The sequence below is a fragment of the Larkinella arboricola genome (assembly GCF_003259745.1).
In the GTDB taxonomy this organism is placed as follows: Bacteria; Bacteroidota; Bacteroidia; order Cytophagales; family Spirosomataceae; genus Larkinella; species Larkinella arboricola.
Genome location: NZ_QLMC01000007.1, coordinates 173,014 through 288,356, shown reverse-complemented (window position 1 = coordinate 288,356; position 115,343 = coordinate 173,014). Strand labels below are relative to the sequence as shown.

At 53.4% G+C, this 115,343-nt stretch carries 88 protein-coding genes and 1 tRNA gene (2 of these 89 only partly in view); 43 read left to right on the top strand and 46 right to left on the bottom strand.

Annotated features, from left to right (window positions below; all coding sequences use genetic code 11):
- Positions 1 to 57: transfer RNA gene (locus LX87_RS24980), tRNA-Leu, on the bottom strand (it extends 30 nt beyond the left edge of the window).
- 119 nt (positions 58 to 176) lie between these two features.
- The gene (locus LX87_RS24975) at positions 177 to 1,415 is read right to left on the bottom strand and encodes an ABC transporter permease (protein WP_111631019.1); all 1,239 of its coding nucleotides are present in this window, start codon (positions 1,413 to 1,415) and stop codon (positions 177 to 179) included.
- A 177-nt stretch (positions 1,416 to 1,592) separates the two neighbouring features.
- Here LX87_RS24975 and LX87_RS24970 point away from each other — a divergent pair, with 177 nt between their 5' ends.
- Positions 1,593 to 2,855: an asparagine synthetase B gene (locus tag LX87_RS24970; RefSeq protein WP_111631018.1), complete on the top strand. Its 1,263-nt coding sequence runs from the start codon at positions 1,593 to 1,595 to the stop codon at positions 2,853 to 2,855.
- Positions 2,856 to 2,937: 82 nt separating this feature from the next.
- Here LX87_RS24970 and LX87_RS24965 read toward each other — a convergent pair whose 3' ends face one another.
- Positions 2,938 to 3,135, bottom strand: a complete 198-nt coding sequence (locus LX87_RS24965) for a hypothetical protein (RefSeq protein ID WP_111631017.1) — start codon at positions 3,133 to 3,135, stop codon at positions 2,938 to 2,940.
- Positions 3,136 to 3,167: 32 nt separating this feature from the next.
- Here LX87_RS24965 and LX87_RS24960 point away from each other — a divergent pair, with 32 nt between their 5' ends.
- From LX87_RS24960 to LX87_RS24940, 5 genes are all read left to right on the top strand, one after another.
- Positions 3,168 to 3,536, top strand: a complete 369-nt coding sequence (locus LX87_RS24960; protein ID WP_111631016.1) for a cupin domain-containing protein — start codon at positions 3,168 to 3,170, stop codon at positions 3,534 to 3,536.
- Positions 3,537 to 3,650: 114 nt separating this feature from the next.
- On the top strand, positions 3,651 to 4,973 hold the full coding sequence (locus LX87_RS24955) for a glycosyltransferase (protein WP_111631015.1): 1,323 nt from the start codon (positions 3,651 to 3,653) through the stop codon (positions 4,971 to 4,973).
- Between the two features lie 13 nt (positions 4,974 to 4,986).
- Complete coding sequence (locus tag LX87_RS24950) at positions 4,987 to 5,514, top strand: hypothetical protein (RefSeq protein ID WP_146624549.1); 528 nt, start codon at positions 4,987 to 4,989, stop codon at positions 5,512 to 5,514.
- Positions 5,515 to 5,702: 188 nt separating this feature from the next.
- A complete protein-coding gene (locus LX87_RS24945; RefSeq protein WP_146624548.1) occupies positions 5,703 to 6,239 on the top strand; it encodes an outer membrane beta-barrel protein in 537 nt (178 codons plus the stop codon).
- Positions 6,240 to 6,255: 16 nt separating this feature from the next.
- Complete coding sequence (locus LX87_RS24940; RefSeq protein ID WP_111631012.1) at positions 6,256 to 7,209, top strand: hypothetical protein; 954 nt, start codon at positions 6,256 to 6,258, stop codon at positions 7,207 to 7,209.
- A gap of 177 nt (positions 7,210 to 7,386) precedes the next feature.
- Here the strand turns inward: LX87_RS24940 and LX87_RS24935 are convergent, their stop codons facing one another.
- Together LX87_RS24935 and LX87_RS24930 are read right to left on the bottom strand one after the other, a co-directional pair.
- A complete protein-coding gene (locus LX87_RS24935) occupies positions 7,387 to 7,881 on the bottom strand; it encodes a helix-turn-helix transcriptional regulator (RefSeq protein ID WP_111631011.1) in 495 nt (164 codons plus the stop codon).
- 133 nt (positions 7,882 to 8,014) lie between these two features.
- The gene (locus LX87_RS24930; RefSeq protein WP_111631010.1) at positions 8,015 to 9,085 is read right to left on the bottom strand and encodes a DNA/RNA non-specific endonuclease; all 1,071 of its coding nucleotides are present in this window, start codon (positions 9,083 to 9,085) and stop codon (positions 8,015 to 8,017) included.
- 106 nt (positions 9,086 to 9,191) lie between these two features.
- Here LX87_RS24930 and LX87_RS24925 point away from each other — a divergent pair, with 106 nt between their 5' ends.
- The 3 genes from LX87_RS24925 to LX87_RS24915 all read left to right on the top strand — a co-directional run bounded on the left by LX87_RS24925 (position 9,192) and on the right by LX87_RS24915 (position 12,094).
- Positions 9,192 to 10,433: a BaiN/RdsA family NAD(P)/FAD-dependent oxidoreductase gene (locus LX87_RS24925; RefSeq protein ID WP_111631009.1), complete on the top strand. Its 1,242-nt coding sequence runs from the start codon at positions 9,192 to 9,194 to the stop codon at positions 10,431 to 10,433.
- Positions 10,434 to 10,520: 87 nt separating this feature from the next.
- Positions 10,521 to 11,339 carry a purine-nucleoside phosphorylase gene (locus tag LX87_RS24920; RefSeq protein WP_111631008.1) on the top strand — a complete coding sequence of 273 codons (819 nt, stop codon included), beginning with the start codon at positions 10,521 to 10,523 and terminating at the stop codon, positions 11,337 to 11,339.
- Positions 11,340 to 11,368: 29 nt separating this feature from the next.
- Positions 11,369 to 12,094: a peptidase M10 gene (locus LX87_RS24915; protein ID WP_111631007.1), complete on the top strand. Its 726-nt coding sequence runs from the start codon at positions 11,369 to 11,371 to the stop codon at positions 12,092 to 12,094.
- On the opposite strand, the gene glgP is transcribed toward LX87_RS24915, so the two are convergent.
- The 3 genes from glgP to LX87_RS24900 form a co-directional block, all read right to left on the bottom strand.
- A complete protein-coding gene (gene glgP, locus LX87_RS24910; protein ID WP_111631006.1) occupies positions 12,091 to 13,749 on the bottom strand; it encodes an alpha-glucan family phosphorylase in 1,659 nt (552 codons plus the stop codon). The two genes, LX87_RS24915 and glgP, sit on opposite strands and share 4 nt — an antisense overlap.
- A gap of 149 nt (positions 13,750 to 13,898) precedes the next feature.
- Positions 13,899 to 14,744, bottom strand: a complete 846-nt coding sequence (locus LX87_RS24905) for a sugar phosphate isomerase/epimerase family protein (protein WP_111631005.1) — start codon at positions 14,742 to 14,744, stop codon at positions 13,899 to 13,901.
- 66 nt (positions 14,745 to 14,810) lie between these two features.
- A complete protein-coding gene (locus LX87_RS24900) occupies positions 14,811 to 15,140 on the bottom strand; it encodes a tetratricopeptide repeat protein (protein WP_111631004.1) in 330 nt (109 codons plus the stop codon).
- A gap of 173 nt (positions 15,141 to 15,313) precedes the next feature.
- Here LX87_RS24900 and LX87_RS24895 point away from each other — a divergent pair, with 173 nt between their 5' ends.
- From LX87_RS24895 to LX87_RS24875, 5 genes are all read left to right on the top strand, one after another.
- On the top strand, positions 15,314 to 16,051 hold the full coding sequence (locus LX87_RS24895) for an electron transfer flavoprotein subunit beta/FixA family protein (protein WP_111631003.1): 738 nt from the start codon (positions 15,314 to 15,316) through the stop codon (positions 16,049 to 16,051).
- Between the two features lie 128 nt (positions 16,052 to 16,179).
- Complete coding sequence (locus LX87_RS24890; protein WP_111631002.1) at positions 16,180 to 17,142, top strand: electron transfer flavoprotein subunit alpha/FixB family protein; 963 nt, start codon at positions 16,180 to 16,182, stop codon at positions 17,140 to 17,142.
- 114 nt (positions 17,143 to 17,256) lie between these two features.
- Positions 17,257 to 17,856: a bifunctional nuclease family protein gene (locus LX87_RS24885; RefSeq protein ID WP_111631001.1), complete on the top strand. Its 600-nt coding sequence runs from the start codon at positions 17,257 to 17,259 to the stop codon at positions 17,854 to 17,856.
- 72 nt (positions 17,857 to 17,928) lie between these two features.
- Positions 17,929 to 19,638, top strand: a complete 1,710-nt coding sequence (locus LX87_RS24880; RefSeq protein ID WP_111631000.1) for a glutamine--tRNA ligase/YqeY domain fusion protein — start codon at positions 17,929 to 17,931, stop codon at positions 19,636 to 19,638.
- Between the two features lie 4 nt (positions 19,639 to 19,642).
- A complete protein-coding gene (locus tag LX87_RS24875; protein WP_111630999.1) occupies positions 19,643 to 19,840 on the top strand; it encodes a hypothetical protein in 198 nt (65 codons plus the stop codon).
- A gap of 100 nt (positions 19,841 to 19,940) precedes the next feature.
- Here LX87_RS24875 and LX87_RS24870 read toward each other — a convergent pair whose 3' ends face one another.
- On the bottom strand, positions 19,941 to 20,906 hold the full coding sequence (locus LX87_RS24870) for a YihY/virulence factor BrkB family protein (protein WP_111630998.1): 966 nt from the start codon (positions 20,904 to 20,906) through the stop codon (positions 19,941 to 19,943).
- Positions 20,907 to 21,079: 173 nt separating this feature from the next.
- Here LX87_RS24870 and LX87_RS24865 point away from each other — a divergent pair, with 173 nt between their 5' ends.
- Entirely contained in the window at positions 21,080 to 21,550 is a 471-nt protein-coding gene (locus LX87_RS24865; protein ID WP_111630997.1) for a Dps family protein, read from the top strand.
- 158 nt (positions 21,551 to 21,708) lie between these two features.
- On the opposite strand, the gene LX87_RS24860 is transcribed toward LX87_RS24865, so the two are convergent.
- Positions 21,709 to 23,358 (bottom strand): Na+/H+ antiporter, encoded by a 1,650-nt coding sequence (locus LX87_RS24860; RefSeq protein WP_111630996.1) that lies wholly within the window; start codon positions 23,356 to 23,358, stop codon positions 21,709 to 21,711.
- A gap of 108 nt (positions 23,359 to 23,466) precedes the next feature.
- Between LX87_RS24860 and LX87_RS24855 the strand changes: the two genes are divergently transcribed.
- Positions 23,467 to 24,408 carry a serine hydrolase gene (locus LX87_RS24855; protein ID WP_229310815.1) on the top strand — a complete coding sequence of 314 codons (942 nt, stop codon included), beginning with the start codon at positions 23,467 to 23,469 and terminating at the stop codon, positions 24,406 to 24,408.
- A 233-nt stretch (positions 24,409 to 24,641) separates the two neighbouring features.
- On the opposite strand, the gene LX87_RS24850 is transcribed toward LX87_RS24855, so the two are convergent.
- The 4 genes from LX87_RS24850 to LX87_RS24835 form a co-directional block, all read right to left on the bottom strand.
- Positions 24,642 to 25,487 (bottom strand): ThuA domain-containing protein, encoded by an 846-nt coding sequence (locus LX87_RS24850; RefSeq protein WP_111630994.1) that lies wholly within the window; start codon positions 25,485 to 25,487, stop codon positions 24,642 to 24,644.
- Positions 25,488 to 25,501: 14 nt separating this feature from the next.
- Positions 25,502 to 26,677 (bottom strand): Gfo/Idh/MocA family protein, encoded by a 1,176-nt coding sequence (locus LX87_RS24845; protein WP_111630993.1) that lies wholly within the window; start codon positions 26,675 to 26,677, stop codon positions 25,502 to 25,504.
- Between the two features lie 63 nt (positions 26,678 to 26,740).
- Positions 26,741 to 28,144 (bottom strand): putative oxidoreductase C-terminal domain-containing protein, encoded by a 1,404-nt coding sequence (locus LX87_RS24840; RefSeq protein ID WP_111630992.1) that lies wholly within the window; start codon positions 28,142 to 28,144, stop codon positions 26,741 to 26,743.
- Positions 28,145 to 28,170: 26 nt separating this feature from the next.
- Positions 28,171 to 29,595, bottom strand: coding sequence for a Gfo/Idh/MocA family protein (locus tag LX87_RS24835; RefSeq protein WP_111630991.1), 1,425 nt, complete (start codon positions 29,593 to 29,595; stop codon positions 28,171 to 28,173).
- Positions 29,596 to 30,471: 876 nt separating this feature from the next.
- Here LX87_RS24835 and LX87_RS24825 point away from each other — a divergent pair.
- The gene (locus LX87_RS24825) at positions 30,472 to 30,993 is read left to right on the top strand and encodes a hypothetical protein (protein ID WP_111630989.1); all 522 of its coding nucleotides are present in this window, start codon (positions 30,472 to 30,474) and stop codon (positions 30,991 to 30,993) included.
- A gap of 217 nt (positions 30,994 to 31,210) precedes the next feature.
- Here LX87_RS24825 and LX87_RS24820 read toward each other — a convergent pair whose 3' ends face one another.
- Complete coding sequence (locus LX87_RS24820; RefSeq protein WP_111630988.1) at positions 31,211 to 32,962, bottom strand: T9SS type B sorting domain-containing protein; 1,752 nt, start codon at positions 32,960 to 32,962, stop codon at positions 31,211 to 31,213.
- Between the two features lie 668 nt (positions 32,963 to 33,630).
- Here LX87_RS24820 and LX87_RS24815 point away from each other — a divergent pair.
- The 3 genes from LX87_RS24815 (at position 33,631) to LX87_RS24805 (ending at position 39,614) form a co-directional block, all read left to right on the top strand.
- The gene (locus tag LX87_RS24815) at positions 33,631 to 36,729 is read left to right on the top strand and encodes a SusC/RagA family TonB-linked outer membrane protein (RefSeq protein WP_111630987.1); all 3,099 of its coding nucleotides are present in this window, start codon (positions 33,631 to 33,633) and stop codon (positions 36,727 to 36,729) included.
- 87 nt (positions 36,730 to 36,816) lie between these two features.
- Positions 36,817 to 38,277, top strand: coding sequence for a SusD/RagB family nutrient-binding outer membrane lipoprotein (locus LX87_RS24810; protein WP_111630986.1), 1,461 nt, complete (start codon positions 36,817 to 36,819; stop codon positions 38,275 to 38,277).
- Between the two features lie 68 nt (positions 38,278 to 38,345).
- The gene (locus LX87_RS24805) at positions 38,346 to 39,614 is read left to right on the top strand and encodes a dipeptidase (RefSeq protein ID WP_111631060.1); all 1,269 of its coding nucleotides are present in this window, start codon (positions 38,346 to 38,348) and stop codon (positions 39,612 to 39,614) included.
- Between the two features lie 96 nt (positions 39,615 to 39,710).
- On the opposite strand, the gene LX87_RS24800 is transcribed toward LX87_RS24805, so the two are convergent.
- Both LX87_RS24800 and LX87_RS24795 read right to left on the bottom strand, forming a co-directional pair.
- Complete coding sequence (locus LX87_RS24800) at positions 39,711 to 40,892, bottom strand: acyl-CoA dehydrogenase family protein (RefSeq protein WP_111630985.1); 1,182 nt, start codon at positions 40,890 to 40,892, stop codon at positions 39,711 to 39,713.
- 78 nt (positions 40,893 to 40,970) lie between these two features.
- Positions 40,971 to 43,052: a discoidin domain-containing protein gene (locus tag LX87_RS24795; RefSeq protein WP_111630984.1), complete on the bottom strand. Its 2,082-nt coding sequence runs from the start codon at positions 43,050 to 43,052 to the stop codon at positions 40,971 to 40,973.
- Positions 43,053 to 43,283: 231 nt separating this feature from the next.
- Between LX87_RS24795 and LX87_RS24790 the strand changes: the two genes are divergently transcribed.
- From LX87_RS24790 to LX87_RS24765, 6 genes are all read left to right on the top strand, one after another.
- A complete protein-coding gene (locus LX87_RS24790) occupies positions 43,284 to 44,867 on the top strand; it encodes an NAD(P)/FAD-dependent oxidoreductase (RefSeq protein WP_111630983.1) in 1,584 nt (527 codons plus the stop codon).
- Positions 44,860 to 45,498: an NUDIX hydrolase gene (locus LX87_RS24785; RefSeq protein ID WP_111630982.1), complete on the top strand. Its 639-nt coding sequence runs from the start codon at positions 44,860 to 44,862 to the stop codon at positions 45,496 to 45,498. The genes LX87_RS24790 and LX87_RS24785 overlap by 8 nt, the downstream gene beginning before the upstream one ends.
- Before the next feature lie 442 nt (positions 45,499 to 45,940).
- Positions 45,941 to 48,601 carry a DNA gyrase/topoisomerase IV subunit A gene (locus LX87_RS24780; protein ID WP_111630981.1) on the top strand — a complete coding sequence of 887 codons (2,661 nt, stop codon included), beginning with the start codon at positions 45,941 to 45,943 and terminating at the stop codon, positions 48,599 to 48,601.
- A 1-nt stretch (position 48,602) separates the two neighbouring features.
- Positions 48,603 to 49,310, top strand: a complete 708-nt coding sequence (locus LX87_RS24775) for a SanA/YdcF family protein (RefSeq protein WP_111630980.1) — start codon at positions 48,603 to 48,605, stop codon at positions 49,308 to 49,310.
- 493 nt (positions 49,311 to 49,803) lie between these two features.
- Positions 49,804 to 52,464: a cyanophycin synthetase gene (gene cphA, locus LX87_RS24770; protein WP_310587948.1), complete on the top strand. Its 2,661-nt coding sequence runs from the start codon at positions 49,804 to 49,806 to the stop codon at positions 52,462 to 52,464.
- A 201-nt stretch (positions 52,465 to 52,665) separates the two neighbouring features.
- Positions 52,666 to 53,505, top strand: coding sequence for a cyanophycinase (locus LX87_RS24765; protein ID WP_111630978.1), 840 nt, complete (start codon positions 52,666 to 52,668; stop codon positions 53,503 to 53,505).
- 3 nt (positions 53,506 to 53,508) lie between these two features.
- Here LX87_RS24765 and LX87_RS24760 read toward each other — a convergent pair whose 3' ends face one another.
- From LX87_RS24760 to LX87_RS24715, 10 genes are all read right to left on the bottom strand, one after another.
- Complete coding sequence (locus LX87_RS24760) at positions 53,509 to 54,429, bottom strand: isoaspartyl peptidase/L-asparaginase family protein (RefSeq protein ID WP_111630977.1); 921 nt, start codon at positions 54,427 to 54,429, stop codon at positions 53,509 to 53,511.
- A gap of 9 nt (positions 54,430 to 54,438) precedes the next feature.
- A complete protein-coding gene (locus tag LX87_RS24755; protein WP_111630976.1) occupies positions 54,439 to 55,341 on the bottom strand; it encodes an LEA/WHy family protein in 903 nt (300 codons plus the stop codon).
- A 181-nt stretch (positions 55,342 to 55,522) separates the two neighbouring features.
- Entirely contained in the window at positions 55,523 to 57,619 is a 2,097-nt protein-coding gene (locus LX87_RS24750) for an NHL domain-containing protein (RefSeq protein WP_111630975.1), read from the bottom strand.
- Positions 57,620 to 57,773: 154 nt separating this feature from the next.
- Positions 57,774 to 59,249, bottom strand: coding sequence for an MFS transporter (locus tag LX87_RS24745; protein ID WP_229310813.1), 1,476 nt, complete (start codon positions 59,247 to 59,249; stop codon positions 57,774 to 57,776).
- Positions 59,250 to 59,471: 222 nt separating this feature from the next.
- Positions 59,472 to 60,980, bottom strand: a complete 1,509-nt coding sequence (locus LX87_RS24740) for a family 43 glycosylhydrolase (RefSeq protein ID WP_229310812.1) — start codon at positions 60,978 to 60,980, stop codon at positions 59,472 to 59,474.
- A gap of 15 nt (positions 60,981 to 60,995) precedes the next feature.
- Positions 60,996 to 62,051, bottom strand: coding sequence for a glycoside hydrolase family 43 protein (locus LX87_RS24735; protein WP_111631057.1), 1,056 nt, complete (start codon positions 62,049 to 62,051; stop codon positions 60,996 to 60,998).
- Between the two features lie 64 nt (positions 62,052 to 62,115).
- Positions 62,116 to 63,639 carry a RagB/SusD family nutrient uptake outer membrane protein gene (locus LX87_RS24730; RefSeq protein ID WP_111630974.1) on the bottom strand — a complete coding sequence of 508 codons (1,524 nt, stop codon included), beginning with the start codon at positions 63,637 to 63,639 and terminating at the stop codon, positions 62,116 to 62,118.
- Positions 63,640 to 63,657: 18 nt separating this feature from the next.
- On the bottom strand, positions 63,658 to 66,816 hold the full coding sequence (locus LX87_RS24725) for a SusC/RagA family TonB-linked outer membrane protein (RefSeq protein WP_111630973.1): 3,159 nt from the start codon (positions 66,814 to 66,816) through the stop codon (positions 63,658 to 63,660).
- A gap of 375 nt (positions 66,817 to 67,191) precedes the next feature.
- A complete protein-coding gene (locus LX87_RS24720; RefSeq protein WP_111630972.1) occupies positions 67,192 to 68,670 on the bottom strand; it encodes a RagB/SusD family nutrient uptake outer membrane protein in 1,479 nt (492 codons plus the stop codon).
- Between the two features lie 16 nt (positions 68,671 to 68,686).
- A complete protein-coding gene (locus LX87_RS24715) occupies positions 68,687 to 71,677 on the bottom strand; it encodes a SusC/RagA family TonB-linked outer membrane protein (protein WP_111630971.1) in 2,991 nt (996 codons plus the stop codon).
- Positions 71,678 to 72,480: 803 nt separating this feature from the next.
- Here LX87_RS24715 and LX87_RS24710 point away from each other — a divergent pair.
- Positions 72,481 to 72,747, top strand: coding sequence for a hypothetical protein (locus LX87_RS24710; protein WP_229310811.1), 267 nt, complete (start codon positions 72,481 to 72,483; stop codon positions 72,745 to 72,747).
- A gap of 204 nt (positions 72,748 to 72,951) precedes the next feature.
- On the top strand, positions 72,952 to 74,283 hold the full coding sequence (locus LX87_RS24705; protein WP_111630970.1) for an adenylate/guanylate cyclase domain-containing protein: 1,332 nt from the start codon (positions 72,952 to 72,954) through the stop codon (positions 74,281 to 74,283).
- 1 nt (position 74,284) lies between these two features.
- On the opposite strand, the gene LX87_RS24700 is transcribed toward LX87_RS24705, so the two are convergent.
- From LX87_RS24700 to LX87_RS24690, 3 genes are all read right to left on the bottom strand, one after another.
- Positions 74,285 to 77,917, bottom strand: coding sequence for a BamA/TamA family outer membrane protein (locus tag LX87_RS24700; RefSeq protein ID WP_111630969.1), 3,633 nt, complete (start codon positions 77,915 to 77,917; stop codon positions 74,285 to 74,287).
- A gap of 17 nt (positions 77,918 to 77,934) precedes the next feature.
- Positions 77,935 to 78,780, bottom strand: a complete 846-nt coding sequence (locus LX87_RS24695; RefSeq protein WP_111630968.1) for an SdiA-regulated domain-containing protein — start codon at positions 78,778 to 78,780, stop codon at positions 77,935 to 77,937.
- A 65-nt stretch (positions 78,781 to 78,845) separates the two neighbouring features.
- A complete protein-coding gene (locus LX87_RS24690; protein ID WP_111631055.1) occupies positions 78,846 to 80,048 on the bottom strand; it encodes a Pycsar system effector family protein in 1,203 nt (400 codons plus the stop codon).
- Between the two features lie 235 nt (positions 80,049 to 80,283).
- Between LX87_RS24690 and LX87_RS24685 the strand changes: the two genes are divergently transcribed.
- Entirely contained in the window at positions 80,284 to 82,812 is a 2,529-nt protein-coding gene (locus LX87_RS24685; protein ID WP_111630967.1) for a DUF5686 and carboxypeptidase-like regulatory domain-containing protein, read from the top strand.
- Between the two features lie 119 nt (positions 82,813 to 82,931).
- The gene (locus tag LX87_RS24680; RefSeq protein WP_111630966.1) at positions 82,932 to 83,315 is read left to right on the top strand and encodes an FKBP-type peptidyl-prolyl cis-trans isomerase; all 384 of its coding nucleotides are present in this window, start codon (positions 82,932 to 82,934) and stop codon (positions 83,313 to 83,315) included.
- A gap of 173 nt (positions 83,316 to 83,488) precedes the next feature.
- Here LX87_RS24680 and LX87_RS24675 read toward each other — a convergent pair whose 3' ends face one another.
- Both LX87_RS24675 and proS read right to left on the bottom strand, forming a co-directional pair.
- Positions 83,489 to 83,941 (bottom strand): FKBP-type peptidyl-prolyl cis-trans isomerase, encoded by a 453-nt coding sequence (locus LX87_RS24675; RefSeq protein ID WP_111630965.1) that lies wholly within the window; start codon positions 83,939 to 83,941, stop codon positions 83,489 to 83,491.
- A gap of 136 nt (positions 83,942 to 84,077) precedes the next feature.
- Positions 84,078 to 85,550 carry a proline--tRNA ligase gene (gene proS / locus LX87_RS24670; protein WP_111630964.1) on the bottom strand — a complete coding sequence of 491 codons (1,473 nt, stop codon included), beginning with the start codon at positions 85,548 to 85,550 and terminating at the stop codon, positions 84,078 to 84,080.
- 191 nt (positions 85,551 to 85,741) lie between these two features.
- Here proS and LX87_RS24665 point away from each other — a divergent pair, with 191 nt between their 5' ends.
- The 3 genes from LX87_RS24665 to LX87_RS24655 all read left to right on the top strand — a co-directional run bounded on the left by LX87_RS24665 (position 85,742) and on the right by LX87_RS24655 (position 89,584).
- Positions 85,742 to 87,004, top strand: a complete 1,263-nt coding sequence (locus LX87_RS24665) for a hypothetical protein (RefSeq protein WP_111630963.1) — start codon at positions 85,742 to 85,744, stop codon at positions 87,002 to 87,004.
- Between the two features lie 217 nt (positions 87,005 to 87,221).
- Positions 87,222 to 88,769, top strand: coding sequence for an OmpP1/FadL family transporter (locus LX87_RS24660; protein WP_111630962.1), 1,548 nt, complete (start codon positions 87,222 to 87,224; stop codon positions 88,767 to 88,769).
- A gap of 251 nt (positions 88,770 to 89,020) precedes the next feature.
- Positions 89,021 to 89,584 carry an RNA polymerase sigma factor gene (locus LX87_RS24655; protein WP_170139450.1) on the top strand — a complete coding sequence of 188 codons (564 nt, stop codon included), beginning with the start codon at positions 89,021 to 89,023 and terminating at the stop codon, positions 89,582 to 89,584.
- On the opposite strand, the gene LX87_RS24650 is transcribed toward LX87_RS24655, so the two are convergent.
- From LX87_RS24650 to LX87_RS24625, 6 genes are all read right to left on the bottom strand, one after another.
- Positions 89,585 to 92,785, bottom strand: a complete 3,201-nt coding sequence (locus LX87_RS24650; RefSeq protein WP_111630960.1) for an efflux RND transporter permease subunit — start codon at positions 92,783 to 92,785, stop codon at positions 89,585 to 89,587.
- Positions 92,786 to 92,797: 12 nt separating this feature from the next.
- Positions 92,798 to 93,967 carry an efflux RND transporter periplasmic adaptor subunit gene (locus LX87_RS24645; RefSeq protein ID WP_111630959.1) on the bottom strand — a complete coding sequence of 390 codons (1,170 nt, stop codon included), beginning with the start codon at positions 93,965 to 93,967 and terminating at the stop codon, positions 92,798 to 92,800.
- A gap of 39 nt (positions 93,968 to 94,006) precedes the next feature.
- On the bottom strand, positions 94,007 to 95,350 hold the full coding sequence (locus LX87_RS24640; protein WP_111630958.1) for a TolC family protein: 1,344 nt from the start codon (positions 95,348 to 95,350) through the stop codon (positions 94,007 to 94,009).
- A gap of 120 nt (positions 95,351 to 95,470) precedes the next feature.
- Positions 95,471 to 95,986 carry a shikimate kinase gene (locus LX87_RS24635; RefSeq protein WP_111630957.1) on the bottom strand — a complete coding sequence of 172 codons (516 nt, stop codon included), beginning with the start codon at positions 95,984 to 95,986 and terminating at the stop codon, positions 95,471 to 95,473.
- A 24-nt stretch (positions 95,987 to 96,010) separates the two neighbouring features.
- Positions 96,011 to 97,159, bottom strand: a complete 1,149-nt coding sequence (locus LX87_RS24630) for a BT_3928 family protein (protein WP_111630956.1) — start codon at positions 97,157 to 97,159, stop codon at positions 96,011 to 96,013.
- Complete coding sequence (locus tag LX87_RS24625; RefSeq protein WP_111630955.1) at positions 97,156 to 97,713, bottom strand: DUF1599 domain-containing protein; 558 nt, start codon at positions 97,711 to 97,713, stop codon at positions 97,156 to 97,158. Before LX87_RS24625 ends, LX87_RS24630 begins: the two co-directional genes overlap by 4 nt.
- A 103-nt stretch (positions 97,714 to 97,816) precedes the next feature.
- On the opposite strand from LX87_RS24625, the gene folP reads away from it, so the two are divergent.
- The 3 genes from folP to LX87_RS24610 all read left to right on the top strand — a co-directional run bounded on the left by folP (position 97,817) and on the right by LX87_RS24610 (position 99,988).
- Positions 97,817 to 98,665, top strand: coding sequence for a dihydropteroate synthase (folP, locus tag LX87_RS24620; protein ID WP_111630954.1), 849 nt, complete (start codon positions 97,817 to 97,819; stop codon positions 98,663 to 98,665).
- Between the two features lie 20 nt (positions 98,666 to 98,685).
- The gene (gene cdaA / locus LX87_RS24615; RefSeq protein WP_111630953.1) at positions 98,686 to 99,525 is read left to right on the top strand and encodes a diadenylate cyclase CdaA; all 840 of its coding nucleotides are present in this window, start codon (positions 98,686 to 98,688) and stop codon (positions 99,523 to 99,525) included.
- 178 nt (positions 99,526 to 99,703) lie between these two features.
- Positions 99,704 to 99,988, top strand: a complete 285-nt coding sequence (locus LX87_RS24610; RefSeq protein WP_111630952.1) for a hypothetical protein — start codon at positions 99,704 to 99,706, stop codon at positions 99,986 to 99,988.
- On the opposite strand, the gene LX87_RS24605 is transcribed toward LX87_RS24610, so the two are convergent.
- The 3 genes from LX87_RS24605 to LX87_RS28900 all read right to left on the bottom strand — a co-directional run bounded on the left by LX87_RS24605 (position 99,989) and on the right by LX87_RS28900 (position 103,125).
- Positions 99,989 to 101,530: a capsule assembly Wzi family protein gene (locus LX87_RS24605; RefSeq protein ID WP_111630951.1), complete on the bottom strand. Its 1,542-nt coding sequence runs from the start codon at positions 101,528 to 101,530 to the stop codon at positions 99,989 to 99,991.
- Between the two features lie 192 nt (positions 101,531 to 101,722).
- Positions 101,723 to 102,865: a UDP-galactopyranose mutase gene (glf, locus tag LX87_RS24600; protein WP_111630950.1), complete on the bottom strand. Its 1,143-nt coding sequence runs from the start codon at positions 102,863 to 102,865 to the stop codon at positions 101,723 to 101,725.
- A gap of 83 nt (positions 102,866 to 102,948) precedes the next feature.
- A complete protein-coding gene (locus LX87_RS28900; RefSeq protein WP_170139449.1) occupies positions 102,949 to 103,125 on the bottom strand; it encodes a hypothetical protein in 177 nt (58 codons plus the stop codon).
- A 130-nt stretch (positions 103,126 to 103,255) separates the two neighbouring features.
- Here LX87_RS28900 and LX87_RS24595 point away from each other — a divergent pair, with 130 nt between their 5' ends.
- Positions 103,256 to 104,278: a S1C family serine protease gene (locus tag LX87_RS24595; RefSeq protein ID WP_111630949.1), complete on the top strand. Its 1,023-nt coding sequence runs from the start codon at positions 103,256 to 103,258 to the stop codon at positions 104,276 to 104,278.
- 73 nt (positions 104,279 to 104,351) lie between these two features.
- Here LX87_RS24595 and LX87_RS24590 read toward each other — a convergent pair whose 3' ends face one another.
- From LX87_RS24590 to LX87_RS24580, 3 genes are read right to left on the bottom strand one after another with little or no spacing between them, the layout of a single operon-like run.
- On the bottom strand, positions 104,352 to 105,485 hold the full coding sequence (locus tag LX87_RS24590) for an FG-GAP repeat domain-containing protein (RefSeq protein WP_111630948.1): 1,134 nt from the start codon (positions 105,483 to 105,485) through the stop codon (positions 104,352 to 104,354).
- Positions 105,486 to 105,515: 30 nt separating this feature from the next.
- Positions 105,516 to 106,703, bottom strand: a complete 1,188-nt coding sequence (locus LX87_RS24585; RefSeq protein ID WP_111631054.1) for a class I SAM-dependent rRNA methyltransferase — start codon at positions 106,701 to 106,703, stop codon at positions 105,516 to 105,518.
- Positions 106,704 to 106,751: 48 nt separating this feature from the next.
- Positions 106,752 to 107,756, bottom strand: a complete 1,005-nt coding sequence (locus LX87_RS24580; RefSeq protein ID WP_111630947.1) for a zinc dependent phospholipase C family protein — start codon at positions 107,754 to 107,756, stop codon at positions 106,752 to 106,754.
- A gap of 89 nt (positions 107,757 to 107,845) precedes the next feature.
- On the opposite strand from LX87_RS24580, the gene LX87_RS24575 reads away from it, so the two are divergent.
- The 3 genes from LX87_RS24575 (at position 107,846) to radC (ending at position 109,469) form a co-directional block, all read left to right on the top strand.
- A complete protein-coding gene (locus LX87_RS24575) occupies positions 107,846 to 108,247 on the top strand; it encodes a Dabb family protein (protein ID WP_111630946.1) in 402 nt (133 codons plus the stop codon).
- 98 nt (positions 108,248 to 108,345) lie between these two features.
- Positions 108,346 to 108,612 (top strand): 30S ribosomal protein S20, encoded by a 267-nt coding sequence (rpsT, locus tag LX87_RS24570; RefSeq protein ID WP_111630945.1) that lies wholly within the window; start codon positions 108,346 to 108,348, stop codon positions 108,610 to 108,612.
- 161 nt (positions 108,613 to 108,773) lie between these two features.
- Positions 108,774 to 109,469: a RadC family protein gene (gene radC, locus LX87_RS24565; RefSeq protein ID WP_111630944.1), complete on the top strand. Its 696-nt coding sequence runs from the start codon at positions 108,774 to 108,776 to the stop codon at positions 109,467 to 109,469.
- A gap of 61 nt (positions 109,470 to 109,530) precedes the next feature.
- Here the strand turns inward: radC and LX87_RS24560 are convergent, their stop codons facing one another.
- Positions 109,531 to 109,962, bottom strand: a complete 432-nt coding sequence (locus tag LX87_RS24560) for a hypothetical protein (protein WP_111630943.1) — start codon at positions 109,960 to 109,962, stop codon at positions 109,531 to 109,533.
- A 390-nt stretch (positions 109,963 to 110,352) separates the two neighbouring features.
- The gene (gene hisB / locus LX87_RS24555; protein ID WP_111630942.1) at positions 110,353 to 111,477 is read right to left on the bottom strand and encodes a bifunctional histidinol-phosphatase/imidazoleglycerol-phosphate dehydratase HisB; all 1,125 of its coding nucleotides are present in this window, start codon (positions 111,475 to 111,477) and stop codon (positions 110,353 to 110,355) included.
- Between the two features lie 252 nt (positions 111,478 to 111,729).
- Here hisB and LX87_RS24550 point away from each other — a divergent pair, with 252 nt between their 5' ends.
- The 3 genes from LX87_RS24550 to LX87_RS24540 form a co-directional block, all read left to right on the top strand.
- Positions 111,730 to 112,692 carry an NYN domain-containing protein gene (locus LX87_RS24550; protein ID WP_111630941.1) on the top strand — a complete coding sequence of 321 codons (963 nt, stop codon included), beginning with the start codon at positions 111,730 to 111,732 and terminating at the stop codon, positions 112,690 to 112,692.
- Positions 112,692 to 114,047: an anthranilate synthase component I family protein gene (locus LX87_RS24545; protein WP_111630940.1), complete on the top strand. Its 1,356-nt coding sequence runs from the start codon at positions 112,692 to 112,694 to the stop codon at positions 114,045 to 114,047. Before LX87_RS24550 ends, LX87_RS24545 begins: the two co-directional genes overlap by 1 nt.
- Before the next feature lie 380 nt (positions 114,048 to 114,427).
- Positions 114,428 to 115,343, top strand: partial view of a DEAD/DEAH box helicase gene (locus LX87_RS24540; RefSeq protein ID WP_111630939.1) — the 5' portion only. Its footprint extends 950 nt past the window's final position; 916 of the gene's 1,866 nt are visible here — the first part of the coding sequence; the start codon lies at positions 114,428 to 114,430; its stop codon lies beyond the right edge, outside the window.

Genomic DNA, 115,343 nt, shown 5'->3' with positions numbered 1-115,343 from the left:
GCCCTTGCAGACATTGGTGTTTGAGACCAACGCGTCTACCGATTCCGCCATCCCGGCATTACTACGGCGCGTCGCTCAGCGAACGTGGGTGCAAAAGTAAGAATCTGGGACGGTTTTGCAAATCCTGCTGACTAAAAAACCGTATATTTTCGTAAAAGAACATCCATTAGAGCAGGCTACTCATACCGCAAGGCTTCGATCGGATCCAGCCGGGACGCCTTATACGCCGGATAAATTCCTGAGAATAAACCTACTGCTACACAAACCAGAATTCCCACCACCATCCAGAACCAGGGCACAACAAAGTTACCATTCCCCTGACTCACCACCGTCGAAATCAGGTTTCCAATTCCAATACCGAGAACAATTCCACCCAAACCGCCGATAATGCAGATCACAATCGCTTCAATCAGAAATTGCTCCCGAATGCGTCGGGGCGTGGCCCCCAGCGACTTCCGGATGCCAATTTCCCGGGTTCGTTCCGTCACCGACACCATCATAATGTTCATGAGCGCAATCGAAGCGCCCAGCAGCGTAATAAACCCGATGCCAAAACCGCCGATCCGCAGGTAACCGGAAATGTTTTCAAAGTCTTTCGCGAGTTCGTCGGCTCGTCTGATCTCAAACGTATCCGGCCGCCCCAGCACATCGCGCCGGATCTGGCGCATCAGCCCCCGGGCTTCTTCCACCGCCGTTTCGGCGTCTTTCATGTTGGGAACCGAACCCGTAATATTGAAGGTCAGCGTCCGGTTCGCGGCCATCGCCCGGGCGTTTTCCAGCGGCACCAGTACCAGCCGATCGTCGTCCCCGCCCGAAAAACCGCCTTTTTTCTCCAGCACACCAATCACCTTGTATTTGCCGCCCAGCACGTTGATTTCTTTGTTCAGCGGATTCTGGTTGCGGTCAAACAGCGTCGACGCCACTTCACTACCGATAACGGTAACATTCAACGAATTTTCCAGGTCGGTCGGCGAGAAATTGCGGCCCGATTGCAGTTTCATCGCCTTAATGGACAGATAACTGTCATCGACCCCAATCAACTGAACATTGGGGTTGGTTTTTTTCGAAGCATATTTTACCTGAGCCGCACCCGTCACAGAGGCATACACCGACACATTTTCGCCCTGCTGGAACCGCCGTTTAAACGTCATCGCCTGGTGATAATCAATCGGCGGAACGCGTTTTTCGGCCCGCCCGCCAAACCGTCGGTAATCCTGCGGGCCTTCGATGTCAAATGTATTGGCACCCAGACCGGCAAAACTGTTGTCCACCGAACTCTGCAACCCGTCAATGGCCGTCAGAATGCCCACCAGCGAGGTTATACCAATGGCGATGATCAGCGAGGTCAGAATGGTTCGCAGGCGGTTGGAAATAATCGACCGTAACCCTTCGCGCGTGTTTTCGAGCAGATTCATAAAGTACACGGTTAAGGCAGAAGGCAATCAGGAGTACGAAGCAACCGGTCTGAAAATCATCTTATCTTTCCACTCCCGTTTGCTCTGGCCTGAAAACCATTTAGCATAAAAATTGCTTATCTTCGTTAAATTGGTGTAGTTACAAAACTACTCAAATCAGCTATAAATACGTTACCGATGAAAAGGCTGCTCCTACCGCTCATCCTGATTTTGGCATTAACGACCCGGACGTTGGCGTCGAAAATCCTGATTCCAATGGATGAGAATCAGAAGAATCACCTGAAAGCATACGGTATTGCCTACTGGGTTTTACGGCAGTACGACACCGAAATCGACTGGCTCCTGAATTACCGGGGGGGAAGTTTTATGATGCCCCACAACCAGCGATTCGTCAATGAAATGGTGATTCGGGGCGTTAGCTACGAGGTCATTTCCGACGCCCAGGGCAACCAGATTATCGCCGAAGTGTCGTCGCCGGATGCCAACATGGACGCCGTCAAGCTACAGAAAGCGCCGAAAGTGGCCGTTTATTCCCCAAAAACCAAACAGCCCTGGGACGATGCCGTAACCCTCGTAATGACCTACGCCGAAATTCCCTACGAAACGGTTTTTGATGAGGAAGTAATGGACGGGAAACTGGCGCAATATGACTGGCTGCACCTCCACCACGAAGATTTTACGGGCCAATACGGTAAGTTTTTTCAGTTTCGCGATCAGCCCTGGTACCAGGCCCAGAAACGGGAAGCCGAACTGATCGCCAAAAAATACGGCCTGAACAAAGTGTCGGAACTGAAACGGAACGTGGTCAATAAAATCCGGGATTACTGCCTCGGGGGCGGTTACATGTTCGCCATGTGTAACGCTACGGACACCTACGACATTGCACTGGCCACGCAGAATACCGACATTGCCGAATCAATTTACGACGGCGACGCGGCCGATCCGGCGGCCAACAGCAAGCTGGATTACAGCCAGACGCTGGCCTTCCGCAACTTTCAGGTCTACATTAATCCCTACCAGATCGAGTTTTCCAACATCGATAACCAGCCCGAAGAACGCGGCCTGATCGAACAGAACGACTACTTTACGCTCTTTCAGTTCTCGGCCAAATGGGACCCCATTCCGACCATGCTCACGCAAAACCACATGAACATTATAAAGGGATTCATGGGGCAAACGACGGCTTTCAAGAAAGGACTCATCAAGCCGGAAGTGGTGGTGCTGGCCGAAAACCGGGCCGCTAACGAAGCCCGGTACATTCACGCGCCGTACGGCAAAGGCTTTTTTACGTTCTATGGCGGCCACGATCCGGAAGACTACCGGCACGAAATCAATGAGGAGCCAACGGACCTCAATCTGCACCCCAACTCCGCCGGTTACCGCCTGATCCTGAACAACATTCTGTTCCCGGCTGCCAAAAAGAAAAAGCAGAAAACGTAAGAAACACCCTTATATAACCGACTGGTTATCATTTTATAAGCTACCTGAAGCGGGTATTGAGTGAACGGTTTGGAACCGTCATTCAATACCCGCTTTTTTGTGTCAGATTTTGCGAGCGGTCCCACGAAGCCGTCGGCGGCAAAAGCCGCAATTCCGGAACGGTTTCATCCCGTAAAGTTTCCAGTTCATGGCCAAAACTTACTTGTTCACCTACCGGAACCTTGAAGGAGCCGCCCCAGGTGATGACCTTTGCCCAACGAAGCCGAACACTTCGAATCATAAACAACAAATACAACCGCTCTGCGGACTCCTATGAACACGCACGCAACCCTCAATCTGTCGCACGTTGCCATCCGCGAAGCCGACCTTGATCTGGCAGCTACCTGCGGCATCAAGTACTGGTTTCTGCCTTCTCCGCACGCTTCCAAAGTGGATACCGGGGTGGTCTGGCTGGCCGCCGGAGCCTGCGGAACGGCTTTACACACGCACGCCGAAGAGGAAGAATATTTTTCGGTAGAATACGGCGAACTGGAAATCTTTGTCGATGACCGCTGGATTCGTCTGACGCCCGGACAGTCATTAACCGTACCGCCCGGCACGCGGCACACCCTGCGCAATCAGTCTGCCCGCCCGTGCCTGTACTTCTACGCCATTTCTCCGCAGTACGGTTCGCTGATCTGATGCCCGTGCAGCCGTTTTGAGTCGCTAAGGCCCAGCCTGTCCATCTTCTTTGAACCACCTCCTGCTCACCCGCGGTGGGTCAGAACCCTATTGCCTCCAAACAACAAATTAATCATGAACACCAGAAGAATTCTTTTCGCCACCATCCCCGCCGACGGGCACTTTAATCCACTCACGGGCCTTGCCAAGCATTTACAGGAATTAGGGAATGACGTTCGGTGGTATACCGGCGGTCAATACGTCGCCAAAGCCGAGAAGCTGGGCATCCCGGTTTATCCGTTCCGAACCGCCCGGCTCGTCAACCAGGAAAACATGGAAGAACTGTTTCCGGAACGAAACCAGATCAAAAGCGCCATTGCCCGGCTACGCTTTGATCTGAACAACGTTTTTCTGCACCGCGCTCCGGAATTTGTGGCCGATATCACCGAAATCCATCAGAAATTTCCGTTCGATCTGCTGGTTTGCGACACGCTGTTTTCGGCCGCTCCATTAATCAAACAACTGCTGAATGTGCCGGTGGCCACAGTCGGTATTGTTCCCCTGTCGGAGACATCGAAAGACCTGCCTCCGTCTGGAATGGGTCTGACGCCCGCGCGGGGCTTCTGGGCTAAACGCAAACAGGACTTCCTGCGCTACCTGACCACCAACGTTCTGCTGAAACCGTGTACCGACCTGTATAATACCATACGGCAACAACACGGTCTGGCTCCCACGAAGGACTTTCTCTTCGATGCGTTCATTCGTAGTGCGGATGTGTACCTCCAGAGTGGCGTTCCCGGCTTTGAATACGCCCGGCGCGACATGAGCAAAAACGTCCGGTTTGTCGGTCCGCTTCTCCCGTATAGCAAAGGAACTCGCCATCCGTTTCAACACTACGATAAACTGAAACAATACCGCAACGTTCTGCTGGTAACGCAGGGAACCGTCGAACGGGACCCGGAAAAAATCATCGTTCCGACGCTCGAAGCCTTTAAGGACTCCGACTTTCTTGTCATTGCGACCACCGGCGGCTCCCAGACCGACGCGCTACGGGCCCGGTATCCGCAGGACAATCTGATCATCGAAGACTTCGTCGATTTCAACGAAATCATGCCGTATTGCGATGTGTACGTCACCAACGGCGGCTACGGCGGGGTTATGCTAAGCATCCAGAACGGTTTGCCGATGGTAGCAGCTGGCATTCACGAAGGCAAAAGTGAAATCACGGCCCGCATCGGTTACTTCAAACTGGGCGTCAACCTGAAAACCGAAACACCAACGCCCGATCAGATTCGTACGCAGGTCCATACCGTTCTGAAAGACCCGGTTTACCGCCGGAGCCTGTCCAAACTGCGGGATGAATTTGCCCAATACAACCCGAATATCCTGTGCGAAAAATACATCAGCGAAGTGCTCGACGAATCGCTGCGTACCGCTATGCAACCTTCCATTTTTTAACGTGAATACAACCATGAAAAAAGTAACACGAACAGTACTCAGTCCATTGCTGATGCTGCTGCTAATCAGCCTGGCCAGTTGCTCAAAAGACAAAGACGGCGAGCTTGGTCCTGGCGGCTACGTACCCGCCGACATGGCCGGTCAGTGGCTACACGGCACGTTTGCCATGGCCAATTACTGGGGCTACGACGGTAGCTACCAGGGAAATCCGTCGGAACTGTCCGTTGCGTTTGATTTTAAACCCAGTGGGCATTTCGAGATGTTTCTTATCATCATGGCCAACGATTACGGCTGCCGGACCGAAGCACTGACCAACCTGAAGGGCAAAGTCGAGTTCAACGAAGCCGCGAAGACGTTCACCATTACCCCCACTGAAGGCAACTATCGTGGCTATTACTCCTGCGCATCCAACCGCAATTTTAACCGGAAAGCCACGGCACAGGAACTCCAGGAACAGAAAAAAACCTATTCGTATGAATTTACGGAGGATGGCAAATGGCTGATGATCAACGGCAGTTCGTTTAAAGCCACGAGCTGGTAACCAGACCGCAAATAACCTGCGCACCTGCGGGTTATTTGCTTAATGAGCCAATGGTCGGGATGTGTCGTTATATGCCTGTTTTTCTGCGCAAAATGACACCTCCCGACCTTTTCTTGTCCCCTATCTTTGTTACCGAAATCGGCACAAAAACCGATTCATTTTCAAACAACAAAAACGAACTGAACAGCATGAAAAAGTTAACCTTACTCACCCTGCTGGCGTGGCTGATTGCCGTCGCCATGATGCCTTCTGCCAACGCGCAAACCATCGAAAAAGGCACTAAATTCCTGAATGCCGGTATCGGTCTGGGCACCTACACGTACCGCGGTCTGCCCATCGGCGCATCCTTTGAATACACCGTAAAAGACAACATTTCCGTGGGCGGCTCATTCGACTTTTCCCGTTACGGCTACAACAGCGGTGGTTACAAATGGAGTTACACATTCCTGTTTTTTGCAGCCCGGGGTACTTACCATTTCGGTGAAATCTTAAACATCAGCGATAGCAAATTCGACCCCTATGCCGGTCTCTCCCTCGGGGTTCGCACATCGTCCTACCGCGATAACGCCGGTTATTCCGGCGACTACTACAGCCCCTACGGCAATTCGGTATTCCTGGGTCTGCACGCCGGTGCGCGGTATATGCTTTCGGAAAAAATCGGTGCTTTTGGCGAAGTAGGCTACGGTGTGGCCGCTCTGCGCCTGGGTGTCAGTGCCAAATTCTAGCCGAACGAAACAACCCATGAGAAAGAATTTTCTTGCCATAGCGTTGGTGACCGTTGCCGGTGGGTGGTGGATGGCCGCCCGCCCCGGCGACATCGTAACGGACCTGGGACTGACCACCGAGCAGGTTCGGGAAGCTGCGTTCGACAACATCACCTCCGACCACCTCTCGCTACCGTATACCAGCACGGTCCGGCAACTTGCTAAAAAAATACCGGATGGCTCGCGGGCTGCGGCCGTAAACGCCCTGGGGGCCGTCGTGCGTTCGTATGCCAGTTCAACCGATTTTCGGACCCGCTACCAGGACTGGTTAAAGGACAAATACCGCATCAGCGACGAGCAGACCCGGGAAGCCGCGCAAGCCCAAAGCACCTCGATTAGCGACGCCCAATCGATGTACAACCAGCAGGTCGCCATGATTCAGTCGACGTACAGCCAGATGCCTCCGGCTACGCTGGCCATGATGATTCAAAGCCAGATTGAGATGACTCAGCAGGACCTGGCCGACGCGGATGGGGCCGAAAAAACGGCCAAAACAAAAGATCTGGCCGAATTGAAACGGTTGCAGGCCCTGTCGAAAACAAACCCGGCTGAGTTTAAGAAGCAATACGTCGTCCACTTCAATAAGATGCTCAGCCAGCAGGCCGCTGCGGATCAGGACAAGATGGAAGAAGACCTGGCCCAATCGAAGCAGAAGGCCGCCGACTATCAGAAACGGCTGGCTGAATACAAAGCCGCGTCCAACCTGAATACCGTCCTGAAGCAGCACCTGAAGGAATTTATTGCCCTGACTGGCTCGATTGATTTCGACGCGCAGCTGACCCGCAACGGTTCCAAAATGGAGTTTGTCAAGCCTGAATACCGCAACAAATCTTCAAACTGGAAACTGTTGTTCCGCATGGGTAAAGAGCCGGTTCTGGCCGCCCGATCCTTTGCACAGAACTGGGTTACTGATCTGGAAAACAAAAAATAACCACCAACTCCAATACTAGATACAGAAACACCGCTGGCAAAGCCAGCGGTGTTTCTGTATCTGCCCAATCCTGTCAGGCTTGTTGCCAAAAAAAGCCGCCTTTTGGGCAGCCTTGGTGACAAAGAAAATGGAAATGGCTATAATAGAGATGGTAGGTGGGGCAAAAGGGATGAAAAATTAGCAGGTCGCCAACTGAAACGCTTTCGGATTATGGCCCGTCCATTTTTTGAAGGCCCGGCGGAACGAACTCGGTTCATCGTAGCCCATCACAAGGGCAATTTCGTTGATGTTGTGCTGTGTGGTACGGATCAACCGCAGGGCAATATCCCGGCGGGCGTAATCGACAATTTCGCGGAACGTAACGTCTTCGGCCTGCAACCGGCGCTGAAGCGATCGAACCGACAGGCCCAGTTCGTCGGCCACATCCTCAATCTGGGCCGATTGCTGATGATCAAGTCGGCGCAGCACAATGGCGCGGGCCTGCTCGGCCACGGGTTGCGCCTTCAGATGCCCGGTTCCGTATTCCATCGCCTGGCAGACGTGCTCGTATACTTCGCTGGGGTTGATTCCCATGCGCAGGCAAATGGCTTCAACGTGATCTTTATTGCCGTTCAGGGCAACGTTCAGAATGGTCTTTAATGAATGAAAAGGTGTTGTCGATTTAGGGTACATGTCGGTAGCAGAGCAAAGTAGATTACGTAATGATGATGCTAAGTAATCCAACTTTTCCGCCGACCGAAACCGTAAAGGGTCCAAAGTGCAGGAAACACACGTTGAAGTGATAATTTAGGACGTTCAACTGCAATCATAAACGAAACCAGTCGGCAATCATCCTAGCGGGCCGGGCGCTTTCGAGTTGCTGTTCGAGCTGGTCGGGAATCTTGGGAAAGAAGTCAATCCCGGTACGGCGCTCTACCTCATCAACCGGCACCACAAACTGCTTCAGCGACCGTTCGGAACCTTCATTTTTGAGTAGAAACGCAATCATCCGAATATCCGGATTGTTGCAGTACAGAAGCACTTTGTAATAATATTCCGGAACGGCCACCTGATTTTTTTTGCCGATGGTCGGCAGTCCCGGACGCAATACCGGCCCGGTAACCACGTAAAGTCCTTTGTCGCGCAGGGCCCAGACCCGCACCTGTTCTTCGAGCTGCCGCCAGATGCCGCGGTTAAAGTCCGGCGCCTGCGGACTGATGTTGCTCATGTAAAACGTCTGCCGCATCATCTGCTTCGAAAATTTGAAATCGCCCGCCGGAGCCAGGTGCCCCCGGTCGTAGCCGGAACGGGTGTAATCCGACGCCAGGGCCGAGCCGGTTGTAACCATCGGGTCGGGCTGAAACTGCTCGTTTTTCCGGTCGGCATCGCCCAGAATCTCGTCTTCCAGCAAAGGATACGCCACCCAGTCGGCCTGCTCATATTCTTCGCGGTACCGCAAGGTGTACCCGTCGTGCCGAATAATGGCATCGGCCCCCTGAAACGCGGGCAGGGTAAAGTCAACGGCTTTTTCAAAATCGAACAGCTTTTTGCGGCTGCTGGCTCTTGGCGCTTTCCGGGTCGTTTTACTTCCGGAACGGGCTTTTTCCAGCATCGACCGGTCGTCCGAAGCCTCGGTATCGGTATGGTCCGACTCCACAACCGGGCTGGGTTCGGGCGCTTTGTACGGGTTTCGCGACGAGATTTCCCGCCGGTCGGCCTTCAGCCCAATCAGGCTTTTTATGTCATTCCAGAAGGCCACCACCGGTTCTGTCCGACCGCCGTAGTGGAGAAACAACCCAATCAGAAAAAAAATAAACAAGAGCACCAGCGTATTGCTACGCATCCGGAATCCGCGCCGATAATAGCGCCGGGAACGAAAAGACGAACGAAAAAACATGGGGCTAAGTTACGAATACAATCAACAGATGATAAGTCCTCTTTGTTGGCGACACCCGATTCTGTATTAATTTCGTTGTTTTTTACGCATTAACACCCGGCTCTCTATGCCGTCATTCAAAATTATCGTCATCGGCGGAGGAGCCGCCGGTTTTTTTGGGGCCATTACGGCCGCCGAAACCTTTCCGGACGCCGACATTACACTGCTCGAAAAAAACAAAACCGTCCTGAACAAAGTCCGGATTTCGGGCGGAGGGCGCTGCAACGTCACGCACGACTGTTTCGACAACCGGAAACTGATCAAGAACTATCCGCGGGGCGAAACGTTTCTGCGGCCGCTCCTGAAGCAGTTCGACGCGGCCTCAACCGTCCGCTGGTTCGAAAGCCGGGGTGTCCGTCTGAAAACCGAAGCCGATGGCCGAATGTTTCCGGTTACCGATTCGTCTGAAACGATCATTACGTGTTTATTGCAGGAAGCGCGTCGGCTGGGCGTTCAGATTCGGACCTCCTGCGGAGTGAAATCCCTGACGCAACGGGATGGGAAGTGGCAAATCGACCTCCTTTCGGACGAAACGCTGCTGGCCGACCGGGTGCTGGTGGCCGTTGGGGGGTATCCGCAGGCGGCTTCGTACGGCTGGATTCCGGACCTCGAAAACTCGTCGAACTCCCATACGGCGCTTGTTTCGCCGGTGCCGTCCCTGTTTACGTTCAACACGCCCGGCAACCCGCTGCTGGCTCTGGCGGGGGTTGCAGTTCCGGATGCCATCGTGCGCCTTGTCGGAACGAAGCAGGAACAGCGCGGTCCCGTGCTGATCACGCACTGGGGTTTTAGCGGTCCGGCGGTGTTGCGGCTGTCGGCCTGGGCCGCCCGCGACCTGGCCCAGTTGGAATACCGCCACGAAATCCGGATCAACTGGCTGGCGGCCCTGAACGAAAATCAGATTCGGGAACAGATTCAGGCGTTTCGCCAGCAACACCCCAAAAAGCAGGTCGCTTCCCAGGCCCTGTTTGGTTTACCCAACCGCCTGTGGACCGCCCTGGCGACCGAAGCCGGTATTACCCCCACCGACCGTTGGGCCGAATTAGCGGGCAAAGCCCAAAACCGGCTGATCAACCTGCTGACCAACAGCACCTATGCGGTTTCGGGCAAGAGTACCTTTAAGGATGAATTTGTCACGTGTGGCGGTTTGGCGACCACTGCCGTCAAATCAGAGACACTGGAAAGTCTAACGCAACCGGGTTTATTTTTTGCCGGGGAAGTGCTGGATGTAGACGGTATTACGGGCGGTTTCAATTTCCAGAATGCCTGGACCACGGGGTTTGTGGCCGGTAAACATATCGGGTTATAAAGCCAGCACGGTTTTGCCGATAACCGCCCCCGTAGATTCTTAACCGGTTTCCTGCCTTTCGATCACGATACGCTTATTTTCCACGTAATGACTATTGATCAAATTCAAAAAGCCGCCGATTTTATTCGGTCATTCAACACGCCCGCACCCACCGTCGGCATCATTCTTGGAACGGGACTCGGCGCACTCGCCCGGGAAATTAAAACGGACGTAGAAATACCGTACGAAACCATTCCGAACTTTCCCCTATCGACGGTCGAATCGCATTCGGGGAAGCTTCTGCTGGGTACGCTGGCGGGAAAACCGGTGATGGTCATGCAGGGGCGGTTTCACTTTTACGAAGGCTATTCAATGCCGCAGGTAACGTTTCCGGTGCGGGTGATGAAGTGGCTGGGCGTCCAAACCCTGCTGATTTCCAACGCAGCCGGAGGGCTCAACCCCGGTTTTCAGGTCAGTGATTTGATGCTTATTGAAGACCACATCAGCCTGCTGCTGACCCAGAATCCGCTGACCGGCCCGCACCTTCCGGCCTTCGGTGACCGCTTTCCCGACATGAGCGAACCGTATCATCCGAAACTGATTCAGGAAGCGGAGGCCATCGCCAGAGAACTCGGTTTTCCGGTTCAGAAAGGCGTTTATGTGGGCGTTACGGGTCCGCAACTGGAGACGAAAGCCGAATACCGGATGCTGCGCCAGTGGGGCGCCGATGTGGTAGGCATGTCGACGGTGCCGGAGGTCATGGTGGCCCACCAGATGGGCCTTCAGGTTTTTGCCTGCTCGGTGGTGACGGATTTGTGCATTCCGGAAACGCTCGAAAAAGCCAGCCTGCCGAAGATTCTGGCCGCTGCCGCCCGGGCTGAACCCCAGCTAACGGCTTTGTTCCGGGAACTGGTGGCCCGGCTGTAAAAACTCCTTATCTTTACTAAAAACGTTCGATGCCCGCACGCCCCTTTCCGGACCAGTTGGAAAACTTCAATGTTTTCAAAAACGAAGCCGAGCAGACCATCACGGTTCTTACGCAGGTTTATTTATATGGATCGGTAGCCACCGAGGAACTGGCCGACCGGATTGCTCACAACATCGAACGGGTCTGGAACGGGCCGGAAATCATTCTATCGCTGGACGACACCGATTACCTGATTCAATTTCACATCAGCGGCCAGTTCATCGAAGATCCCCGGCCCCTGCTGAGCCGAAATCGTGACTACAAAAAAATCTTTTTCCGCATCGAAACGGCCACGGACAACCCGTTAGGCGGCATTTCATACATGGATGGTCGCAACAGCAACACCGGCTTTCTGCGGATCGATAACGTAGCCTTCGACGGTTCGACCACCGAAGCTCACGAAATGGGCCACGGCTGGGGCCTGGTTCCCGGTACGCCCGACGGCCACCCGCGGGACCTCAACCTGATCGGCAAAGGACAACCGGGCATCATGTACCCGCGCGGTACGCTCGTCGATCCGCAGTACCAATGGAACCCATCGGCAGAACCCGGTCAGTTTGGCGGCACGCTTAAACCGGACAAACGGCGTGTTACGCTGGATGACATCGCCATGCTCGGTCTGGATCAACTGCGTTACGACCGTCAGGGCCGCGCCCGGCTGGGCGGTTTGACCAACGTTTACCACGCCTACACCCCGCCCCTGCCGCTGGCTTAATATACCTTTTCGTAGTATTCGGCAGCCATCCGGTTCGAACCGAAAAACGCGTTAACGTCCTGCATACTCCGTAACGTCAACTGGTTCCAGTCGTCGGGCCGGTCGTAATACATCGGCAGAATCTCCTGTTCGAGCTGGTCGAAAAAGTGGTTACGGTCCTGATCGTCACGCTCGCCGGACGACAGATTGGGTGGAGCAACCGGCACAATAAACGCGTTTTTACCATGCTGGGCAAACTCGCAAATCCAGCCGTCGTAGGTTGAAAAGTTGATGCCCGCGTTCATGGCCGCCGTCATGCCGCTCGTACCGGAAGCCTCCCGCGTAACGACGGGCGTATTCAGCCACAGGTCAGAACCGTCTTTCAGGAGTTTGGACAACGCCAGTTCGTACCCGGTCAGCACGGCCATGTTCGGGTGCAGGTAACTGCGGTAAATCAGCGAGTTAAAAATGTGCGTGGCTCCCTCGTCGGACGGATACGGTTTTCCGGCCCAGATAAACTGGATTGGGTAGTCGGTCTGGTTCATCAATCGGTCAAACCGTTCGGCATCCTGTACCAGCAGGTCGGGGCGCTTGTAGCCGGCAAACCGACGCGCCCAGATGATGGTCAGCACGTTGGGGTCAAACAGTTTGCCGCACTGATCGGCCACCACCTTAAACAGGGCGGCTTTCAGAACTTTTTTGCGTTCCGCCACGGCCTTGCCATCGCCAGCCTGAAGGGCCTGTTCCAACTGAGGGTCGGTCCAGTAGCGTTGGTTCTGGGCGTTGGTCACGTGCGTGATTTCCGGAATATCGGGGTAGCCGCCCCACAAATGCCGCGACACCTCGCCGTGTAACGTAGAGACGCCGTTGGCCTGGCGACTCAAGCGCAAAGCCGCCAGCGAATGGTTGAACACGTTGTCGGTAATGCCGGTGATTTCCCGAACGGTTTCCAGCGGCACCCCGCCGAAAAAACTCATGACGTTCAGCTGGTTGATGTCGTGTTTTTCGTTTCCGGCATCCTCGGGCGTATGCGTGGTAAACACCATCCGTTTACGTACTTCGTCGGCACTACTCCATTTCCGGTAGAGATGAAAAGCCGCCGACACCGCGTGGGCTTCGTTCAGGTGATACACCTCGGGTTCGTAGCCCAGTTCATCCAGCAATCTGGCTCCGCCCAGACCCAGCACCATACACTGCGCAATTTTGGCCGACTGGATGCTGTCGTAGAGCCGCATGGTAATCGACCGGGCCAGCCAGTCGTTGCCGTCGATGTCGGTCGTCAGGAAAAACATCGGCACGGTATTAAAGTGCTTCGGATTCAGGTAATAGGCCCGCACCCAGACCGGCGTGTGGTGAACGTCGATGGTAAAGGTGATGCCGGTATCTTCCAGAAAGCTGTAAATTTTCTCCCGAAACTGAACGTCCATCGCGTTATCGGTTTTGCGCGTCTGGTCATAATAGCCGTACTTCCACAACATCCCGATACCGATCACATTCTGCTTCAGTTCGTAGGCGCTCCGCATGTGCGAACCAGCCAGAAAACCCAGGCCGCCGGAATACGTTTTCAGCGCCTGATCGATGGCAAATTCCATCGAAAAATAAGCAACCGATTTTTTAAACTGGGGATCAAATTCATAGGGATGGCGGTAAGCCTGCGGCAGCTGTGATTTTGTCATGAGGATAACAAGCGGTTGACTGAACCCTTCAGAATCAACGAAAGGCCGGATAGGTGATAAAAAAGAATGGGATAATCTGGTCGATGAGGAAGTTCCTCGTAAGTAACCAGATTACCCCAATCCATTGTTTAAGAAGTCTCAGCTTCCGCCTAGATTTTCTTTAGATACGCCAGACTTTGCGGCACCTGCTGCTGCGCCGACGGACTTTCGTCTTCGATGTAAAAATGCTCAATAGCGGTTTTTTGGGCGGCTTTCAGCACCGCTGGCAAGTTGATCTGTCCGGTTCCCAGCGCCACGTCATTCTCGGGCGGAGTGCCCCCGGACATATTGCCCTGAATGCCTTTTTTCAGGTCTTTCAGGTGCATCAGTTTAAAGCGCTTCGGATATTTCGCCAGCAGTTTGGCCGGGTCCTGACCGGGGAAATAAGTCCAGAGAATGTCCATTTCAAAACCGACATAATCCGGGTTAGTCTGCTGCACGATGTAATCGAACAGGGTACCGTCGCCGTAGGGTTCAAACTCAAAACCGTGGTTGTGGTACACAAACTGCAAACCTTTGTCCTTCAGTTGTTTTCCAATCTGGTTAAAATCACTGACGGTTTTTTTGGCATTATCCAGCGTAAATTTCCCCTCGTGCGGAATCCAGGCCAGCCGCACGTACTTGGCTCCCAGCGTTTTGGCGTTCTGGACCACCATATCCATTTTTTTCGTCAGGTCATCGTAGTTCACCCCGTGGCTTGTACACCGCATCCCGCGTTTGTCAAGCTCGGCGCGAATTTTGGCGGCTGTTTTACCAAACAGACTAGAAAACTCGATGTTGGTAATACCCATCGACTTGATTTTATCGAGCGTGCCGGGAATATCTTTCGCAAATTCGTTGCGCATGGTGTACGACACCATTCCGGGCGTATCTTTCAGCGATTTACTGAACCGCTGGCCAAACGAACTAACGGCCAGTAAACAACCAAAGACCGTCAGCAAGACGTATTTTTTCATAAAAAGCAGGTAAGTTTTAAGTCAATAAGGAAAGAACAGGCCGGGTCTACTGTCAGCAGATCGGTTTCACCAGTCGTCTTCGTCGTCCTGAAACATGCGATACGCCCGGTTTAACTCCTGGAGGGTTTTCTCGTTTTTCTGGGTTCGGGCGAGTTCGATTCCCTGCTGGTAGACCTCGGCGGCCCGGTCGCGGTGGCCCGTTTCGGCGTAAAGCGCAGCCGCGTGGTAGTAAGTCGGTAAATAGGCCGGATGCTGTTCGAGAAGTTTTGCCAGGTAATGCAGGGCCTGGGCGGGTTGTTCGTCGCGGTATTCCATCGCCAGTGCATAACTATTGAAGGGGTCGTCCGGTTGTTCGTCGATAAACTCAAGGAGTTGCTGAATTCGTTTTTCGTTCATTGGCCTGCGGTTTTCGGGATATGGTCCTGGGTAGCTTTTTCGCTGTTCAGAGCGTTAGAAAAAAATTCTATACCTATATATTATGGCTCATTACCAAAAAGTAGTATGCTTGCATACGTTTATTTCCGGCAAGTTTGTATTTTTGTCCATATTATATCTAAACCATAAACAATATGAAAATTTTAGTGTGTGTCACCAGTGTTCCGGACACGATCACCAAAATTACGCTCACCGACAACAATACCAAACTCAATAAAGCCGGGGTGCAATTCATCACCGGGCCCTACGACGACTACGCGCTTTCGCGGGCGGTCGACCTGAAGGAGCAACTGGGCGGTACGGTTACGGTTCTGAACGTGGGCGGTGCCGACGCCGAGCCCGTCATCCGCAAATGCCTCGCCGTGGGGGCCGACGACGCCATCCGGGTCAACGCCGAACCCACCGACGCGTACTTTGTCGCTGAGCAGATTGCCGCCATCGCTAAAGAAAATAACTACGACCTCATTCTGATGGGCCGCGAGTCGATCGACTACAACGGTGGACAGGTACACGGTATTGTGGGCGAACTGCTGGGCCTGCCGTCCATCTCGCCGGTCATGAAGCTGAATATTGAAGGCACGACCGCCCAGATCACCCGCGAAATTGAAGGGGGGCACGAAGACCTGGAAGCCAGTCTGCCGCTGGTGCTGGGCTGCCAGGAGCCGATTGCCGAGTGGAAAATACCCAATATGCGGGGTATCATGAGCGCCCGCACCAAACCACTCAAGGTGGTGGAACCCACGGGCAACGACACGCTCACGCAGGTGTCCAGCTACGAACTGCCGCCCGCCCGCGGTGCCTGCAAAATGATTCCGGCGGAAGAAGCCGAAACGCTCATCAAACTCCTGCGAACCGAAGCTAAGGTGATTTAAAATGAGTTAGTACACAGGGTTAATCAGAGGACATCAAAGTTTATCAGAGAAACTCCGATAAACCCTGATCATCTCTGATAAACTCTGTGTAATAATCCTCTTTCCCACTCATTAAACCCGATACAAAAATGTCAGTATTGATTTTTGCCGAACTGGATGAAGGAGCGTTGAAAAAATCTTCGCTCGAAGCAATATACTACGGCTCAAAAGTAGCCGAACAAACCGGCACCTCGGCCACGGCCATTGTACTGGGCGAAGCCAGCACCGACGAACTAACCAAAGCCGGCCGATTTGGAGCAGCCAAAGTGCTGCACGCCAGCGACGCCAAACTGAACGACGGCAACGCGATGGCCTACGCCAGCGTGGTAGCCGCAGCCGTCAGCCAGGAAGGGGCCGATGTAATCGTGCTGGCAAAGTCGTCGCTGGGCGACGCGGTGGCCGCCCGGCTGGCCGGAAAACTGAAAGCCGGTCTGGCGGCTAACGTCATCGAACTGCCGGATTTGAGCAGCGGTTTCCGGGTAAAGCGCAGCATTTTCACCGGCAAAGCGTTTGCCTTTACGGAACTGACGGCCGGAACGAAAATTCTGACCATCAAGAAAAACACGATTACGCCCGAAGAAACTGAGGCTACCGCTCCGGTGGAAGCTTTTACCGCCGGTTTGAACGATGTGGATTTTGCCGTGAAGGTAACCCATACCGAAAAAGCCACCGGCGACATTCTGCTGCCCGAAGCCGATGTGGTGGTGTCGGGAGGCCGGGGCCTCAAAGGACCGGAAAACTGGGGCATCGTTGAAGACCTGGCCAAAGCGCTGCACGCGGCCACGGCCTGCTCCAAACCGGTTTCGGACCTCGACTGGCGGCCCCACCACGAACACGTCGGGCAGACGGGGATCAAAATCAGTCCCAATCTGTACATTGCCTGCGGTATTTCGGGGGCCATTCAGCACCTGGCGGGCGTGAACTCATCGAAAGTCATCGTCGTTATCAACAAAGACCCTGAAGCTCCGTTCTTCAAATCAGCGGATTACGGTATCGTTGGCGACCTGTTTGATGTGCTGCCCCGGCTGACGAAAGCGGTGCAGGCGTTATAATTTGAGTAATTTGGGAGTTTACAGGATAACGGTTTTGCTGTTTTTTTAGTTATTGATGAAAAAACTCCTAATCCCCCAACCCTGTAAACTCCCAAACTCTATTAACTTTGCGTCGTGGAGAAGATCAGACTTGAAATCTTAGGCTTATCGCCCAGCCAATCGCAATCCGGTTCGTTTGCACTGGTATTGGGAGAAGAATACGGCAACCGACGGTTGCCGATCATCATCGGCATGTTTGAAGCTCAGGCTATTGCCATCGAGATCGAAAAAATTGTGCCCAACCGTCCGATGACCCACGATCTCTTCAAATCATTTGCCGACAAATTTGGCTTTACGGTTCGCGAAATCGTGATTTCCGATTTACGGGAAGGAATTTTCTTTGCCCGGATCGTTTGCACCGACGGCACGCGCGAAACAGTGATCGACGCCCGCCCGTCCGACGCCATCGCGATTGGCATCCGGTTTAACGTCCAGATTTACACCTACGAATCCATTCTTTCGGAAGCCGGCATCACCGCCAGCGCTGCCGACGAAGCCGAGGAACAACAGGAAGAACTGGTCCCCCAGTCGGCGTCCCGCTCGTCACGGTCCCTCACCGAGCAGCTGAAAGACATGACCTACGACGAACTCCAGCAATCGCTGGACGAAGCCCTGAAGAAGGAGGAATACGAAAAAGCCGCCAAAATTCGGGATGAAATGAGCCGTCGTAATTAGGACATTTTAGCTATTGTCATCGTTAATCGAAGGCCGTTTCTTTATGCGTGCCTTCATAACCTGTTATGTGGTATGTCTGAAATACCCAACAATACGGATATTCGTACGCCCGCTCCGGCGGAGCGATCGCTGAATTTTGTTGAGCAAATCGTTGAAGAAGATCTGGCCACTGGTAAAAACGGCGGACGCGTCCATACGCGCTTTCCACCCGAACCCAATGGCTATTTACATATCGGACACGCCAAGTCCATCTGCCTGAATTTTGGACTGGCGGATAAGTACGGCGGCAAAACCAATCTTCGTTTCGACGACACCAACCCCGTTACGGAAGATACCGAGTACGTCGAATCCATCAAGGCCGACGTTCGCTGGCTGGGCTTTGAGTGGGAAAACGAATTTTACGCATCCGATTACTTCGATCAACTGTACGAATTTGCCGAAAAGCTGATCCAGAAAGGACTGGCCTACGTGGACGATTCTACGGCGGAAGAGATTGCGGCTCAGAAAGGTACACCCACCGAACCCGGCAAGGAAAGCCCCTACCGTTCGCGGTCGGTGGAAGAAAACCTGGATCTTTTCCGGCGCATGAAAGCCGGTGAGTTTCCCGATGGTGCGAAAGTGTTGCGGGCCAAAATCGACATGGCGGCCCCGAATATGCACTTCCGCGATCCGATCATGTACCGCATCAAACACGCGCATCACCACCGCACGGGCGATAAATGGTGCATTTACCCGATGTACGATTTTGCCCACGGGCAATCGGATTCCATCGAGCAAATTACACATTCGCTCTGTACGCTGGAATTTGAGGTACACCGGCCCTTGTACGACTGGTACATCCAGCAACTGGAAATATTCCCGTCGCGCCAGATTGAATTTGCCCGGTTGAACCTGACGTATACCGTCATGAGCAAGCGGAAACTGCTGCAACTGGTCAACGAAGGACACGTGCGCGGCTGGGACGACCCCCGAATGCCGACCATTGCCGGTATTCGTCGGCGCGGCTTTACCCCGGCCAGTATCCGGGATTTTGCCGACCGGATCGGTATCGCCAAACGCGATAACCTGATTGACGTGGGGCTGCTCGAATTCTGCATCCGCGAGGAGTTAAATAAAACGACGGCGCGGGTCATGGCTGTGGTCGACGAGAAACCGCTCCGGGTGGTGCTGACCAACTATCCGGTTGGGCAGGTGGACGAAGTTTCCATCGAAAACAACCCCGAAGACCCCAGCAGCGGCCACCGTAGTGTGCCGTTCTCGCGGGAGGTATACATCGAGCGGGATGATTTCATGGAAAATCCGCCTAAGAAATACTTCCGGCTTTCGCCCGGCGGCATGGTCCGGCTCAAAGGCGCTTATATCATCAAGTGCGAGGAAGTAGTCAAAGACAACGCGGGCGAGATCATTGAACTGCGGTGTACGTACATTCCCGAAAGCCGGAGCGGTTCGGATACGTCGGGTATCAACGTCAAAGGAACCATTCACTGGGTTTCGGTAGCCCACGCCGTCGAAGCCGAGGTTCGGTTATACGACCGGCTCCTGACGGTTGAAGACCCGTCGGCGGAAGAAGGCGATTTCAAAAGTTTTATCAATCCGAACTCGCTCGAAATCGTGCGGGCGTACGTAGAACCAACCTTAAAAGCCGCCAAAACCGGTGACCGCTTCCAGTTTATCCGCAAAGGGTATTTCTGCATCGACCCGGATTCGACGGACGAAAAACTGGTGTTCAACCGCACCGTGACCTTGAAAGATACCTGGGCAAAAGAACAGAAAAAAGCATAACCGTATGGCCTCCCAAGAAAACCTACTCAAAGACGCTTCCGAAGTCATTGACAAACGGCTTCCGATTTCACACAAAGAAAGGCTGAAGGTTTCGGCCAGCGATGACGCCCAAACGCTGACCATCGACGGTCTGAGCGACGAAGAACAGGAGGTGGTGAAAGAGATTCTACGGAAAGAATACGGTTATCAGGGTTTGCAATAAACTCTTTTTGGCTATAACGAATAAGCCCCGGCAGGACTTCCTGCCGGGGCTTTGTATTATAAGGGCTTTCCCCTCACCCGGATAACGCCGGAACATTCCGTTAATTAACGGTTTCGGGTTTGGTTTTCTGGGGCGGAATGGCGTCCACGTCTTTTTCCTGTTCTTTCTGCTCGACGTACACGGCATACTCAGCAGGCTCAATCTTGATGCCGTAATGCTCGGCATATACTTTGGTAAATTCGGCTCCGAAGTACAGAATAGCCGCCGTATAATAAATCCAGACCAGAATGACGATCAGTGAACCGGCCGCTCCATAAGCCGATGCCGTGCTGGTGGTTTCGATGTACAGACCGATCAAATACCGTCCGAGCATAAAAAGCAGTGCGGTAAAAAAGGCGCCCCATCGAATGTCTTTCCAGGCAATTTTGGCGTCGGGTAGCACTTTAAAGATGACACCGAAGAGGATCGTAATGACTCCGAAGCTGATGATGAGATTCAGAATCTGGGCAAAAATAACGGCTACATCCGGTAAAAACCGCATCAGCATATCGCTAAGGGCCAGCACCAGACCGTTGACGATCAGCGAAACAATCAGCAAAAAACCCAGGCTAACAATGAGGGACGATGATAACAGCCGGTCTTTCAGCATCTTAAGCCAACCGCGTTTGGGCTTGGGTTTTATGCTCCAGATCATGTTGATCGAATCCTGAATTTCGACAAAGATACTGGTTGCACCCAGGATCAGGGTAGCAATACTGGTAATCAGGGCGGTGTTGGTTTTTCCGGACAACTCCACGCTTTTAATCATTTGCTGCACCTGCGCGGCTGCCTGATTGCCGATCAGACCATTAATCTGACCAAACACCTGCCCCTTAATGGCTTCCTCACCGAAGAAAATACTGGTTATGGAAATAAGCAAAACCAGCAGCGGAGCCAGTGAAAATACCGTATAATAGGCCAGTGCTGCGCTGAGTTTCAGGCCCCGGTCGTCGGTAAAACCGTTAAAAGCCCCGACCAGCAGCGTCCACGTATCGGTAAGGGTCTTTTTTAGTTTCGATTGTGCCATAACGTTGTTGATGAGGTTGGTATGAGCTTGTTAGGGTTGTCTGTATTTAGCTAGTAAACCAGAATGATACAGCGTTGTTTGGGATTTTGAGGTAAACAAACCGGCGGGGCAATGGTTTTTACCAGTGAGACTACGTAAAAGCCGTTTTTTCATCTTCAAGACAATCACACAACATGAAAATCAACATTGGTCTTTCTCAAGACACCCTCAAACAAGTAAATGACCTTTTAAATGCCTTCCTGGCTGACCAGCACGTATTATACATTAAAACCCGGAAATACCACTGGAACGTTGCCGGGCCGAGCTTTCTGGAATACCATGAATTTTTTGAGAGCCAGTACAAACAGCTTGAAGCGGCCATTGATGAGGTAGCCGAACGCATTCGAACCCTGGGCGGACGGCCGCTCTCGACGATGGAAGACTTCCTGAAAAACACGAGTTTAAAGGAAGACAAGAGCGCGGAAGTCAAAACCGCCGATATGTTTCAGCGCCTGCTGGATGATCACGAACAAACCATTCGCGAACTGCGGGAGGACATCAACAAATGTGAGGAACTGGAAGATGCCGGAACCGCCGACTTCCTGACCGCCCTGATGGAAGCCCACGAAAAAATGGCGTGGATGCTCCGGAAATATCTGTCGTAACGGACCAAACCAAACACCAATCCCCGGTTTCCTGACGGTTGCCGGGGACTTCTGTTTTAATACGCTCTCTGATGGGTGTTGCCAACGTCACTCCACCAGCCACACCTGCACACACCTCCGCCCCACCCCGGTCGCCTTCTCAAAAAGCACTTTGACTTTCAGACGGCTCCGCCAGCCTCATTGTCCGCCCCAATTGGCTGCAACCGGCGTAATTGCGTTTGCAAACTCAGGGTCCGAATGTCCAGTTCCTGCTCAATCCGGCGGATAATTTCTTCGCTGTAGGTTCCTTCTTTGTGCCACTGAATAATCAGATGGCGCTGGTGATTGACTACGGCCAGTTCACTCTGAACAAACTCCCGGAAGAACGTCGGTGCCGTGAGCGGGTCGCCTTTCCGGGGTCTTTCATCCAGTCGAAGGATGCCTTGCAGGTAATTTGAGTGCTGTTCAAACCGGCTTTTTAGTTCATTCAGGACCTCGTCGTGCAACGTCAGGGCCAATTCGCTCTCAATGAACGCAATCGAACTGGATGTAATTTTCATCCGGACTCGTTTTTCTTCCAGTTCGCCGATGTGCGTCGGTTCGTTTACGCCGAGCCTCCGGATGAAAAACGGCAACGTTAATCCCTGAAGTACGAGCGTGACGAAAATAACCATAAAGGAAAGAAACAAAACTTCGTTGCGCATCGGAAACGCCTGACCGTTGCGTAAGGTAAACGGTAAAGCCAGAGCCGTTGCCAGTGATACTACACCCCGCATACCCGCCCAGGACGTAATAAATAATTCACTGGGACTGAATTGCGCCGACTTTTTTCGTCTGGTTCCGAGCAGCCGGTACAGATATTCCAATGGAAAAATCCAGATGATTCGGGCGGCAATGGCCACCAGACTCACCAGAAAACCGTATCCGATCCAGGTCAGAATCGACTCCCGGCCAATGGCATTGACAACGATGGGTAGCTGGGAGCCAATCAGAATAAAAACAAACCCATTGAGCAGAAAAACCAGAATATTCCAGAAGCTGTTAATCTGCATCCGGGTCTGGAATGAAAATATTTCGTAGGAGTGCCAGGCCATGTAAAGCCCCATCGAAACCACCGCCAGAACACCCGACAGATGTAGCTGTTCGGCCAGCAAATACGTCACAAACGGCATCAGCAGCGTAATGGCCGTGGCCACCGTGGGATTTTCGAGCTTGTTGTGAATATGCGTGAAGATGTAGCCAATCGCCAGCCCAGTGATAATTCCGCCAGCCGCGATCACCAGAAATTGCCACCCGGCCTGCCAGAGTACAAAACCGCCACTGGTGACCGCCCCCACGGCATACCGGTAAGCAACCAGCGCCGACGCATCGTTTACCAGACTTTCGCCTTCCAGAATGGTAATGAGCCGGCTGGGCAGACTCAGACCGCGAATCGTGCTGGTGGCGGCTACGGCATCCGGCGGAGAAATAATCGCCCCCAGCACAAACGCCAGCGGCCACGTAAACCCCGGAATGAAATAATGGGCCACCGCAGCCACGGCCACGGTTGTAAAAAAAACCAGCCAGACCGCCAGCATGGTGATCGGTCGCCGGTAGGCTTTAAATTCGTGCCACGAAATATTACCGGCGGCTTCGTAGAGCAGGGGCGGTAGAAAAATTAGTAAGACGGTTTCCGATTCCAGGTGAATTTCCGGAATGCTAGGGCTAAAGCCCAAGACCAGACCCGCTGTCAGGAGCAGAATGGACTGGGGAATCTTCAGATTTTGGGTAACCCAGGCCAATGCCGTCAGAATGGCCATCAGGACGAGAACAATTTCAATTTCGGTCATTCAAAGGTCTGTGTAGGGAAAATGCGTACCTTGTCCGTTGCTAACGGCAACCCGCGAAAACACCCAATTTTGGCGTAATACAAGAAATTGAGTGGAACCGGTTTTCTGATGTCTCTACAACCGAATTATTTACCTATGGTTTTTTGCTGCCCTAAAGCACGGTGCCAGGGTTTTCTGGCCCTGTTTTTTTTACTCATCAGTTTTTCTGCGTTCAGTCAGTCAAAACCGTCGCTCAAGGAACTCCGCCAGCAGATTGAGCGGGAACTGAGCCAACAGCCGGGCACGTTCGCCGTGGCCTTTCGGGATTTAAAAACCGGGCAGGAATTGCTGATTCGGGAGCATGAGAATTTCCATGCCGCCAGCACCATGAAAACGCCGGTCATGATTGAGGTCTACAAACAGGCCGCGCAGGGACGGTTTTCCCTCTCCGATTCGATGCTGATCAAAAACGAGTTTAAGAGTATCGTAGACGGCAGCCCCTACAGCCTCAATGCCAGCGATGACAGTGATACGCTTATTTACACCCGGGTCGGCACCAAACGTCCGCTGTCGGCGCTAGTCTACGACATGATTATTGTCAGCAGTAACCTGGCGACCAACCTGGTCATTGAGTTAGTAGATGCCAGAAAGGTAACGCAGACCATGCGCGATTTCGGGGCAAAAAACATTCAGGTTCGGCGGGGTGTGGAAGATAAGAAGGCGTTTGATCAGGGCCTGAACAATACCACAACGGCCTACGACCTGATGGTGATTTTCGACAAAATGGCCTCCGGAAAAGCCGTCAGTCCGGAAGCATCGGCAGATATGATCCGGATTCTGCTTGATCAGCGTTTCAATACCGTCATTCCGGCCCAATTGCCCAACGACGTGAAAGTGGCCCATAAAACCGGTTCCATTGCTGGCGTTCACCACGATTCGGGTATCGTCATGCTGCCCGATGGCCGGAAGTATGTGCTGGTGCTCCTGGGCAAAGACCTCAACGACGAATCAGCCTCCGTCAGAAGCATGGCCACGGTTTCCCGCCTGATTTACGATTACGTCACCCACTAAGCCCTCATTCCGGCGCGTTCCCCATACATTCGCGACTGGAAGACAGTTTCTGTACGGCCCCGGCGACGACCCGGTGGTCAACTGCAAAAACGCCAGCCGCCCGGCAACCAAAGGTGGTCGAAAGGCGGCTGGCGTTCAGGAATTATGCCGTATGCTGGATTTCCGGGCCTTCGGCATCATATCCAAAGGCTCTTTTTCAGGACATTCTGAAATTACTGGAAAACTAACCGGTTTTAGTTAACCCGGATTGGCGAATCCCGCGATGCGGCATAGGCTTTTTTGAAATCGATGGTTTTGACCTGACTGGCCACGTAGCGGATGCCCTGGAAGATGTGTTTCATGAACAACGGTTCAGAGTAATCCTTTTTATCGTGACCAAGTGTGGTACACCAGGTATAACCGCCGTCAAAATGATAGTACCAGGCGGCTGGATATAACTGTGTAAACGTGCCACCGAACATCCGGACTTTTTCCGGCTCATCGGTGGTGATGGAAGTCAGGTCGTGGGCCATCACCACGGTCGGTCCCGGCGACATCTCCTTGGTAAAATAGAACTCGTCCTCTTTCTCCCAAATCTTGGGTAGCCCTTCCATCGACGGGTGTTTGGTGTCGATCACGTGCGTCCTGAACTTCTGAAACTTGGGGTGCCAGGCAAACGTACCGCCAATCATCCGCTTGAACCACGACCAGTTGCGCTCGGTTCCCGTCACCGAGTGAATGCCCACAAAGCCGCCCCCGGCTTCGATGTACCGCCGAAACGCCAGCCGCTGGGCATCGGTGTCAAACACATCGTTGTTGGTGCTGGGAAAAATCAGCAGGGTGTATTGTTGCAGGTTGGCTTCGGTAAAAACCGTGGGCTGGTCCGACACATCCACTTTAAAACCGTGCTCCTGCCCGAGTTTCTGGATGCCTTTGACCGCGTACGGGATGTTGTCGTGGACGTATCCTTTCCCGTTTTTTGTATACACCAACACCTTGACTTTCTTCCAGTTGACCGGCGTTCCGCTCTGGCTCCAGCCCGCAAACGAGGTAATCAGCACTAACAAACTGCAAAGAAATACCGTGGCAAATCGATTCATGCGTAGCTGGTAAATTAGGTTTTCAATTTTACATCCTGCGCCTGCTTCTGGGCTTTCAGGGCCAGTTCGGTAGCCAGGAAACAATGTGCCTGCGTCATGGCGGTTTCGGTCCGGTTCAGAATGTCATCGACAAGCTGTGTGCCGTACGGAGTCACCACCTTACTGCAATCAATCGTCTTTGTTTCCTTATTATCGACCAGGAACAGGTGATTCCCCCCCTCGCGCCCGCTGATGTCTACGTTCTTGCGCAGTTCCATAAAGCCTTCGGTGCCCAGAATGGTCAGCCGCCCGTCGCCCCAGGATTTCAGGCCGTCGGGCGTAAACCAGTCAACCCGGATATAGCCCGTTCCGCCGTTGCCGCGCACCATCACGTCGCCAAAATCTTCGAATTTTGGGTACTGCGGGTGGCTGGTGTTACCGGCCTGCGAAGCCACTACTTCGGCCTGCGTGGAGTTTGTGAAAAACAGAAACTGGTCGAACTGGTGCGAACCGATGTCGCAGATGATACCGCCAAACCGTTTTTTGTCGAAAAACCACTCGGGCCGCGTGCTGGCATTCATCCGGTGCGGTCCCAGCCCGATGGTTTGAATGACTTTCCCGATGGCCCCGGCCCTGACCAGTTCCCCGGCTTTGACGGTGGCCTTGTTCTCGAACCGCTCGCTGTACATGATCGAGTAAATCCGTTTGGTTTCTTTCTGCACCTTCCGAACGTCGGCCAGTTGGTCGAGCGAGGTAATACCGGGTTTATCGGCCATATAATCTTTACCCGCCCGCATCACCCGGATACCGAGCGGAGCGCGTTCGTCGGGAATCCCGGCGCTGACCACGAGTTGAATGGAGTTGTCGTCCAGAATTTCCTGTTCGCTGCGGGCCAGTTTGGCGTCCGGATACCGTTTGGCAAACGCAGCCGCCAGATCCGGTTCTTTGGCGTAAAAAGACACCAGTTGTCCGCCCCCGCGAATAACGGCTTCGACCTGGCCGTAAATGTGTCCGTGGTTCAGGCCAATGGCCGAAAACCGGATCCGGGCCGCACCAGCGGGGCGGCCGCTGCGGCTACCGGTATGTACCGAAGGCAGAATGGCCGGGGCCGCCAGAATACCGCTGGGCAAGGCGGTCAGGGCCGCCAACCCGGCCGCGCCGGCGACGGAATCCTTCAGAAACCGTCGCCGATTGGCTTGTGATTTGTTCATGTTTAAAGAGTCAATAAGTGAAAGACCGGTATGCATCGGGTGACTTACCTTTCGGTCTTTACTTTATTTGGTTGCTAGTTCAGCTTTGGATTTTTTAGCCAGTTCCAGGGCCTGGGTGGTCGTGTAATACTTGGCGATCATGTTCGGAACTTCCCACTCGGGCAGCGAACCGGCTTTCAGGTATTCGAGGTATTTCTCGGCAACCCGGCCAAAATGCGCTTCGTGACCTTCCTTGTACTTTTCCGGAACCACTACTTCCCAACCTTTGGCAATTTTCTTTACTTCCACACCCGGCCATGTTTTCTGAATAGTCGGCAATACCGTTTGCAGATCCGCCGTCAAATCCGCTTTCGGGTCAACGGCTTCGATATACAGCGTTGGTTTGTACTGCTGTTCGGCCCCCTGCCGGATAATCAGGTTTGCTTTCGAACCCCGCATGATTGAATAGTGGGTGTCGCCCGTGCCTTCCGGTGCTTTGTAGGCCCAGATCACAGACACCTTGGCGTGAACGCCTTTCAACTGGTAGTTGATTTCGCCGTTGCTGTACACCTTCAGGACGCTGTCTTTCACCACGTCTTTTTTCAGATAATCCGGGAAAGCCGCCTGCTTGGTAATCGCTGTAAACTGGCTCAGGGTCATGTCCGTGGGCCAACGGCGGGCCGACGTTAGCTGAATGTCTTTCTGGTAATCAAGCGTCTGTTCCGGAAAACACTCCCACTGCACCAGATCAACCAGGTGGGTGGTTACGTCCACAATGCCTTCGCCCTGCTGCGCCACATCCATGAACCAGGCCGGACGCGTCAGGATGCTGCCCGATACATTTTTGTAAAAATGGTGAACGCTCTCTTTCGTCACCGCCGGATTCTCGGGCGTGCCTTTTTCGAGCAAACCAAACACGGCCACCTGCTGCGAAAAAGCCCGTTGCAACATGGTCGTGATTTCGTAGCGTTCGGTCATGATGTCGTACAGCAGCACCTTATTTTTTTCGGCGGAGGAAAACGCTTCTTTCAACTGCTCGAAGTTAGCCGCATTGATGGCCATAGGCTTATCGGCCAGCACGTTAAAACCGGCTGAAAGGGTTTTCTGGATGTAATCGGTTTTCAGCTTGTTGTTACCCGCCATAACCACCACATTCCGCGCTTTGCCCTCGGCCTGGTCGGCCAGCATCTTTTCAAAAAAGTCAGTTCCCAGATACACATCTTCGTGCCAGTGGGTCGGGTCGTCGGAGCGGGTGTTGTAGCCCTGAATCCGGTCGAGGTGCAGCTTCACATCCGGCCCATCCGGAGCGTAGACGCTGACCGTCGAATCAACGTTATCAAACATCGATTTCTGCACCAGCGCTGCGTGGAAATGGCCGGGGTCCAGGGTAATCAGGTGAAACATGTCATCCTTTTTTTGGTCAGATGACTGACAGGAAAGAAACAGGGCCGCCAGCAAGAAGCCGCCCGCAACGGTGGATACGTTCATTCGGAATTAGTTTGGTTACGCGCAAGTTAACGAGATTTCGTGGATGCAACGGCCTTGATGGCATACGTTGAGCGTTGCGGCCGCGAGAGGAGGCTATTGGCCTCGGCATCATTTTTAAATTGTTCTTTTTTAGGGTCCCAATACAGTTTTCGGTTTAGTTTCATGGCCGCGTGGTGCAGCAGACAGGCCGTACAGGAACGGTGGCCTACTTCCGCCGGAGCAATCGGCGCCTTGCGGCTGACAATGCTTTCCAGCCAGTTGCCGTGGTGTTCCTTGCTCACCGGCAGGTGAATTTCGTTCGGGCCGATCACCGATTCAAGAATTTTGGGGTCGCTGGCGTCCAGCGCTTTGGCGGCCCGTTGTTTGGCAACCGGATCGCTGGCGGTGACGGCGGCATCGCCCCGCGACACAAAAATCCAGCCTTCGGTGCCTTCAAACCGGATGCCGTTGGGCAGTTCGTTGCTCACGATCATGTGAACGCCGTTTTCGTACATCGCTTCGGTGCGAAAAATACCGTGTACATTCCACAAACCGCTCTTCGGAAAATCCGCCCTTCCCCAGATTTCGATCGGGCCGGTGTATTCGGTATTCATGGCCCAGTGGGCGCAGTCGATGTGGTGCGACCCCCAGCCCGTAATCATGCCCGCGCCAAACTGTTCGCAGCGCAGCCAGCCCGGACGGTCGTAATCCTGCTGCGGATGCACCCGTTTTTCGGTGTAATAAACCTCCGGCGTGGTGCCGAGCCACATATCGTAATTGAGGTTTTTCGGGATGGGCATTTCCGGCTCCTCATTGCCCGACGGATCGCCGGGTAACCCGACGTACACGGTTTTCAACTGCCCAATCCGACCGTTGCGGACCAGTTCGGCGGCATACCGGAACTGGTGCGACGACCGCTGCTGGCTGCCCACCTGCATAATCCGGCCGGTCCGCTTGACGGCATCGGCCATCAACCGGCCCTCCGAAATGGTGAGTGAGGCCGGTTTCTGCATGTATACGTCCTTTCCCGCTTCAACCGAATGCACCACCATGGGAGCGTGCCAGTGGTCGGGGGTACTGATGATTACGGCATCGATGTCTTTATTCGCTATCAATTCGCGGTAGTCCCCGTAGACTTTCACGCCATCGTAGGACCCTTTCCCGGTTTTCTTCGCGTAAACGCTATTGACCAGCTTTTTGCCGTCTTCAGCCCGCTTGCTATCCACATCGCAGACGGCCATGATCAGAGCGTTGTCGTACTGCCACACCCCCGGCAAATCGTGACCCCGCGAGATACGGCCCACGCCAATGGCGCCCACATTGATGCGGTTGCTGGGGGCGTTTTTCCCGAATACCGAAGCCGGTACAATGGTGGGAAATCCGCCGATGAGCGCCGTCGATGCCAGCGTGCTTTTCGTTGCCAGATCGAGGAACTTCCGTCGTGTGACAACTGATTTCGTTTCCGGTTTCATAGAGATTAGCAGGGTTTAGAAGAAGTTTGTCAGATCTACGATTGGACTATCTTACTCGGTTCACAAATGCTCATTGACACATTTGCTCACTCTATAAGCGATCACAACGTGTTTTTTACTATTCATTCTTTCACGAAACCACAACATAAGCCATGTTTATCTGCAACGGGCAGCGTATCAGAAAGCCGACAGCCGCTGAAGGACTTATTTTTCCACTTAACCAAATTTTATTCGGCAACCATTTGGACATTTCTTACCTTTGCATCCGAATACAACACCCACTACTGATGAACACTAATATTAAATTATTTCAGTCCGCCCTTGGTCTGGCGATTGGTCTCTGGATGATTGCCTGCGGTGGTTCCGTCATGCATAAGAAAACACCGGCAGTCAAAACGTCTTCCAAAAGCAGAGTAGCCTCCAGCCTACCCGCCGGAAAATCCCTCAGCGTCACCCCTTCCGGGAACTTAACGGCGTTGTCGGCTCGCTGATCAAGGAACAGCTCAACGGTGCAGAGAGCCCATTGCGAATAAAACCCTGGCTTCTTCCCGCCGAGGTGTAGGTTTCTTTTTGCTTCATCCATAGCTTTCGGGCTCCTGTACGCCCGACAGGAAAAACCGTGTCTCGTTACGGCTGAAACCGCTACGTATAGCCGCTATAACGATGCCTTTAAATAGCCCGCTGAAACGGAAAGCTATTGCGTGTTTATGTTAGTTTAAGAAGGAAAATTGCGGCCAGGCACGGCACTCCATAATATATTAAATCCTGAAACCGTTGCCTATTATAGGGCATAATAGCCCGACAATCCCCAAATAATTGCATACCTTGCGTTCGAGTTTGTACCCTTAAAATTTCTATCCTTTAAACACCTGAATCATGAAGAAAGCCATTCTGCTCCTGCTAATGAGCACCTCCATTCTCCTGAGTTGCAGCAAAGACGACGACGATACCCCCGCCGTTAAAACCAAAGCCGAAATGATCGCCCAAACCTGGGAAATCCAAACCGGCGCCATAGGACTAGGAGCCATTCCTCCGACCACGGGCTATACGAAAGGCACCCCAGGATACTTAGTGGATATGAGCAAATTCCGGCTCCAATTCAAAAACGACGGTACCTTTGTTCAAACCAGCCTGGATGGGACCTCGACAACCGGCACTTGGGCTTTGTCGGAAAACGACACAAAGCTGACGCTGACAACGGCCCAAATCCCAACGCCTGATTCCTGGAGGATTGACAATCTTACAGAAAAGAACTTAGATATTAGTCGGGATATTGCGGGTGATTCAACAGCCCCTGGCGACCTGTATTGGAAAAACCTGATCGATAATTTTGGCGTACCAGGTTTCACTTCTGCAAATGGTGTCAAAATCGTTGTTAAAACCATTCCGGTTCAATAAGTCAATTCCGTATTAAAATCACAAAACCGCACCGGGGCGCAGGCTTCGGTGCGGTTTTAGTTTACACCTGACCCACCGTTTTGGTTTCTTCATGCAGCAAAACCGTTGATTGAATCCCATCGCCCGGATACGGCCTTCCGGGTTTCGTCGCCGAGAACATCGATCTGGACGGCCTGAAAGCCCTGCTCGAACACAGCGGAAACTGACCAAACCAACGTCAGTGCAGCAGCATAAACGAACCCCGGTGCTCGTCGACTTTACCGTTCAGAAAAGCTACTTTAACCCTGAACGTATACAGCCCGCTCTCCGACGCCATGCCCAGGTAGTCGCCCTTCCATCCGTAGGCGGGGTCGGAAGCCGGGAAATGCTGCTTCCGGAAAATGACTTCACCCCAGCGGTTATAAATGGTAAAGTCCTGAATCTCGGTGACGCAGTCGGAACCCAGAACCAGAAAAATGTCGTTCTGGCCGTCGTTATTGGGCGTGAAGGCGCTCGGCGTGTGAATGGTGCAGTCGCCAATGCGAATCTCAACCGACGCGGTTTTCTGGCAGTTAAAATCCATATCCTCGACCGTCAGGGTATAGCGGGTCGTCTCCTCCGGATTCGCCACGGTAACCGGGCAGGTGGGGCAGGCCAAACCGTCCGTTGGACTCCAGCTATAGCGGTAATTGCCCGTCGAAGCCATCCTGGCCCGAAGCTGGGCCGTGGCGTTGGGTCGAATGATGGTGTCCGGATTAACCGAAAGACTGATGGTATTGATGAGTAACTGCGTCGTCACAATGCTGTCGCAAAGCGGGTCGGGTCGGGCAATTCGGGTGTCGAAAGAACCCGCCGTTCGATACACCGTTGTACCCAAGGTATAGCTCTCTCCGTCACAAATCGTCACAGTTTGGGTGCTGCGCGCCAGCGGGCGAACGGTCAGGATGGTTTTCACCAGGCTATCGCAGACATCGGCGCCCCGTCTGATACGGGTCAGGTAGGTTCCGGCGGTGCGGTAGGTCGAATCGCCCACGGTGTAGGCATCGCCCTCGCAGATCGAAGCCGTCAGGGGTTCGGGCTCGGTTTGCGCATCGAAGCTGACGGTATGATTCAGTTGAAATTCACAGTCTTCGTTCAGGCTCGAAAACGGTTTCACTTTCACCCAATAGCGGGCTCCCTGCACCGGATTGATGGCAATGGCCGACGTTGTGGCCCCGGTATTCCAGACGTAGGAAGCAAAGCCGTCGGGCGCTTTCAGCGTCATGGTTTTATCCACCAGCGAGCAAAACAGCGCCGGTTTGATCTCGGCTTTCAGGCATTGGGCGTCAAAATACGCGTAACCCACATGCCGACGTTCCGTGCAGCCGTGTACCGTTACTTCCACCGTAATGGTCTGACCGACGTAATCCTGGAGGCTGATGGCGCCCGTCGTCCAGTTGCGATACCGGATGGCGCCCTGATTTTTAAAACCGGTGATGGTTCCGGCGGAGGTAACATTATAAAAACTACAGCCGATGGTTGCGCCGTTCTGGGTGGTGATGCGGATATTGAATTCGGGCTGCTGCCAGTCTGAATGGTTCGGATTTTCGAGAATGACGGCAAACCGGTATTGAAACAGGGTGTTGTCCGGCGTTACCACGAAGGAACCCCGTATCCGGTCAAACCGGCCGCCCCGGTTGACGTTGCCAATCCGGATGGAGTGCGTACTGCCGGGTGCCACCATCGGAATGGCTTCGGCGGTGATGCGGGGATCGTTGCCGTCGCTGAGGCTTGTAATCCGGTGGCCATTCTCAAAACGACCGGTCACCTCGTTTTCATACACCACTTTCCTGTCGAAGTCTCGAATGGTGCCGTTCAGCAACGTCCAGCCGTGCGTCGTGCCTTCGTCAAATCCGACGTTGGAACAATCCAGCCCCTGTCCGGCGGCATAGAGGGCGGTGCTTACCAGCCAGTAAACCAGTAGGAAACGGAACCGTAGAATACCTGTCATACACCGGATGTTTTGCACCTGATTCTGCCTTGCTACTACGCGGAAACGCAACGGGCTGTTGCAAAAAGTTATCCCCTATTTACCAGAACAGACGGACAGTATACCGGGACGGTTCCGGTTGTCTCTTCTAGTTACTGACTTAAATCCCGGTAACTAATCAACAGGATTCCTGTGGCACCGATACGGTCCCAACTCTCCAGAAGACCACGGCCCCTCGCATAAGCTTAACGTACCGCATATTTAACCATTATTTACACAACCCCGACTCTGCCAACCTGTCCATAGCCGCCTGGCCGATCTTAAAAAATCATACTTTATTGCACCATAAAAAGTAAAACAAAATCAGACCAATAGTATACCTAAACAAAACACAACAATTCCACAATTAAAACCTGTATTATTCAAATTTTAAAGATAAAAATTTTTATTATTTAAATAATTTTAAAATTTTATTTGGTTATCATATTAATGTTATTTTAACTTGTTACCAGAATAAAATACGGTATATCATTAAATATAAATGCATATGTATGGTTAATTTCAAACAATACACAATCATACATACACTTTTTACTTAAAACCAAAAGTATCAATTTATAGAATTCTTACATCCAGTAAGCTCAAATAATCCTATTCATCTCACTTCATTAAATAATTTTTAACTGTCTATGAGAAGAGCCTCTACCTCTTGCTTCCTGCTGCTTGCCATGCTGCTAAGTCTGGCCAGCGTTGCGCAGGATATTGCCCTGAAAGGAAGGGTTGTATCCAAAACAGACGGCGCAGGTTTGCCCGGTGCCAACGTCCTGATTAAAGGAACGACGATCGGGAGCACGACCAACTCCAACGGAGAATTTACCCTGAATACACCGGCCAATGCCACCCTCATCGTTTCGTTTATTGGCTTCAAACCCACGGAGGTAGCCGTTAGCAACAAAACCATGCTCACGGTTACGCTGGACGAAGATGCGGCCCTGCTTGGCGAAATCGTGGTAACGGCCCTCGGGATTACCCGCGAAAAGAAGGCCCTTGGTTATTCCGTACAGGAAGTGAGCGGCAAACAACTGACACAGGCCCGGGAAACCAACCTGGTCAACGCCCTGTCGGGTAAAGTAGCCGGGGTGCAGGTGACCAACTCCAACGGTGCGCCGGGCGCTTCGTCGCGGATGGTGATCCGGGGGGCCAGCTCCATCGGCAGCAACAACCAGCCGCTGTTTGTGGTAGACGGTGTTCCCATCGATAACGGCAACTACGGTTCGTCAACGGCGGTCGACTACGGCAACGGGGCCGGTTCGCTCAACCCGGATGATATTGAGTCCGTAAGCGTTCTGAAAGGGCCGAGTGCCGCAGCCCTGTACGGTTCGCGCGGGGCCAACGGGGTGGTGCTGATCACGCTGAAAAGCGGAAAAGGTAGCCGGGGCGTTGGCGTTTCGGTCAACTCCAATACGGCTTTCGACAGCCCGTTCCGGCTGCCCGAATGGCAAAATGAATACGGGCAGGGCGGTAAAGGGCTGTTTTCGTACGTCGATGGTCGGGGCGGTGGCGTCAACGATGGGGTTGATGAAAGCTGGGGGCCAAAACTGGATGGCCGCCTGCTTCCGCAGTTCGACTCACCGATTGGTCCGGACGGCAGACGGGTTCCCACGCCCTGGATTGCTCACCCGGATAACGTCAACCAGTTTTTCGAAACCGGTCGGACACTGACCAACAACATTTCCATTACGGGGGCCAGCGAGAAAGGCGATTTCCGGCTGTCGGCAACGGATCTGAACCAGACCGGTATTCTGCCCAACACGGACTACAAACGCCGGACGTTTGCCCTCAACGCAGGCTGGAACCTGACCAAAAAACTGAGCATTCGCGCCAGCGGAAACTACGTCAAAGACGGCAGCGACAACCGCACCAACTGGGGTTTGTACTTCATCTGGTTTGGTCGGCAGGTCGATATGGAACAACTCAAAAATTATCAGGCTCCGGGCAGCATGTACCAGTACAACTGGAATTACAATTACTGGACAAACCCCTACTACCAACTGAACGTCAGTGCCCGCGAAAACGAACGCGACCGTCTGTTTGGCAACCTCTCGGCGACGTACAAATTCACCGACTGGCTCAGCCTGACCGCCCGTTCGGGAACGGATTTTTACAACGACCGGCGGAAAACCAAAAATGCCGCCCGGACGGCCAACCTGTTCGACAGCTACAACGAAGAGCAGATTTTCGTTCAGGAATCCAACTCCGACTTTCTGCTGAACGCAACCCGCAAATTCGGTGACATCGACGTGACGGCAAACATCGGCGGCAACCACCGTCGGAACTACTACCAGCGGAATTATACCGGGGCCGCGGAACTCGCCATTCCGCGCGTCTGGAACATCGGAAACTCCCGCCAGCGTCCGGTAACGGATAATACCGGCTACAATCAGCGGGTCGTCAACAGCCTTTACGCGTCGGCCAACCTCGGTTTCCGGAACTACCTGTTTGTGGACCTGACGGCCCGCAACGACTGGTCGAGTACGCTGCCCGCCAACAACCGTTCCTACTTCTACCCCTCGGCGGCCGTCAGCGCCATTCTGACCGATATGTTCAGCATCAATTCACCGGTACTGTCGTTTGCCAAAATCCGGGGCGGTGTTGCCCGCGTCGGAAACGATACCGACCCGTACAACCTGATGCAAACCTACGCCTACGCCAATGCCTGGGGCAGCACGCCCGCCCTGGCCGAGAGTAACGCGATGCTGAACGCCAACCTGAAACCGGAATTAACGAATTCGTACGAAGTGGGGGCCGAAGTCAAACTGTGGCATAACCGCGTGGGGCTGGATGTGACGTATTACAACAAACAGTCGTTCAACCAGATTCTGAAAGTGAACGTTTCCAACGCAACGGGTTTTGCCTCCAAACTGCTGAACGCCGGCCGGCTGGAAAACAAAGGGGTTGAAATTCAACTATCGGCCACACCGGTTAAGGCGGGTCCGTTCCAGTGGGATGTGGTTCTGAACTGGGCACAAAACCGCAACAAGGTAATCGAACTGGCGGAAGGGCTCACGACGTACCAACTGAATCAGGACATCAACATTCGCGGTATGGGGGTGGAAGCCCGCATCGGCCAGCCCTACGGAACGTTCTTCGGACAGGGCTTCCTGCGCGATCCGAACGGCAACATCGTCTACAGCGGAGGCATTCCCCAACTCGACCCCGTCCGCCGGATTCTCGGCAACTTTACCCCTAAATGGATCGGCGGTATCCAGAACACGTTTACCTACAAAGCCCTGTCGCTGAGCACGCTGATCGACATTAAACAAGGTGGCGATATCTTCTCGCAGTCCATCAACATCGGTCGGTATACCGGCGTATTGAAAGAAACTACCCGGGGTCGTGAAGACGGTATTATTGGCGAAGGGGTGAAAAACATCGGTACGGCGGCAGAACCCAACTACGTGCCCAACGACGTGCGGGTTTCGTCGGAAGAATGGCACCACAAATACTACTCGCTGACCAACAACGAAGGCACCATTTTCGACGGCAGCTTTGTCAAACTGCGGGAAGTCCGGCTGAGCTATGTCCTGTCTGGTCAGGTGTTCAAGCGCCTGCCCTTCCGCGACATTGCCATCTCGGTGGTAGGCCGTAATCTGGCGCTGCTGCACAGCAAGGTGCCGCACATCGATCCGGAAACGAGCTACTACAACGACGGCAACCTGCAAGGCATCGAAAACGGACAGATTCCAACCACCCGGTCCATCGGCTTCAACATTGGTTTCAATTTGTAACATCCGTTGACGGTTTTCAGCAGACACTGTGGTGACTAGCCAAAAGCAACAGGAAGCGAATACCGTCAGCCAACCCGACAAACTTGTATGAAACAGACTTATTTTTCTTTCCGATATAAAGCCGTGGTGGCCGTGCTCTTTCTGAGTCTGTCGTCCTGCACGGAGAATTTTGACGACATCAACACCAACCCCAACAACCCCACCACGGCTTCGGCGGACCTTTTTATGCCGCACGGTATTCAGAGCGCGGTTGATGTGTACTGGGGTGGTTCGCTGGGGCAGGACATCGGCTCCGGTATTTCGCAGCACTGGGCGCGGATTCAGTACACGGACGTGGATCAGTACACAATTTCCAACGACATCATCAGCAATAGCTGGCGGGATTTTTACATCGAGTCGCTGGCCGACTACCAGCGGATTTACAAAATCGGAGCCGAAACCGGCAACACCAACTACCAGGCCGTAGCCGTCATTCTGCGTTCGTGGGTGTTTTCGCTGTTAACGGACACCTACGGCGATATTCCCTACAAAGATGCCGTTCTAGGGCTGGAAGGCACACTTCAGCCTAAATACGACGCCCAGAAAGACGTCTATGCCGGTCTGGTGGCCGAACTGAAAGGAGCCAGCGACCTGATCGACGCAGCCGACAAAAGCAAAGCCATCGGTGGTGACATTCTGCTAGGCGGAGATCTGACTCGCTGGAAGAAGTTTGCCAACTCGCTCAGCCTGCGCCTGTTGCTGCGGATGCTGAACAAAGCCGATGCGCCCATCGACGTGAAAGCGGAGATCAACCGGATTCTGAGCGATCCGGCCAAATACCCGGTGCTGGCTTCCAATGCCGACAACGTTCAGTTGAATTATCTGGCGGCTGCCCCCAACAACAACCCGATCAACGAAAACCGCAAAACCCGCGACGACCACCGGGTGAGTGCCACGCTGGTGAACAAAATGCTGGCGCTGGGCGACGCCCGGCTGGCGGTGTATGCCGACCGACCTGCCGACGGTGGTGAGTTTAAAGGCGTTCCGAACGGTTTGTCAGCCTCGGATGCCAACGCGCTGGGCTTGTCGAAAACCTCAAAAGTCGGAACGTATTTTACCAGCGCAACCGCCCCGGGTGTGATCATGAGCTACGCCGAACTGCTCTTTATCAAGGCCGAGTTTGCGTACAACGGCATCACGGCTGCGGGCAATACCGCCACGCTTTACAACAGCGCCATTACGGCTTCGCACGAGCAATACAAGCTGACGGTTTCACCGGCTTACCTGACCGCCAACGCTCTGAAAGAAGGAGCCGTCGGGTATACCCAACTCATGGAGCAGAAATGGATGGCCCTCTACGGTCAGGGACTCGAAGCCTGGGCCGAATACCGGCGCACGGGCATTCCGGCACTGACGCCCCCCGCCCTGAACACCAACAACGGCGTTGTGCCGACGCGCCTGCCGTATCCGGGTTCCGAAGAGTCGCTGAACTATACCAACTTTGATGCGGCCCTGAAACGTCAGGGAGGCCAAAACGATAAAAAACTCAAACTCTGGTTTGCCAAATAATTCCTTCGAAAGCGGGTGTACCAATGGCATACCCGCTCCTGTTTTCCACTTCTAATCAACTGTTTACGATGAAAAACTGGTTATACCCTACCCTTCTGGCCTGCCTGAGTACCGGTGTTTCGCTGGCTGCGGATGACGACAAAGAACTGCTGAAAAAAGCGAAGAAGATTCACGAAAAAGCGTTCACGGTGGACACCCACGCCGATACGCCCATGCTGCTCTCGCGCGGTGGTTTTGATGTTACGAAAGAAAACGACCCGCGCACCACCAACAGCAAGGTAGATTATCCACGGATGCGGAAAGGTGGTCTGGATGCTATTTTCTGGGCGGTTTATCTCGGTCAGGGACCGCGCACCCCGGAGGGACACGAAGCCGCCAAACAGAAAGCGCTGGGTATTTTTGATGCGATTGAAACGACGCTCAAGAAGACCAGCAGCGAAGCCGAACTGGCCACCACGCCCCAGGACGCCCTGCGCATCGGTAAAACCGGCAAACGCGTTATCTTTATCGGCGTGGAAAACGGCTACCCGATGGGCCACGACATTTCGATGCTCAAAAAGTTTTACGACCGGGGTGCCCGCTACATGACGCTCTGCCATTCAAGCAACAACGACATCTGCGATTCCTCCACCGATCCAAAAGGTCCCGAATACCAGGGGCTGAGTCCGCTGGGTGAGCAGGTGGTGACCGAAATGAACCGGCTGGGCATGATGATCGACGTGTCGCACGTTTCGGATTCAACGTTCTACGACGTAATCCGCCTGTCGAAAGTGCCCATCATCGCGTCGCATTCGGGGGCCAAAGCCGTCTGCGATCACCCGCGCAACCTGACCGACGACATGCTGAAGGCGCTGGCCAAAAACGGCGGGGTCGTGCAACTCAACCTGCTGAGCGATTACGTCAAAACCATCCCGCCCAGCCCCGAACGCGAAGCCGCCCAGAAGGCCCTGTTTGAGAAATGGGGCGTGAAAGACCGGCGTTCGATGATGGGGGCCATGAGCAAGCTGTCGGAGGAAGACCAGCAGAAGGCCCGGGCCGAATTCATGGACCTCAACAAAAAGTACCCCGCGCAACTGGCGACGGTCAAAGATGCGGTTGATCACATTGACCACATTGTCAAACTGATCGGGATTGACCACGTGGGCATGGGTGCCGACTTCGACGGTGGCGGTGCGCTGGCCGACTGCTTTGATGTGAGCCAGTACGAAAACTTTACCGTGGAATTTGTCCGGCGGGGTTATTCCCGAAAGGGTATCGAGAAAATCTGGAGCGGCAATTTCTTCCGGGTCATGAAAGCCGTCGAGAAAGGGGTAACAACGGAGATGCTCGGCAAATAACCGGTTTAACCGTTTCCGAAAAGCTTTAGTATGTTTTTAGCCTAAAATGAAAAGGTGGTCTGCTGGGCCACCCTTTTTCTTTTGGACCAAAACCGTTTACTTAAACGCCGGAATCCCGGTAATCTCGTTACCCAGAATCAGCAGGTGAATGTCGTGGGTGCCCTCGTATGTAACCACCGATTCCAGGTTCATCAGGTGGCGCATGATCGGGTATTCACCCGAAATACCCATTGCTCCGTGTATCTGCCGGGCTTCCCGCGCCACGTTCAGCGCCATTTCGACGTTGCTGCGTTTGGCGAGCGAAATCTGGGCTGTAGTGGCTTTCCCCTCGTTTTTCAGAACACCCAGCCGCCAGCAGATCAACTGCGCTTTCGTAATCTCGGTGAGCATTTCGGCCAGTTTCTTCTGCACCAGTTGAAACGACGCGATAGGCTTTCCGAATTGCTGCCGTTCGAGCGCGTACCGCCGGGCGGAATCGTAACAATCCATAGCCGCTCCCACCACGCCCCAGGCAATACCGTACCGGGCCTGATCCAGACAACGCAACGGCCCTTTCATACCGTCGGCTCCGGGCAGCAGATTTTCCTTAGGTACCTTCACGTCCTGAAACACCAGTTCACCCGTCGCGCTGGCCCGCAGTGACCATTTGCCGTGAATTTCGGGCGTTGAAAAACCGTCCATACCGCGTTCCACCAGCAAACCCCGCACCCGGCCCTGTTCGTTTTTGGCCCAGACCACGGCCACATCGGCCACCGGCGCGTTGGTGATCCAGAGCTTGGAACCGTTCAGCAGGTAGTAATCGTCGTGCTCCACAAAGGAGGTCTGCATTCCGGCGGGGTTCGAACCGTGGTCGGGTTCGGTCAGCCCGAAGCACCCCAGCAGTTCGCCCGTGGCCAGTCGGGGCAGAAACCGGCGCTTCTGTTCGTCGGACCCGTACGCGTAAATCGGCCACATCACCAGCGAACTCTGTACCGACACGCAGGACCGCATGCCCGAATCGCCCCGCTCAATTTCCTGCATCATCAGACCGTAGGAAATGGCATCGAGTCCGCCCCCGCCGTACTCCGTCGGAAGCGTCGGACCGAAGGCCCCCATCTCGCCAAACTTCCGGGCCAGCGATTTCGGAAACGCTCCACGCTGGGCGCATTCTTCGATAATGGGGCTGATTTCCCGGTTGACAAACGCCCGCATCGACGCCCGAACCAGCTTCTGTTCTTCCGTCAGCAGTTCGTCGATTCCGTAAAAATCGGGGGCTTCAAAGCCTGTTGAATGTGCCATCGTTTAAAAAGAAAACCCGTCAGGCTGGGCAAAAGATTGCGCGAACCTGACGGGCATAGGGTTGTTGATTTCGTAGGGTTAGTTTACCAGCACGCCCAATTCCGCAGCCGACGCCCAGTTTTCATTCTCGTTCACCGACGAAAGGGCCATGAGTTTGATGAATTTGGCTTTCTGCGGACTGGCAAACGGCACTTCCTGTTTCACCGGGTTATTCCGGATGTTGGCAAACGCCTGTTTTTCCAGAACGGGTTTCCAGTCGGTACCGTTTTCGCTCACGTAGAAACTGTACTGGTAAATCGTGCCGCCGTTCTGACCGTCCTGACGGGGTGTATACGTAAAACCTTTCAGGTTCAGCGTCTCGCCCAGGTTCACCACCAGTTCGTGCGGGTATTTGGCGCTTCCCTCCTGCCGTCCGGTTTGCCAGATGGTGCGCGGATTGGAGTCGATGGCGCGGCTGGCCGCATTCCGCAGTCTGTCGTCACTGGCCACCACCGACCACTTTTCGGGTGCCAGATCAAACGAAGCCGGAACGACTTCCGACGACTCCGCACCGTTTTTGATAAACGCTTTGGCTTTGATGGTGCCTCCTTTGGCGTAGTTGAACGGGGCCGTGTAGCGGGTCGATGCCAGCGTCGGTTCCGAGCCGTCGGTCGTATACCGGATAACCGGGTCGGCTACTTCGGAGGTGATGGTTACCAAACCTTGCTTATTGCGCGCAATTTCGGGGTTCGACAGCAGTTCGGTCGCTTTGTACAGGGCGCATTCCGCCAGCACCGGGCAGGCATTGGATTCCAGAATGGTCACCCGGACCTTCGTCGTTTTCAGGGTCGGGAACACCAGAATGCGCTTGTAGCCGATGGTGGTCTGCTGGTCGATGGTTTCAAATTGCTTGCCGTTCCAGGCTTCCACTTTGAAGGATTTGACGCGCTGCCCCAGCGGGATGTATTCCTGCAGGACAATCCGGTTGATCTCCGTCGGTTTGCCCAGATCGATCACAAACGAGCCCTGCCGAACGGCATCGTCGGTGGTCCAGTAGGTGTCGTAGTTACCGTCCAGCAGGTTTTTGGCACCAAACCGCTGGTCTTTGCCCCGCACCGCCGAAGCCGTCACGGTTTTGCCCAGCGCCAGATTCGTTTTGAACGACTCGGCCACGGTTTTGCGGAATTCCATCAGACGGGTCGAATCGTTTTTGTGAATCAGCCCTTCGCGCGAAACCGGCACATTCAGCAGCAGATTTCCGTTGCGGCCCACCGACGAATAATAGATTTTCATCAGGTGGGTCAGGGTCTTCACCCGGTCGTCGGTGTCGGGGCTGTAGAACCAGCCCGGCCGGATCGACACATCGACCTCCGCCGGAATCCAGTATTTTCCGTTTTCATTACCGGTGTTGAGTACGTGCGTCGGCGGGGCGGCACTGCCCATTCCAAACCCGTCGGTGTTCAGCGTCGACCAGTTGGTTTCGCCCGCAATTCCGCTTTCGTTGCCCATCCAGCGGCAACCCGGACCGATATCACTGAAAATGATGGCCTTGGGCTGGTGTTTATACACCACACCCCGGAACAGGTCCCAGTCGTACTCCTGCCGTTTGCCGTTGGCTCCTTCGCCGTTGGCCCCGTCGAACCACTGTTCAAATACCTCGCCGTAGTTGCTCAGTACTTCGTCGAGCGTGTTGGCAAAAATCTGGTTATACTCCGGCGTTCCGTAGGCGGGATGGTTACGGTCCCAGGGCGAGAGATATACCCCGAATTTCAAACCGTATTCCTTGCAGGCGTCGGACAATTCGCGCAGCACATCACCCTGACCGTTTTTCCAGGCGCTTTCCCGTACGGTATGCTTGCTGAATTTGCTGGGCCACAGACAGAAGCCGTCGTGGTGTTTGGCCGTGATGATAATGGCCTTCATACCAGCGGCTTTGGCCGTGCGGGCCCATTGGCGAGCATCGAGTCTGGTGGGGTTAAATACCTTGGGGTCTTCATCGCCGTGGCCCCATTCTTTGTTGGTAAACGTGTTCGGCCCCAGGTGGATAAACATATAGTACTCCATCTTCTGCCACTCAACCTGTTGCGGACTCGGCAGGGCGCCGTAGGGCGCGGGCGGAGCGGTTTTTTGTGCAGATAAACGCAGGGTACTGAGTAAAATCAGGAAAAAAGTCTTTTTCATTAGAACGTGGATTTCATCAGGCAGAAAGAGACGCCGGTTTCTTCACCGGAACGCCCCATCACAGGGTCAAAGATAGGGTCAGGGCGTGGAAAAACGAATGATAAGTTCAGGTCAGCCCGTGTTAATTCAAGTTGATTAAATAAATTTACCAATTAATACTAAAATAATATAAGAAATAAACGGCGAACCTGAAACGGGGTCCGGTTGTTGAGCTTATAGGAAATAATACCTATGATTCATTCGCTTTCATTAACGCTTGAACCCGATATTGCTTTTGATAACACGGCTTTTGAGCGGGAAATATACAACCGATTACAGCTTCCGGCCGACCTGATTGCCCAGCCGGAACGTCCCGTCGTTCGTAAGCTGCGGCAGTCCATCGACGCCCGTTCACGTCAGGTTAAGGTACACGTCGATGCCGAAATCTATGTGGACGAACCACCACGCCCGCTGATTGCCTACCAGAAGTCGTACCCGGATGTAAGCCACGCCCGCCCGGTGATTGTGGTGGGGGCCGGTCCGGCGGGTTTGTTTGCGGCTTTGCGGCTGGTCGAACTGGGCCTAAAACCCATCGTGCTGGAACGCGGCAGCGATGTCCGGGCGCGTCGGCGCGACCTGGCCGCCATCAATAAGGACCACAAAGTAAACCCCGAATCGAACTATTGCTTCGGTGAAGGCGGGGCGGGTACGTATTCCGACGGCAAGCTCTATACCCGTTCCAAAAAGCGGGGCGATGTGCGTCGGATTCTGGAAATTTTCGTGGCCCACGGAGCCACGGAGCAGATTCTGGTGGATGCCCACCCGCACATCGGCACCAACAAACTGCCCGAGGTGGTGGTGGCCCTGCGGCAAAGCATCATCGAAGCCGGTGGCGAGGTCCGGTTCGACACGCGCATGGTGGATCTGCTGATCGAACAGAACGAAGTCAGGGGCGTGATAACCGACCGGGGTGATGAACTGACGGGTCTGGGCGTCATTCTGGCGACGGGACATTCGGCCCGCGACGTTTTTGAATTGTTGCACCGGAAAGGAATTACCATCGAGAGCAAACCATTTGCGATGGGCGTCCGGATTGAACACCAGCAGTCGCTGATCGACCAGCTTCAGTACCACCGGCCCGAGCGGGGCGATTACCTGCCCGCGGCTTCGTACAGTCTGGTGACGCAAACCCGGCATAAAGGCGTGGAACGGGGTGTTTTCTCGTTCTGCATGTGTCCGGGCGGCTTCATCGTTCCGGCGGCTACGGCCCCGGGCGAACTGGTTGTGAACGGGATGTCGCCCTCACGCCGGGATTCGAAGTACGCCAATTCGGGGCTGGTCGTGGCGGTTCACGATACGGATTTGAACAACTATAAAGAATACGGTCCACTGGCCGGAATACACTTTCAGAAAGAACTCGAACAACGGGCCTGTCAGCTCGCGGGCGGTAACCAGACCGCCCCGGCGCAACGGGTTTCCGATTTTGTGAACGGTAGGGTTTCCAAAAGCCTGCTGCCGACTTCATACCAGCCCGGTCTTCAGTCGGTTGATATGCAGGCGGTATTGCCCGAAACGATTGCCATGCCCCTGAAAACCGGTTTGCAGCAATTCGGAAAATCAATGCGCGGATACGTCACCAACGAAGCGCAACTGATTGGAGTGGAAAGCCGTACGTCCTCGCCGGTCCGGATTCCGCGTCGGCCCGACACGCTCGAACACGTCCAGATCAGCCGGTTATTTCCCTGTAGCGAGGGAGCGGGATACGCGGGCGGTATTGTATCGGCCGCGATGGACGGTGAAAAATGTGCTGAACAAGTAGCCAAACTATATGCTTGATCTTTCGTTTCATAGCTTTGCCAGTGCCCTCAAAGAACGACTGGCGGAACCGCTGCCCGGTGCTGAGGCCCATAAGAAAATGGCTTCGGCCTCGCGGCTGCGAACGGCTATGCAACCGAATGAACGCACCCGGCGCAGCGCCGTGCTCATTGTCTTTTACCCGTACCGGGGTTCTATTCTGGTTCCGCTTATTCTGCGTCCGCAGTACGACGGCGTTCACGCCGGACAGATGGCCTTTCCGGGCGGACGCATGGAACGAACGGATGAGAGCCTGATCCGGACGGCCCTGCGGGAAGCGCAGGAAGAAGTCGGCATTCGCGTGACGGATGTAAAAGTGCTCGGTAAGCTGACCGAGTTGTATATTCCCCCCAGCAATTTTTTCGTTCAGCCGGTCGTGGGTATTCTGCCTTACCGCCCGGATTTTTACCCCGATCCGCGTGAGGTGGAGCACGTTGTCGAGGTATCGTTAGAAGAATTGATGGATGAAACCATTATTGGTGCCAATGCCATTGAAGTACGCGGTACGATCATTGACGCCCCTTTCTATCAGCTTCAGGGCTTTAAAGTCTGGGGAGCAACGGCCATGATGATCAGCGAACTGCTGATGGTAATCAATTCGGTGCCTAAGTAACATCGCCATTTTCCAGCCCACCGATGGTTCGCCGTTGCGATTAAACCGTCCTTCCGGGACACCCGCTCTTTCACTGGCCCGAACGGTATTTATGACCGCAGGGGCTGATTTAAGGGAAGAAATACCGCATTCTGATTTATAATTACTATATTTGTAATACAAGTATCATATAACGTTTTCAGGAAAGAGCGATCAGGCAAAGCGTATAAAAGGGGAATGATTGCCCGGGCATAACCGGATTGACAGTCGTTCGTGCTTTTGTAAGTTTCTGATCTGGCGATATAGGGGTACAACGATTATGCTCATAATGCCGCATTTCAGCGCATTTAAGGCACTTTTTTCCAAAAAAGGTTGTATCTTTATAAAGCTATCGACGGTTTTTTTCCCGCCGAGCCCATCAAAACGATAGCATTTACCACCGAGTTTTACCGTCATTAGTCGAATGAGCGAAATTCTGGATCCCACTGAACTACCGGAAGAGCAAAATGAAAATACCCTCCACCAGCAAACCGTGGTGTCGGGCCTATACGAAAACTGGTTTTTAGAATATGCTTCCTATGTCATTCTGGAACGGGCGGTTCCGGCCGTTGAAGACGGTCTGAAGCCGGTGCAACGCCGGATTCTGCACGCCCTGAAGGAAATGGACGACGGACGCTTTAATAAAGTCGCGAACGTAATCGGCCAGACCATGCAGTACCACCCGCATGGTGATGCTTCGATTGGCGACGCAATGACCACCATCGGGCAGAAAAACCTGGTGTTCGATACGCAGGGAAACTGGGGTGATGTCCGCACCGGCGACGGCGCTGCCGCACCCCGCTACATCGAGGTCCGGTTGTCGAAATTTGGCAACGACGTTCTTTTCAATCCGCAGACCACCGAATGGCAGTTGTCGTACGATGGCCGGAAGAAGGAACCCGTCACCCTGCCCGTTAAATTCCCCCTGCTGCTGGCGCTGGGCGTGGAAGGGATTGCCGTGGGCTTATCGACCAAAATTCTGCCGCACAACTTCATTGAGCTGATCGATGCGTCGATCAATATCCTGAAAGACAAGCCCGTCACGTTATATCCCGATTTTTTGACCGGCGGTTACGTTGACATCAGTAACTACAACGACGGTAGCCGGGGCGGTAAAGTCCGCATTCGGGCGAAGATCGAGGAATTTGACAAGAAAACGCTGATTATCCGCGAAATACCGTTTGGCACCACGACGACTTCCATCAAGGATTCGATTATTAAAGCCAACGACGACGGCAAGATCAAGATCAAGAAAGTGGAGGATCTGACGTCGAAGGATGTTGAAATTCACGTGCATCTGGCCCCCGGTGTTTCGCCCGATATTACCATCGACGCCCTGTATGCGTTTACGGAATGCGAGGTATCGGTGTCGCCCAATGCCTGCGTGATTATCGGGGACAAACCGCACTTTGTTTCGGTTACCGACATTCTGAAAATCAACACGCACCAGACGGTTGCGCTGCTCGAACGCGAGTTGCAGATCCGCCGGAGTGAGTTGCTGGAAAAACTGCTGTATAGTTCGCTCGAAAAGATCTTTATCGAAAACCGTATTTACCGGAAAATCGAGGAGTGCGAAACGTTTGAAGCCGTTCTGGCTACCATCGACAAAGGACTGAAACCGTTCAAAAAACAGTTCTACCGCGAAATTACGGAAGACGACCTGATTCGGCTGACCGAAATCCGGATCAAGCGGATTTCGAAATACGACGCCTTCAAAGCCGAAGAACTCATGCGCCGGCTGGAACAGGAACTGGCCGAAACCGACGACAACCTCGCGAACCTGACCCGCTACGCCATCAGCTACTTCAAAGAGCTGCTCAAAAAATACGGCAAAGGACGGGAGCGAAAAACCGAAATCCGGACGTTTAATACCATCGCGGCCAACGTGGTGGCGGCCAACAACGCAAAACTTTATGTGGATCGGGAAGGCGGATTTGTCGGTACCGGCCTGAAGAAAGACGAGTTCGTGTCGGACTGCTCCGATATTGACGATATCATCGTGTTCCGGCGTGATGGCAAATGCCTGGTCACCAAAGTTCAGGATAAAACCTTCGTGGGTAAGGATATTATCTACTGCGCCGTCTTTAAGAAAAATGACGAGCGGAAGGTGTATAACCTGCTGTATCTGGACGGTAAATCGGGCATAACGATGGCCAAACGGTTTAGCGTGACCGCCGTGACCCGCGACCGGGAGTATGACCTGACTATGGGCAATCCGAAGTCGAAAGTGCTGTGGTTTACCGCCAACGACAACGGAGAAGCGGAGGTTGTCACCATCAATCTGACAGCCCAGAGCACAGCCAAGATCAAGCAGTTTGATTACAATTTTGCGGAGGTCGGTATTAAAAACCGGTCGGCGCAGGGCAATATTGTCACCAAGTATCCGGTTCGGAAAGTAAGCCTGAAATCGGGGGGCGTTTCAACGCTCGGCGGGGTCGATATCTGGTATGATGAACACCTGGGACGTCTGAACCGCGACGAACGCGGAAAATACCTCGGCAACTTCGACAACGGCATGAGCATTCTGGTGGTCTATAAGGATGGGCAGTATGAACTGACCAACTACAACCTGACCAACCGCTACGAACCGTCCGAAATTGCGATCCTGGAGAAATTTGATCCCGAGCGGATTCTGTCGACGGTGTACTACGAAGCCAATCAGAAGTCGCACTACGTCAAACGATTTAAGGTCGAGACCACGACGCAGGACAAGAAATTTAACTTCGTCGGCGATGCCAAAGGCTCGAAGATGCTGGCGGTTTCGGCCGATCAGCACCCGCGTTTCGAAATTGTCCACCAGATGAAAGAACGCGGACCGCTCGAAAAAATGGTGCTCGAACCCGAAGGTTTCATCGACGTGCGGGGTTGGAAGGCATTGGGAGCAAAATTGCCCTTTGCCAAAGTAAAGGAAGTGAAGTTATTGCCCCCACGACAGATTAATGAGCGGGAAATTGCGGAAAATAGGACAATAAATTCTAACTTACTAGTTGAAGAAGCGGACATCGATGAGCCCGTGGACGAACCATCCGCCATTGATGACAACGGTTCTGAGAAAAAAGTGCAACAACTAGGCTTGTTCTCATGACATGAATCCGATGCCGTACACGACTGGCCGACAATCCGGCGATTACAAGGAAGCCAGCCCCCGAACCCGCCTGCTGCGGGTGAAGCGTCTGCTCAAAGGCGGCATTGCCGTTGCCTTTGTGAGCGTTACGGTTGTGCTCCTTTGTAATTTCTGGGTCGTGTACAGCACCCGGAGTCAGGTGTATTTTGACATCAATAAGTTGCCGTCCAACGATGTGGGGCTGGTGCTTGGCACCAGCAAATCCGTCAAAAGCGGCAACGAAAACCTCTTCTTCCGGTACCGGATGGAAGCAACCGCCCGGTTGTGGAAAGTCGGCAAAATCAAGCACATTATCCTGAGCGGGAATAACGATTCGGAGTACTATAACGAACCGGCCGACATGAAAAAGGCCCTGATTCGGCTGGGTGTTCCCGAATCCGACATGATTCTTGACTACGCGGGCTACCGCACCTTCGATTCGGTGGTTCGGTGCAAACGGGTGTTTAATCAGGATAAGATTACGATCATCTCCCAGAATTTCCATAACGCCCGGGCTTTATACATTGGCAACCACCAGGGCATGAATGCCGTTGCGTTTGCCGCCCAGGACATTCCCGGCGGCTATTCGTTCCGCACGCTGATCCGCGAATACCTGGCGCGTCCGCTGGCGGTTCTGGATGTCTACGTGGTGCATCCCAAGCCGATCATGGACAACAAAGAAATCCGGTAACGCTCCAAACCGTATCTCCTTCCGGCTTTCTACCGATTAATCCCCTGATACAATTGTACCTCAGGGCGCCAACGCCGTACCATGCGGCAAGCCCCATCCCGAAGCGTTTACTGACGCTTATCCTCCGTTCATGCCCTCAACGTTTATCCTGTAACAATACGCTCCAACGCAGGTCTCAATAATCAACAGGCCGTATACTCACAAATTAAATTACCCGCCATAACTATTTACAAAAATCCAGGTTATTGAATAATATAAAGAATTAATTGAATCTAACCTCAACAGTATCAAGGCAATGGAGATTTGTAAGGCCCCAACACTATGTCAAATCCAAACGCAATAGACGCCTGAAAATGCTTTTAGCATGAATCAAAAAACAAATTTTACCCACAGACAGTACGTTTCCGTAAATTCTATCCTGCAATCAGGAACAATTTTCCCTTGCTGAGTTAACCCCTTACATCTATTTTACAGGAAGAGTGCAATGAAAATTATGGACATACGCGCCCTAAGAGGGCCGAACTATTGGTCAGTACGTCGGCACAAACTGATCGTGATGCGGTTGGATCTGGAGGAACTGGAGAATTTTCCGACCAATACGCTACCTGGATTTTACGAACGGATACAGCAATTACTGCCCAGCCTGTATAATCACCGCTGTTCGGAAGGGCGCCCCGGCGGTTTTTTCTACCGGGTTGAAACCGGTACCTGGATGGGGCACGTCATTGAACATATAGCGCTGGAAATCCAGACGCTGGCGGGCATGGAGTGCGGATTTGGACGCACGCGCGGAACCGGAGAGCACGGTATTTACAATGTGGTTTTTGCCTACGAGGAAGAAAAAGCCGGCATTTACGCGGCCCAGTGTGCGGTTCAGATTGCCCAGGCGCTGATTGATGGAACCGAGTACCCGCTCACGGCTACGATTAACGAACTGAAACGACTGCACGAAGAAAACCGGCTGGGTCCGAGCACGGCGGCCATTGTCAACGCCTGCCACCGGAAAGGCATTCCCGCCATCCGGCTGGATTCAGATTCATCGGTGCAATTGGGCTACGGTGCCCGCCAGAAACGGATTCAGGCCACCGTCAGCAGCCAGACCAGCGCCATCGCCGTTGAACTGGCCGCCGATAAAGACGAAACCAAGCGTCGGCTCCACAACGTCAACATTCCCGTTCCCGACGGCGAAGTGATCCAGACAGAAAATGATCTGCAAGCCGTGCTCCGGCGACTGGACTTCCCGCTGGTGGTTAAACCACTCGACGGAAACCACGGCCGGGGAGTCACCACCAACATCCGGACGGTTGAATCACTTTTCAAGGCTTTTTTGCTGGCTAAAATGCACGGTGAGCGCGTGTTGGTCGAGCAGTTTGCCGAAGGGCATGATTACCGGCTGCTGGTGATTGATTACAAACTCTGCGCGGTGGCCCGGCGGGTTCCGGCCTGCGTCGTGGGAGACGGTATCTCTACCATCCGCCAACTGGTTGATAAAGTAAACCAGGACACCCGGCGCGGGGATGGGCACGTTAACCTGCTGACGAAGATTCAGCTCGACGAAGCCACAATCAACCTGCTGAGCGAACAGCACCTGACGATCGACTCCGTTCCGGAGGACGGAAAGGAAGTGTGCCTGAAAAAAACCGCTAACCTGAGTACGGGCGGCACCTCAATCGACGTAACCGACGATGTACACCCCGAGATCAGGGCGATGGCCGAGCGGACCGCCCGAACCATCGGTTTGGATATCTGCGGAATTGACCTGATGGCCACCGATATTACCGTTCCGCTGAAAAAATCGGGGGCAATGGTTATTGAAGTGAACGCGGGGCCGGGCCTGCGTATGCATACCCACCCCACCGAAGGCAAACCGCGCGACGTGGGTAAAGCCATCGCCGATATGCTCTTTCCGGAAACCGCAGGTCAATCCATGCCGGGCACATCCATGCCGGGCCGCATTCCGATTGTTGCGATTACGGGAACGAATGGCAAGACGACCACCACCCGGCTTACCCGGCATTTGATCCGGCAGGCGGGGTATACCGTTGGCTTCACGACTACGGACGGTATTTACATCGGTGATGCGATGATTGAAGAAGGCGACTGCACCGGACCGGCCAGCGCCCTGAAAGTGTTGCAGGACCCGACCGTGGACGTAGCCGTACTGGAATGCGCCCGGGGCGGTATGCTCCGGGCGGGTCTGGCTTTTGACCAGTGCGATGTGGGCATCATCACCAACGTGGCCGCCGACCACCTCGGCCTGCGCGACATCAATTCCATCGAGGATATGGCCCGCGTCAAAGCCATTGTAGCGGAGAGCGTCAAACCCGGCGGCTATGCCATTCTGAACGCCGACAATGCGCCGACTTACGCCATGCGGGAAAACCTGAGCAGTCAGATTGCGCTGTTCAGTATGCACCCCGGGAGCGATCATGTGGTGGCCCACTACCGGGCGGGCGGTCTGGTGGCCGTTTACGAAGACGGGTTTATCACCCTCCGGCGCGGTAACGAACAAATCCGGGTGGAACACATCCAGAACATCCCGCTGGCTTTCAACGGTACGGCTCCGTTCATGATCGAGAACATTCTGGCGGCTACGCTGGCGGCTTTTTGTCAGCAGATTGCGGTTTCACAAATCGCCGAGGGACTGCGCACGTTTACGCCATCGTTTGAAAATACGCCGGGCCGGATGAATTTTTTCCGTTTCCAGCAACATTGCGTTCTGGTCGATTACGCCCACAACCCGCACGGTCTGAGCGCCCTGGGGCAATACATCCGGCAGGCCGACGCCACGTATAAAGTCGGCATCCTGACCGGTGTGGGCGACCGCCGGGAGGAAGATATCACCGAACTGGGCCGGGTGGCCTGCGGACTGTTCGACGAGGTCATCATCCGTTTCGATGCAGACAGCCGGGGCCGGGATACCAACCAGATTGCCGACCTGATTAAACAGGGCATTTGGGAAGTCGACGCAGCCAAACCCGTTCAGGTGATTCCCGACGAAATGGCCGCCCTGACGTATGCCCTCAAGCACGCCCAATCCGGTGCGATGATCGTTCACCTGTCGGAACAAATCCGGCGGTCGGTCGAAATTGTTCAGGAGTTTAAGGAGCTTGAAGACAAATTTGAATTGCAACCGTTGCTGGCAAAAGCCTGATTGGTCTGAATTTACCAAGAACTGGCCCGGCAGGATAGACAGATTCCTGCCGGGTCAGTTTGCTTGCAGGGAATCGTCGTACTTATTTTAAACCCCGAAAAAACCAAACTAATCCAGGGCCACGGTGTTAGTAAGAGGAATCGGCTGACCGTTGTGTAGGATCATCCGTTCCGTCGGTGGGGCTTAAATTCAACGTAAATTATGCAAATAAAGGGTACCTTGATTGCTATTGGAGGAAATGAAGATAAGGGCGCCAATGCCAAACCGCTGCACGTCCGGGATACCGTTCACCACTTTTTAAACTCGGGTATTCTCTACCGGATTATGACCGAAATCAACAATCCGGATGCCTGTCTGGAGGTGGTTACAACGGCTTCCAGCATTCCCAAATCCGTGGCACATCAGTATACCCGGGCCTTCCGGAAACTGGGTTATGAGAACGTCCGGACCATGCACATCACCTCCCCGCGCGAAGCCGACCACCCCGACATCCTGGCCCGTATCAAGCAATGTGGTGGCATTCTGTTTTCGGGCGGTGATCAGCTCAAACTGACGGCGGCTTTTAACGAAACGGATTTCGCCCGGATTCTGCACGAACGCTACCTGAACGAGCATTTTGTCATTGCCGGAACAAGCGCCGGAGCAATGGTGATGTCGGACCTGATGATTTACCCCCGCGCCCAGGAGAAAGACCTCCGCCCGGAAGTTGATCTGTTTCCCGGTCTGGCTCTGGTACACGACGCCATCATCGATACCCACTTTCTGGTGCGGGGACGGTTTCGGCGGCTGGCATTTGCCGTGGCCCAGAATCCCACCCATATCGGTATTGGTCTGGAAGAAGATACGGGTATTATTATCCGGAAAGGCAACAAACTCGAAGCGATCGGTTCGGGGCTGGTAACCCTCATCGACGGCCGCAGCCTGAAAGAATCGAATCATACCGTGGCCCAGGTGAAACACGATATTTTCATCGAAAACCTGCTGGTTCACGTGCTGAGCCACGGAAACAACTTTACGCTGCGCAATAAAAAATTCTCCTGAACATCAGGCAAAAATAGCCACCTCGCCCTCTCCGGCTGCGTTGCGCCAACCCCGGTACATGCCCTCCGAATTAAACGGCAATGCCACGTTTCCGGACCGGTCTACGGCAATCAGGCCACCTTCGCCCCCCATGTCTTTCAGTTTGTGCTGCACTACCCAATCGCAGGCTTCCTGCAACGATAACCCTTTGTACTCCATCAGACAGGAAATATCGTAAGCCACCACGGCGCGGATGAAAAACTCGCCGTACCCGGTGCAGGACACGGCGCAGGTCTGGTTGTTGGCGTAGGTGCCGCCCCCAATAACCGGCGTATCCCCCACCCGACCATATTTTTTGTTGGTCAATCCGCCCGTCGAGGTGGCCGCGGCCAGGTTGCCTTTCTCATCGAGCGCAACGGCCCCGACGGTGCCTTTACCGGTGTTGGATCGGCTGTGATCCAGTTGGGTGCGGTTTGCTTCCTGCGCTTCTTTAAGCTGCTGAAAACGGTAGTCGGTGTAGAAATAGTCATCCGGTTCAACGGCAAGTCCCTGCTCCCGGGCAAACTCTTCGGCCCCCGGACTCAACAGAAAAACGTTTTCGGATCGCTCCATGACGGTCCGCGCCAGTGTGATCGGATTGCGAATGTTGGTTACCCCGGCCACCGCCCCGGCTTTCAGCGTCTGACCACACATGATGGAGGCATCCATTTCGTGCCTGCCATTGGCCGAAAACACCGAACCCCGTCCGGCGTTGAATTTTTCAAAGTCTTCCAGACTGCGAACAGCCTGCTCAACGGCATCGAGCGCCGAACCACCCCGGGCCAGCACCGCATAACCGGCATCGAGCGCATTTTCCAGTCCCTGACGGTATTCTTTTTCCTGCTCCGGGGTAATCTCTGATCGGCTAATCGTTCCCGACCCTCCGTGAATGGCAATCGTATACATGCTTGTTGATCAGTCTTTTTTAAAATCGGCCAGCGTTCCCCGAATAACGGTATTCATCTGGCTGTTGTGGATGACCGAATTGCCGCTTTTGTCAATCAGCTTACAGCGTAATGTAACCAGAAAGGGGGTATCTTTTTTGTCAAACAGCATCTTCGGCAGCAATTCCAGCGTTTGGCCGGGCTTGAGCGTCACCGGGAAAACCACCGGTGTGGTGGCCTGCTCCTTGATCAGGATTGGTTCCGGCTGATCGCCCTCCGCAATTTGTTTGCCGTTGATGGTTACCGTGTAGTGGGTATCTGTAAAGCTAAACGGGAAACGGTTCTTATTGGTTATGCTTACTTTGGCGGCCACATCGGTTCGTTTCAGGCCCACCTTGCCAAAATCCAGATCGTCTACCTTGACGTCCAGCAGGTAAAAGGTCGGCAAACGGCGGGTAATTGTCTGCGTAAAGGTCCGCTCGCCCAGAATCGGCACATCAAGATCAAACTGGCTGCGAACGGTATAGGTCGTGCTATCAATGTCTTTGCGGTCGAGGGTTTTCAACACCGTCATCAGCTTTTGATTCATCACTTCCATCGGCAGGGTAATTAGCGTGCTGTCACCGGATTCGACCTCAATGGTTTTTTCGTAGGCATCCTCCACGATGGGCGTGTTTGCCATCAGCACGGTATACTTCAGCCCTTTGGCTTTGAACCCCACCGGCAACGGATTATCAATCAACATCTTCACGTTCATCTTAATCCGGTCGTCGTCGATACTGGTGATTTCGAGGGTACTCATTTCGAGCCGGGGTTTGAGCGTAGCGTTCCCCGATTCGTTTTCAGCCCGGCTTTTCAACCGACTATACCAGATATACGCCCCAATACAGCCGATCAGCAGCAAGCCCAGCGCAACGATCCATCCTTTTTTCATATTTGTCGCAAAAGATATCTACTAGCCAAACCACGCCGGGGGCGAGTAGTCCGGCGACGGATTAAAAAATGAGCCAATGGCGGTTAAACACGAGCGCCAGCAACGCAACCCACTGGCTACGCTGCTGGCGCATTAACAGTACGCTACTTTGTGTCAATCCCGCGAGGCCGGGCGCATCCGGCTACGGCTTTTTAATAACCTTATAGTGTTGAGTTTCCGAGCCTGTACCTACCCGTAAAACGTACTGACCTGCGCCCAATTGGCCCCCAATGCGCGGTTCCTCCTCACCAACAACGCCCTGCCAGACCAGACGCCCCAGCAGATCATACAGGCTAAGAGGTTGTCCGATTGTACCCCGGCCCTGCATTCCAACGGTGAAAGTCTCCCGAAAGGGATTGGGATAGACGCGCAGACTACCCGGTTTAAACCCGCTTTCGGCCGTTAGCCGGGCGGCTGGAGACGAGTCCGTAAACTGAAAATTCAAGGTCAGCGATTTACCCGCCGTACCGCTTCCGGAGGTTTGGGTATACGGTGTTGCCGTCAGGGTGTAACTGCCGGGGGCGGGCATCCACGACCGATACGTTCCCCCCTGATCGCCAAACAACGCGTAGGGAGCGTCGGTTTCCGTCTGCGTCCGGGTCTGTTCACCGCTCAGTTCCATCACCACCGAACCTACTGTGGCCGGACGCGTGTTGGCCCGAATGTTCAGCTTGCGGGTCGACAGGCTCGCCAGGTCCACCGTCTGCCCTGCCGTCAGTTCCTGAATGGGCTGCTGCGATTCCGCATTAATCAGGCTAAAACTCACTACTTCCAGCTGATCGGCGACACTAAAACTGATGGTCAGTGGTGTGCCCGGCGTTCCCGTTCCGTTCGGTCCGGTATAGGGCGTAGCGGTCAGGGTATAACTCCCCGGGGCGGGTCGCCAGGTGTGGTAATCGCCGTTGGAATCCTTGAATAAACTGTAGGGCGGCACCGTCTCGGTTATGCTATGGCTCTGCTGACCGCTTAAGTTCATGACGACCGAGCCAACGGCACCCGGATTTGTGTTCGCCCGGATATTGATGGTACGACTGGGCAAACCGGCCAGAACGATTTCTTCACCGGCGGTGAGTTCTTTGATGGGCTGATCCGTTTCGGCGTTGATCAAACTGAAACTGGTCACCTCCAGCGGAACCGATACCGCAGTGATCTTTCGAACGCGGTTGTTGTTATAGTCGCTAAAATAGAGGCTACCCTGCGTATCCATCGCCAGGTAGTTCGGGCTTATGCTGGCTTCCAGCGGATGCCCTCCATCGCCACTAAAGCCCCGGGTTCCATTTCCAGCCACGGTACTAATGATGCCATCGGTGCTAATCTTTCGAATGCGGGCATTACCGGAATCATAAAAATAAAGGTTGCCCTGTTTGTCAACCGTTAAGCCGCCGGGACCATTGACACCGGCCGTAGCCGCCGGTCCTCCGTCGCCACTAAAATCCCGGGGGCCGCTGCCGGCGATGGTCATAATGATGCCATTGGTGTCGACCCTGCGAATACGGTAGTCGTCAGAAAGATAGATATTGCCCTGATGATCCACCGCCAGATCGCTGGGATTATACAGGTAAGCATTGATCGCCAGCCCTCCATCGCCCAGAAAACCCCGGATACCGTGACCAATGACGGTCGTTATGATACCGTCGGTGCCGATTTTGCGCACGCGCAGTCCATCAATAAAGTAAATATTTCCCTGTGCATCCACCGCTATACTACTGGGATTGCTGAGCACGGCTTTCACCGCCCGTCCGTAATCTCCGGAGTAACCACTGTAGCCGTTACCCGCCAGTGTCGTAATAATTCCCCTGGTATCGACCTTTCGAATGCGTAGATGATTAAAGACGGTAATATAAAAGTTTCCCTGCGCATCCACCGCTACATCCGTCGGCGTATAGAGGGGCGAACTGGTGGCCGGTCCGCCATCCCCGTAAAAGCTCCCGGTAGAACCCAGGGTTGTCCCGGCTACGGTTGTAATGATGCCATCAGGAGCTACTTTCCGAACCCGGTTATTTCCCACATCAACAATGAGAACATTCCCCTGCTGATCCACGGCGACACCACCCGGCGAGTATATACCCGCACTGGTAGCCGGTCCGCCATCGCCACTAAACGAACGGGACCCGTTGCCGGCAATGGTTGTAATGGTTTGCGCCTGTAAACAAAGGGGCAGCAAACCCAACGTCAAACTAAGGCTGACGGCGCAAACCGCAACCGAAAGAACACGATAGAAGCGTAAAAGGTAGGTCATACCGGTACAGGTTTTAGGTGAACAGACAATACAACATGGCGCTGTACTTTTCCTTGATCAAATTAAACAAAAATAAGTCAAAAGATGATTAGTCCTGTGACTCATTCTTCCTGATTCGCAAGAAAATTATCCACCATCTGCGGACCGTTGATCCTTAGGTGGTACCGGCAATGGAGTTATCCGAAAAGACGGGTTCGGAGGGTGCCGAACCGGGTTTTCCGCGGGTTACGGAAATGATCGCGCCGGTTAGGACCAGACCCGCCATCGTGAGGTAAACGGAGCGCATCCCCATTAATTGAGCGGTCGCCGATTCGGGGGCTATGCTGTGCAGCAAGCCATAGCGGTTGCGGGCGCTGTACCAGACGGCAGCCGCCAGCGCAATGCCGATGACAAAGCCCAGGTTGCGCATGAAGGCAATGACACTGCTGGCAACGCCCCGCTGCGCCGTTGGTGCCGCATTCAGGGCGCTGCTGCTGTTGGGCGACTGAAACAGGCCGAATCCCAGGCTTATCAGCGCAGTCCGCCAGACCACATCCTTCCAGTCCCAGGTGCTGTCCAGAAACGAGAGGGCAAAATAACCACTGGCGGTAATCAGTAATCCGGTGCTCGAGAGCCAGCGGGTCGGGATGCGGCTGGACAGATAACCGCCCAGGGGCGCCACCAGACTAAGCGTCAGCGGACCGGCCAGCAACACCAGTCCGGCCCGTTCGGGCGTCAGGCCGATGATTTGCTGCAAATAGAAGGGGATTACAAACAAATTGCCGCCCGAGGCTACAAAACCACAAAAAGCCGCCAGGATAGCCGCCGTATACGACCGAATGCCGAACAGACTCAACGGCAGCATCGGTTCGCGAACCCGCCCCTCCCACAGCACAAACAACACCACCAGAACCGCCCCGACGGTGATCAGGGCTATTACGAGCGGATGGTCCCAGCCATAGTCGGTTTCCGGTCCAAAATCCAGGCCAATCAGCAGGGTCGTTACGCCCGTGAGAAACAGCGCGGCCCCGACCAGATCAAACCGTTGTCCGGTCAGCTTCGGGCTGGCGGGCAGAATGGTCCAGGCCCGCCAGATCGCCAGCAAACCGATGGGCACGTTAACAAAAAAGATGCTCGACCAGCCAAATTTACCCAGCAGCAGACCGCCAATAACCGGTCCGGCACTGGACCCGGCGGCCACAATTGACCCCATAAATCCCATCGCCTGCCCCCGCTCCTGTGGCGCAAACGTGTCCCCAATTATCGCCGGACCGACGGCATAAATCATGGCCGCGCCCAGGCCCTGAACCACCCGAAAAACCACCAGTGACGCCAGGTTCCAGGCCAGTCCGCAAAGCAGGGACCCGAACACAAACACGCAGAAACCCGTGATGTAAAGCTGCCGACGCCCGACCAGATCCGACAGCTTGCCCATGATGAGCAACGTACTGGTGGTCGTGAGCAGGTAACAGAGTACAATCCACTCGACGCTGTCTCCGGCATTCAGTTCCCGCCGGATGGTGGGCAGCGCAATGTTCACAATGCTGCTGTCGAGCGTAGACATGAACGTTCCGAACATCAGGGTGCCCAGAATCATCCATTTATTGGGAGCAGAAGAAGGTACAGTAGAAGCGGGTGCGGATGAAGACACGGAAAACAAGGTTAATTCGGGGATATAACGGCTTTATCCAACCGGTTGTTTAATACTGCTCCGTTCCATCATCTGACAAAAAACCGTCCCTTGTCTGCCAACCCGTCCGATTGGTAAACAAGGGACTCACGGCATACGATCAGCCGAAAAATCGTTCAGCAAAAATTCTGGCCGGTGCCGTCTACCTCATCCGCCCAACACCGTTTCCATTCGCCGGATTTGTTAGGGCTGGCCGGTTTTCATCACAAAATCCTCAAAAACAGCCCGCTGACCCGGTGTTCCACTGGCCGTAACGCCCACCCGAATGGCCCGGTCCCAGGGCGGCAGGTAAGCCCCGTCAACGGGTTGGGGAGTCAGGGATTGATAGGTTTTGCCGTCCGTCGAATAACCGAAGGAAAACCGATGGCCATCCTTCGCCAGCAATTGCAGATGAACCGCTTTACCGGCGGGCAGCGGTTGCGTGGACAGGACAGCCTTCTCGCCTTTCTGCATTTTCCAAACCGTTAGCTCACGCCCGTCGGTCGAAATACCCAGCGCATTGTCGTCATCACCGATGGCCGCCAGTCCGGCCTGTCCCGTCGAGCGTTTGCGGTTGACGGTTGTTGTTACGGTATAGTCGCCCGTCAGCGTCCGCTGGGCAACCGCACTGCCAAACTTCGTCGGCTGGGCGGTCAGGTTTAACGCGCCTTTCCTGACGCGAAACGTCGGCTGCTGGAAGATGGACCACTGCCACTGATCGGACAAGGTTTTGCCAGTAAACGAGTCCGTAATGGTAGCCGGAACGGGTTTCGCGTTGGCCAACACCGCTGTTTCGGGCAGAAATTTAATCCAGCCATCCTCCGTGAAGGTGAATTCCTTCAGAACCCCCTGCCGACCGGTATAAATATTCGATTCTTTGTCGTAGGCGTGGTACAGAAAGTAAAATTTGCCGTCTTTTTCGATGGCCGTTCCGTGGCCGGGGCAACGCCAGGAACCTTCATCGGTCAACACCGGGTTCTGGGCGTATTTTTCCCAGGGGCCGAGCAGGCTTTTGGCCCGTGCCACGCCCGTTGCGTAGGTACAGCCCGTTCCGCAGCAGCCCGCTCCGGCGTAAATCGCATAAAAATATCCGCCGTGCTTCACCATTGCAACACCTTCAACCAGGTTGTTTTCCCAGGGGGTGTCGTTCCGGAAAAGCTCCTTTTTTTCGCCGGTCAGGGCCGTGCGTTCTTCGTTCATGGGTTGTGCCCAGATGGGCGTCGGCTGCCGGACACTGTTGCCGTCTTCCTTCCAGATCAGGTAAAGCTGGCCGTTTTCGTCGCGCATCGGAAAACCGTCAATCGAGCCGTCGGGCTGTCCTACCAGCGGACCGTGATCGCGGTACGGCCCTTCGGGTCGGTCGGCACTGGCGACGGCAACGCACAGGTTACCGCCTTTTTTGTGGGCGGTATAGTAGACGTAAATCTTACCCTTTTCCTCGGTAATTTCGGGTGCCCAGAAGTAATAGTCGGCCCAGTCAGGAACCTTCGTAAAAATGTTACCCACGGTTTGCCAGTTCACCAGGTCGCTGGATTTCAGCAGCGGATAAGCCGGAAACCAGTTCGAGGTGGTGGCCGACGCCCAGTAGGTATTCCCCACCTTCGTAACGGACGGGTCGGGATAGTCACCGGGCATCACGGCGGGTTGCGACCAGGCGGAGAGAATGGATAAATGGGTAAACAGGACGATGAAAGCAACGCGGACTATTTTCATAAGAATGCAGGGAATCTAGTCGCCCGAAGGCCGTTTAATGTATTCGTTTAAGCTAACCGGCGAACCGAAATCGGGTGAGCCGTCGGGTTTCCAGCCAAAGGGCTGCATCCGGGCGGATCGAAAATCGGCACATCCTTGTCCCGGAGCCGGATTTGCGTGGTAAACCAGCCAGTATTCCAACGATCCGGCGGGCCCCGGTGTGGTAAAAAAACTGTTGTGGCCCACTCCATAGGCGGTCCCGCTGGCGTACGGCCCAAAAACCGGGTTCGGCGATTTGGTCCAGCTTGTCGGAGCCACGAGGTTGGCGGTCGTATCGGCCGAAAGCTGCCCCAGCGCGTATTGATCGGTGCCGCAGAAGCTTGCCGAATAAATAATGAACACCTTGCCGCCGTGGACCAGAAACTGCGGCCCTTCGTTGACGCCGAACCCTTCTTTTTCCCACGTTAGTTCGGGTGCCGACACCCGCACGCGTGGTCCTTCCGCCGTATACGGATTGGTCAGTTTACAGACGTATATATTCTGCGTTCGGTCCAGGTCGTTTTCCCAACCCGACCAGGCATAAAGCAGTTGCCCGTTGAGCCGCACCACCGTACCATCAATGGCCCATTTGTTGTCGGGCAGGTTCAGTTGCCCCCGATCAATCCAAGTGCCGGTGGTTGGGTCGGCGGCCGCGTTTTCGAGCACAAACATCCGGTGCGCCCCATCGACGCCGTTGTCGGCTGTGTAATAGATATACCACTTGCCATCAATGTGGTGGAGTTCGGGCGCCCAGATGTTGCGGGCGTTGGGACCGGTAGCCGGGGGTATCCAGACCGTCACCGGCGTGGCTGCGCTGAGTCGGCTGATGCTCCGGGTTTTGTAAATACGCAGGTTGGTGGCGGTGGTGTGCATCACATAATAAAAACCGTCCTTATGAATCACCCACGGATCGGGCGCGGGCGACAGGATGGGGTTTTTGAATGTACCCACCGTGTCAACGGGCGTAACGGGCGGGGCGGGTGTACCCGACGGGCTTTCCGCCGATTTACAACCAATGGCAAACAGCCACAGCAGAATCAGGTAGTTTTTCATTTTCAGGAAACGATGACGCCAACGGCAAAAGAAACCTTTTTCCGTTGGCGTCATTGATAAAATATTAATAATTCGGGTTCTGCGTCAGGTTGGGGTTCAGGTCGAGATCAAGCTGCGGGATGGGCAACAGCTCGCTTTTTCCCTTCACAAAGGTAGAAAAAGCCGGGTCGCGGGTGGCCAGTTGCGGACCGAGATCGCCCCAGCGGGCCAGGTCGTTCCAGCGATGCCCTTCGCCCGACAGTTCCGTTACGCGCTCGTGCTTGAGTTGCGCCAGGAATTGAGCCTGCGTCAAGCCGGGTCGGGTGGCCGTCAGCGTGGGCAAACCGGCTCGCTGACGAACCCGATCCACATACGGATACGCCTGGGCGGTTTTGCTGGTCGCGTTCAAGGCTTCGGCATACATCAGCAACACGTCTGCATACCGGATATACCGCCAGTTGTTGGGCGACCGGTACCCTTCTTCGTTTTTCCAGTGATCGTTCTGAAACTTGCGGAACCACACCCGTTTGTTGTTGGCCCCGTAGCGTTGCAGGAAAGTCTGGCCGTAAATCTGCGTAAAGGCCGGGCCACGCACGTCGGTTGAGTCGAACAGAAACGACGCTTCCAGCCGGGGATCACGCGCTCCGGTGGTCGTTTTTTCGTAAAATTCGTAAATAGGCCAGCGATTGGCTTCGCCGTCCGACCAGCCGATGCCCGAAGGACCAAAAAACTGGGCCAGCGACGTCCCGTAGTTGTGGTTCGGCGTCTCGCTGTCGTCATCCGTTCCTTCGGCCTCATTGATCTGGAATTGCCATTCAAATACCGATTCGCGGTTGTTTTCGGTGGTGGTCAGGAAGTTTTCGCGGTAGTTGGGCATCAGCGAATAGATGGTGCGCCCCTCGCCTTCCACCAGCCATTGCAACGGCGTCAGGGCTTCGTTGTATTTCTGCTGCTGCATCTGGGCTTTGGCCAGCAGGGCGTAGGCCGCCCCTTTGGTGATCCGGCCCAGTTCCGCACCGGTATAGGTGGTCGGCAGCACCGCAGCGGCTTGGGCCAGGTCTGTCTCGATCTGCGCCCAGACCTGTGCGATGGTCGCCGAAGCCGGTCGGTCACCCACGACTGACGTTTCCAGAACCAGGGGCACATTGCCAAACAGCGTAACGAGGTGATAATAGAACAGACCGCGAAAAAACCGGGCTTCCCCGATGTACCGCTGTTTCAGGGTTTCGTTCATCGGGATGTTCGGCACGTTGTTGATAACCTGATTGGCCCGGTTTACGCCGATATAATTATCGTTCCAGACGCTGACCGCATTGCCGTAATTGTAATCCGTCACCAGAAACTGGTCCATGTTGTTCACGATATCCGTAGCCGGGCTCTGGCTGCGTCCTTCGTCGGACCGGATGATGTAGTAGAACGGCATCCAGCGCGAAATACCGCCCCGGTGCAGGGTGCTGTACACGGAGTTAACGCCCGCCAGGGCATCGGCCTCGGTTTTCCAGAACGATTCGGTGGTTAACTGATTGGGATTGACAATATCCAGGTCCCGGTCGCAGGCCGTCAGCAGCGAGGTGGCCGCCAGCCCCAGACAGATGAGTATCTTTTTCATGATCAGAATGCGTTTTGGTTAAAATTCACCCGAGAGGCCCAGCGAAATCACGCGGGGTGAGGGCCAGTGCCCATCGTCTCCCCCCCGCTCCTGAATGTTGACCCCGGTTACGTCCGGGTCCATGCCCGAATATCCCGTAACGGTGAAAATGTTCTGGCCGCTGAGGTATACCCGGGCGTTGCGCACCTTAATGCGGGAAAGCAGTGTTTGCGGCAAGGTATAGCCAACTTCTATGTTCCGCAGCCGGCCGTAGGATGCGTTCTCCAGCCAGCGGTCAGTATACGCAAAGTTGTTGGCAATAATCCCCTGATTACCCGCTTCCAAGCCAATGCGCGGGTCGTCGGTACTGGTATTGGTGGGCGACCACGGGTTTACATCCGTCCGGAAGTTGGTGTTCTGGTAGCTGTCGAGCGCCCGGCGAACGCTGTTGTAAACCGTATAGCCAAATACGCCCACAAATTGCAGGTTCAGGCTGAACTGGTTGTAGCTGGCGTTCAGTTGGGCTCCGGCCTGAAGTTTCGGCCAGGGTGAGCTGACAAACTGCCGGTCGTCGTTCTGGGTAATCCGGCCATCGCCGTTGGTGTCGACATAGCGGATGTCGCCGGGTTTGGCATCCGGCTGAATCAGGGTACCGGTCGGTCCTTTGTAGTTGTTCACCTCCTCCTGGGTCTGGAAAATACCGTCCGTTTTCAGCACATACCACTGACCGACGGGCCGCCCGACCTGCGAACGGGTATTGCCGCTCTGGATGTAATTGATGTCCTGCCCCTGATTACCGACGTTTTCAACCCGGTTTTTGATGGTGGTCAGGTTACCCGACACATCCCACTTCAGGGCATGCTGGTTGTTGCGGTAGGTTACCGCCATCTCAACACCTAGGTTGCGGATCGACGCGGTATTGACGTACGGGTTGCCCTGAAGGTTACCCAGATAGCCCGGCACCGGCAGGTTCAGCAGGGCGTCCGACGACAGCGCATTGTAATAGTTGACCTCCGCCGTGATGCGGTTGTTCAGGAAGCTGGCTGTTACACCGTAATTCTGCGACAACCGTTCTTCCCAGCGCAGGTCGGGGTTGGCAAGCTGCGCCTGATAGGCACCGACGTTGGGAATCTGATCCGGTCCGAAGATGGCGCGGGGATTGTTGTTGATAAACGCCGTGTACGGAAACGAACCCAGCGTCGGGACCACGATGCCCAGCTTCCCGTAAGACGCGCTCACTTTCAGGTCGGAAATCCAGGGCACGCTGAAAAACTTCTCCTGACTGATGCGCCAGGCTCCGGCCACCGACGGGAAAAAGCCGGTGCGGTAATTGGACCCAAACCGGGAATCCTGATCGACGCGCCCGGTCAGCGTCAGCAGGTAGGTGTCATTATACGCGTAGTTAATCCGGCCCAGATACCCCAGGATTTTATAGTGAGTTGGCGTACCGCCCGCCGAGTTCGAAATCCCCGTAGCGGCATTGATGGTCGAGAAATACTGACCGCCCGAGGTGGCCAGGTTGGTCCGCGACCCGCCGGTATTATCGCTCCGGGCCGTTTGCTGGCTGATCCCAACCACCCCGTTGATGCTGTGCTTTCCGAAGGTTCGGTTGAAGTTCAGCGTGTGCTCAAAGAGCAGGCTGTAATACCGCGAGCGAGTCTCCCCGACCGAACTCGGCACCACGGCGGCATTGTATTGGTAAACCCCGATTCGGCGCAGGGTCTGGTTATAGTCAAAACTCACTTCAAGCCCGGCATTGAAGCGGTAGGTCAGCCAGTCGGCAAATTTAAAATCCAGATAAGCATTCCCGACGGCTTTGGCAAAATTGTTCCGGTTACTGGCCAGATTCCGGACGGCTACCGGGTTGTAGGCATACGTCACCGCGTCCGGATAGGTTCCGATACCGTAGCCCAGCGGATTGCTGGCGTTGATGTAACGCGGGTCCTGCACCGGAATAACGGGCAGCATCTGGGCCATGTCGTAAATGGGGTTGCCCGCCGGAAAGTTCTGAATGTTGGAGTTGGTCAGCACCAGATTCTCGCCCACCGTAAAGCGTCCGAGTTCGCTCCGGGTATTGATGCGCAGGCTGGCCCGGTCGAAATCGCTGCCAGTCACATAACCGGCATTTTTAAAGTAGCTTCCCGAAACCAGATAGGAACCGGTTTTGGTTCCCCCCGACAGCGTCAGGTTGTAATCCTGCAAACTACCGGTGCGTAATACCTGATCCTGCCAGTCGGTATTGATGTTGGGATTAAACGTACCGGTTGCCACGCTGGCCGGGGGCGTCTGGCCCGAGTTTTCGTACTGCTGCCGCTGCAAGGCCGCAAACCCCGACGCATCCATCACATCCCAGCGTTTGTAGACATTCTGCACCCCGTATTTGGCCGAAAATGACACCCGGGTCGGGCCTTCCTTGCCTTGTTTGGTGGTAATAATAATGACGCCGTTGGCCGCCCGCGAACCATAGATGGCAGCCGCCGACGCATCTTTCAGGACCTGAATCGATTCAATATCGTCGTTGTTGATGGTCACGTTCGCGTCGGCAATCATCCCGTCGATGACGTACAGCGGATCGGTGTTCAGGAAGCTGGCCACCCCCCGAATCTGGACGGAAGCCTGCTGGCCCGGAACACCCGTATTCCGGACGGTCACCCCCGGCGACAGACCCTGAATGGATTCGGCCAGGGAGTTGGCGGTCACCCGGTTGGCCTGCTCGGGGCTAATGACATCGTTGGCGCCGGTCACATCCCGCTTCCGAACGGTCTGGTAGCCAATCACGACGACTTCGTTCAGGGTCCGGTTATCCGGCACCAGCTTGATGGTAACGGTCGTCTGATTGGCAATGGTCACATCCTGCGTCACATAGCCCACACTCGACACGGTGAGCGTTGTGGCATCGTCGGCCACGTTCAGGGCAAAGTTCCCGTCGGCGTCAGTTGTGGTTCCGTTCTGGGTGCCTTTCTCAATAATCGACGCACCCGGCAGAGGAGAATTGGTTTCATCGACGACCTGCCCGGTAATGCCTTTGACGGCAGCCGGTTTCGTTAGTTTAACTGTTTCGGGTCGGGATATAGACGTTATCGAGGAAGCGGTTCCGCGGGATTTGGCAGCCAGCAGCGGTGCCGTCGGGGATTGGGCAACGCTGTACAGGCTTAACCCCATCAGCAGGACGGTTAAGGGTACACATCGGTTTTCCATAAAAAATCGTATGGTTTAATTTATCAGACAGATGAAAGAACGTAGTTCTGACGACGGCTTGTCGGGTGTCGTCAGCCGATTCGGTTGTGCCTTTACTCAGAAAGAGCATCCCTCAACAGATTGTTTTTCCGTCATGTGAAAAATTTTTTAAAAAGTATGGCAATACCGATAAGTCGCAGAGAATGAACGCTTGTCAACTGGCAAACGATAACAACCCAGCAGGGAAATCGGAGAAGCGGTATTCTTCTTAAAATGAGGTAACGGCCCGAAAAGCGTGGGCGATCCTGAATTTATCCAACCCAGTTTCTCTGTCTGTACATAAAAAAGCCCGCCTTTTTGAAAAAAGCGGGCTGAACTAGATTTATAGATGGCCGTTTACTGATTCAGATTCGGGTTAATCGACGTATCCGAATACGGCAACGGGAACCAGTAGTTAGCCTTGGTAATGGCTTTGATCGGTTGCAGGTCCTCCGGGCTTTTGGCCGCGTTGGCGGCTTCGACCCGTTCCAGCCGAATCAGATCGAACCAGCGGGTCCGCTCGCAGGCAAACTCCCAGGCCCGTTCCTGCACCACGGCATCAGCAAACTGGGCGGCCGTCAGCCCGTCGGCCGGAGTCAGCGGTTTGGCCCCCGCCGGTAAGCCCCGCAGCCGAACCTGATTCAAGGCATCGTAAGCTGCCTGGTCCGGTCCGCCCGTGCCGCGCGCTTTGGCCTCGGCGTAGATGGTCAGCACGTGGGCGTAGCGCATCATGACGGAGGGCAATGAAACGCTGGAGGTAACGAGGTTGCCCTTGATGTACCATTTCTGGTAGTACGGGTGTTTGGTCAGGCTTTGCTGCCAGGGAATTTTGGTTGCGCCCAGGCCAAATTCGGTGCGGAACGTTGCGTCTTTGCGCGGACCGGCCGGAAAATCCCGGAAGAAATTCAGTTCGGCAAACATATCATCCCAGCCGCCTTCTTCACCCGGCATGGTTGTGCTACCGTAGGTCGCATTGGCCGTACCGCTGCTGCCCGTAAAACCGTTGATCTGGAACACGGATTCGGGAAGAATAGCCACAGCGGGATCATTCGCGAAGACTTCGGCAAACGTCGGCATCAGGGCAAAACCGTACGTAGCCCGGTTGTCAATGACTTCTTTGGCTTTTGCCGCGGCCAGGTCGTACTTGTCGGCCTGCTTCAGCGGCCAGCCCGCCATCGTCAGGTACACATCGGCCAGAAATGCCTTGGCCGACCCCACGTTGGGCCGACCCGGATCGCGCCGGGTGTTGGGCAGCATGGTTTCCGCTTTTTTCAGGTCATCGACAATCAGGGCGTACACCTCAGCGGGGGTCGATTTTTTGATCGTCAGCAGGTCAGCCGAGTATTCACCCACCGTCACCAGTGGAATATTGCCGTAAAACCGCGTCAGCCAGTAGTAGGAAAAAGCCCGGATAAAATACGCTTCCCCGGCAATGATGTCGATGGTCGCTTTCGTGCCCGTCGTTTTCTGGTAATTGTTGATGACGTTGTTGGCACCCTGAATGGCTTTGTAACAACCGTTGTATACCGCTCCCGACCGCTGGTTGGTGGTCGATACGTTGAACTGGTCGAACTCGCGCCAGTCGGCTTTGTTACTGGCGGGGTGGGTAGTCACGTCGTCGCTGCCGATGGTGGCGGCATTGGCCGAGGGGTGAATGAAACCGTAGCCCCATTGGTTGGCCAGACCCCGATAAGCCCCCGTCAGGGCCGACTCCAGACCGTCCTGAGTAGCCAGCACATTGGGGCCGTAGAGCAACCCGGTGGTATCTTCTTCGAGGTAATTTTTGCAGCCCGCTCCCAGCATGGCTACAAGGACAAATAGCAATATCTTTTTCATGAATGGTCGAAAGAGGTTAGAAGCCGAGGTTTAAGCCGAACGTATACGTTTTGGAGTTGGGATACGAACCGTAGTCAATACCGATGGCCGTATCGGTGCCCGAACCCACCCGCGCCGACTCCGGATCGGGGCCTTTGTAGTCGGTGAACGTCAGCAGGTTGGTTGCGCTGACAAAGACCCGAATGTTGGCTTTATTCCGGAGAAAACTGTTTGGCACGTTATACGAAAGACTGACGTTTTTCAGCCGAACGAAGGAGCCACTTTCCAGAAACCGGCTCGATTGGGTAAACGGCTGGTACGTTCTCGTAAAGGCCGGAATGTCGGAGGTTTCGTTGCCCGGACGGTAGTAATCCCGAATTTCGGACAGAATGAACTGCCGCGCATCCCCCGAACCCGACAGGGCAGCCGCCCGGGTATAGTTGAGTTTATCGACGCCAAACACCCCGTTGAAGAACACGTTCAGGGTTAAGCCTTTATACGAAATCGTGTTGTTCCAGCCGCCGGTTGCTTTCGGAAACGCCCGGCCAATAATCTGGAAGTCGTCGGTGGTGATGGTATTGTCGCCGTTCAGGTCTTCGTAGTGCGGATCGCCCGGAACGCGGCCAAACCGGGCGGCCAGATCGGCTTCGTTCGGTTTGAACGTTCCCAGATACCGCAGACCCCAGTACGACCCCAGCGGTTCGCCCGGCATGAGCATAAACTCGTTGGTGGTCGACATCCCCGCGCCCACGCCCGTACCGGTGCCCAAACGAGGCAGGTTGCCCAGACTAATCACACGGTTTTGCAGCGTCGAAAAGTTCAGGTTGGTTTCCCACCGGATACCGCCTTTGTCGATGGGTGTTCCGCCGATGGAAAACTCAAAGCCTTTGTTTTCAATTTCGCCCACGTTCCGGTATTGGGTACCGCCCCCGGCATAGCTCGGAATGGCCACGTTCAGCAGTAGATCGGTCGTGTTTTTCTTGAAATAATCGGCTTCAATGCGGAGTCGCCCGTTCCAGAATTCCATTTCCAGCCCCACATCCACCTGCCGCGTAGTTTCCCATTTGAGGTCCGGATTACCGGGATTGCCCAGAATTACGCCAGCCGTAGCCGCTGAGTTGTTAAAGGCCACATTAGTGGTTCCATAGGTCGACAGGGTTGCGTAGGGATTGATGGCCTGGCTACCCGTCATCCCCCAGCTTCCCCGCAGTTTCAGGTTGCTGAATACGCCGAGATTTTTAATAAATTCCTCCTCCGACAACCGCCAGCCAAGTGCTAATGACGGGAAAACACTGTGCCGGTTATCCTCGCTGAATTTGGACGAGCCATCCCGCCGAACGGCCGCCGTGAGCAGGTACTTGTCTTTGTAGCTATAGTTGACGCGACCCAGCAGCGAGAGCAGCGTCCATTTCTGGTAGCCCGACGATACCGTCGCTGCGGTATTGCCGCCGATGTTGTTGTAGCCCAGTTGCGGAAACCGGAGCCCGGACGCACTCGCGTTAAAGTTCCGATCCGTGAACTGCTGCGTTTCCAGTACGGCCACGGCGTTGATGGAGTGATCGCCCACTTTCAGGTCGTAGTTCAGCGTGTTGGTGTTTTGCAGCGTAATCTGTTCCGACGAGTACCGGTTGGCATTCGGCACGTTGTTGGACAACCGCTTGCCCGTGAAGTTCAGGTTCTGCGCATTCAGGTAATTAACCGCATACTGCAAATCCACCGAAAAACCCTTGATGGGCAGTTTGTAGTTCAGGCCCCCATTCAGGTTGATGCTCGACCGGTTGGCGTCGATGGACTGGTCGTACAGAAAATCCAGCGGGTTCCGGAAGACCGAACCGATGGGGTCCGTGAACGTCGGCTGACCGTCAGAACCGTAGGCGGGTGTGGTGGGCGCCCAGGCCAGCGCCTGCACGATAGCACCCCCGTCGAGCGTGTTGTGGTTCTGCGACCGCGTTCCCCACAGGTTAATCCGAAACGAAAGGTCGTTATTGATCTGGGTGTTCAGGTTGGTACGCAGAATGTAGCGTTTAAAACCGCTGTTATTCACAATACCGTTCTGATTCAGGTAGTTGCCCGAAATTAAAAACGTGGTTTTCTCGCCCCCACCCGACAGCGTTACCTGATGCTGCTGGCCGGTTCCGGTCCGGAAGACCAGACTTTGCCAGTCGGTTCCGCCGTTCTGCCTGAACTGCGCAATCTGATCGGCGGTAAACGGCAGGTTCGAACCGGTTGCGGTGGCCCGGGCGTTCACAATTTCGGCAAATTCGCCCGCCGGAAGCACGTCATACCGTTTGATGTTCTCCGAAATACCGTACTGGCCTTCGTAATTTACTTTCAGCCCTCTTGCGCCTTTTTTGGTTGTGATAATGACCACGCCATTCGCCCCACGGCTTCCGTATATCGACGTTGAAGCGGCATCTTTCAGAATCTGAATCGTCTCAATATCGTTCGGATTAACAAAATTGAAATCGGCCCCTACGAATCCATCGACAATGTACAGCGGGTTGTTATTGCCCAGTACGGAGTTAGCGCCCCGAATCCGGATGCGGGCATCGCCCCCGGGGGCACCGTTGGTCTGGGTTACCTGCACCCCCGCAGCCCGTCCCTGCAGAACCTGATCCAGCCGGGTAACGGGTTGCTGGGCAAACTCTTTGGTAGAGATGGCCGTCAGGGCACCGGTTACATCCGTTTTGCGCTGCGTACCGTACCCCACCACCACGACTTCACTGAGCGTCTTCTGATCTTCGGCCATCTGAACATTGATCACCGAACGGCCATTGACAGGGATGGTCTGGCTTACATAACCGATGTTGGAAAAAACCAGCGAGGCATTGCTGGCCGCGTTCAGCGAGAAATTACCCGACACGTCGGTAGAGGTACCTGTTGTGGTGCCGCTCACCTGAATATTGACGCCGGGAAGTCCCTGATTGTCGGGTCCGGTCACTTTGCCGGTCACCCGGTTGGTCTGCGCGAAGGAGTAACCCGGCCCCAGAAGCAGCAGAAAAAAGAGGAGTTTTAGAGATTTTACCATAATTGAAAAGGGATTTTTGTTAAGGAATCAGAGGATGCAAACAGACAGTACGGCTGGAATTAATCAGGAGCGGCCGACGGTTGGGCTGTTACGAAGGCACCTAAGCAGGCACCATAGGCTTGTGGTTTCCTGCGAGAGAACAAGGAGGTTTTCATTACTCATTTGGTTAGAATATAGGACAATTGAAATGACTCGCTTAATCGTTTAAGCAAAGAATTATATCCGGATCAAATCCTCATTTACGAAGACTTTGACGGTATTCTCCCTTAACCAACCGGGGTGGATAGGATTATGACTTTTCAGCCGTACTGCTGGACGGGTGGCAACAGATCGATTTTTCGACCATCAGACGTTCGATACCTCATCTGAAAAGGGCTTCTTTTTGGCGCTGGCTTGACGCTTATGAGCATCCTGATAAAAATGTAGTATTCATTAACGGTGTTTTTTTAGGATCGATTTGTTGTTTATTGCAACCAAAACTATGCTTAATCCTTTAAACAAAAAAATTCTAGCACTTTATTTATTAAAAAAATAATTATTATCATCCAGCACGTACATCGTAAATTGATTTCCCTGGCGTTGCACCAAATGCTAACTTGCGTCCGCGTTCGAGCGTAAATCCGGACCCACTCAGGATGGTTCCGGCGCTAGCGTAGTATGGGGATTTTAGTAAAGGTTTCTCTAGTCGCACCCAGCAACAGCAAACCGTAATTGGCGTGATCAAACCAAACGATTCTTTTTTTGACCGGAAGCTACTGATAAGCAGCGTTTTCACCCTAATCAATAGCCTGGTTTTACTCTTTGTGATCAAAGAAACGGATGTGGTTCACTGGCCGTATCTGCTGGCCGCCATTTCAGCCGCGGCCATCGGCTTTGCTCAACCGCGCAAAGGCTGGCTACTGGCTATTCTTCAGGCTGCCATCCTGCTGATTGGCTATTTCTTTTTTGCCAGTGCGCCCCGGAACGGGGGCGACCGGGAACTTGAACTGTTCAGCCTCTACGGTTCCATCGGCCTGACGTTCGTGGGCAGCTTCGTGGGGGGCATTCTGAAACGGGCGCTGGGCGGTTGACTACGCGCGGACCCGGTTGCTTTGAAAACCCCACCACTACGCCGAATTGCCCTGCCCAGTTGCCAGCATCAAGCGTACACCACCCCCGTTTGTCGTTTCGCACCCCGCAATTGTCGCTTCACTCCTCAGTACTAGGCAGTTTGCCCAACATGGAATTTATTTGTGGGCGGCATTGTCTACTAAACAGTACGAGATCATGATGCTATGACATTTATTTACCACCAGCGGGATAAGGCGAAAATCAGCCCGTATTTCAACCTTACCTTTTCCCAGGAAAATCTTCGGCGCGAAAAACAACGGGCGGGTCTGCTGGCGGGCGTATTTTTTGTTGGTCTGATTCTAACGCTTTTCTTTTACCTGACCCTGCCACTCGCTTCGTATCCCCAGCAGGCCAAGACTGAAATCATGCAGGTGGTCCTCCCCTTTCTGGCCTTCATGTCGCTCTACGAACTGAATATGTGGAACATGTTTCGAGTCTGGGGCCAGAAAGAATTTACCATTCCGCAGTCGGTGAAGTACCTCAATGCCACCTTCGAAATTTCGGCGCTGACGCTGCTGCTGTACCTGCTTTCGGATAAATTCGACCATCCCATTCTGGTCATGCTATCGCCCCTGGCCACGCTATACTACTTTTTCATCATCCTTTCCACCCTCCGGCTCAACTTCTGGATTTCGTTCTATACCGGTTTGATTGCGTGCATCGAGTTTCTGCTCCTGAGTTTTTACCTCCTGGAAGAACCGTCGATGCTGGCGGGGTCTTTTAGTCTGTACCTGACCACCTCATTTGCCTACATTGTCAAGTCGCTTATCTTTCTGCTCTGCGGAATCTGCGCCGGTTATGTTTCGCGGCAAATTCAGATCAGTATTCAAAGCTCCATCGAACGAAGCGAAACACAGAATCAACTGATCACATTCTTCGGTCAGCAGGTGTCGCCGGAAATTGCAGACCTGATTATTAAGGAGAAAGGAATGCTGAAAAGCCAGCACATGAAGGTCAGCGTTCTGTTTCTGGACATCCGGAATTTTACCAAATACGCCGACAAACACACCGCCGACGAAGTAGTGGCCTACCAGAACTCCTTTTTCAGCATCATTGTCGAGATTGTCAACCGCCACGGCGGGATTGTCAACCAGTTTCTGGGCGATGGCTGCATGATCACTTTTGGTGCCCCGATTCCGCTCAGCAACCCCGCCGAAAATGCCGTTAAAGCCGGGCTCGAAATCATTGCCGAAATCAGGAAAGCCGTTCAGGAAGACCGCATTATTCCCACCAGCGTCGGCATTGGGGTGCACGTGGGCGACGCCGTCATCGGCAACATCGGCACCGAAACCCGTCAGCAGTTTTCGATTACGGGCAACGTCGTGATTCTGGCCGCCCGCATCGAACAGTTGAACAAGGAATACGGGACCAACATGCTGGTTTCGCAGGACGTAATCAACGACCTCTCCGACTTCCACCCGGCTCTGACAGAACAGCTTGGCGTCGTGGATGTCAGGGGTATGGAAGCGGGCGTGGAGCTTTACAAACTGTCCTGACCTAGAACAGAAAACCAACCCGGAGCACCGGCAGTTTTTCTTCTTCCGACAGGGCGTATAGCAGCGAAATAACCGTTTGCTTATACGGCGACAGCCAGACGCCCCCGCCGTAGCCGTGGTGCCAGTGCCGCGAGTTTTCGCCCTTCACCCAAACCCGCCCGACATCGTTGAACGCCAGCAGACCCAGGTAGGCCGGAAACAGGTAGGTCCGCAGGGTCGCGACTTTCAGCCGTAGTTCGGTGTTGTTGTACAGCGTACTTTGCCCCGCAAACCGGGTGCGCCGGTACCCCCGCAGGTTCGACAAACCGCCGAGCGTATTGGCCTGAAAAAACTCAAAATCCGTAAAATTAACGCCCCCGCCCAGCCGCGTGGCAATGGTCAATGTGGCAGGCAGCCGCAAACTGGCGTAGAACGCCAGATCGGATTGCAGGCGGGTCAGGCTCCGGGCCAGGTGCGAAATACCGTCGTAGGCCCGGAGTTCGGTCCGCCAGTAAATCCCGCGCGACGGCACCACCCGGTCGTCCCGGTTATCGATCAGAAAACCGGCTTTCAGGCCCGCGTACCACCGGCGTTCAAACAGATTGCGTCCGTCGGGCAAACGGCTGGCGTATTCACTGATAAACCGTTTCTGGTTTTCCTCCACCTCAACGCTTTCGACCGCCGGACCGTAGTACAGCCGCATACTGCCCACTTTATGCTCCAGAAAAGCGCCCAGCGCGATGTTTTCAAACCGGGTCCGGTAGTACGAAATCCCCTTCGATTTGTCGAAAACCGTCTGGTTGCCCAAACCGAAGAAGTTGGACACGTAGTTGGGCGCCTGAATGTCGGCATCCAGGCGCAGGTCCGCCGTTCCGATCAAATCCGTAAAAATACCGTCGTAATTGAAATTGAAGGCGTCGGTGGCAAAGGCGTGGTTGGCAACAAACCGGTGTTGCTGGGCAAACGGTTCTTTGCGAAAACCGTTCTTGCGGTAGAGGACGCCCCCACCCAGAAAAAGGCCGTCGTCAGGATTATACTGCACCGAAACCTGCGGCAGCAGCACATCGTATTTAAAAGCCATCCGGTCGTAGGCATTAATCGTCGGTTTGTCGGAAAGCCGCAGCCGGGTTTCGGAGCCGGTTTCGGTTACCGTTTTTTTGGTATCGTAGACAATTGTTTTCCGGAAAATGCCCGACACCTTCGACTGATCGGTGATGCGGTCTTTTCCTTTGCCGCCGATGATGCGCAGCAAAATTCCTTTGCGGCTTTCGCCCTGCACCACAAACTCGTCGTCGCCCCCCCAACCGTATAGCCGCACCTCACGGGTTTCGTCCGGATTGAAAACGCGCCGATAAAGCAGATCGCCCAGGTCGCCTTCTTTTTTGAGTTTATACACCGTCACCGTCATCGCTCCATCAGGGTGTCGTTCGACCCCAAACCGTTCGCGTTTATCACTTCCCGTAACATCCACCGTCCGGGCCAGAAAACGGTACAGTTCGCTGGCGTAGCGGGGTAAATCGGTTCGGCGGCTTTGCAACCGGGCTTTGATCGTAGCTGCCGTTTCCCGGTAAGCCGCTTCGGGCAGTTGTTTGAGGGCTTCGTCAATCGCGGTATCGGTCAGTTGGCGGGACAGCGAATCGGCCATCTGGAGCCAGTCGTCCAGCGACGGTTCGGTCAGGAAACTGCGGTCAAAATAGCGGGCGTTGAACGCCAGACCCGGAACGTCGCGGATCGTATTGGAAAATCCCTGAAACTTTGGCAGGGCCCATTTCCGGCTGGCAATCGTCGGAATAAGGCCCATGTTGACAAAGAAAGCCTGATCGCGGTCGCGCGGAATCGGTTTAAAGACCAGCCCTTTCCCTGCTTTAAAGCTCGCCCAGCGCCACTGGTCGTCGTGCCGGTCCCAGTCGCCCAGCCAGAGGTCGAACAGCCGCGCCCGCACCACCGCCCGCTGATCAACGCGGTTGTCGTTATCGTCGGCCAGTTTGTCGAGCAGTTTGGTGGTGCTATAAATTTTCCGGGTGCCGCCAAACTGCCCGGAGTTTTCGTAATTACCGTCTACGCGTTCTTCAAACAGCGCCAGCGTCCGGGCGAAGGTTCGGCGGTACGGACCGAGCAGGGAGTCATCCGGCACAATCACCAGTTTGGGGTTGGTATGAAAAACGCCCGCAGCGTCGGCCAGACGCGGAACAATCAGGGCCGCGTACGGATGCGAAGCCGAAATCTGGTCCTGCACCAGATCGTTGACAAAACCGCTCCGCAGCGATTCCGGAACGGCATTTTCGGCGTATTTTTCTACCGACCGCAAAACGTATTCCCGGCCATCCTGCCCCTGCATCCGCAACGATACCGTCTGCATTCCTCCCCCCCGCTGCAACGGCTTCAGACCGCCCGCTTCCTGCCGCAGGTTCAGCACCGGAACCGTTATGGGCGCCTGCCAGACGTTCCGGTAGTTATCGCCCAGCATCAGACGGTGAAACGGCGAGGCTTCGTACTGCGCACTGGCAATGGTGGTTTGCGATACCGTTGCCGCCGGATTTTCGGCAACGGATTTGGGTTTTACCGGCAATTGAAGGGTGGTTTCGTACAATACCGTCCCGGTTTCGCCATCCGGGGCAAAAAACCGGATGCGGGTCTGGCCCTTTTCGTCGAAATCCAACCGGGCAAACCCTTTGGCGGACGAGGCAAACAGGGTGTTCCGACCTTTTTTGACATCCACCGACTTGGAGCCGCTGCCGCTCGTGAGGTAGTACGTCGAATCCCGCAGGATCAGTTGCTCGTTGTGATCATGGCCGTTGACATACAGAACGTTCCGGTATTTTTTCAGCAGGGCCACCATCCCGTTGCGCAGCAGTTTGTATTTCGGGTGCGGAATATCCTGGATGTTGCCCAGCAGCGAGCGGTATCCCGGATAAATGGACCCGATCACCGGCAACGGAATGTATAAGTTGGGTTTGAGATTGGTAAGCGGAAACAGGTGGTCTTTCCAGGTAAAATAACCGCCGTGTTCGCCGTGGCTATACATCGGATGGTGGCCCGCCAGCACGACTTTCCGGTTCTGATTCCGCGCCAGCACATCGTCCAGCAGGAGCAGAAATGAGGGTAAATCCTTTGCTTCGCAGTCCGATTCTCCTTCCGGTTTATCCCACGGATGCAGCCACCACTGCGTATCGATCAGCACGAGTGTCAGTTCTTCATTCAAGGCAATTTCGACCGGGCCGGGGCAGCCGCCTTTCGGAAAAAACACATCCTCGCGGCCCAGCTCGGCGGTTACGAAGGCTTCCTGATTCCGGACCCGCTGCCAGCCCTCGCGCTTGCCCTGCTGCCAGTCGTGATTGCCCGGAATCACAAACGCCCGGCCTTTAAAACCGTCCAGAATGGCCAGTTGGTCGCGCATACGCCGTTCGGCATCGGCCCGGTCGGTATGGGCAGAATCCGGCAGGCCCCGCGGATAAATGTTGTCACCCAGGTAAATGATGCTGCTGTTGGCTCCGCTTGCCTGTAACTGACGCTGCACGGTTTTCAATACCGCATCGCCCCCGGGCTGCGGTTCACCGGCATCCCCCAGCAAAAAAACCGTATACGGCTTCGACTGAGCCAGAAGCCATTGGGGTAACAGAAACACCAGAAATAGTGCCGGGTAAAGTCGTTTCATACGCTACTGATTTTCCCTTAAGGCCGTTGGGCAAACGACAGAATGTAACCCGCCTTGCCGTCGCCTTCGCTGGCGATGTAGAGCGTTCCGTCGGGTGCGAAACAGATGCCTTCGGGCTGGCGAAACACCTTCGGATCGAGGGCTTCCGACGCCACAATCCGGCCTTTGCGATTGACCACCACCAGTTTTTTTCCGATGGAGGTCAGAAAGTAAAAATTGCCGGTCTGGGGGTGAACCGCCAGTCCGGATGGTTTGAATTTTTTGGCATCAATCCCGGCTTCTTCCAGTGCTTCATCCTTCAGAATCATTCCCTGATAAAGAACTTTCGATTTGAGATCGTACATATACACAATTTTCTGGCCCTTCCTGCCGCCTTCCTTAACCGGTATCAGCAGCCGGTTGCTTTCCGGGTCGTAGGCCAGCCCTTCCACTTCTGTTTTGCTGGGCAGGTTGCCGGGGATGCGCGCAATCGACTTGGAAAAGGGCTTGAAATGATACAGATCACCGTTGCTTTTCAGGGTGTAGATTTCATTTTTCACCCACTCAATCCCTTCAAAATCGCCGTAATTGCCAAAAACGGAAGAGTCGGCAATCTGCTGTTTCTTTACATCATAGATGTAAGCCACCGCCACCTCGTCCTGCACGCAGAGCAACTGGTTTGGTTTGTAATACGACAGGCCGGAGATTTCTTCCAGTTCGGGCGGGAGCGTAAACCGTTGGACGGGCGTCTTTAAATCGTAGGGAATGGTTTGAAGCGTCTGAGTTTCGGATGGTTTTTCGGCCTGACCGGCCTGCGTTTTTTTCGAATCACAGGCACTAAAAAAACCGGCCAGAGCCAGAAGACAGATGTGGATTTTAATCATTGATTTTACTTATTAACGGCTTACCAATTCCTTAACAACCCCGTTTGTGAGAAGTTGCCATTTGCTTACCGGATCGGGAAAAAATACGCGGCAATGCCAAACGCCAGCACCGAAGCGGCAAACCCGAACATAAACGTCGTATAGGCAATTCGCAGCAGACGGTATTTTTTGCCCAGCACTTTTCCGAGGTAGTAAATATCGCGGGTCATGCTGCTGTACAGAAAATCGGCGTCGTTCATCATTTCCCGCATCCCCCATTCATAATCGACCAGATCCATTTTGTGGAAGTTCCCGAAAAACAGCAGGTTCGCCTGTTTATTGTGGATGTCTTCTTTCGAAAACCGTCCGCTCGTGATGTGGGGCCGGGTAGCCAGGATGGCAAAGATGGTTGCTACCAACGAACTGGCCGTCAGCATCACCGTCGGGATAATCAACTGCGGCCATTCTTCCAGCTTCCGAATCAGGATACTGACAATCAGGGACACAATAATGGTGTTGACCGAAATCATGATGTTCGCCTTGTTGTCGGCCATCGCGCTGAGCTGAAAGTGGTTCTGCGACGTAACCCGGAACATGGTTTCCACGCCCCGATCAGGCCGTTTAGGCTTTTTCGGCTCGTCTTCCAGTTGAATACCGCCCAGCGGTTGGGCGGCTTTTTCGTCGTCTTCCGCTTCCAGTTCCGCCAGTTTCTTCCGGGCTTTTTCCAGATTTTTTTCCTTTAAAGGCGTCAGGACGGTTTTGCCGTACTCCGTAAAATAGTGGTGGCATTCCATCAATTTAATGGAGCCCTGCAACCATTTCTTTTTGCCGATCTTACCGGTTGTATTTTTTACTTCCTGCCGCATCAATTCACTCCGGTCAAAAAACCGGTCGGAACTCAGGTGAAAAAGATCGGCATCACAAACCACTTCGGCCACCCGCGTACGCGGATTCTGCGGCAATTGGGTCGCAAGTACACTGTCGCTAATGTCCTGTATGCGGTCTTCGCTTAGCCCCAGTTCTTCCAGAAAGGGCCTGGCCATGTCTACACCGGCGGCTTCGTGCTGGTGGCGTTTGCGGGCATAACCGATGTCGTGCAGCCAGGCGGCAATGATGGCATTTTCCATCTCTTCCGGGTCCAGGCCAGCCTGTTTCCCAATCAGTTCGGCGGCCTCTGCCACCTGCTGCGTATGGTTGAGGTTGTGGTAGACCAACTCGGCGGGCAGGGCACGCAGTAACGTTTCGGCGTAGTCCCGCGTACGGTTAAGCAAAGATATTTCAGTGAGCATAGGCGGGTCGATATCGTCCAGAAAACAAAGTACAGATTTGTGACATAAAATGGTAAACAAAGTCTAAGTGAAACCAAGGCACGATTTTGCGGCCCCTGCTTATAGGACAATTCCGGCAATCCGTCTAGACAATTCGGCGATTCATCGACGAAAGAGTTAAAATCATTTCATTTGGTAAACCCTGTTGACTACATTTAAGTTAAACGCTTACGATTTCAAGCCATTGCATCAACGAATGAAGCACTTTTTACGGACGCTGTCTGGTATCATCTTTCTGATTCTGAACGTACTCTTTTCCCCGGTTTCTGCACAAACTTCTTATAAAATCAGTGGCCGTATTACCGACGCGGTTACGGGCGAGGGCGTTCCCTTCGCCAGTGTCGCCATCAAAGGTAAAACCGCCGGAACCACATCAGATGAAAATGGCCAGTATACGCTTGTAACCACCCAAACCGGCGACTCTCTTCTGTTTTCCAGTATTGGTTACCAGACCCGCGCCTACCCGCTTACTTTAGCCCCCAGCCAAACCATTCACGCGGTTCTGATGTCGGCGGCAAACCGTCTTCAGGAGGTTAAAATCTACGCGAAAGGCGGTGATCCGGCTTACCGCATCATCCGGGAAACGATTCGACGGCGCGATCAGTTCGACCCCGACCAATTAACGGCTTTCCAATACGAAAGTTACTCAAAAGTCGAAGCGTACGTAAACAACTTTGCCAACCAGCGAAAGAAAGGCCGGGGCGCCGGTCCAGTCGGGAAGCTGCTGTCCAAACTGCCCGCCATTTATGATCGTGAAGGCAAACCCGCCGTGCCGGTCTACGTTTCTGAAACCATTTCGGAGTACTATCAGCGTTCGAATCCGCAAAAAACCAAGGAACGGATTCTGAAAAGCCGGGCGTCGGGCGTTGGGGTCAGCGACGGCGGAGTAGCCGCCCAACTCACCGGTTCTTCCTTTCAGCAATATAATTTTTACCGCAACTACATCAGCCTGCTGCGCAAAGACCTGCCTTCTCCGCTCGGTCAGGCCTGGCAGACCATCTACACCTTCCGGCTGATCGATACGGTGGAAGTCGGCGGAATGGTTTGTTATCAGATTGATTTTGAACCCAAACGGATGACCGATCTGGCTTTTTCCGGAACAGCCTGGATTGACACAACACGCCTGGGCCTGTCGCAGATCGACGCCCGGGTTGACCAGCGGGCCAACATCAACTTTGTCGATGAAATCCGGCTCGAACAGGAATGGGAAGAAGTGGGAGACGGTACGCCGGGCCACGCCGTTCGTCTGCCGGTTCTGACCCAGCTCCTGATTGATACCGACGAACCAACGCCCAACGCGCCCGGTGCGCTGGTACGGTTTTACATGGCCGCCCGGAACGTACAGGTCAACAAGCCGCAGGATACCAAGTTTTACGAACCACCCCTGGAACTGGCCGAAAACTACAGCGAAAAATCGCCTGTGTACTGGCAAAGCCACCGTCCCGAGAACCTGAGTCCGGATGAATTGCGGGCTTTCGAAGTCGTGGATTCGGTGCGGAACGTTCCGTTTATGAAGGTCCTGGGCGAAATTGTGAACCTGACGATGGTGGGCTATTATCCGCTGGGGTCGGTTCATCTGGATGCGGGGCCGCTGCTGAACAGTTATGCCTACAACAACGTGGAAGGCCATCGGCTCCGACTGGGGCTACGGACCAATACGGGTTTTAGCCGGCGCTGGATTCTGGGCGGTTATCTGGCGTATGGCACACGCGATCAGCAGTTGAAATACGGGATGAACATCGATTACGTGATCCGGAAAAAGCCGTACACCATTGCCGGTATTGAAAAAACGTACGACATCGAACGGTTGGGCGCTTCGTCGGAGAACCTGGGCAGCAATACCCTCTTTGCGGCTTACACCCGCTTCGGCACGCTTCGGCGGCCCTACATGCAGGAATCCCAGACTACCTATATCAAGAGTGAACTGGGCAAGGGCATTACGCAAACCGTTAGCCTGCGCAACCGCACCTTCGAACCCCTGTTTCCGTTCGCCTACTCGGTGAAGGAGCCGGATCAGACCACCGCCAGTTTTTACCGCACCACGGAAGTGCAGTTCGAAACGCGGTTTGCGCCGGGTGCCCTGATGATTCAGAGCGACAATGACCGGTTTACGGTGGAAGGAAGCAACAATCCGGTCGTAACGTTCCGCTACCAGCTTGGGCTGCGCAACGTGCTGCACGGCGACTTTACCTACCACCGTTTCAGTCTGAACCTCCGGCATTCGTTCCGAATGGGGGTGCTTGGCCGAACCCGTTACCAGGTCAATGCGGGCTACATTCCGTCGACGATACCGTACCCGCTGCTTTACATTCCGCTCGGCAATGAAACCTTTTTCCGGGTCGAGAATGCCTATAATCTGATGAATTTCTTTGAATTTGTCAGCGATCGTTACGTGGGCGTCCTGGGAGAACACAATTTTGAAGGCTTGTTTTTCAACGGCATTCCGGCCATCCGACGCCTGAAATGGCGGTTTCTGGCAACGGGAGCCGTGTTTCTAGGCGGGGTGAGTGAGGCCAACCGAACCCTGATTCCGGCCACCAACGAGCTGGGGCAAACCGTGCTGGGTTTTCAGTCGATGAGCCGGGCGCCGTATGTGGAGGTGGGTTACGGCATTGACAATATTTTTAAAGTGTTCCGGGTCGATGCGATTCACCGACTGACGTACCGCAATAACCCGAATGTTTCCACCTTTGGCATCAAAGTTTCGGCCTGGGTCAATTTATAGCGGACCGGTTCTATCCACCTTCCATTCATCAGGAAACGAACAGACGGCTATCCGGCGGAGTGTCGGCTAAATGTAATATCTTGCAGCCGTAAATGTTCTCTAATTAATCAGACATTCTTATGGCGAAAGCACCTGAGGCCGAAGTAGCGATCTTAAAAGAATTTATTGACGCGAGCGGAATCTCCGCAACGGCCGACGAACGCGGTTTCTATTATACTATTCATTCGCCGGGGTCGGGTCCGAAACCAACGGTGCGTTCCAACGTAACCGTTAATTATGAAGGCTCACTGACCAATGGCAAAATCTTTGACAGCGGTAAAAATATAAGCTTCGGCTTGTATCAGCTGATCCTGGGATGGCAGGAAGGCATCCCCTTGATTGCGCCGGGCGGCAGCATCACGCTTTACCTCCCGCCCAGTCTGGCCTACGGCTCGCGGGCCCAAGGCGGCATTCCGGCCAATTCCATTCTGATCTTCAAAATTGATCTGATCCGGATTAATTAAGAGCGTTCCGGTAAGCTCAAAAACCGGCGTGGTACGAACCGTTGGTCATTATGACCTCGGTTCGTACCACGCCGGTTTTCAATTATCTAGTAGCCGGTTTTGCCCTACCGGCAACGGACCGGCCGGTATCATCCAGTAACTCCGACCTTGGCTTGTTTCCGGGTTGCCGAAAGTTATTCCAAAATCAACTTCGACGGGTTGATTCCAACCAGTTCGATGTCGAAAATCAGTTCCTCGCCCGCCAGGGGGTGATTGGCATCGAGCGTCACCGAAGTAGCCGTCACGTTCCGGACAACAACCGGTACGGCCTGCGGATTACCGTCCTGGTGCATGTTCAGGGTCAGGCCAACTTCCAGCTCAATATCGTCGGGAATGAGCGAACGGTCAAATTCAAAAACCATATCCGGGCTCGATGGACCATAGGCATCTTCCACCGGAATCCGCACAGTTTTGGATTCGCCCACTTCCATGCCGTTCACGCCTTCATCGAACCCTTTGATGACCATGCCGCTCCCAACCTGGAATTGCAGGGGCGACCGACCGCTGGACGAATCAAACACGGTACCATCGTTTTTTCTGCCGGTATAGTGCACCTGCACCGTATCCCCAGCTTTTGCTTGTGCCATAATAAAAGAGTGAGTTGTGTGCCCAAAACTAGGTAAACCCGCCGAAAGTCGGTCACGATTTATCGATTATTTGACTTAACTCATCATTACCGTTTAGTGTTCAGCCGCTTAGTTTTCGGGCACCAACCGCTCTTTTTTAATAAGCCCGTGCAAACACGACCCGTTGTTTCGACGGTTTTCCGCTGTACATACAGGTTCCTTCTTCCGGCTCCGCATCGAACGGAATGCAACGTATAGTCGCTTTGGTTTCTTCCTTGATGGCTTCTTCCGTTTCCGGCGTACCGTCCCAATGAGCCATCAGAAAACCGCCTTTTTCGATTTGTTCCTTAAACTCGTCGTACGTATCGACCCGGAACGTATTTTCCTGCCGGAACTGAGCGGCTTTTTTATAAATGTTGGACTGAATGTCATCCAGCAGACTCTGAATATGATCGACCAGACCATCGAAGGAAATGGTTTCTTTGGTTTTCAGATCCCGGCGGGCAATCTCCACGGTATTGTTTTCCAGATCCCGCATCCCCATCGCCAGCCGCACCGGAACGCCCCGCAGTTCGTATTCGGCAAATTTCCAGCCGGGTTTGTTGGCGTCGCTTGTGTCGAATTTCACCGAAATACCGGCTTTCCGCAGGTCTTTAATCAGTGGGTTGATTTTGTCCGACAACTGCGCCAGTTGCTCGTCATTCCGGAAAATGGGAACAATCACCACCTGAATCGGCGCCAGTTTCGGCGGCAGTACCAGGCCGTCGTCGTCAGAATGCGCCATGATCAGGGCACCCATCAAACGGGTGCTGACGCCCCAGGACGTTCCCCAGACGTAATCCTGCTGGTTGTCTTTCGTCAGGAATTTCACGTCGAACGCTTTCGCAAAATTCTGCCCCAGAAAGTGCGACGTACCGGCCTGCAACGCTTTGCCGTCCTGCATCATGGCTTCGATGCACAGCGTATCTTCGGCACCGGCAAACCGCTCGTTCGGGGTTTTGGCCCCGCGAATAACCGGCACGGCCATCCACTCTTCGGCAAACCGGGCGTATACGTCCAGCATCTGCCGGGTTTCCTCCTGGGCTTCCTGAGAAGTTGCGTGGGCGGTGTGGCCCTCCTGCCAGAGAAACTCGGCGGTGCGCAGGAAAATCCGGGTGCGCATTTCCCAGCGCACCACGTTGGCCCACTGGTTGATCAGCAGGGGAAGGTCCCGGTACGACTGAATCCAGTTTTTGTAGGTACTCCAGATGACGGTTTCCGACGTGGGCCGTACGATCAATTCCTCCTCCAGTTTGGCTTCCGGGTCCACAATAACGCCCGAGCCATCCTCCGCGTTTTTCAGCCGGTAATGAGTCACAACGGCACACTCTTTGGCAAATCCCTCGACGTGGGAAGCTTCTTTGCTGAGGTACGATTTCGGAATGAACAGGGGGAAATAGGCGTTGGTGTGGCCCGTTTCCTTGAACATATCGTCCAGAGCCCGCTGCATCTTTTCCCAGATCGAATACCCGTACGGCTTGATCACCATGCACCCCCGAACTGCCGAATTTTCGGCCAAATCGGCTTTTTTTATCAACTCATTGTACCACTCGGAATAATTTTCGGAACGCGAAGGAATTGCTTTTGCCATGACTGACTGAAATATATTTTTGTTGTGATTAAACCATCACCTATAAATGTGGGTCTAATACTATGAGAAGCTTGCAAAGATAGGTTTTTATCCTATATTTGTAATCAAACGGTTTAGTTGTAATCATTTTGCCGACTTCTGTGTTTTAGAATTAGTGGGTCCCTTTGAACCTTTTTTTACACCACAACACCATGAAAGTGCAACATACCTGGAAATACCTCTCACTACTGGTTGTGCTCGGCTTCTGGGGCTGTAGCTCCAGTAAACAGCTAGCGGGTGAATCCGATGACCTATATGGATCTTCGGCTGATGCACCCGTCTATGCGTCGAAGGAATCGCGACCGGTTGAACGCAACCGGACGGCTTCCCAACGGTACGAAGACAGCCGCATGAATGCCAATCCTGATTTTAATGACCAAACGTCAGGGCTGGCGGATGATGAATATTACAGCGAGGTGACGGCCCGCAAGGTAACGCGCGGCATTTCACCCGATCCGGGCTGGTCTTCGGATAACTCCTATACGAACGGATTTTCGAACGGTTATAACACGGCCATGCTGAATTCGACCTGGAACCGCTGGGGCTGGAACAGTCCGTTCTACGGCGGCCTGAGGCTGGGCATCGGTCTGGGCATGTCGCCCTGGATGGGTGGCTTCAACAGCTGGCGCTATGGCGGTTTCTACGATCCGTTCTGGGGTGGATCCTATGCGTATAGCCCCTTCTACGGAGGTGGTTTCGGCGGTGGTTTCTACGATCCGTTCTATGCCTACTCTCCCTTTGGATATGGCTACGGTTTCAACAGTTTCTACAACCCGTATATGTATGGCGGTGGTTTGGGACGCACGGTTATTGTTAACAACTACGACCGGATTGGTGCAAACCGCAACGCAACGTATGGTGCCCGCGGGGGTGTTTCTCGTAACCGGTATAATAGCGATTTCGTAAACACGCCACGGAGCTACAACAATAACAACGGTGGTCGCCGGTCCGGTACGCTGAATTCATCGAACAACACGGCTAACAACAACACGTATTACAGCCGTCCGAACAATTCAGGTTCGACCAACTCATACGGTGCTGGCCGGGCAAACAGCCGGGGTGCTGATTACTACTACGGTGGTTCAGGCAGCGGTGGCCGGGCGAATGCAAACACATCGTCGAGCCGACCGAGCTACAGTGCGCCGAGCAATTCGGATTATTACGCAGCTCCGCGTCAGAACAGCCGGGGCAGCTATACGCCCCCGTCGTACAACAGCGGATCACGGGTTAGCTCACCTCAGCAAACGTATCAGGCTCCAAGCCGTACGTTTGAGGCTCCGCAACGTACCTATAGCCCGCCGTCACAACCGAGCTATAGCGCACCGTCATACGGTGGCAGTCGGGGCGGTGGCTCCAGCAGCGGTGGAGGTGGCTATTCCGGTGGCGGAGGTGGCGGCTCGCGCGGTCCCCGTTAACGGATACCAAAGATAAATTAGAAATAAAAAGCCCGACGATTGTTACAATCGTCGGGCTTTTTCGTTGTATAATCGGGCCGGGAATGGGGTTTTATTTAAAACTACCCTTGTTTTTTGGGGTTTATTTAAACCAAACGCTCCCGAAATACATCTATAGTTTAAAGTGCATAACAAAAGTATACCTGATCCATGAATCTCATTTTTAGCACACACTTGTATGAAAAATAGCATCTGCATCGTGGGGCTGCTCCTGTACGCAGGCTCTGCCCTTGGCCAGGCTGATATTTACGCTGGCGACGCGTTTCGGTATTCAGAATTGACGCAAACCGGAACCGCCCGGATGCGGGCCCTGGGCGGTAACCACGCCAGCCTCGGGGGCGACGCCAGTTCGACTTTTGGCAATCCAGCCGGTCTGGGATTTTACAACCGCTCCGAAATCAGCTTAAGTCCCAGCTTCAACATCATCAATGCACAGGCGACGTACATTGGTAATCAGGAAACAAATAGTGCCACCAAACCCAGCATTAGCCATTTTGGAGTGGTTCTGGCGGGCAATAAACAAAGCGATAATCGGCGCTGGCGAAGAACGGCGCTGGGCATTACTTACAACCGTCAGGTTAGTCTGGCCAACCAGTTTGTTTTTCAGGGCCGCAACAACCGCAGTTCGATTGTCGACTCGTATATCGTTGACGCCAATAACCGGAACCTGAACGGGGATCAAATGAATGCCCAATATGATCCTAATACGTATACCGCCAATTTTACTTCGGCGGCAGCTTACCAGCTCTTTCTAATTAACGGTACACAATCGCCCAGTAACCCAAATCAAACAGGACCTCCGTATTTTCGGTACGATGCAACGGCTCCGACCGACCAGCGAAACACCTTCGAATCGTCGGGAGGGCAGTCGCAATGGACCATCGCCTACGCCGGAAACCTGGACGATAAGCTGTACATCGGTGCGTCACTGGGCCTGAGTCGGCTGCGGTACGACTTCGAGAATGTGTACCGGGAAACTGTTGTAGGTGGTCTGGTACTCGATAATTACAGCCAGATTGACAATTTAACTGTCACTGGAACGGGTATTAATTTTTCAGCGGGGGTTATTTACAAACCTGATCGTAACGTCCAGTTGGGAGCCAACCTGTCAACCCCGACGTTTACCAGCGTAAAAGAGTCGTTTGAACAAACCCTGCGCGCTATCGCCAAAGACCCGAATTTACCCCTTGAAAGAAACGAAGTGCTGGTAGCCCCCAACGACTTTGATTATAGCCTGACAACACCGTTCCGGGCTTCGGGTGGGGTGACATACTTTCTGGGTTCGGGCAAGATCGGTTTCATTACAGCCTCGGCTGACTATGTAGGCTATTCCGGTATGCGCGTTACCACCAAAGTGTACAATACGCAGGATAACACGGATTTTAAGAACGATGTAAAAGCGGAAGTCCAGAACACGTACAAAAATGTGGTCAACCTCCGGGCTGGGGCTGAAATCCGGGCGGGCCTACTGCGGGTCCGGGGTGGTGTTGCCTACTTACCTGATCCGTATAAAGTGCAACTCAACAACATTGACCGTAGCCGTTTGCTGATTTCAGGCGGTTTGGGCCTCCGCACCGACCGTTTCTTTGTTGATGCCAGTGGTACGTATGGTGCGTCGAAATCGGCGTATACCCCTTATACATTGCCTAATACCGCCGATTATGCGTCGGCTCAAATTGACACCAAGCTGACCAACATCACGTTATCCGTTGGTGCATTTTTTTAACAATAAATGGTAGTAAGTAAAAAGAGCTTCCGGATTGCCCGGAAGCTCTTTTTTTATTAACACACCTAAGTATTTATTACTACTAAGTTCCTATTTTAATACCGTATAATCACTTCTAAAACTTTTCAAATCTGGTAAAGTTAAGTAACCAGACTCTTGTTCCCGGATAGCTGTTTTTAACAAAACACAAAAGTATAACCAAGACCGATCCGGATGCGGGAAATCCAGTCACTTAATTTGCTATCTACCACTTGAAAAAGACTTTTACTATCGCTTGCGAAGCTGATTTGATTGATGGTTTGAAATCGCACAGCCGCGTTGCTTATCGGGAATTATATGATCGATACGCACCCACACTCTTAAGCGTCATTACCAAAATCGTCGAGGACGAAACCGAAGCCCAGGACGTTTTGCAGGATGCATTCGTTAAAATCTGGAAAAATATTCACCGGCACGATTCCGACAAGGGCCGTTTGTATACCTGGTTACTCCATGTTACCCGCAACACCGCCTATGACTACCTGCGAGCCCATAAAAAAGCCCCCCAGATCGAATTACCGCTGGAGGGCTATTTACCCGAAATGGGCATGGTCTGGACAAATACGGGTTCTATCGGTTTCAGCGATGCCGTCAATACGAACCTGGATCCAAAATACTGGCAGGTGATTGACCTGCTGTATTTTCAGGGTTATACGCAGCAGGAAGCTGCGGAACAACTCAACCTGCCGCTTGGAACGGTCAAATCCTGGACTCGTATTGCGCTGATCAAGCTACGCCAGACGTTTCATAACGATCAGGTCGCTTTTCTGTGCTGATTACAGCTTCAGTTCCTCGCTCTCCTGCACCAGGTGCTCTTCTTCGCGTTTCCGGGCTTGTTCCTTGAGTTCGGCAAGCTTTTCCTTGCCGTAGGCAAACCGGGTAATCACAACGAACAGAACCGGTACGATGAAAATGGCGAGCGAGGTCGCGGCCAGCATCCCGCCAAATACCGTCCAGCCGATGGTTTTCCGGGCAACGGCCCCGGCTCCACTGGCGAAGACGAGCGGCAATACGCCCAATATAAAGGCCAGCGAGGTCATGATGATTGGTCGGAGCCGCAACCGAACCGCTTCAAGTGTCGATTCAAGCAGGTCTGTCCCCCGATCGACGCGTTCCTTGGCAAACTCCACAATCAGAATGGCGTTTTTGGCCGCCAGACCAATCAGCGTAATCAAACCGATCTGTGCATACACGTTGTTGCTCAGGTACGGAATCAGTGTCAGCGTCAGGATGGCCCCAAAGGCACCGATTGGCACGGACAGGAGAACCGCAAACGGTACGGACCAGCTTTCGTAGAGAGCCGCCAGGAACAGAAACACAAACAACACCGACAAACTGAATATATAAACCGTGCTGGAACCGGAACTGATCTCCTCCCGACTTAAACCGGAAAAGTCATAACCGTATCCGGCGGGTAAAACCTTGTCAGCCACTTCCTTCAAGGCGTCGATGGCCTGCCCACTACTGTAACCGGGTTTCGGACTTCCGTTAATTTCAACGGAACGGAACATGTTGTAGTGTGAAATCAGCGGAGCATTTTCAATGACCTGCGTTTTGATAACCGTACTCAGCGGCACCATAGCTCCGCCCTGGTTACGGACAAAATACCGCCCCAACTGCTGAACATCCGACCGGTACATGGTATCGGCCTGCGCCACCACCCGGAATTTCCGACCGTACACAATAAAGTCGTTCACGTAAATACTACCGAGGTAGGTCTGCATGGTGGTGTACACCTCGTTAACGTTGATGCCCAGTTTCTTGCACTTCTCCCGGTCCACATCCACCCGGAAAGCCGGCGTTTTAGACGTGAAGTACGTAAAGGCCCGGGCAATCTCGGGTCGTTTGTTGACTTCGGCCAGGAAGTTCTGCACCACCTGATCAAACGCTTTCACATCGTCGGTACTCTCGCGCTGTTCGATCTCAAAGGTAAAACCGGCGGTCTGCCCCATCCCCGGAATGGCCGGGGGCGGAATGACAACAACATTGGCTTCCTTGATGGTCGATAGGGCTCGTTGCAGTTTCACCACCACCGAGTCGATCTGAACGGATTTATCCTTCCGCTCACTCCACGGTTTTAACTGCGTAAATACCGTACCGCTGTTGGATTTGCTGGAAAATGTAACGGCATTCAAACCACCCAGGGCCGAGAAGTGGGCCACATAAGGCTGCTCTTTCAGGATTTCCATTACCCGGTTGAGCACCGCCAAACTGCGCGTGGTTGAAGCCGCTTCCGGAATTTCGTAGGTAATAATGACCCGGCCTTCATCTTCCGTCGGAATAAAACCGGTTGGTTTGGATTTGAACAGGAATCCCGTTCCCACAAACAGACACGCCAGCAGCACCAGCACGAGCGGTGAGGCTTTGATCATCTGATTAACGCCCCGGCTGTAGGAGCTACTGGTGCGATCAAACCATTGGTTGAATCTAAAGAAGAATCGGTTCAGGCCCTTCGACTTCGCGTTTATCTCGCTGGGTTTCAGCATCAGGGCGCACAAAGCCGGTGTCAGCGAAAGGGCGACAAAGGCCGAGATCAGCACGGAAACGGCGATGGTAATTGCAAACTGCTGATAAAGCCGCCCCACAATACCGGGTACAAAACCAACCGGCACAAACACGGCCGCCAGAATGAGGGCGATGGCAATAACCGGCCCCGAAATATCCCGCATGGCCTTTCGGGTGGCTTCCCGAGCCGATAGCTTTTCGTGATCGATATAGTGCTGAACGGCTTCGACCACCACAATGGCATCATCGACCACAATCCCGATGGCAAGAACGAACCCGAATAGCGTCAGCGTGTTGATGGTAAACCCGAGCGGTATGAAAAAGGCAAACGTCCCCAAAATGGAAACCGGAATAGCCAGCACCGGAATCAGCGTCGCCCGCCAGTTTTGCAGGAACAGGAACACCACGATAACCACCAGCCCCAACGCTTCGACCAGTGTTTTCACAACCTCATCAACGGAAACCTGCACCACCGAAACCGACTCAAACGGCACGACATAGTCAACATCTTTCGGGAATGACTTTTTCAACTCATCCATGGCCGCATACACGCCCTTGGCCGTCGAAAGGGCATTACTGCCCGGCAACTGGTAAACCAGCAGGTAAGCCGCGCGGTTGCCGTCGACAAACGAGTTGCTGATGTAGCTAAACTTACCCAGTTGAACACGGGCCACATCTTTCAGGTAAACAACAGACCCCGTTTCGGGCTTGCTCCGCACCACAATATTCCGAAAATCCTCTTCCTTGCTGAGTCGGCTGTTGGTAAATACCGTGTACTCAAACGCCTGCGACGATTGCTGCGGAGGAGCCCCAACGGACCCGGCAGCCACCTGCAGGTTCTGTTCCTGCAAAGCCGCAATAACGTCGCCGGGTGTCATTCCCAACTGGGCAATTTTATCCGGTTGCAGCCATATCCGCATACTGAAGTCGTCGGCGCGGGAGAAAATATCCCCTACCCCTTCGACCCGCAGAAGGGCATCCCGGATGAAAATGTTGGCGTAGTTGTCCAGGAAAGAAACGCCGTGCGTTTTGTTGGGCGAGTAAATAGCGACCAGCATGAACAAGCTCGGGTTCCGTTTCCGAACCGTCAAACCGAGACGCGTTACTTCCGCCGGTAATTGCGGCTGGGCAATACCGACCCGGTTCTGCACGTCGAGGGCGGCAATGTTGACATCGGTTCCCACGTCGAAGGTGACGTTCATGGTCATCCGGCCATCGCTGGTGCTGTTGCTTTGCAGATACAGCATGTTGGGCGTTCCGTTGACCTGGGTTTCGATGGGCGTTGCCACCGTTTGTTCCACGGTCTGGGCATCGGCTCCGGTATACGTTCCCGTCACCTGAACCACCGGGGGCGTAATGTCAGGATACTGACTGATCGGTAAATTTAAGATCGCTAATATCCCGACTAAAACAATAACAATGGATATAACGATGGCCGTTACGGGCCGGTTAATGAACGTATTGGCAAACATGGTTGAAGCGGGTTAACGGGTTTGGCCGGTTGCTGACGGAGCCGCAGCGGATGAGGTGGATTGGGGAGCCCCCGCACCATCAGCCACTTTGACAACCGCACCTTCCCGTAATTTTTGAATACCTTCAGTCACAATTTTATCTCCTTCACGAACTCCTTCCTTCACAATCACATTGGCACCAATCCGGTTGCCCAACTGCACTTTCCGTTGTGACACCTTGCTGCTGTCGCCGAGCACGTACACAAAGTACTCGCTCATCTGCTCCGTAACGGCTTTGTACGGAATCAGCAACCGCTGTCCCGACTCACTGTTGAGCACCCGGACGTTACCGTTCATGCCAGATTTGAGCATTTTCTGTTTGTTGTTGAAGACCAACCGGATTTTGAGTGTTCCGGTTTGCGGATCAACGGCCCGGTCAATGATCGCAATGCGACCGGAAGCCTTGTATGCCGTTCCGTCGGGCAGGACAAAAACAAAGGTGGAATCGTTGTGTTTACGGTTTTGAAAGCGAACAAAGCGCGGAATGTCGGTTTCGTCAACGGCAATGTCAACGGCAATCGGATCTTCGGCCGAAATGGTGTTTAGCAGGGTTTGTCCCGGTGAAACGGCGGCTCCCAGTTTTACCTGCGAAATTCCGATGGTACCGGTCAGCGGGGCTTTGATGGTTGCGTAATTCAGGCTCGTAGCCACCCGCGACACATTGGCTTTGGCAGCCGCAAGCTGCATTTTGGCCGACTGGAGGGCCGCTTCGGCGTTGTCAACCACCTGCCGGGCAATGGCGTCCTGCTTTGCCAGCGTTTCGTACCGATCCGCATCCTTCTGCGCACGGTTCAGATTGGCCTCAGCCACATTGACATTCGCAACGGCTTCGTCGTAAGCGGCCTGATATTGCTGTTTGTCAATCTCATACAGCTTCTGGCCTTTGCTGACTACCTGCCCTTCCTGGAAGAAAATATCGGAAATGTAACCCGACACCTGCGGGAAAATCTGCACTTCGTTCAGGGGGGTTACCGTTGCCGGATATTCGTCATAATAAACGGCGCTACCCGTTGTTGCCTCAACGACCGAAACCGCTGGCGCTGGGGGCGGCCCCTGCTGGGCCTGTTTGTTGTCTCCTCCGCAAGAGGTCAGAATCAGGAGTGTTACGAGCGGTATGGAAAGCGTACTCAGGCAATTCTTCATTGGAGATTTTGGGTAAAAAATAACTTGCATGATTTGTCCTTAATAAGTCGGTACGGTTCCGAGCGCCCGCTGAACGTCCAGCTTGCTGACCAGTACCTGATAGAGCGCGTTGAAATACGTTAGTTGGGTAGCCCGAAGATCGTTCTGGGCGATGATGACATCCAGATAGGTGCGAACGCCGGAACGGTATTGCAACTGGATAACCCGGTAGACATCGGTTGCCAGGTCCAGATTTTCCTGCAAAGCCCGGTAATTGGCCAGATTGCCTTTGTAATTCGCCAACGCCTGCTGGTATTCCGTATTGACCGCATTGGTCAGATTGGTTAAATCCCACCGCGAACGTTCCAGCCGAAGTTCCGCAATCCGGGTTTCCTGCACACGCCGACCGCCCTGGAAAATCGGCAGGGCAATCGAAAGTCCGACGAGCGAATTGGGGAAATTTCGGCTGTACAACCGGGCAAACTCGTTGTTCTGGAACACGAAGTTGTAGTTGGCCAGTGCCGAAACCGACGGCAGGTACGCCCACCGATTGTACTGGAGATTGGCTTTCAGCAAATCCTGCTGCGTCTGGAGCAACTGAAACTCAATCCGGTTTTCGGGACGGATCAGTTGAGTGGTATCGATATAAATTTCGTTGGCAAGTTGCAGCGTATCGTACGTCAGTTGCAGTTCAGCCTTGGGCGGATAGCCCATCAACTGTTTGAGGTACTGCGCCTTACCGTTGATTTGCTCCTGCGCCTGTTTGCGTTGCGCGCGGGAGTTGTTCAGGGCAATAGCCGCCCGTTTGTAGTCGGTCCGGTCGACAATACCGCTCTTGTACTGGTTGGTCGCGTCCTGTAAGCTTCGCTCCAGCCGAAGGATGTCGCTGTCCAGAATATCCACCTGTTTCTGGGTCAGAATCAGATCATAAAACGCTTTGCTCACATTGACGGTTACATCAATCTGGTTATCGACCAGACTCTGGCTGGCCTGCCGACGGTATGTATCGGCGGTACGGCTGGCAAGCAAGGCATCGCGGTTAAAAATATTCTGGTTCAGCGTAAACTGAATGTTCGACAAATTTGCTAAACCCGTGGTTACCGGAACACGCTCCGGCGAAGAGGGATTACTGAAATTAGGGAGTAGCGAAATGGGTAATTTAAGGTAATGCTGAATGTTGTAGGCGCCCGAAATCTGCGGCAGCCAGTTCGACAGCGCGGAGCGGATTGTTCGTTCGGCAATCAGCTTGTCAAGCTCCGATTGTTTGATAACAGGCTGGTGCTGAAGTGCATATTGAATACAACTTTCTAATGTGGCCTGTCGTAGTGTCGAGTCAGCAGCTTGTTGCGAATAGGATAATAAGGGCCCGAGAGAGAGCAGCCAGGCAATCAGGTACTTTTTCATGAATATACGGCTCAGTTTGCCTTTAAAGGGGCATGAGGAAAGCAAACTGTATAGAATACACAATGATTCTTTCAAATGGTTCCACCACCCCTGAAAGATTATAAATTATCCGAATATAGTTCAGGACTGTAGATAAGGCTCAATCTGCCGGCCCAGTTCTTCCACCGCCGTTTCGCCGGATACCGTTAGGTCGGCCTGAAGGTAAAAATTCCGGCGATCGGTGTATTTCTGCCGGAGATTTTCCAGCAATGTGGGGTCCTGACGCTTGAAAAGCGGACGATCATCCTGGCTATGACGCTGCATCCGCTCGAGCAATTGCTCCGGCGAAACATCCAGAAAAATGCTGAATCCGGCCGTTTTGATGTACGCCATATTGTCGTGAAAACACGGCATACCGCCCCCCGTAGCCACCACGAGCCGACTGTCGGGCTGGATGGTGCGCAATACCCGGTTTTCAACTTCCCGGAAATAGGTTTCCCCGTTGGTCCGGAAAATGTCGTTGATACTCCGTCCTCCCTCCTGCTGAATGACGAGCTTGTCGGTATCCACAAAGCGATACCCCAATTGCCGGGCCAGCCGTTTTCCAAGCGTTGATTTCCCGGAAGACGGCATTCCGACCAAAAAAATATTTTTCATTTAACGAACCGGAAAGACAACCACTTATTTTTTGGGCAGTAGAGACAGCACGGTTTCGGGCGCTGGCGTATCGGTATGATGCCACTTGCCGCGCACCACGCCGTTGCTGATCAGCCACAGGCCCGGATTGGAACGCACGATGGTTTTTAATACCGTCGCGTCGGCCTTGTAGACCGGAACCGCAAGCTGGTATTCGTGCCGAAAAGCATTGATTTGCTCATCGCTGACCGACGTTAGAATCATGGGCATCACGTTGTTGTCTTCCACCCCTTTCATCAATTTCCGGATGGCGGGCATGTCGCCGATGCTCAGGTCGTGAATATCCCGGATAATCAGCATCAGTTTATTGCCCTCAAACGTCGCCTGCGTAAAGTCGCCTTCGTCGTTCCAGACCCGGTAGTCGGTAATCTTGGGTTTGGCCGATTCGTTCATCAACACCATTTCCTTAAATTTATAGGTGGTGTCGGTCGGGTATTTTTCAAACTCGTAGTCTTTACCATCCTTGGTCAGCACGTAGGCAAACCGTAATGGCTCGGAGGGTTGCATCTGCGCCGGAATGCTTTTGCCAACGGCGTAAGGCAGCAAATCAAGCGGAGGCAGGTGCTGAATGGCATATACCCCCAACGCGACGGAAGCGACCGTAGCCAGCCCGACCAGAAAGCCGGTGCGCAGGTTGCGAAACACACGCCGTTGCCAGATAATAACCAGAATCAGAACCAGCAGGAAAATATCCTTGCTAAAGGATGTCCACGGTTTCAGCTTAATGGCGTCGCCAAAACAACCGCAGTCGGTCACTTTATTGAAATAAGCCGAGTAGAACGTCAGGAAAGTAAAAAAGACGATCAGCGCCAGCAGAATCCAGGAAGTAAGCCGGATGCGGTACGACAGCAGCAGGGCCACGCCCAGCACCACTTCAGCCGCGCAGAAAAATACCGACAGGATTAACGTATACGGAATCAGGCCGTGAAAAAAGCCCGCCATCGACGGCACATCGAGCGCAAACACTTCGAAATATTCGGTCAGTTTAATCTGGGTGCCAACCGGGTCATTGATTTTAATCAAACCCGAAAAAATAAAAATGACACCAACGACAAAACGGGCAATCTGCGCGATGACGCGTTGCCAGGTGGCCGTCGTCCGGGCAGGAACGGCACGGGTTTTTATAGGATTCATTGAGGTACAGAGGTTTCTACTACGCCCAGTTTAATCAGGCAGAATACGGCATAATTAATCATATCCATATAATTCGCATCGACGCCTTCCGAAATCAGGGTTTTGCCCTGGTTGTCTTCGATCTGCTTCGTGCGCAGGAGTTTCATCAGGATGATGTCGGTCATGGAGCTAACCCGCATATCCCGCCAGGCTTCGCCGTAATCGTGGTTTTTGGCAAACAGCAGCGCCATCACGTTGTTTACCTGACGATCATAGAGGTCCGTTAGTTCCTGGTCCGAAAACTCCAGTTGGTCGTTACCGGCCAGTTCCAGTTGAATCAGAGCCATCACGCAGTAGTTGATGATGCCCATAAATTCGGGCACCACGCCTTCTTCCACCCGGTGTGTCCCGCGCTCCTGCAAGGTTCGGATTCGCTGGGCTTTGATAAAAATCTGGTCGGTGATGGAGGGCAGCCGCAGAATGCGCCAGGCCGTACCGTAGTCTTTATTCTTTTTCTGGAAAACCTCTTTGCAGAGTTGAATGACTTGCCGATATTGAGCTTCGGTTTGCGACATACGTTGGATTCTTCAGTGAGCAGTCATCAGCAGGTGTCACCGTTTTTTGCGGCATACTGACCGATAACCGAAGAACGGAAACCGGAGATTACCCACTAATTTCATGCCGAAAGTTACGAAAAAAACGCTCAACCTGCGGGGAAATGTTCTGGATTTGACCACGCCGGTTGTGATGGGAATACTAAACAGTACGACGGATTCCTTCTTTGCAGGAAGCCGTTTACCTTCTGTCGATCAGGCGGTTGAACGGGCAGCCGCGATGCAATCTGAAGGTGCGCTGCTGATTGATATTGGCGGTTATTCAACCCGCCCGGGAGCCGCCGACATTAGCCCGCAGGAGGAAGCCGACCGGGTTTTGCCGGTCATCGAAGCCCTTACCCGAGCCATTCCGGCGGTCTGGATTTCCGTGGACACCTTCCGGGCGTCGGTGGCGCGTCAGGCCGTCGAAGCGGGGGCCGTGCTGGTCAACGATGTGTCGGGCGGTACGCTCGATGCACGCATGTTCGAAACCGTCGCACGACTGCGGGTGCCGTACGTCCTGATGCACATGCGCGGAACGCCCCAGACCATGGCGCAACACAGCCACTACCGGGATTTGGTGCCAGACGTCTTAGGGGAACTTCAGGAACAATTGACCCAGCTTCGGGCACTGGGCCAGGCCGACGTGCTGATTGATCCCGGCTTTGGATTTGCCAAGACACCCCGGCAGAATTTCCAGCTTCTGAACCAACTGGAAGCCTTTCAGACCTTCGATGCGCCCCTGCTGGTTGGGCTGTCGCGCAAATCCACCATCTGGCGGACGCTGAACGTGCAGCCCGAAGAAGCGCTGAACGGTACGACGGTATTGAATACGCTCGCCCTGGCGAAAGGGGCCGACATTTTACGGGTACACGATGTTCGTGAAGCCGTTGAAGCCATTAAACTGGTTACAAGTTGTCAACAGGCTGCTTGAAACCGACAAGATAACCCTGAATCTCTGTTATGAAAATTGGTTTTCTCGATATCGAATGGGTGGATTTGCTGGACGTTTTGCTGCTGGCTTTTCTGCTGTATCAGATTTATTATTTGGTAAAAGGTACCATCGCCAGCCGGATTTTTCTGGGTTACTTACTGATTTACCTGCTTTATCTGGTGGCCAAAGCCGTTGGTCTGGAGTTGCTGACGACCCTCCTGGGTTATTTCATCAGCGTCGGTGCGCTGGCGCTGATTATTATATTCCAGCAGGAAATCCGACGGTTTTTGCTCATTATCGGCAAATCGACCAACATTGCCAACAGCCGTTTCTTCCTGCGCTGGTTTCGGCCCCCTGCCGTTTCCGAGCCGGCGACCCCACTTAAACCCATCGTGGATGCCTGCAAATCCATGTCGTCAGAATTTACCGGGGGCCTGATGGTGGTCAGTAAAAACGATGATCTGGATAAGTTCATTCAAACCGGCGACTCGTTGGACGCCGTGGTTTCGAAGCGTTTGCTATTGTCAATTGCCGGACAATACAGTCCTCTGCGCGACGGTGCCGTGATTATCAGCGACGATCGGATTCGGGCCGCCCGCTGCATTCTGCCCATTTCGGAGAACGATGAGATGCTGACCTCAACCGGCTTCCGGCACCGGGCCGCCATCGGAATCACCGAAGTAACCGACGCAGCCGCAATCGCCATTTCTGAAGAAACCGGACGCATTTCGCTCGCCATTGACGGCGAACTGTACGCCAATATCTCCTCGGCGGAGCTGGAAGAAAAGTTACAGAATTACCTGATGGATGTCAGCAAACCGCGCAGACGGGAAAACGGCAAGGGGAACAACCACACATGAAGTGTTACTGGTTGCTGTATTTCATAACGCAATTGTTACTAAATAACAGACAAAGCTACTTAGTGATGCCGCTAGCTAAATTCGGCATTTTATTCCCGTCGATTCCGTTTTTTTCTGGCGGCTGACCCGTAAACTGCGTCCAATTTAAAGAAGGATTTGCCTTCTGACAGTGCAGCTTATGTTAACCCAACCAGAATACAACCAGCTTCCCTTACCCCAGAAAGCCGACCTGCTTCGGCGGCATGGGCAGCATTTATTAAACCGCGAATCGCCACCGTATACAGTCAGTCTGTATTCGGTCGGTAATTTTTTCGTGGAAGCTTATTACAGCCAGAGCAAATACTACAAAGGCGGTCATGAACTGCGGGATTTGCTTTCCATTCGTACGCAGAACGGTCCCTGTAATCAGAAAAGTCCTTTAGAACACTATCTGGATCAGATTGACCTTCATGGCCTTATTTGATCAGTTCCATGTTTTACGCAGGCTGATGTACAAACCCGTGCTATTGGGGTATAAGTTACCCCGATCGGTCGCTAAGGATACCGTCGACTGCATACCGCCCCAAATGGCTACCGGAAAATGGACCATCAGCCGGGAAGAAAACTGCCGGGTCTTTTCCGGAAAGGGTTTCAGGTAGGTACCGGAATTGTCGCTGTAGGAACATTTCAACTGAAAAACGGTCGTCCGAAAACGCCCCGCCAGACCCGCGTGCATGACCCAGAGCCGATTGTTGTTGGTAAAAAAAGGAAACGGACCGGTAGTAGGACGAGGTAGCGCCGGGTTGGTATCAATGGCCGGTGGGATGAACGGTGTTCCAATGGTTCGGCCCCGGTACGACCAGCCGTCGATGTACTGCCCATGATTAAAGTAATTATCCGCTCCCCGGTCTCTGTCAATGTAACTGAACGTCGCCCCTCCCTGGCTTTTAGTATATAAAAACTCAAGCACCGCCGACTGGATTTGCCAGTTTTGGGTGGCTCCCCGCCCGTTACGGTATCGAATACCGTTCAAGCCGTCGGCGATGTTGGTGAGGTAATACAGCGACCCGTCTTCGTAAATACTTTGCCGGTAGAAGAGCAATGAGAAAGCTCTGGCGTTTACCTCAAACCCGAGATCAATCGACCCCAAATGATTGCCCAGACGGTTGCCGCGGTCGTTTTTACTGTACTCGGTCGTATCGATGGCATCGCCTTTGGCCGCCAGCGATAGTCCGGTAACGGCATGGAGGTAGTTAGTGAATCCGCCGGGAAAACGGCCGTTTTTGATCAGTTCGTCGTCGGTAATCACCTTGCTTCGCCCCGCCCATTGGACCTGATGGTTGAAACCACCGTAAAATCGGAACAGCCAGTTGGGTTTTCCGAGCCGTCCGTACAAGGCTTTCTGGTGCAGGTACGAATGCGTCACGGGGCCTTTGTTACCAAACCAGCCGTGGGCATATAGACCCCGAAAGGCCACAATTCCCCGGGTAAAACCGATGGGCGTGTACTCGTAAAGAGAAAGCTGGATTTTAGGCATCGGCAGGGCATTGCCCGACCAGCTATACGAACCGGTTCCCAAAGAAGAATCCGCCAGCCCGATGATTTCCCGCCGACGGCCTATCATCAGTTCCAACCCCCGCAGCTTTCCGTTCACATAGGCTTCGGACAGGAGCACCTCCGGTTTTCGGGCCAGATTTGCCACTGCTTCAAGGCCGTACCCCCAGGATATCATCCGGTGTTTAACGGCCCTGGCATCAGGTAATCGGGGCCTATCATCACCGTACTGGGCCTTTATCCCGGCCCGGGCTGTTACGAAAGGCGAGGAGTTGGGAACAATACCGTACTGATTGGTACGGAGCCAGAAAGGAGTTCGGTGAGAAGTACTACCCGATAAGCCTAACTCCGTAAAGATCTGAACGGGCGACTTTTTCGGGAGAGTTTCCGCCCAGGTCGAATCCTGACCAAAAGCGTATCCTCGACCGAGCGTCAACTCCGTCAACGTCAGTAGCAGTAAGGGTATTTTCATACAAAATGAGCCTAAATCTAAATAGCCTGGTATCGTTTAGACGCCATCAGGCAAAAAAGTAATCTCATTTGTAATGAAATTTGCCCCTAAAAACGAAATACTCACTTATGATCGCCAAAATCTCAACCAGTTTTAACCGGTATACTATCTGTCGATCAGAAATGAGTATTCAAAAACTTCTTATTTACTATTTTATTCGTTCGGTGTTTTTCCGGCGGCCACATCAGCCAGCGAATCGGCTCCAACCAGTTTTTTATACAGCGTCAATGCCTGAGCCACAACCTGGTCCATGTTGTAATACCGGTACGTTCCCAATCGCCCTACAAAGTGGACATTATCCTGCTGATCAGCCAGTTGTTTATACTTCCGGTACAACTCCGCGTTTTCTGGCATCGGCACAGGGTAATATGGGTCGCCCTCGGCCTGCGGATACTCAAACGTGATGCTGGTTTTGGTTGGATGTTCCTGTCCAGTCAGGTGTTTATATTCCGTAATGCGTGTGTAGGCGTGGTCATTCGGATAATTGACAACGGCCACCGGCTGATGCCATTCTTCGTTGAGAGTTTTGTGCTCAAAATGCAGCGAGCGATACGGCAGTTTCCCGTAACAGTGATCAAAGTACTCGTCAACCGGCCCGGTATAAATCAACTGATCGTATGACAAACTGTCTTTAACGTCTTTGAAATCCGTACTCAGCATCAGCGTGATGTTCGGATGATCGACCATTTTTTCAAACATCTTCGTGAAACCGTGCAGCGGCATGGCCTGAAACTCATCCGAAAAATACCGGTCGTCCTGATTGGTCCGGGTCGGAATACGGGAAGTAACGGATTTATCCAGCTCCGAGGGGTAAACGCCCCACTGTTTCTTGGTGTAATTCTTGAAAAACTTCTCGTAAAGATCGCGCCCCACCTGACTAACAACCACATCCTCAGAGGTTTTTATATTCTCTACAGGTTCGCCAACGGTTTTAAAATAGTCGGCGAGTTCTTCGGATGTAAAGTTTTTCCCGTATAGTTTATTGACCGTATCCAGGTTGATCGGTATGGGCAGCAACTGCCCTTCTACCGACGCCAGCACCCGGTGTTCGTAGGGCCGCCATTCGGTGAAATTTGACAGGTAAGAAAAAACATCTGCGGAATTGGTATGGAAAATATGGGGACCGTACAGGTGGATAAGAATACCGTCTTCGTTGTAATAATCATAGGCGTTGCCACCGATGTGCGGGCGTTTATCGAGTACCAGAACCTTCTTGCCGGACTGGCTGGCCAAACGCTCGGCCAATACGCTACCGGCATATCCGGCTCCAACAATTGCAAAATCGTAATGCTGCATAAAATCGCTTAAAATGGGGTTATGAGTGTGGATAAAAATACTAAATTTTCTCGATGGCCGGGCTGAAACTCCGGATTCGTTATCTAACGCGCCAGATACTTCCGGCGCACTTCATTGATCAGAAACTTTTTCTGGGTAGTAAAACTTTCCGGATGCAGCTGTTCAAATTCGGCTTTCCAGGATGCATACCGCCCCGGTTCTTGTTGCTCAAATTGCTGCTTATCAATCTTTTTACTGACTAAATATTCTTCAAAGGTCATCGCGTTGCCGGTAGTATACGGATATGGGTGAGCAAAAATACAATTACACTGACAAATTGACGGTTCGACCTGCCCTTTCTGGCCTGGCCCTTTCTTTGCAAGTTGTATTTACAACTAACTATGCAAAATCATGGACGTACAATTTGTAACTGATATGGGTTTGGAATCGTTTACGGGCAAACCCGGAGATTCGGACGCTCCACTTCTCGATGCGTATTCCAACACCGTGGTAAATGTAGCGAAAAAAGTAAGCCCCTCGATCGTACAGATTAAAGTGAGCGGTCGTCAGCGGGAAGGCCAGCCGCCGGTCCGGGGGCGCGGCCAGCCCGACGGCGGAACGGGTTCGGGTTTCATCATTTCCTCGGATGGTTACGTGATCACGAATAATCACGTTGTGGCCGGAGCCTCAAAAATTGAGGTGGCTCTGCCCGACGGCCGCGACTTTGAAGCCACCCTGATCGGTCGCGATCCGGCCACCGACATTGCCGTAATCAAAATTTACGGTGACGGTCTGAAAGCCATCCGGTTTGCGGATTCCAAACAGGTCCAGGTCGGTCAGATCGCCATCGCGGTAGGCAACCCCTACGGTTTTCAGTATTCCGTTACGGCGGGGGTCGTCAGTGCGCTGGGCCGGACGCTCCGGTCAGAATCGGGCCGCCTGATCGACGACGTAATCCAAACCGATGCCTCGCTCAATCCGGGGAACTCCGGCGGACCGCTGGTCAATTCGCAGGGCGATGTAATTGGTGTCAATACCGCCGTTATCCTGCCCGCGCAGGGCATCTGTTTTGCGGTTTCGTCGAACCTGACGGCGATGGTAGCCGGAAAGCTCATCATGCACGGGCGGGTTCGCCGGGGGTATCTGGGTATTGCCGGCCAATTGATCAACCTGACCGAACGCATCAAGCAATACAACCACCTGAACGCTAAAACCGGGGTAATTGTGGCCAGCACCGAAGCCGACGGCGTTGCCTACAACAGTGAACTAAAGCAGGGCGATATCATCGTTGAATTCAACGGCCAACCCGTCACATCCGTGGATGACCTCCATAAATTACTGATCGAAGAAACCATCGGTCAGCGCATTACAATGGCGGTTTTACGGAGTAACGTCCGGCGTGATGTTGTGGTGATTCCGGGCGAAGTGAAGTAACTCTCAACAAAAAAGGAGTCGGATCAATGAACACCGCAACCGGTTTTCACGTGATCCGACTCCTTTTTATCGTTTATTTCTCGTTGAAGAAAATTTCCAGGCCGTCTTTCCCGGCTACAATGATGTCCAGCCGACCGGTGCCGCGCAAATCGGCGAGGGCGAAATAAATACCGGTTCCTTTGCCTTTTCCCGGCTGCCCATAGGCGATTGTGTGTTTAACGAATTCCTTGCCGTTCCAGGTAAAATAATACAGCCCTACGTCGTCATAAGCACCAGGATCGCCGTCGTTATGGGCCCGATACCGTTTGCCGGTGATGAGTTCAGGCTTTTTATCACCGTCGAGATCGGCCCATTCCAGCACGTGGTACTGCGATGCTTTCTCATCAATGGTGTGCTTTTTCCAGCCACGTTTGCCGCCTTCCAGCGTCTGCTCGTACCAATGCAGGCCATAGCCGTGCCCCTGACCCACAATCAGATCGTTGCGTTTATCACTGTTCACATCCACGACCAGAATCGGAACACTGGCAGTACCCAGTTCAAATTCCGGATGCAGCGTCCACGGTCCTTTTTCGCGGTCAGCGGGTGCTTCGAGCCAGCCTTTGCTGACGATAAAATCCTTGCGACCATCGCCGTTCACGTCGCCCACTCCCAGCCCGTGGTCCTGCGTGGGGGCCACATCGACCTGTTTAAAGGTTCCGCCTTTTTCCAGTTTAAAGTACTTGAGTGGGTGTTTTGGATTGTTGGGTACAATTTCAACGGTTCCGTCGCCGTCTACATCCCAGGCGCGGGTGGTTTCCACATTCCCCACTTTCCCGATTTCGTGCACGGTCCAGAGGTCTTTTTTGCCAATGCCGGGATTTTCGAGCCACTTTAAATCCTGCCCGAACCAGCCACCCGTTATGATGTCGAGGTTACCGTCGGCGTTTACATCCAGCGGAATCGTCGAGAAATCATCGTAGTACTGGTCAAACCGTTTCTGATTCCCGATTAGATACCGTTTGCGAAACATCGCTTTCGGGTCCGTCGAGTTTTCATACCAGAAATCCCCCGAAATCAAATCCGGGCGGCCATCCTTGTTAAGATCGGCTACCCCAACGGTTTCATAGCTTTCGGCGGCCACAAAATAACGGCTGAACTGAATGTCTTTCGAGTCGGTTGCCAGCGAAAGCAATCCTGCAAGTCCAATGGAAAATGCACCTATTTTCATACTTGCAAGTTTATAAATAATCTTGGATAATTACTCCACCCACAGAACTAATCCTTTCAGATAACCGCCTTCGGGATGAAACAGATTAACGGGGTGATCGGCGGGCTGGCTGAGGTGGTGCAACACCCGCACCTGCCGCCCGGCTTCGATGGCTGCGGCCACAACGGTATTATAAAACAACTCCCGGTCAATCACCTGCGAACACGAAAAGGTAAAGAGAATTCCGCCTTTGGCCACCCGGCGCAACCCCTCGGCATTCAGCCGTTTGTAGCCCTGCACGGCCCGGTGACGCGCGGAAAGACTTTTGGCAAAAGCCGGTGGGTCCAGCACCATCACTTCGTATTCATCGTCGTGCGCCTGAAGGTATTTCATGACATCATCGGCAAAAGCTTCGTGCCGGTCGGCCGCCTGAGCCTCGCCAAAATTAAGCGCTACGTTTCGATTCGTCAGGTCAATGGCTTTCTGGGAAGCGTCTACTGAATGCACCAGCCGCGCTCCGGCCTGCAACGCATACACCGAAAAACCACCGGAGTAACAGAACGCATTCAGGACTTTTTTCCCGGCCGAATACCGGGCCAACAGGTTGCGGTTATCGCGTTGGTCCAGAAAAAAGCCGGTTTTCTGACCACTAATCCAATCCACCAGAAACTTGTGCCCGTTTTCTTCTACCTCATGGGGCACATCCACCAACCCATACCGGTAGGCATTCTGAACAGAGGCCGCGTATTCGTCGGGGAGCGTTTCGGCGCTTTTGTCGTAAACCGCCCGCAGTTCGTTCCCAAACACATTTTTGAGGGCTTCGGTAATCAAATTCCGTTCGCGGTGCATTCCGATGGAATGGGCCTGCAATACCGCCACCCCGTTATACATATCAATAATCAAACCCGTGCAGCCGTCGCCCTCACCGTGCACAAGCCGGTAACAATTGGTAGCGGGAGGCAACAGGGCCGCCCGAACGGTCCGGATATTCGCCAGTTTCTGCGTCCAGTAGGCCACATTGGGAATCACCGGCTGAAACGAAAAAATCCGGACCAGAATACTGCCGTTATGATAATGGCCCGTTGCCAGGTAGTTTCCTTTTTTATCCAGCACTTCCACCACATCACCGTCCTGCGGTTCGCCTTCGGTCCGGGCAACGGCGCCGGAAAATACCCAGGGATGAAACCGCCGGATGGCGTCCTCGCGCCCGGAGCGCAAATATATCTTTGGTAAATTCATTGAATTAAAGCTGCTTTTGCGGGGCGAAGCTACGAAAATTCGGGGCAACTAGTCTTCACTGCGGACTTTCAAAAGCCGTTTCAGCCAGCTTTGCTGCTCGTCTGCTTCTGCCTTCCGGTCAGTTTCAGCCAGCGTAAAATCTGCCAGGCTCTTTAAATCCGGCTGCCCGGCATCCACCCAGCAGGTATACCAGAAATCGCCCACCATTTTGATGGACGCCCGCATCTGCCGCTCCACCTGACCCCGCAGCCGTTCATGGTATTTCCGGGAAAAATCCTCGGAATAGACCTTTGTGGTCAGGTTATTACGCTCTTCAAAACCGTATTTACGGGTTTCGCCCACTTGTTCCGTTAGTTCCCGTTCGATGCTCAGGACCGAATCCAGCGCCATATGCGCATCAAAAACCGCTCGCCAGGCGCGTTTCTGCGGGGAGTCTACGTAAGCAGCCGGACCCACAAAAAAGTCGTAATCGTTACTGAACAACTCCGGCAACCTCGACTCCCAAAAGCCGTGAACCCCCTGCTGCCCGGTTAGTTGCCCGTTGTAATTGCGGGTTGTATGCAGCGGTACGTTGGCGTCGGCAATATAATGGCCCAGGTCCGCCGAGATTTTCAGGATACGCCGGGCATCGCGGGCTTTAAAGGCTTCGGTGAGCTGATACTTAACCAGTTGAATATGCCAGGGCACAATACCGTGTAAGGCCAACGTGTCTTCTCCGTACCGTTCAGCCGCCTGTTTCCACATCCGCGGCAGGGTACGGCCTGATGTATCGGCGTAAGCATCCAGGTCGATAAAATGCCGGGGAGCCTCCCCCACGACCGCATACCGGCGCTTGTCAGGATTTACGGCGTTCTCGGTCAGGTAGTCAATATGTTTTTTATAGAAGACGATCATTTCCGGCGGCAACGTAAAAACGGCCAGCCGATTGATCCGTTTATGCCCATAAAATCCCCACTGCGGAGCCGCAACCGAATAAGCAGAAGCGACCGTTTCAAAAAAAAAGAGTAAAAAAAGTTGGTTCAAAATAGTTAAGTAGTACTTTTGGCTAAACATAGTACTTTAAAAAGAAAAGTTTACACTTTATTTATAAACGGCTATGTTATTCAGAATATTATTTCGAATAAAGCCAAATTGACAAAATCATGAAACGCAAATCTTTGGGCTACGGCCTGATTCTTTTCTTCTTTGGGGTTTTTGGACTGATTATCTACGGTGCCTACTCACCCGCACGAAAAGCCCAGAAACAGCAAATCATATGCTTTAAATTCAAAGAAGGCACTAAAAATGAAGCAATTGAGCAGCATATGCGTCAGTTTGCAGCTTTAAAGCATGAAATCCCTCAGATCATTTCTTATACCTCCGGAAAGACTTTACAGGGCGTCGGTGGCACTTCATCCGAATATGATGTTGTACACTACCTCACATTTCAGAGCGAAGCTGATATTGAGACGTATACCCGGAATGAAAAGCAACGGGAGTTTGTAAAAAATAATCAGAAAAGCTGGGACAAGGTGTTCACCATTCATTCCGACATCCGGCAGTAAGCTCTGAAAGGTGAAGTGAGAATTATTTGCATAGTATCTCATAAATGCCTACTTTTGCGGACATTTGTGAGAAAACTGTATACTGTACCAAATAAGCAATGGCAAATCATAAGTCGGCAATGAAGCGGGTCCGGGCAAACGAAAAGAAACGTTTGTTGAACCGTTTCCAACACAAAACGACCCGTACGATGATCAAGAAATTGCGGCTGACAACGGATAAAGCGGCTGCAACGGAACTGTTCCAAACGGTGTCGTCGTTGCTGGATAAACTGGCAAAACGTAACATTATTCACAAAAACAAAGCGTCCAACAACAAATCTAAATTGGCGAAACACGTCAACGGTTTGGCTGTTGCTGCTGCTTAACTTATCCACGGAATGACCTTTTTTTAGGCCATTACCTGTGCGTAGTTCGATTTAGTGTATTTCACGGACTCAAGTCCATGTGTACGAATCAAACACGACCAAGAACCTTATCTGATTTATTCGGGTGAGGTTTTTTTTGTTGCTCTACCACACCATCCACCATGACGTACGACAATTCCCGCAAGATTCTGAGCTGGGCGGAAGAAGACCGTCCCCGCGAAAAAATGATGCTCAAAGGGCGGGCCGCCCTCTCGGATGCCGAACTCATCGCCATTCTGATTGGCTCCGGAACCCGCGACCTTTCCGCCGTCGATGTATCAAAAATTATCCTGAACAGCGTCGGCAATAACCTAAACGAACTGGCCCGTTTGAGCGTCAGCGACCTGTCAAAGTTTCGGGGAATTGGGGAGGCTAAAGCCATCAGCATCGTGGCGGCTCTCGAATTAGGCCGTCGCCGGAAAGAAGAAAACCGTCCGCAACGCACGCGTATTACCAGCTCAGGCGATGTGTACGAGGAAATAAAACCGCACCTGCTCGACAAGCCCCACGAAGAATTCTGGATTTTGCTGCTCAATCGGGCCAATGAAGTCATCCGCCCCGTGTTGGTCAGTTCGGGTGGCGTGTCGGGAACGGTGGCTGACCCGAAGTTAATTTTCAAACCTGCTCTCGAACAACTGGCCAGCGCCATTATCCTGATTCATAACCACCCTTCCGGCAATCTGACGGCTTCACAGGCCGATAAAGACCTGACCCGAAAGCTGAAGGAGGCCGGGCGTCTGCTGGACATTCCGGTACTCGACCACCTGATTTTTACCGACCGATCGTACCTGAGTTTTGCGGACGAAGGTATGCTTTAACCCATAAAAAAGCCCGCCGGGTTTAAACCCGGCGGGCTCACGAATACCGTCCAGTTACTACTTACTTCTGCGTAACCGTTACAACGGCTTCCTGCGGTGTTCCATCCGGTTTGGTCCCCGGGAAAGGCTGCACATCCGACAGCGTTACTTCGTAGGTTTCGCTGCCCAGCTGGAGCGTCACCGAACTGCGATTCTGCATTTGCTGACCGCACTGGCCGATGCATAATTCGCCGGTTTTTGATTCGGTGTCGTCCTTCAGCGTAAACTTCACCTGCGCGTTTCCGTACCAGACACACGTGACATTGGCCGGGCAGCGGCTGTCCGTGATGTTGTCAACACTCAGGGTAACATTCTGTTTAACCCGGGCCGACTGGTTGACTTTCACCGTGACAGGCGAATTTTGTTCGACGGGAACGACTTTGTTGTCTTTTTCGCAGCCTACCGCCAGTAAACCAACCAGCAGTAATCCGTACAATGTTTTAAATGGTGCCATTTACTTTGTTGTTATTGTTTCCAGCATGACCCCGCAAAATCGATCACCGTTGGAATGGCATTAACTTTTTTTCCTGCTGGCTCCGTGGTCCGGATTATTCATAAAAAAAGGACCCACGGGGGTCCTTTCTGAAATATATAGCGGCCTTATCGGTGGACAATGGCGTCATCCACGCGGCAAACCGTTTATTCGTCGTAATTAATACTTCCGCTCGTTGTTTTCCAGCCAGCGTCCGGTAATGAAAGCCGCTGTTAACAGGACGACGTAAAAAAGGATCGTTACAATATTCATTAACATAATGGTACCTGTTTTTGGTTCTGGCGCAAAAATATAAAAAACTGAATTGGCGGCCCACACTTGGCGGGATTAATCTTCAAAACGGTTTTTCTTTTACAATACCCCTTTGGTGCTGGGCAGTGTGTCGAGTGCTTTCAGGTCGCGTTTCACCGCCATTTTGATGGCTTTGGCGAAGGCTTTAAAAATGGCTTCAATTTTGTGGTGTTCGTTCTGGCCTTCTACTTTGATATTCAGATTACAGAGGGCGGTATCCGAAAACGACTTAAAGAAATGGTAGAACATCTCGGTAGGCATTTCCCCGATTTTTTCCCGGCGGAACTCCGCATCCCAGACCAGCCAGGGGCGACCTGAAAAATCAATACCGACCTGCGCCAGGGCTTCATCCATCGGCAGCAGGAACCCGTACCGGCTGATGCCCCGTTTGTCGCCCAGCGCCCGGCGGTAGGCTTCCCCCAGCGCCAGGGCCGTATCTTCGATGGTGTGGTGTTCGTCGATGTGCAAATCGCCCTTGACCCGGATGGTCAGATCAGCACCGGAGTGTCGGGCCACCTGGTCGAGCATGTGGTCAAAAAAACCAAGGCCGGTTTCGATGCTGGCCCGACCCCGCCCGTCCAGGTTCAGTTCAATATGAATCTGGGTTTCGTTCGTATTTCGGTCGACCGTGGCAATTCTGGCAGGCAATTTGAGCAGTTCGTAAATGCGGTCCCAATCGTCGGTACACAGGGCCAGGGCCTGGTGCATAGCGTCGGTCATGCCTTCCGTTGGATCTTGGGGAGCAATCAGGATGGCTTTGGCATTTAAATTGACAGCCATTTGAATATCCGTCAACCGATCGCCGATCACGTAGCTTTCGGGGAGATTATACTCCCCGGTCAGGTAGTCGGTCAGCATACCGATGCCGGGTTTGCGCGTAGGCGCGTTATCGTGCGGGTAGGTGCGGTCGATATGAACCGCCTTGAAATGAATGTTTTCCCCTTCGAGGGTTTTCATCATTTTGTGGTGGGCGGGCCAGAAAGTGTCTTCCGGAAACACAGCCGTTCCCAAACCGTCCTGGTTGGTAACCATTACCAGTTCAAAATCGGTTTCCTCGGCAATTTTGCGCAGGTTGGAAAGGACTTTCGGAATATATTCCAATTTTTCAAGCGAATCGACCTGCTGGTCAGGCTGGGGTTCGAAGATGATGGTACCATCCCGATCAATGAACAGAACTTTCTTCATGACTGTTTATTAGTGGTGTGCAAAGGTAGCGAATAGACGAAATGGAATGGTATGTGCGTTATTTTTTAGTATTTTGCACCCGCTTAAACCTTGTATACAAATTTTTATCTATAAGAAGTTATAAAAAAATAGTATGTAACCACTAAGTAAACGCCCTGATAAATAAGTTTACGCAATAAAATACTAAAACAGCGATCCCGTATCTTTTTTACATCTTAATTGTCACTATCATTATCTTCTTAGTAATTAGAAATGCAAAGTCAAAAAAGCAGCAAACTAACTCGTATCGCGGTAATTTATGATGGTAATTATTTCCTGCACGTAAGTAATTATTATAACTACTCCCACGAAAGACGCAGCCGCATCAGTATTTCGGGTTTACATGAATTCATCCGCGCCCAGGTAGCACTAGAAGAACAGACGGATTTCCGTTTATGCCAGATTGTCGACGCCCACTATTTCCGAGGGCGTTTGAATGCGCATGAAGCCAGCCAACGCGGCAATCAACTGTTCTACGACCGTTTGTTCGACGATATTCTGATGTCAGAAGGAGTCGTTACGCATTACTTACCGGTTAAAACCTTTCAGGGTTCACGGCAGGAAAAAGGCATCGATGTCTGGCTGGCCCTGGAAACCTTCGAATTAACCATCTCCAAGCAATTCGATGTGGTGGTTCTGATTACCGCCGATGGCGATTATGTACCCCTGATTCGCAAACTCAATACGCTCGGAACCCGAATTATGGTCCTGAGCTGGGACTTTGAGTACTACAATGATGAAGGTGAAAAGCTGGTTACCCGCACCTCGCAGGACCTGCTGAAAGAGGTTTCGTACCCGGTTGCGATGCATGAAATGATCGACACCCGGCTTCGAAAAAACGATCCGCTTATTCAGAATCTCTTCGTAAAGCAATCGACCCGGATGGTGGCGGGCGACGACACCAACATGACGTTTGCCCAGGAATATGACCGTTATACGGCCGCCCCAACAGTGTTCGATTCGGAGGACTCCGAATACAAAATCAGCACGATACGCAGTTTAAAAAATGGGTACGGTTTTATCAATTACCCCCCTAACAACCTGTTTTTTCATTATACGAGTTTAAACGATATCGATTTTAACGAGTTGCAGGTCGACGATGAGGTAAAATTCCGAATCGGAAAAAATGCCGAAAGTAAAGACATTGCCATCGATGTTCACCTGGAGCATAACTAATGGGCATCAGTGCCTCTCGTCACGAACGTACGATACTGCTGGAGTCAACGGGTTCAGAACCCGTTGATTTCTGGCTGAAGAAAGCTTTACACTGGGCCATCCGCCAATCCGATCACGTTGTTTTTTTTAGTAACAACTCCGCCTATTTGCCCGGATTTTCGCTTCCTTACGCGGCATTTCCCAATCGGCTGGCGGTTGGTGTTTATAAAACGGTTGCGTTTAGCCCCCACACCGATCCTTTCGACACCCTGTACCATCATCATCAGCAGCATCCGGATTTTCTGGTCGGTTATTTTGGCTATGATCTAAAAAACCGGATTGAATCGCTGGAAAGTCGCCACCCCAATGCACTGGGCTTTCCGGACGTGTATTTCTTCCAGCCGCTGCACCTCATTGACTTTGATCGCAACCGAATGACCGTCCGCTCGTGGGGCAATCCCGATCAGGTCATCGACGAAATTACCGCCAGTCCGCTCCACCGGCGCAATCCGCCCGCTTCTTCAGCAAGCAGGGTGCGGGAAACCGTGCGGTGCCGGGTTTCACCGGAGGAATACCGCCAGACCGTTCGGAAAATCCAGCAGGATATTATTGACGGTACGGTTTACGAGCTAAACTACTGCATGGAGTTTTTTCTCGAAAATACCCGGCTCGACCCTCTTTCGGTATATGACCAGTTGACGGAGCGATCACCCATGCCGTTTTCTCATTTTCAGCGAATCGGTAATCACTACGTCATAGGCGCTTCGCCCGAGCGTTTTTTAAAAAAAACCGGCAACCGGCTCATTTCTCAACCTATCAAAGGCACGATTCGGCGCGGAACTGACCCTTCCGATGATGAACGGCTTCGGCAGCAGCTACGCAGCAGCGAAAAAGAGCAGGCCGAAAATCTGATGATTGTGGATCTGGTTCGCAACGATCTGGCCCGCAGCGCCGAAACCGGAACCGTTCAGGTAGATGAGCTCTTCGGTATTTATCCGTTCCGGCAACTTTTCCAGATGATTTCAACGGTTTCAGCGACCCTGAGAGCGGATTTGCCTTTTACTACGGCCATCAAAAATGCGTTTCCGATGGGCAGCATGACCGGAGCGCCCAAAGTGCGGGCCATGGAACTGATCGACCAGTACGAAGCCAGTCGCCGGGGGCTCTACTCGGGGGCCGCGGGTTTTATTACGCCCGAAGGCGATTTTGATTTGAATGTGGTCATCCGAAGTATTTTTTATAATTCGTCCACCGGCGACGCTTCTTTTTCGGTGGGTAGCGCCATCACGTACGACGCTGACCCTCAGCAGGAATATGAAGAATGTTTATTAAAAGCGGACGCTATATTATCGGTACTACAAGAAGCGGCTTCGTAAAATAATACAATTATTTGTGTGCATCACTTGCAATTATCAAATAATAATAGTACTTTTGTAAAAATTTCAAGCGGACATCCGTCCGAACTCTGTACAAAGATACTCTTCATGAGATTTTTAGTAGAACCACAGAGCAGCACGGATGTCAACCGGAAAGGGGTTTAACATTCGTTGGGCGCATCTGTTGGGGCAATCGCATTGGTGAAATCATTCACTTTGGGCTAAGCTGGGCAATTTCGGGGGTTCCTTCACGACTGTATCTCAATCACATAGTACGTATCGTTGCCGATTTTTCGCAATCGGACTGCATGGCCGTGCAGAACGAGTACTCCTGCCGATAAACGCTTGTAGTAGTTTCATTTTAAAAACTCTTACAAGGTATGAATCCTGAAATCACTGAACAGGAAGTAAGTAACAAACCGGCAACTCCGCAACGGACATTTGCCGATTTAAATGTATCTGATGACATTTTACAGGCTGTCACCGAAATGGGTTTTGAGCACCCCTCTCCCATTCAGGCTGAAGCCATCCCTCCCATTCTCGACGGCCGCGACGTTATTGGTCAGGCTCAGACGGGAACCGGAAAAACCGCAGCCTTTGGTATCCCGGCCATCGAGATGATCGATGTGGCCGAACGCCATCCGCAGGTGCTGGTGCTGTGCCCAACCCGCGAACTGGCGCTCCAGGTATCCGATGAGGTTAAGAAATTATCAAAATTCAAACGGGGAATCCGGGTTGAAGCGATCTACGGCGGTGATTCCATCGACCGGCAGATTAAGTCGTTGAAAACCGGTGTTCATATTGTAATCGGTACGCCGGGCCGCGTGATGGACCATATGGAGCGCCGGACGCTGAAGCTGGACAACGTCAAAATGATGATTCTTGACGAAGCCGATGAAATGCTGGACATGGGCTTCCGCGAGGACATTGAAGGCATTCTGGAAGAGATGCCGGAAGAACGTCAGACGATTCTGTTTTCGGCCACCATGTCGAAACCGATTATGGCCATCACCCAACGGTTCCAGAAAGATCCCGTGCTGGTGAAGGTTGTTAAAAACGAGCTGACCAACACGAATATCGAGCAGGTTTACTTTGAAGTGAAACCGAAAGCGAAAGTGGAAGTAATGTGCCGTCTGATCGACACCTACAACCTGAAACTGCTGCTGGTATTCTGTAACCAGAAAAAACGGGTAGACGAAATCGTTGAAGATTTGCAGGTTCGCGGTTATCAGGCCGAAGGTCTGCACGGCGATCTGCGTCAGGCGCAACGCAACAACGTTATGTCAAAATTCCGTT

What these genes read in the sequence shown, in the direction of transcription:
- LX87_RS24850 (WP_111630994.1), bottom strand. Translation starts at nt 25,487, where the DNA reads ATGAATCGATTTGCCACGGTATTTCTTTGCAGTTTGTTAGTGCTGATT.
- LX87_RS24580 (WP_111630947.1), bottom strand. Translation starts at nt 107,756, where the DNA reads ATGTTTAGCCAAAAGTACTACTTAACTATTTTGAACCAACTTTTTTTA.
- LX87_RS24800 (WP_111630985.1), bottom strand. Translation starts at nt 40,892, where the DNA reads ATGGCACATTCAACAGGCTTTGAAGCCCCCGATTTTTACGGAATCGAC.
- LX87_RS24665 (WP_111630963.1), top strand. Translation starts at nt 85,742, where the DNA reads ATGAAAGTGCAACATACCTGGAAATACCTCTCACTACTGGTTGTGCTC.
- LX87_RS24775 (WP_111630980.1), top strand. Translation starts at nt 48,603, where the DNA reads ATGAATCCGATGCCGTACACGACTGGCCGACAATCCGGCGATTACAAG.
- glf (WP_111630950.1), bottom strand. Translation starts at nt 102,865, where the DNA reads ATGCAGCATTACGATTTTGCAATTGTTGGAGCCGGATATGCCGGTAGC.
- LX87_RS24970 (WP_111631018.1), top strand. Translation starts at nt 1,593, where the DNA reads ATGAAAAGGCTGCTCCTACCGCTCATCCTGATTTTGGCATTAACGACC.
- LX87_RS24660 (WP_111630962.1), top strand. Translation starts at nt 87,222, where the DNA reads ATGAAAAATAGCATCTGCATCGTGGGGCTGCTCCTGTACGCAGGCTCT.
- LX87_RS24705 (WP_111630970.1), top strand. Translation starts at nt 72,952, where the DNA reads ATGACATTTATTTACCACCAGCGGGATAAGGCGAAAATCAGCCCGTAT.
- LX87_RS24950 (WP_146624549.1), top strand. Translation starts at nt 4,987, where the DNA reads ATGAAAAAAGTAACACGAACAGTACTCAGTCCATTGCTGATGCTGCTG.
- folP (WP_111630954.1), top strand. Translation starts at nt 97,817, where the DNA reads ATGCCGAAAGTTACGAAAAAAACGCTCAACCTGCGGGGAAATGTTCTG.
- LX87_RS24965 (WP_111631017.1), bottom strand. Translation starts at nt 3,135, where the DNA reads ATGATTCGAAGTGTTCGGCTTCGTTGGGCAAAGGTCATCACCTGGGGC.
- LX87_RS24590 (WP_111630948.1), bottom strand. Translation starts at nt 105,485, where the DNA reads ATGAAAATAGGTGCATTTTCCATTGGACTTGCAGGATTGCTTTCGCTG.
- LX87_RS24700 (WP_111630969.1), bottom strand. Translation starts at nt 77,917, where the DNA reads ATGAAACGACTTTACCCGGCACTATTTCTGGTGTTTCTGTTACCCCAA.
- LX87_RS24840 (WP_111630992.1), bottom strand. Translation starts at nt 28,144, where the DNA reads ATGAACGTATCCACCGTTGCGGGCGGCTTCTTGCTGGCGGCCCTGTTT.
- LX87_RS24815 (WP_111630987.1), top strand. Translation starts at nt 33,631, where the DNA reads ATGAGAAGAGCCTCTACCTCTTGCTTCCTGCTGCTTGCCATGCTGCTA.
- LX87_RS24625 (WP_111630955.1), bottom strand. Translation starts at nt 97,713, where the DNA reads ATGTCGCAAACCGAAGCTCAATATCGGCAAGTCATTCAACTCTGCAAA.
- LX87_RS24790 (WP_111630983.1), top strand. Translation starts at nt 43,284, where the DNA reads ATGATTCATTCGCTTTCATTAACGCTTGAACCCGATATTGCTTTTGAT.
- LX87_RS24650 (WP_111630960.1), bottom strand. Translation starts at nt 92,785, where the DNA reads ATGTTTGCCAATACGTTCATTAACCGGCCCGTAACGGCCATCGTTATA.
- LX87_RS24675 (WP_111630965.1), bottom strand. Translation starts at nt 83,941, where the DNA reads ATGGCACAAGCAAAAGCTGGGGATACGGTGCAGGTGCACTATACCGGC.
- LX87_RS24645 (WP_111630959.1), bottom strand. Translation starts at nt 93,967, where the DNA reads ATGAAGAATTGCCTGAGTACGCTTTCCATACCGCTCGTAACACTCCTG.
- LX87_RS24935 (WP_111631011.1), bottom strand. Translation starts at nt 7,881, where the DNA reads ATGTACCCTAAATCGACAACACCTTTTCATTCATTAAAGACCATTCTG.
- LX87_RS24725 (WP_111630973.1), bottom strand. Translation starts at nt 66,816, where the DNA reads ATGGAAAACCGATGTGTACCCTTAACCGTCCTGCTGATGGGGTTAAGC.
- LX87_RS24720 (WP_111630972.1), bottom strand. Translation starts at nt 68,670, where the DNA reads ATGAAAAAGATATTGCTATTTGTCCTTGTAGCCATGCTGGGAGCGGGC.
- LX87_RS24825 (WP_111630989.1), top strand. Translation starts at nt 30,472, where the DNA reads ATGAAGAAAGCCATTCTGCTCCTGCTAATGAGCACCTCCATTCTCCTG.
- LX87_RS24610 (WP_111630952.1), top strand. Translation starts at nt 99,704, where the DNA reads ATGTTAACCCAACCAGAATACAACCAGCTTCCCTTACCCCAGAAAGCC.
- LX87_RS24905 (WP_111631005.1), bottom strand. Translation starts at nt 14,744, where the DNA reads ATGAAAAAATACGTCTTGCTGACGGTCTTTGGTTGTTTACTGGCCGTT.
- LX87_RS24855 (WP_229310815.1), top strand. Translation starts at nt 23,467, where the DNA reads ATGTCTCTACAACCGAATTATTTACCTATGGTTTTTTGCTGCCCTAAA.
- LX87_RS24715 (WP_111630971.1), bottom strand. Translation starts at nt 71,677, where the DNA reads ATGGTAAAATCTCTAAAACTCCTCTTTTTTCTGCTGCTTCTGGGGCCG.
- rpsT (WP_111630945.1), top strand. Translation starts at nt 108,346, where the DNA reads ATGGCAAATCATAAGTCGGCAATGAAGCGGGTCCGGGCAAACGAAAAG.
- LX87_RS24810 (WP_111630986.1), top strand. Translation starts at nt 36,817, where the DNA reads ATGAAACAGACTTATTTTTCTTTCCGATATAAAGCCGTGGTGGCCGTG.
- LX87_RS24685 (WP_111630967.1), top strand. Translation starts at nt 80,284, where the DNA reads ATGAAGCACTTTTTACGGACGCTGTCTGGTATCATCTTTCTGATTCTG.
- LX87_RS24695 (WP_111630968.1), bottom strand. Translation starts at nt 78,780, where the DNA reads ATGATTAAAATCCACATCTGTCTTCTGGCTCTGGCCGGTTTTTTTAGT.
- LX87_RS28900 (WP_170139449.1), bottom strand. Translation starts at nt 103,125, where the DNA reads ATGACCTTTGAAGAATATTTAGTCAGTAAAAAGATTGATAAGCAGCAA.
- LX87_RS24860 (WP_111630996.1), bottom strand. Translation starts at nt 23,358, where the DNA reads ATGACCGAAATTGAAATTGTTCTCGTCCTGATGGCCATTCTGACGGCA.
- LX87_RS24605 (WP_111630951.1), bottom strand. Translation starts at nt 101,530, where the DNA reads ATGAAAATACCCTTACTGCTACTGACGTTGACGGAGTTGACGCTCGGT.
- LX87_RS24865 (WP_111630997.1), top strand. Translation starts at nt 21,080, where the DNA reads ATGAAAATCAACATTGGTCTTTCTCAAGACACCCTCAAACAAGTAAAT.
- LX87_RS24845 (WP_111630993.1), bottom strand. Translation starts at nt 26,677, where the DNA reads ATGAACAAATCACAAGCCAATCGGCGACGGTTTCTGAAGGATTCCGTC.
- LX87_RS24730 (WP_111630974.1), bottom strand. Translation starts at nt 63,639, where the DNA reads ATGAAAAAGATACTCATCTGTCTGGGGCTGGCGGCCACCTCGCTGCTG.
- LX87_RS24820 (WP_111630988.1), bottom strand. Translation starts at nt 32,962, where the DNA reads ATGACAGGTATTCTACGGTTCCGTTTCCTACTGGTTTACTGGCTGGTA.
- LX87_RS24765 (WP_111630978.1), top strand. Translation starts at nt 52,666, where the DNA reads ATGCAAATAAAGGGTACCTTGATTGCTATTGGAGGAAATGAAGATAAG.
- LX87_RS24785 (WP_111630982.1), top strand. Translation starts at nt 44,860, where the DNA reads ATGCTTGATCTTTCGTTTCATAGCTTTGCCAGTGCCCTCAAAGAACGA.
- LX87_RS24595 (WP_111630949.1), top strand. Translation starts at nt 103,256, where the DNA reads ATGGACGTACAATTTGTAACTGATATGGGTTTGGAATCGTTTACGGGC.
- LX87_RS24940 (WP_111631012.1), top strand. Translation starts at nt 6,256, where the DNA reads ATGAGAAAGAATTTTCTTGCCATAGCGTTGGTGACCGTTGCCGGTGGG.
- LX87_RS24635 (WP_111630957.1), bottom strand. Translation starts at nt 95,986, where the DNA reads ATGAAAAATATTTTTTTGGTCGGAATGCCGTCTTCCGGGAAATCAACG.
- LX87_RS24680 (WP_111630966.1), top strand. Translation starts at nt 82,932, where the DNA reads ATGGCGAAAGCACCTGAGGCCGAAGTAGCGATCTTAAAAGAATTTATT.
- LX87_RS24755 (WP_111630976.1), bottom strand. Translation starts at nt 55,341, where the DNA reads ATGAAAAAAGGATGGATCGTTGCGCTGGGCTTGCTGCTGATCGGCTGT.
- LX87_RS24925 (WP_111631009.1), top strand. Translation starts at nt 9,192, where the DNA reads ATGCCGTCATTCAAAATTATCGTCATCGGCGGAGGAGCCGCCGGTTTT.
- cphA (WP_310587948.1), top strand. Translation starts at nt 49,804, where the DNA reads ATGGACATACGCGCCCTAAGAGGGCCGAACTATTGGTCAGTACGTCGG.
- LX87_RS24735 (WP_111631057.1), bottom strand. Translation starts at nt 62,051, where the DNA reads ATGAAAAACTACCTGATTCTGCTGTGGCTGTTTGCCATTGGTTGTAAA.
- LX87_RS24760 (WP_111630977.1), bottom strand. Translation starts at nt 54,429, where the DNA reads ATGTATACGATTGCCATTCACGGAGGGTCGGGAACGATTAGCCGATCA.
- LX87_RS24640 (WP_111630958.1), bottom strand. Translation starts at nt 95,350, where the DNA reads ATGAAAAAGTACCTGATTGCCTGGCTGCTCTCTCTCGGGCCCTTATTA.
- LX87_RS24875 (WP_111630999.1), top strand. Translation starts at nt 19,643, where the DNA reads ATGGCCTCCCAAGAAAACCTACTCAAAGACGCTTCCGAAGTCATTGAC.
- LX87_RS24835 (WP_111630991.1), bottom strand. Translation starts at nt 29,595, where the DNA reads ATGAAACCGGAAACGAAATCAGTTGTCACACGACGGAAGTTCCTCGAT.
- LX87_RS24975 (WP_111631019.1), bottom strand. Translation starts at nt 1,415, where the DNA reads ATGAATCTGCTCGAAAACACGCGCGAAGGGTTACGGTCGATTATTTCC.
- radC (WP_111630944.1), top strand. Translation starts at nt 108,774, where the DNA reads ATGACGTACGACAATTCCCGCAAGATTCTGAGCTGGGCGGAAGAAGAC.
- LX87_RS24945 (WP_146624548.1), top strand. Translation starts at nt 5,703, where the DNA reads ATGAAAAAGTTAACCTTACTCACCCTGCTGGCGTGGCTGATTGCCGTC.
- LX87_RS24780 (WP_111630981.1), top strand. Translation starts at nt 45,941, where the DNA reads ATGAGCGAAATTCTGGATCCCACTGAACTACCGGAAGAGCAAAATGAA.
- LX87_RS24550 (WP_111630941.1), top strand. Translation starts at nt 111,730, where the DNA reads ATGCAAAGTCAAAAAAGCAGCAAACTAACTCGTATCGCGGTAATTTAT.
- LX87_RS24890 (WP_111631002.1), top strand. Translation starts at nt 16,180, where the DNA reads ATGTCAGTATTGATTTTTGCCGAACTGGATGAAGGAGCGTTGAAAAAA.
- LX87_RS24630 (WP_111630956.1), bottom strand. Translation starts at nt 97,159, where the DNA reads ATGAATCCTATAAAAACCCGTGCCGTTCCTGCCCGGACGACGGCCACC.
- LX87_RS24900 (WP_111631004.1), bottom strand. Translation starts at nt 15,140, where the DNA reads ATGAACGAAAAACGAATTCAGCAACTCCTTGAGTTTATCGACGAACAA.
- LX87_RS24795 (WP_111630984.1), bottom strand. Translation starts at nt 43,052, where the DNA reads ATGAAAAAGACTTTTTTCCTGATTTTACTCAGTACCCTGCGTTTATCT.
- LX87_RS24915 (WP_111631007.1), top strand. Translation starts at nt 11,369, where the DNA reads ATGCCCGCACGCCCCTTTCCGGACCAGTTGGAAAACTTCAATGTTTTC.
- LX87_RS24750 (WP_111630975.1), bottom strand. Translation starts at nt 57,619, where the DNA reads ATGACCTACCTTTTACGCTTCTATCGTGTTCTTTCGGTTGCGGTTTGC.
- LX87_RS24740 (WP_229310812.1), bottom strand. Translation starts at nt 60,980, where the DNA reads ATGAAAATAGTCCGCGTTGCTTTCATCGTCCTGTTTACCCATTTATCC.
- hisB (WP_111630942.1), bottom strand. Translation starts at nt 111,477, where the DNA reads ATGAAGAAAGTTCTGTTCATTGATCGGGATGGTACCATCATCTTCGAA.
- LX87_RS24870 (WP_111630998.1), bottom strand. Translation starts at nt 20,906, where the DNA reads ATGGCACAATCGAAACTAAAAAAGACCCTTACCGATACGTGGACGCTG.
- LX87_RS24930 (WP_111631010.1), bottom strand. Translation starts at nt 9,085, where the DNA reads ATGTTTTTTCGTTCGTCTTTTCGTTCCCGGCGCTATTATCGGCGCGGA.
- LX87_RS24560 (WP_111630943.1), bottom strand. Translation starts at nt 109,962, where the DNA reads ATGGCACCATTTAAAACATTGTACGGATTACTGCTGGTTGGTTTACTG.
- LX87_RS24805 (WP_111631060.1), top strand. Translation starts at nt 38,346, where the DNA reads ATGAAAAACTGGTTATACCCTACCCTTCTGGCCTGCCTGAGTACCGGT.
- LX87_RS24880 (WP_111631000.1), top strand. Translation starts at nt 17,929, where the DNA reads ATGTCTGAAATACCCAACAATACGGATATTCGTACGCCCGCTCCGGCG.
- LX87_RS24955 (WP_111631015.1), top strand. Translation starts at nt 3,651, where the DNA reads ATGAACACCAGAAGAATTCTTTTCGCCACCATCCCCGCCGACGGGCAC.
- glgP (WP_111631006.1), bottom strand. Translation starts at nt 13,749, where the DNA reads ATGACAAAATCACAGCTGCCGCAGGCTTACCGCCATCCCTATGAATTT.
- LX87_RS24575 (WP_111630946.1), top strand. Translation starts at nt 107,846, where the DNA reads ATGAAACGCAAATCTTTGGGCTACGGCCTGATTCTTTTCTTCTTTGGG.
- proS (WP_111630964.1), bottom strand. Translation starts at nt 85,550, where the DNA reads ATGGCAAAAGCAATTCCTTCGCGTTCCGAAAATTATTCCGAGTGGTAC.
- LX87_RS24585 (WP_111631054.1), bottom strand. Translation starts at nt 106,703, where the DNA reads ATGAATTTACCAAAGATATATTTGCGCTCCGGGCGCGAGGACGCCATC.
- LX87_RS24920 (WP_111631008.1), top strand. Translation starts at nt 10,521, where the DNA reads ATGACTATTGATCAAATTCAAAAAGCCGCCGATTTTATTCGGTCATTC.
- LX87_RS24960 (WP_111631016.1), top strand. Translation starts at nt 3,168, where the DNA reads ATGAACACGCACGCAACCCTCAATCTGTCGCACGTTGCCATCCGCGAA.
- LX87_RS24895 (WP_111631003.1), top strand. Translation starts at nt 15,314, where the DNA reads ATGAAAATTTTAGTGTGTGTCACCAGTGTTCCGGACACGATCACCAAA.
- LX87_RS24690 (WP_111631055.1), bottom strand. Translation starts at nt 80,048, where the DNA reads ATGCTCACTGAAATATCTTTGCTTAACCGTACGCGGGACTACGCCGAA.
- LX87_RS24545 (WP_111630940.1), top strand. Translation starts at nt 112,692, where the DNA reads ATGGGCATCAGTGCCTCTCGTCACGAACGTACGATACTGCTGGAGTCA.